General features: G+C 71.3%; 96 protein-coding genes, 3 tRNA genes and 1 other RNA gene (2 of these 100 only partly in view). 23 read left to right on the top strand and 77 right to left on the bottom strand.

What is annotated here, in order from left to right:
* From GQQ93_RS01045 to GQQ93_RS01035, 3 genes are all read right to left on the bottom strand, one after another.
* Positions 1–121, bottom strand: the start of a protein-coding gene (locus tag GQQ93_RS01045; RefSeq protein ID WP_157422363.1) for a carbohydrate ABC transporter permease. The gene continues 725 nt to the left of window position 1, outside the view; 121 of the gene's 846 nt are visible here — the first part of the coding sequence; it begins with the start codon at positions 119–121; its stop codon lies beyond the left edge, outside the window.
* Entirely contained in the window at positions 118–1,131 is a 1,014-nt protein-coding gene (locus GQQ93_RS01040) for a carbohydrate ABC transporter permease (RefSeq protein ID WP_157422362.1), read from the bottom strand. The genes GQQ93_RS01045 and GQQ93_RS01040 overlap by 4 nt, the downstream gene beginning before the upstream one ends.
* A gap of 72 nt (positions 1,132–1,203) precedes the next feature.
* A complete protein-coding gene (locus GQQ93_RS01035; RefSeq protein ID WP_157422361.1) occupies positions 1,204–2,550 on the bottom strand; it encodes an ABC transporter substrate-binding protein in 1,347 nt (448 codons plus the stop codon).
* A 119-nt stretch (positions 2,551–2,669) separates the two neighbouring features.
* Here GQQ93_RS01035 and GQQ93_RS01030 point away from each other — a divergent pair, with 119 nt between their 5' ends.
* Both GQQ93_RS01030 and GQQ93_RS01025 read left to right on the top strand, forming a co-directional pair.
* Positions 2,670–4,880, top strand: a complete 2,211-nt coding sequence (locus GQQ93_RS01030) for an alpha-galactosidase (protein ID WP_157422360.1) — start codon at positions 2,670–2,672, stop codon at positions 4,878–4,880.
* Positions 4,877–6,406, top strand: a complete 1,530-nt coding sequence (locus GQQ93_RS01025; RefSeq protein WP_157422359.1) for a hypothetical protein — start codon at positions 4,877–4,879, stop codon at positions 6,404–6,406. Before GQQ93_RS01030 ends, GQQ93_RS01025 begins: the two co-directional genes overlap by 4 nt.
* Here GQQ93_RS01025 and GQQ93_RS01020 read toward each other — a convergent pair.
* The 14 genes from GQQ93_RS01020 to GQQ93_RS00950 all read right to left on the bottom strand — a co-directional run bounded on the left by GQQ93_RS01020 (position 6,354) and on the right by GQQ93_RS00950 (position 21,117).
* The gene (locus GQQ93_RS01020; protein ID WP_157422358.1) at positions 6,354–7,415 is read right to left on the bottom strand and encodes a LacI family DNA-binding transcriptional regulator; all 1,062 of its coding nucleotides are present in this window, start codon (positions 7,413–7,415) and stop codon (positions 6,354–6,356) included. The genes GQQ93_RS01025 and GQQ93_RS01020 overlap by 53 nt on opposite strands.
* Positions 7,416–7,474: 59 nt before the next feature.
* Entirely contained in the window at positions 7,475–7,945 is a 471-nt protein-coding gene (locus GQQ93_RS01015) for an Lrp/AsnC family transcriptional regulator (RefSeq protein ID WP_157422357.1), read from the bottom strand.
* 204 nt (positions 7,946–8,149) lie between these two features.
* The gene (locus tag GQQ93_RS01005; protein WP_157422355.1) at positions 8,150–8,941 is read right to left on the bottom strand and encodes an ABC transporter ATP-binding protein; all 792 of its coding nucleotides are present in this window, start codon (positions 8,939–8,941) and stop codon (positions 8,150–8,152) included.
* 14 nt (positions 8,942–8,955) lie between these two features.
* Positions 8,956–9,849, bottom strand: coding sequence for an ABC transporter permease (locus GQQ93_RS01000; RefSeq protein WP_157422354.1), 894 nt, complete (start codon positions 9,847–9,849; stop codon positions 8,956–8,958).
* Positions 9,850–9,879: 30 nt separating this feature from the next.
* Positions 9,880–10,875: an ABC transporter substrate-binding protein gene (locus GQQ93_RS00995; protein WP_157422353.1), complete on the bottom strand. Its 996-nt coding sequence runs from the start codon at positions 10,873–10,875 to the stop codon at positions 9,880–9,882.
* Positions 10,876–10,982: 107 nt separating this feature from the next.
* A complete protein-coding gene (gene hisC / locus GQQ93_RS00990) occupies positions 10,983–12,062 on the bottom strand; it encodes a histidinol-phosphate transaminase (protein ID WP_157422352.1) in 1,080 nt (359 codons plus the stop codon).
* 195 nt (positions 12,063–12,257) lie between these two features.
* Entirely contained in the window at positions 12,258–13,037 is a 780-nt protein-coding gene (locus GQQ93_RS00985; protein WP_157422351.1) for an alpha/beta fold hydrolase, read from the bottom strand.
* Positions 13,034–13,645 (bottom strand): isochorismatase family protein, encoded by a 612-nt coding sequence (locus GQQ93_RS00980; protein WP_157422350.1) that lies wholly within the window; start codon positions 13,643–13,645, stop codon positions 13,034–13,036. The genes GQQ93_RS00985 and GQQ93_RS00980 overlap by 4 nt, the downstream gene beginning before the upstream one ends.
* A 65-nt stretch (positions 13,646–13,710) precedes the next feature.
* Entirely contained in the window at positions 13,711–15,171 is a 1,461-nt protein-coding gene (locus tag GQQ93_RS00975) for a D-alanyl-D-alanine carboxypeptidase/D-alanyl-D-alanine-endopeptidase (RefSeq protein WP_170296084.1), read from the bottom strand.
* 91 nt (positions 15,172–15,262) lie between these two features.
* The gene (locus GQQ93_RS00970; RefSeq protein WP_157422348.1) at positions 15,263–16,639 is read right to left on the bottom strand and encodes an ABC transporter permease; all 1,377 of its coding nucleotides are present in this window, start codon (positions 16,637–16,639) and stop codon (positions 15,263–15,265) included.
* A complete protein-coding gene (locus GQQ93_RS00965) occupies positions 16,639–17,316 on the bottom strand; it encodes an ABC transporter ATP-binding protein (protein ID WP_157422347.1) in 678 nt (225 codons plus the stop codon). Before GQQ93_RS00965 ends, GQQ93_RS00970 begins: the two co-directional genes overlap by 1 nt.
* Entirely contained in the window at positions 17,313–18,986 is a 1,674-nt protein-coding gene (locus tag GQQ93_RS00960; protein ID WP_246191981.1) for an efflux RND transporter periplasmic adaptor subunit, read from the bottom strand. The genes GQQ93_RS00965 and GQQ93_RS00960 overlap by 4 nt, the downstream gene beginning before the upstream one ends.
* Positions 18,983–19,960: a hypothetical protein gene (locus tag GQQ93_RS00955; protein ID WP_157422346.1), complete on the bottom strand. Its 978-nt coding sequence runs from the start codon at positions 19,958–19,960 to the stop codon at positions 18,983–18,985. Before GQQ93_RS00955 ends, GQQ93_RS00960 begins: the two co-directional genes overlap by 4 nt.
* A gap of 170 nt (positions 19,961–20,130) precedes the next feature.
* Positions 20,131–21,117, bottom strand: a complete 987-nt coding sequence (locus GQQ93_RS00950) for a Gfo/Idh/MocA family protein (RefSeq protein ID WP_157422345.1) — start codon at positions 21,115–21,117, stop codon at positions 20,131–20,133.
* Positions 21,118–21,208: 91 nt separating this feature from the next.
* On the opposite strand from GQQ93_RS00950, the gene GQQ93_RS00945 reads away from it, so the two are divergent.
* Together GQQ93_RS00945 and GQQ93_RS00940 are read left to right on the top strand one after the other, a co-directional pair.
* Positions 21,209–22,042: an SGNH/GDSL hydrolase family protein gene (locus tag GQQ93_RS00945; protein ID WP_157422344.1), complete on the top strand. Its 834-nt coding sequence runs from the start codon at positions 21,209–21,211 to the stop codon at positions 22,040–22,042.
* Positions 22,039–22,857, top strand: a complete 819-nt coding sequence (locus GQQ93_RS00940; protein ID WP_170296083.1) for an SGNH/GDSL hydrolase family protein — start codon at positions 22,039–22,041, stop codon at positions 22,855–22,857. Before GQQ93_RS00945 ends, GQQ93_RS00940 begins: the two co-directional genes overlap by 4 nt.
* A 55-nt stretch (positions 22,858–22,912) precedes the next feature.
* On the opposite strand, the gene GQQ93_RS00935 is transcribed toward GQQ93_RS00940, so the two are convergent.
* From GQQ93_RS00935 to topA, 5 genes are all read right to left on the bottom strand, one after another.
* Positions 22,913–22,988: transfer RNA gene (locus GQQ93_RS00935), tRNA-Thr, on the bottom strand.
* Between the two features lie 129 nt (positions 22,989–23,117).
* A complete protein-coding gene (locus tag GQQ93_RS00930; RefSeq protein ID WP_246191979.1) occupies positions 23,118–24,698 on the bottom strand; it encodes an alpha/beta hydrolase in 1,581 nt (526 codons plus the stop codon).
* Positions 24,695–25,885 (bottom strand): DNA polymerase III subunit delta', encoded by a 1,191-nt coding sequence (locus GQQ93_RS00925; RefSeq protein ID WP_157422343.1) that lies wholly within the window; start codon positions 25,883–25,885, stop codon positions 24,695–24,697. The genes GQQ93_RS00930 and GQQ93_RS00925 overlap by 4 nt, the downstream gene beginning before the upstream one ends.
* Before the next feature lie 34 nt (positions 25,886–25,919).
* Positions 25,920–26,552, bottom strand: a complete 633-nt coding sequence (tmk, locus tag GQQ93_RS00920) for a dTMP kinase (RefSeq protein WP_157422342.1) — start codon at positions 26,550–26,552, stop codon at positions 25,920–25,922.
* Positions 26,549–29,341 carry a type I DNA topoisomerase gene (gene topA / locus GQQ93_RS00915; protein WP_157422341.1) on the bottom strand — a complete coding sequence of 931 codons (2,793 nt, stop codon included), beginning with the start codon at positions 29,339–29,341 and terminating at the stop codon, positions 26,549–26,551. The genes tmk and topA overlap by 4 nt, the downstream gene beginning before the upstream one ends.
* A gap of 209 nt (positions 29,342–29,550) precedes the next feature.
* On the opposite strand from topA, the gene GQQ93_RS00910 reads away from it, so the two are divergent.
* Positions 29,551–29,787 carry a hypothetical protein gene (locus GQQ93_RS00910; RefSeq protein WP_157422340.1) on the top strand — a complete coding sequence of 79 codons (237 nt, stop codon included), beginning with the start codon at positions 29,551–29,553 and terminating at the stop codon, positions 29,785–29,787.
* Between the two features lie 50 nt (positions 29,788–29,837).
* Here the strand turns inward: GQQ93_RS00910 and GQQ93_RS00905 are convergent, their stop codons facing one another.
* The 5 genes from GQQ93_RS00905 to GQQ93_RS00885 form a co-directional block, all read right to left on the bottom strand.
* Positions 29,838–30,215 carry an Rv3654c family TadE-like protein gene (locus tag GQQ93_RS00905; protein ID WP_157422339.1) on the bottom strand — a complete coding sequence of 126 codons (378 nt, stop codon included), beginning with the start codon at positions 30,213–30,215 and terminating at the stop codon, positions 29,838–29,840.
* Complete coding sequence (locus tag GQQ93_RS00900) at positions 30,212–30,520, bottom strand: TadE family type IV pilus minor pilin (protein WP_246191977.1); 309 nt, start codon at positions 30,518–30,520, stop codon at positions 30,212–30,214. Before GQQ93_RS00900 ends, GQQ93_RS00905 begins: the two co-directional genes overlap by 4 nt.
* A 16-nt stretch (positions 30,521–30,536) precedes the next feature.
* Entirely contained in the window at positions 30,537–30,728 is a 192-nt protein-coding gene (locus GQQ93_RS00895; RefSeq protein ID WP_157422768.1) for a DUF4244 domain-containing protein, read from the bottom strand.
* A 91-nt stretch (positions 30,729–30,819) separates the two neighbouring features.
* Positions 30,820–31,830, bottom strand: coding sequence for a type II secretion system F family protein (locus GQQ93_RS00890; protein ID WP_246191975.1), 1,011 nt, complete (start codon positions 31,828–31,830; stop codon positions 30,820–30,822).
* Positions 31,827–32,951 (bottom strand): TadA family conjugal transfer-associated ATPase, encoded by a 1,125-nt coding sequence (locus GQQ93_RS00885; protein ID WP_212277223.1) that lies wholly within the window; start codon positions 32,949–32,951, stop codon positions 31,827–31,829. Before GQQ93_RS00885 ends, GQQ93_RS00890 begins: the two co-directional genes overlap by 4 nt.
* Positions 32,952–33,405: 454 nt before the next feature.
* Between GQQ93_RS00885 and acs the strand changes: the two genes are divergently transcribed.
* Positions 33,406–35,358, top strand: a complete 1,953-nt coding sequence (gene acs, locus GQQ93_RS00880) for an acetate--CoA ligase (RefSeq protein ID WP_157422337.1) — start codon at positions 33,406–33,408, stop codon at positions 35,356–35,358.
* Positions 35,359–35,437: 79 nt separating this feature from the next.
* Here the strand turns inward: acs and GQQ93_RS00875 are convergent, their stop codons facing one another.
* Together GQQ93_RS00875 and sp36 are read right to left on the bottom strand one after the other, a co-directional pair.
* Positions 35,438–35,908: a RidA family protein gene (locus GQQ93_RS00875; protein ID WP_157422336.1), complete on the bottom strand. Its 471-nt coding sequence runs from the start codon at positions 35,906–35,908 to the stop codon at positions 35,438–35,440.
* Complete coding sequence (gene sp36 / locus GQQ93_RS00870) at positions 35,908–36,141, bottom strand: Sp36 family protein (protein ID WP_157422335.1); 234 nt, start codon at positions 36,139–36,141, stop codon at positions 35,908–35,910. The genes GQQ93_RS00875 and sp36 overlap by 1 nt, the downstream gene beginning before the upstream one ends.
* Positions 36,142–36,290: 149 nt before the next feature.
* On the opposite strand from sp36, the gene GQQ93_RS00865 reads away from it, so the two are divergent.
* From GQQ93_RS00865 to GQQ93_RS00855, 3 genes are all read left to right on the top strand, one after another.
* The gene (locus GQQ93_RS00865) at positions 36,291–38,885 is read left to right on the top strand and encodes a transglycosylase domain-containing protein (protein ID WP_246191973.1); all 2,595 of its coding nucleotides are present in this window, start codon (positions 36,291–36,293) and stop codon (positions 38,883–38,885) included.
* Positions 38,882–39,856, top strand: coding sequence for a metallophosphoesterase (locus GQQ93_RS00860; protein WP_157422333.1), 975 nt, complete (start codon positions 38,882–38,884; stop codon positions 39,854–39,856). The genes GQQ93_RS00865 and GQQ93_RS00860 overlap by 4 nt, the downstream gene beginning before the upstream one ends.
* Positions 39,857–39,970: 114 nt before the next feature.
* A tRNA-Pro gene (locus GQQ93_RS00855) sits at positions 39,971–40,044 on the top strand.
* Between the two features lie 53 nt (positions 40,045–40,097).
* Here the strand turns inward: GQQ93_RS00855 and GQQ93_RS00850 are convergent.
* The 21 genes from GQQ93_RS00850 to GQQ93_RS00750 form a co-directional block, all read right to left on the bottom strand.
* Complete coding sequence (locus GQQ93_RS00850; RefSeq protein WP_157422332.1) at positions 40,098–41,399, bottom strand: UDP-glucose dehydrogenase family protein; 1,302 nt, start codon at positions 41,397–41,399, stop codon at positions 40,098–40,100.
* Positions 41,400–41,505: 106 nt separating this feature from the next.
* Positions 41,506–42,588, bottom strand: coding sequence for a heparan-alpha-glucosaminide N-acetyltransferase domain-containing protein (locus tag GQQ93_RS00845; protein WP_157422331.1), 1,083 nt, complete (start codon positions 42,586–42,588; stop codon positions 41,506–41,508).
* A gap of 26 nt (positions 42,589–42,614) precedes the next feature.
* The gene (locus GQQ93_RS00840) at positions 42,615–43,466 is read right to left on the bottom strand and encodes a universal stress protein (protein WP_157422330.1); all 852 of its coding nucleotides are present in this window, start codon (positions 43,464–43,466) and stop codon (positions 42,615–42,617) included.
* A 74-nt stretch (positions 43,467–43,540) separates the two neighbouring features.
* The gene (locus GQQ93_RS00835) at positions 43,541–44,155 is read right to left on the bottom strand and encodes a thymidine kinase (protein ID WP_157422329.1); all 615 of its coding nucleotides are present in this window, start codon (positions 44,153–44,155) and stop codon (positions 43,541–43,543) included.
* Entirely contained in the window at positions 44,156–44,842 is a 687-nt protein-coding gene (locus GQQ93_RS00830) for a response regulator transcription factor (RefSeq protein ID WP_157422328.1), read from the bottom strand.
* Entirely contained in the window at positions 44,829–45,962 is a 1,134-nt protein-coding gene (locus tag GQQ93_RS00825) for a hypothetical protein (RefSeq protein ID WP_157422327.1), read from the bottom strand. The genes GQQ93_RS00830 and GQQ93_RS00825 overlap by 14 nt, the downstream gene beginning before the upstream one ends.
* On the bottom strand, positions 45,959–47,278 hold the full coding sequence (locus GQQ93_RS00820) for a sensor histidine kinase (RefSeq protein WP_157422326.1): 1,320 nt from the start codon (positions 47,276–47,278) through the stop codon (positions 45,959–45,961). Before GQQ93_RS00820 ends, GQQ93_RS00825 begins: the two co-directional genes overlap by 4 nt.
* A 127-nt stretch (positions 47,279–47,405) precedes the next feature.
* Complete coding sequence (locus GQQ93_RS00815; protein ID WP_157422325.1) at positions 47,406–48,554, bottom strand: Rv2578c family radical SAM protein; 1,149 nt, start codon at positions 48,552–48,554, stop codon at positions 47,406–47,408.
* 98 nt (positions 48,555–48,652) lie between these two features.
* A complete protein-coding gene (locus GQQ93_RS00810; protein ID WP_157422324.1) occupies positions 48,653–50,398 on the bottom strand; it encodes an ATP-binding cassette domain-containing protein in 1,746 nt (581 codons plus the stop codon).
* A gap of 354 nt (positions 50,399–50,752) precedes the next feature.
* The gene (locus GQQ93_RS00805) at positions 50,753–52,231 is read right to left on the bottom strand and encodes a malate:quinone oxidoreductase (RefSeq protein WP_157422323.1); all 1,479 of its coding nucleotides are present in this window, start codon (positions 52,229–52,231) and stop codon (positions 50,753–50,755) included.
* A 78-nt stretch (positions 52,232–52,309) separates the two neighbouring features.
* Positions 52,310–52,750, bottom strand: a complete 441-nt coding sequence (locus GQQ93_RS00800; RefSeq protein ID WP_157422322.1) for a VOC family protein — start codon at positions 52,748–52,750, stop codon at positions 52,310–52,312.
* Positions 52,751–52,811: 61 nt separating this feature from the next.
* Positions 52,812–53,837, bottom strand: a complete 1,026-nt coding sequence (locus GQQ93_RS00795; protein WP_246191971.1) for an N-acetylglucosamine kinase — start codon at positions 53,835–53,837, stop codon at positions 52,812–52,814.
* Complete coding sequence (locus GQQ93_RS00790) at positions 53,834–55,090, bottom strand: family 4 glycosyl hydrolase (RefSeq protein ID WP_157422321.1); 1,257 nt, start codon at positions 55,088–55,090, stop codon at positions 53,834–53,836. Before GQQ93_RS00790 ends, GQQ93_RS00795 begins: the two co-directional genes overlap by 4 nt.
* Before the next feature lie 100 nt (positions 55,091–55,190).
* Entirely contained in the window at positions 55,191–56,363 is a 1,173-nt protein-coding gene (locus GQQ93_RS00785) for an ROK family transcriptional regulator (RefSeq protein ID WP_157422320.1), read from the bottom strand.
* 68 nt (positions 56,364–56,431) lie between these two features.
* Entirely contained in the window at positions 56,432–57,280 is an 849-nt protein-coding gene (locus GQQ93_RS00780; RefSeq protein WP_157422319.1) for an ABC transporter ATP-binding protein, read from the bottom strand.
* A complete protein-coding gene (locus GQQ93_RS00775; RefSeq protein WP_157422318.1) occupies positions 57,277–58,173 on the bottom strand; it encodes an ABC transporter ATP-binding protein in 897 nt (298 codons plus the stop codon). The genes GQQ93_RS00780 and GQQ93_RS00775 overlap by 4 nt, the downstream gene beginning before the upstream one ends.
* The gene (locus tag GQQ93_RS00770) at positions 58,170–59,267 is read right to left on the bottom strand and encodes an ABC transporter permease (RefSeq protein ID WP_157422317.1); all 1,098 of its coding nucleotides are present in this window, start codon (positions 59,265–59,267) and stop codon (positions 58,170–58,172) included. The genes GQQ93_RS00775 and GQQ93_RS00770 overlap by 4 nt, the downstream gene beginning before the upstream one ends.
* Positions 59,260–60,264, bottom strand: coding sequence for an ABC transporter permease (locus GQQ93_RS00765; protein WP_157422316.1), 1,005 nt, complete (start codon positions 60,262–60,264; stop codon positions 59,260–59,262). The genes GQQ93_RS00770 and GQQ93_RS00765 overlap by 8 nt, the downstream gene beginning before the upstream one ends.
* Before the next feature lie 51 nt (positions 60,265–60,315).
* The gene (locus tag GQQ93_RS00760) at positions 60,316–61,977 is read right to left on the bottom strand and encodes an ABC transporter substrate-binding protein (protein ID WP_157422315.1); all 1,662 of its coding nucleotides are present in this window, start codon (positions 61,975–61,977) and stop codon (positions 60,316–60,318) included.
* A gap of 238 nt (positions 61,978–62,215) precedes the next feature.
* A complete protein-coding gene (locus GQQ93_RS00755; RefSeq protein ID WP_157422314.1) occupies positions 62,216–62,827 on the bottom strand; it encodes a bifunctional 4-hydroxy-2-oxoglutarate aldolase/2-dehydro-3-deoxy-phosphogluconate aldolase in 612 nt (203 codons plus the stop codon).
* A gap of 61 nt (positions 62,828–62,888) precedes the next feature.
* On the bottom strand, positions 62,889–63,824 hold the full coding sequence (locus tag GQQ93_RS00750; protein WP_246191969.1) for a sugar kinase: 936 nt from the start codon (positions 63,822–63,824) through the stop codon (positions 62,889–62,891).
* 77 nt (positions 63,825–63,901) lie between these two features.
* Here GQQ93_RS00750 and GQQ93_RS00745 point away from each other — a divergent pair, with 77 nt between their 5' ends.
* The 4 genes from GQQ93_RS00745 to GQQ93_RS00730 all read left to right on the top strand — a co-directional run bounded on the left by GQQ93_RS00745 (position 63,902) and on the right by GQQ93_RS00730 (position 68,107).
* A complete protein-coding gene (locus tag GQQ93_RS00745; protein WP_157422313.1) occupies positions 63,902–65,206 on the top strand; it encodes an alanine racemase in 1,305 nt (434 codons plus the stop codon).
* Between the two features lie 5 nt (positions 65,207–65,211).
* Positions 65,212–66,891, top strand: coding sequence for an N-acyl-D-amino-acid deacylase family protein (locus tag GQQ93_RS00740; protein WP_212277222.1), 1,680 nt, complete (start codon positions 65,212–65,214; stop codon positions 66,889–66,891).
* A gap of 1 nt (position 66,892) precedes the next feature.
* The gene (locus GQQ93_RS00735) at positions 66,893–67,624 is read left to right on the top strand and encodes an IclR family transcriptional regulator (protein WP_170296082.1); all 732 of its coding nucleotides are present in this window, start codon (positions 66,893–66,895) and stop codon (positions 67,622–67,624) included.
* 99 nt (positions 67,625–67,723) lie between these two features.
* Entirely contained in the window at positions 67,724–68,107 is a 384-nt protein-coding gene (locus tag GQQ93_RS00730; RefSeq protein WP_157422311.1) for a RidA family protein, read from the top strand.
* 102 nt (positions 68,108–68,209) lie between these two features.
* Here GQQ93_RS00730 and GQQ93_RS00725 read toward each other — a convergent pair whose 3' ends face one another.
* From GQQ93_RS00725 to GQQ93_RS00705, 5 genes are read right to left on the bottom strand one after another with little or no spacing between them, the layout of a single operon-like run.
* Complete coding sequence (locus GQQ93_RS00725; RefSeq protein ID WP_157422310.1) at positions 68,210–68,968, bottom strand: SDR family NAD(P)-dependent oxidoreductase; 759 nt, start codon at positions 68,966–68,968, stop codon at positions 68,210–68,212.
* The gene (locus GQQ93_RS00720; protein WP_157422309.1) at positions 68,958–70,184 is read right to left on the bottom strand and encodes an ATP-NAD kinase family protein; all 1,227 of its coding nucleotides are present in this window, start codon (positions 70,182–70,184) and stop codon (positions 68,958–68,960) included. Before GQQ93_RS00720 ends, GQQ93_RS00725 begins: the two co-directional genes overlap by 11 nt.
* A gap of 1 nt (position 70,185) precedes the next feature.
* Positions 70,186–71,829 (bottom strand): aminomethyl-transferring glycine dehydrogenase subunit GcvPB, encoded by a 1,644-nt coding sequence (gene gcvPB / locus GQQ93_RS00715; protein ID WP_157422308.1) that lies wholly within the window; start codon positions 71,827–71,829, stop codon positions 70,186–70,188.
* A complete protein-coding gene (gene gcvPA / locus GQQ93_RS00710) occupies positions 71,826–73,226 on the bottom strand; it encodes an aminomethyl-transferring glycine dehydrogenase subunit GcvPA (RefSeq protein ID WP_157422307.1) in 1,401 nt (466 codons plus the stop codon). The genes gcvPB and gcvPA overlap by 4 nt, the downstream gene beginning before the upstream one ends.
* Positions 73,227–73,232: 6 nt before the next feature.
* Entirely contained in the window at positions 73,233–75,359 is a 2,127-nt protein-coding gene (locus GQQ93_RS00705) for a beta-galactosidase (RefSeq protein ID WP_246191967.1), read from the bottom strand.
* A 161-nt stretch (positions 75,360–75,520) separates the two neighbouring features.
* Between GQQ93_RS00705 and GQQ93_RS00700 the strand changes: the two genes are divergently transcribed.
* Positions 75,521–76,177, top strand: a complete 657-nt coding sequence (locus GQQ93_RS00700; RefSeq protein ID WP_157422306.1) for a GntR family transcriptional regulator — start codon at positions 75,521–75,523, stop codon at positions 76,175–76,177.
* A gap of 58 nt (positions 76,178–76,235) precedes the next feature.
* Here the strand turns inward: GQQ93_RS00700 and GQQ93_RS00695 are convergent, their stop codons facing one another.
* The 12 genes from GQQ93_RS00695 to GQQ93_RS00640 form a co-directional block, all read right to left on the bottom strand.
* Positions 76,236–77,153, bottom strand: coding sequence for a carbohydrate ABC transporter permease (locus GQQ93_RS00695; protein WP_246191966.1), 918 nt, complete (start codon positions 77,151–77,153; stop codon positions 76,236–76,238).
* Complete coding sequence (locus tag GQQ93_RS00690; protein WP_157422305.1) at positions 77,150–78,115, bottom strand: carbohydrate ABC transporter permease; 966 nt, start codon at positions 78,113–78,115, stop codon at positions 77,150–77,152. Before GQQ93_RS00690 ends, GQQ93_RS00695 begins: the two co-directional genes overlap by 4 nt.
* A gap of 11 nt (positions 78,116–78,126) precedes the next feature.
* Positions 78,127–79,440, bottom strand: a complete 1,314-nt coding sequence (locus GQQ93_RS00685) for an ABC transporter substrate-binding protein (protein ID WP_157422304.1) — start codon at positions 79,438–79,440, stop codon at positions 78,127–78,129.
* A 112-nt stretch (positions 79,441–79,552) separates the two neighbouring features.
* Positions 79,553–81,391, bottom strand: coding sequence for an amylo-alpha-1,6-glucosidase (locus GQQ93_RS00680; protein ID WP_157422303.1), 1,839 nt, complete (start codon positions 81,389–81,391; stop codon positions 79,553–79,555).
* Positions 81,388–82,335 carry a carbohydrate ABC transporter permease gene (locus GQQ93_RS00675; RefSeq protein ID WP_157422302.1) on the bottom strand — a complete coding sequence of 316 codons (948 nt, stop codon included), beginning with the start codon at positions 82,333–82,335 and terminating at the stop codon, positions 81,388–81,390. Before GQQ93_RS00675 ends, GQQ93_RS00680 begins: the two co-directional genes overlap by 4 nt.
* A complete protein-coding gene (locus tag GQQ93_RS00670) occupies positions 82,332–83,303 on the bottom strand; it encodes a carbohydrate ABC transporter permease (RefSeq protein WP_246191965.1) in 972 nt (323 codons plus the stop codon). Before GQQ93_RS00670 ends, GQQ93_RS00675 begins: the two co-directional genes overlap by 4 nt.
* A gap of 1 nt (position 83,304) precedes the next feature.
* Positions 83,305–84,585 carry an ABC transporter substrate-binding protein gene (locus GQQ93_RS00665; RefSeq protein ID WP_246191963.1) on the bottom strand — a complete coding sequence of 427 codons (1,281 nt, stop codon included), beginning with the start codon at positions 84,583–84,585 and terminating at the stop codon, positions 83,305–83,307.
* 252 nt (positions 84,586–84,837) lie between these two features.
* Positions 84,838–85,893, bottom strand: coding sequence for an aspartate-semialdehyde dehydrogenase (locus tag GQQ93_RS00660; protein WP_157422300.1), 1,056 nt, complete (start codon positions 85,891–85,893; stop codon positions 84,838–84,840).
* 135 nt (positions 85,894–86,028) lie between these two features.
* Positions 86,029–87,303: an aspartate kinase gene (locus GQQ93_RS00655; protein WP_157422299.1), complete on the bottom strand. Its 1,275-nt coding sequence runs from the start codon at positions 87,301–87,303 to the stop codon at positions 86,029–86,031.
* A 148-nt stretch (positions 87,304–87,451) separates the two neighbouring features.
* Positions 87,452–87,823, bottom strand: coding sequence for a YybH family protein (locus GQQ93_RS00650; RefSeq protein WP_157422298.1), 372 nt, complete (start codon positions 87,821–87,823; stop codon positions 87,452–87,454).
* Positions 87,824–87,936: 113 nt separating this feature from the next.
* Entirely contained in the window at positions 87,937–88,533 is a 597-nt protein-coding gene (gene recR, locus GQQ93_RS00645) for a recombination mediator RecR (RefSeq protein WP_022890710.1), read from the bottom strand.
* Between the two features lie 3 nt (positions 88,534–88,536).
* Positions 88,537–91,020: a DNA polymerase III subunit gamma and tau gene (locus tag GQQ93_RS00640; RefSeq protein WP_157422297.1), complete on the bottom strand. Its 2,484-nt coding sequence runs from the start codon at positions 91,018–91,020 to the stop codon at positions 88,537–88,539.
* 76 nt (positions 91,021–91,096) lie between these two features.
* On the opposite strand from GQQ93_RS00640, the gene GQQ93_RS00635 reads away from it, so the two are divergent.
* A complete protein-coding gene (locus GQQ93_RS00635; RefSeq protein ID WP_246191961.1) occupies positions 91,097–91,471 on the top strand; it encodes a TraR/DksA family transcriptional regulator in 375 nt (124 codons plus the stop codon).
* Between the two features lie 42 nt (positions 91,472–91,513).
* On the opposite strand, the gene GQQ93_RS00630 is transcribed toward GQQ93_RS00635, so the two are convergent.
* The 7 genes from GQQ93_RS00630 to GQQ93_RS17990 all read right to left on the bottom strand — a co-directional run bounded on the left by GQQ93_RS00630 (position 91,514) and on the right by GQQ93_RS17990 (position 105,504).
* Positions 91,514–92,650: a fatty acid desaturase family protein gene (locus GQQ93_RS00630; protein ID WP_246191959.1), complete on the bottom strand. Its 1,137-nt coding sequence runs from the start codon at positions 92,648–92,650 to the stop codon at positions 91,514–91,516.
* A gap of 219 nt (positions 92,651–92,869) precedes the next feature.
* A complete protein-coding gene (locus GQQ93_RS00625; RefSeq protein WP_170296081.1) occupies positions 92,870–99,145 on the bottom strand; it encodes an IPT/TIG domain-containing protein in 6,276 nt (2,091 codons plus the stop codon).
* 206 nt (positions 99,146–99,351) lie between these two features.
* Positions 99,352–100,665 (bottom strand): MFS transporter, encoded by a 1,314-nt coding sequence (locus tag GQQ93_RS00620; protein ID WP_157422295.1) that lies wholly within the window; start codon positions 100,663–100,665, stop codon positions 99,352–99,354.
* Positions 100,662–101,240 (bottom strand): helix-turn-helix domain-containing protein, encoded by a 579-nt coding sequence (locus tag GQQ93_RS00615; RefSeq protein WP_157422294.1) that lies wholly within the window; start codon positions 101,238–101,240, stop codon positions 100,662–100,664. The genes GQQ93_RS00620 and GQQ93_RS00615 overlap by 4 nt, the downstream gene beginning before the upstream one ends.
* A 153-nt stretch (positions 101,241–101,393) precedes the next feature.
* On the bottom strand, positions 101,394–102,605 hold the full coding sequence (locus tag GQQ93_RS00610) for an acetate/propionate family kinase (protein WP_157422293.1): 1,212 nt from the start codon (positions 102,603–102,605) through the stop codon (positions 101,394–101,396).
* Complete coding sequence (gene pta / locus GQQ93_RS00605) at positions 102,602–104,713, bottom strand: phosphate acetyltransferase (RefSeq protein WP_246192049.1); 2,112 nt, start codon at positions 104,711–104,713, stop codon at positions 102,602–102,604. Before pta ends, GQQ93_RS00610 begins: the two co-directional genes overlap by 4 nt.
* Entirely contained in the window at positions 104,605–105,504 is a 900-nt protein-coding gene (locus GQQ93_RS17990) for a hypothetical protein (protein WP_246191957.1), read from the bottom strand. Before GQQ93_RS17990 ends, pta begins: the two co-directional genes overlap by 109 nt.
* Before the next feature lie 245 nt (positions 105,505–105,749).
* On the opposite strand from GQQ93_RS17990, the gene GQQ93_RS00600 reads away from it, so the two are divergent.
* The 3 genes from GQQ93_RS00600 to GQQ93_RS00590 are packed head-to-tail and all read left to right on the top strand — an operon-like array spanning position 105,750 to position 109,050.
* Positions 105,750–107,132, top strand: coding sequence for a flavin-containing monooxygenase (locus GQQ93_RS00600; RefSeq protein WP_212277221.1), 1,383 nt, complete (start codon positions 105,750–105,752; stop codon positions 107,130–107,132).
* Positions 107,129–108,103 carry a bile acid:sodium symporter family protein gene (locus GQQ93_RS00595; protein ID WP_157422290.1) on the top strand — a complete coding sequence of 325 codons (975 nt, stop codon included), beginning with the start codon at positions 107,129–107,131 and terminating at the stop codon, positions 108,101–108,103. The genes GQQ93_RS00600 and GQQ93_RS00595 overlap by 4 nt, the downstream gene beginning before the upstream one ends.
* A complete protein-coding gene (locus GQQ93_RS00590; protein WP_157422289.1) occupies positions 108,100–109,050 on the top strand; it encodes an SDR family oxidoreductase in 951 nt (316 codons plus the stop codon). Before GQQ93_RS00595 ends, GQQ93_RS00590 begins: the two co-directional genes overlap by 4 nt.
* Before the next feature lie 234 nt (positions 109,051–109,284).
* On the opposite strand, the gene GQQ93_RS00585 is transcribed toward GQQ93_RS00590, so the two are convergent.
* Positions 109,285–109,866 (bottom strand): uridine kinase family protein, encoded by a 582-nt coding sequence (locus GQQ93_RS00585; RefSeq protein ID WP_157422288.1) that lies wholly within the window; start codon positions 109,864–109,866, stop codon positions 109,285–109,287.
* A 73-nt stretch (positions 109,867–109,939) separates the two neighbouring features.
* Between GQQ93_RS00585 and ffs the strand changes: the two genes are divergently transcribed.
* The 3 genes from ffs (at position 109,940) to GQQ93_RS00570 (ending at position 111,108) form a co-directional block, all read left to right on the top strand.
* An RNA gene (ffs, locus tag GQQ93_RS00580) (signal recognition particle sRNA small type) lies at positions 109,940–110,036 on the top strand.
* Positions 110,034–110,121, top strand: a tRNA-Ser gene (locus GQQ93_RS00575). Before ffs ends, GQQ93_RS00575 begins: the two co-directional genes overlap by 3 nt.
* Positions 110,122–110,586: 465 nt before the next feature.
* Entirely contained in the window at positions 110,587–111,108 is a 522-nt protein-coding gene (locus GQQ93_RS00570) for a hypothetical protein (protein WP_157422287.1), read from the top strand.
* A 5-nt stretch (positions 111,109–111,113) separates the two neighbouring features.
* Here GQQ93_RS00570 and GQQ93_RS00565 read toward each other — a convergent pair whose 3' ends face one another.
* Both GQQ93_RS00565 and GQQ93_RS00560 read right to left on the bottom strand, forming a co-directional pair.
* Positions 111,114–111,734, bottom strand: coding sequence for a GNAT family N-acetyltransferase (locus GQQ93_RS00565; RefSeq protein WP_212277220.1), 621 nt, complete (start codon positions 111,732–111,734; stop codon positions 111,114–111,116).
* Positions 111,735–111,842: 108 nt separating this feature from the next.
* Positions 111,843–113,765: a helicase HerA-like domain-containing protein gene (locus tag GQQ93_RS00560; RefSeq protein ID WP_157422285.1), complete on the bottom strand. Its 1,923-nt coding sequence runs from the start codon at positions 113,763–113,765 to the stop codon at positions 111,843–111,845.
* A gap of 201 nt (positions 113,766–113,966) precedes the next feature.
* On the opposite strand from GQQ93_RS00560, the gene ligD reads away from it, so the two are divergent.
* Both ligD and GQQ93_RS00550 read left to right on the top strand, forming a co-directional pair.
* A complete protein-coding gene (gene ligD, locus GQQ93_RS00555) occupies positions 113,967–115,250 on the top strand; it encodes a non-homologous end-joining DNA ligase (protein WP_157422284.1) in 1,284 nt (427 codons plus the stop codon).
* Positions 115,208–115,343, top strand: partial view of an aminoglycoside phosphotransferase family protein gene (locus GQQ93_RS00550; protein WP_157422283.1) — the 5' end (the start) only. Its footprint extends 821 nt past the window's final position; the window shows 136 of its 957 coding nt (coding positions 1–136); its start codon is at positions 115,208–115,210; its stop codon lies off the right edge, out of view. The genes ligD and GQQ93_RS00550 overlap by 43 nt, the downstream gene beginning before the upstream one ends.

The raw sequence follows: 115,343 nt of genomic DNA, 5'->3' as shown, positions 1-115,343 counted from the left end.
TGGTGGCGATGATGAGCCAGTAGAAGGGCAGCAGCATGACCACGGCCCCAGCGGCGATCACCGTCGTGAGCACGAGGGACTTGGTGCGGCGTCCGCGCACGCCGATGAGCGACTCGGTCATCGGGTCTTCTCCTTCGAGGACATCGGCTTCTTCGGGGAGATCGGCTTCGGCGTCCGTTCGCGGAAGAGGCGGAACTGGATGAGCGAGACCACGGCGATGATGACCGTCAGTGCGTAGCCGATGGCCGAGGCGTAGCCGAAGTCGAAGTACTTGAAGCCGTTCTGGTAGAGGTACATCCCGACGGTGAGCGTGGCGTTGTCGGGCCCGCCGTTCGTGAGCACGTAGGGCTCGTCGAAGAGCTGCAGCGTGCCGATCGTCGAGAGGATGACGGTCAGCAGCAGCGCCGGGCGGAGCCCGGGCAGGGTGATATTGCGGAAGCGCTGCCACCCGTTCGCGCCATCGACCTGCGCCGCCTCGTAGAGCTCGCTGGGGATCGACTGCAGCTGCGCGAGATAGATGATCGCGTTCTGGCCGGTGTAGTGCCAGGTCATCGCCAGCACGATCGAGATCTTCGCCCAGAACGGATCGACGAGCCACGGGATGGGGCCGATGCCGAGGTAGCCCAGCAGCTCGTTCACGATTCCGGCACTGGAGTCGAAGAGCGCGCTGAAGAGGATGCCGTAGGCGACGAGGCCCATCACGATCGGCACGAAGTAGGCCATGCGGAAGAACGCACGACCCTTCAGCAGCAGCGAGTTGAAGGCGACCGAGAGCACGATGCCGAGCGCGAGCATGAGCGGCACCTGCACCACGAGGATGAGCGCGGTGTTGCCGAGCGCCGTGTAGAAGAGCGGGTCCTGCAGCAGTCGCGCGTAGTTGTCGAGCCCGACGAAGGTGATGACCCCGCCGATGTTCGAGGTGAGGCTCGTCCAGAGCGCCGAGAGATAGGGGTAGAGCTTGAAGCCGAGGAAGAGCACGATCGTCGGCAGCAGGAAGAGGTAGGGGGTGAGCCGCGGGTGGCCGATCGAGGATCGACGACGACGACGCGGCGGACGCGGGGCGGCCTCGAGGGGCGGCGCCTCCGCGGTGGGGCCGGTGGTCGAGCCGGCGGTCGAGGACAAGACGTTCATGTGTGTTCGCTCCATGGGAGGGTGCGCCGGCCCGCGGCGCCGCTGGCATCGCGGGCCGACGCACCCCGTCCGTCAGTCGGCCAGCTTGCGACCGGTCTGCTGGGCGACCTGGTCGGCCGCCTCGTCGAGCGCCTCCTGGGGGTCGGCCCCCGAGAGCAGCACCCGCGTCTGCGCATCCGTGTAGGCCTTCAGCGCACGCGCGTAGTCGCTCGTGTAGTTCAGGACTGGGGTGTCCTGTGCGAGCTCCGCGATGAAGATCGCGTTCGGCGACTGCCCGTTGAAGAACTCGCTCGGAGCGGCGAAGCCCTCGGACTCGAGCATCGGCTTGTAGCCGGGGAACATGCCGCCGCCCTCGTAGACGAGCTTCTGGCCCTCGAGCGTACCGAGTGCGAAGTTCACGAACTCCCATGCGGTCTTCTGGTTCTTGCTCGCGGTCGGGATCGACAGGTAGGTGCCGCCGTTGACCGCCGCGGTGATGCCGCCCGGCTCGATCGACGGAGGCAGGCGAACGCCCCACTTGCCCGCCATCTCGGGGGCCTCGTTCTCGATGACGCCGGCCATCCAGCCGCCCGCGGGCATGATGGCCGTGGGCTTCTCGCCGCGCAGCTGGGCGAGCAGGTTGTCCCAGCTGCCCTGCACGTCGCCGACGATGCCGAGGTCGTTCGCCTTCTTGATGAGTTCGAGCGAGTGCACGCCCGCCTCGCCGTTCATCGTGATGTCGCCGTTCTCGTCGAAGTAGAACGAGTCCTGCAGCGCGGTCTGCAGCTGCCAGAGCCCGGCGGAGTCGGCCTCGGTCGCCGCCTTGTCCTGGTTGTAGAGCGGAACGCCCGTCTTCTCCTTGATGGTGACGCCGGCCTCGATGAGCTGGTCCCAGGTCTCGATCGAGTCGATGTCGATGCCGGCCTCTTCGAAGACGTCGCTGCGGTAGAAGAATCCGGTGGCGTTGACCTCGTAGGGAATGCCGTAGACGGCGCCGTCAGCGCCCGAGCCGCTCTTCCAGGCGCCAGAGGGGAACTCGGACTCGAGCGACTCCGCGCCGAAGTCGCGGAGGTCGACGAGCTGACCCGGGAACTGCTCGACGTAGTTGCCCATGTAGTCGATGCCGATGTTCATGACATCGGGCAGGCCCTGGCCGCCGGCGGCCATGCCCGTCGTGATCTTCTCCCAGATCGCCGGGTTGCCGACGTCCTGGACGTCGATCTCGACGTCGGGGTAGAGCTTCTGGAACGCCGGGATCGCGGCCTCGAGGCCGTCGCCGGGCGCATTCCAGGTCCAGATCGTGATCTTCCCGCCGACTTCGCCTTCGGCGGCCGGCTGAGCGTCGTCGGCGCTCGAGCAGCCGGCGAGCGCCGCGGCGGTCGTGACCGCGGCTGCGGCGGCGACGATGCGCAACGCCTGCCTCGTGGGGGTGAACCTCATTGTTCGCAGTCCTTTCTCAGTGATGCTCCGGTGCATCGCGTCATCCGCGACGAAGGCGACAGTAACATATCATCCGTATATATGCAGCATAAGTCTGCAAGTTTGCAAAGGAGCACGCAGTGAACGCAGAACTTCACCACCTCCACGCCGCCGGGGTCAGCCTCGTCGTCGAGACCACGAGCTCGACCCTGCCGGTGGTGCACTACTGGGGTGCATCGCTCGGCGAGCTCGACGACCGGGGGCTCTCCGCCATCGCCGATCTCGCTCGCGGCCTCAGGGTGGGCAACGAACTCGACGCGCCGCCCGGAGTCGGCGTCGTCACCGAGGCGCGCCAGGCCTGGATGGGGCCGCAGGGTCTCTCGGTGCATCGCGAGGACGGCGACGGCGCGTTCCCCGAGTTCAGCCGGGTGAGCACCGAGCGCACGCGGGTCGACTCCCCGGTCGTCGCCGAGCGACTCGTCTCGACTGCCGCCGAGGTCGACGGCGAGCTCGTGCTCACGATCGAGCTCGAGATGCTCGTCTCGGGGCTCGTGCGGGCGGCCGCGACCCTGCGGAACGACGGCACGGCGCGGTATCGCGTCGAGGGACTCGACCTCGCGCTCCCCGTGCCGGGTCGGGCGAGCGAACTGCTCGACTTCACCGGCCGCCACAACGGCGAACGCCGACCGCAGCGTCACGAGCTTTTCGACGGCACCCACCTCCGCGAGGCTCGCCGCGGCCGCACCGGCCAGGATGCCGCGACCCTCCTCGCGGCGGGAACGCCCGGCTTCGACGTCGATCGCGGCGAGGTGTGGACGATCCACGTCGCGTGGTCGGGCAACCAGCGCATGTGGGCCCACCGCTCCAACGGCGGGCGCACCGCCCTCGGCGGCGGCGAGCTGCTCCTCCCGGGCGAGCTCGCCCTCGAGCCCGGCGCCTCGTACCGCGCTCCGTGGCTGTATGCGAGCTACGGCGACGGCCTCGACGCGGCATCCGCCCGCATCCACCGCACGCTGCGCGCGCGGCCCCAGCATCCGCCGATCGGGCGGCCGGTCACCCTCAACACCTGGGAGGCCGTCTACTTCGACCACCGCCTCGAACCGCTCGTCGAGCTCGCCGGGCTCGCCGCCCGCGTCGGGGTCGAGCGCTTCGTGCTCGACGACGGCTGGTTCGGTGCCCGCCGCCACGATCGGGCGGGGCTCGGGGACTGGACGGTCTCGCCAGAGGCCTGGCCCGACGGGCTCGGTCCGCTCGTGGATCGCGTGCGCGGTCTCGGAATGCAGTTCGGCATCTGGTTCGAGCCCGAGATGGTGAACCCCGACTCGGACCTCGCTCGCGAGCACCCGGAGTGGATCCTCGGCCCGCGGCATCGTGACGCCCCGCTCGCCCGCCAGCAGCTGGTGCTCAACGTCGGCCACCCCGATGCGTTCGCCGAGCTGCTCGAACGGATCGTGGACGTCGTCACCGAGCACCGCATCGACTACATCAAGTGGGACCACAACCGCGACCTCGTCGAACCGGTCGACCGCACCGACGGCCGGGCCGGCGTGCACGCGCAGACGCTCGCCGTCTATCGGCTCATGGATGCGGTGCGGGCCGCCTGCCCCTGGCTCGAGATCGAATCCTGCTCGGCCGGCGGCGGCCGGATCGACCTCGGGGTGGTCGAGCACACCGACCGGTTCTGGACGAGCGACTCGAACGACCCGCTCGAGCGGCAGCGCATCCAGCGCTGGACGAGCCTCCTGATGCCGCCCGAGCTGCTCGGCGCGCACGTCGGGCCAGCCACCGCGCACACCTCGGGGCGCACGAGTTCGCTCGCCTACCGCGCGATCACCGCGATGGTCGGCAGCTTCGGCATCGAATGGGACCTGCGCGAGGCCGCCGAGGACGAGCTCGACGAGCTCGCGGCGTGGATCGACGAGTTCGTACGACTCCGTCCGCTCATCGAGCGGGGCGCGCTCTTCCGCCTCGAGACCCAGCCCGCCCTCGTCGCCCAGAGCGTGGTCTCCGACGACCGCCGGCACGCGCTCGTCACGATCGCCTCGATCGACACGCCCACGCACCTGCCCGGGCCGCACCTGCGGCTGCGCGGGCTCGACCCCGCCTCGAGCTACCGGGTGCGTCGCATCCGCCCTGCCGGCGCCGTCGATGCGACCGCCAGGCGGGCCCAGCCCGCGTGGTGGATCGACGGCGCGGTCGTCCCCGGGATCGTGCTCATGGCGTCGGGTCTGCCGACACCCGCGCTGCGCCCGCAGGAGGCCGGCCTCGTCGAACTCGTCGCCGATGGCGCCGAGGAGGTCGCGGACGTCCCGGCCGCCGGCGCCGTCGCAGTCAGGCGCGACGGGCGATGAGCGCCCTGCGCATCGAGACCGACGACGCGGCGCTCGCGGAGATGTTCGCGTGGGCGACGAGCACCGCTCGCCGCTTCGTCGTCGAGGAGGGCAGCACGGGGCCGCTCGACGTCTCCGAGGCGACGCCGCCGCCGTACCTGCAGGCGGTCTACCGTGCCGGATACCACGCGGGATACGCCTTCCGCAGCGGGTACTACCTGCGGGACTTCGCGCACCAGGCCGTCGGGGCGCAGCTGCTCGGCCTCGGCCGTGAGAACCGCGCGATGCTCGACTCCTTCATCCGCACCGCCACCCCCGAGCACGGCGGCTGGCCGGTCTGGGCGCTCAACTTCGACGGCGTCACCCCGCTCGCCATCGACTACCACGGGCCGGGGCGCTTCGTCCGCGAGCTGCCCGCCGCGTTCGAACTCGTCGAGCTCGTCCACGTGCTGTACCGGTGGTCCGGCGACCGGACGCTCGGCGGCCACCGCGAGCACTGGCGGCGCACGCTCGGCGAGTTCGTCGCCGAACGCGACGTCCTGCGCCCGAACGGCGTCGCCGAGGCCGGCGGTCCGGGCATCTTCGACGGCGCAGCGAGCTACAACGAGCGGCCCGGCGAGCACCTCCTCGAGGCCGGCGACGGCATCGGCGCGCAGTACGCCGCCCTGCGGCACGCGGCGGCGCTCGAGCTCGCACTCGGCGAGAAGGCGTCGGCCCGGGAATTCGGCCGCGCCGCCGAATCGCTCGCCGCCGAGTTCACCACGCGTTGGGGGCGCGTCCCGGCGGCACCGGACGAGGCGACGACGGCCCGGGCCGGCGCCGTCGCGTTCGGCGGACTCGTCTCGGCCTGGCTCGCCGATGGCCGCCCGGTCGCCGAATGGCTTCGGGAGGCCACCTGGTTCCTGCCGTTGAAGGGGCTGCTCACCGAGGACGACGCCAGGCGCGAAGCCGTGCTCGACGAGATCGACGCCGCGTGCCGCGACGAACGGGCCCCGAGCAACATCGAGGCGCTGAGCTACCTGCCCGACGTCTTCCTGCGTCACGGACGGGCAGACGCCGCCTACGCGTGGATGCGCGAGATCCACGCGCGCCGCGACGACCCCCACGAGGTGCCCCAGCAGGTCGCGAACGGCGACTACCCCGAGCTCGCGTTCGCGCTCGTGGGCCAGATCGTCGCCGGGCTGCTCGGGCTCGAACCCGACGCTGGGTCGCGACGCATCGCGACACGGCCGGCGCTCCCCTCCGGCATCCGCCGGCTCGTGGCGATCGGCGTGCCGTTCGGGCGGGGCCTCATCGACGTCGGCTGGGCCGAGGGCGAGGGGCACTGGCTCGAGAACCGGACCCCCGACGAGCTCCTCTGGAGCCCGAACCGCACGCGCGACCGGAGATTCCGCGACCCGCACCTCGCCGTCGCCGCCGGCGAGGGCGACCTCGTGCGGGTGCGCCCCGGCGAGCGGCGCACCGTCTCGGACGCCGCGGATCGGGACCGGGAGGCTACCGCGGCGCGGGCCCGGTCGACTGGCGCAGCCGCAGCTCGGGGTCGATGAGCACCTCTCCGGCCTGCACGCCGCGGTTCTGGATCATCGTGACCAGGGTGCGGACCGAGGTCTCGGCGAGGCTCTCGACGGGCTGGCGCACGGTCGTGAGCGGGGGGTCGGTGAAGTCGAGCAGGTAGGAGTCGTCGTAGCCGATGACCGAGAGGTCCTTCGGCACCTCGAGGCCGCGACGGGTCGCCGCCCGGATCGCCCCGAGCGCCATGTCGTCGCTCGAGGCGACGATGGCGGTGACCCCGAGCGGCAGCAGCTCGTCGGCGGCGTGGCGCCCGCCGTCGACGCTGTAGTGGTGGCGCACGACGAAGTCCTCCGCGTCGCTGAGGCCCCTGGCGTCCATCGCCTCGAGGAACCCCTCGACCCGGCGATCGGCCGGCGTGTTGCCCACCGGCCCCGCGCACATCCCGATCCGGCGATGCCCGAGGTCGTAGAGGTGCGAGACCGCGAGCTCGGCCGCGCGCCAGTCGTCGGTCGAGACCACGGGCGTCGCCCCCTCGGGGAACCCGCCGTTCACGCTCACATAGGGGATGCCGCGGCCCTCGAGCAGCTGCCTCGCCATGGGATCGGCGTTGCGCAGCGTGTTGCTCGCCGAGAGGAACACCGCCGCGGCGATGCCGGCGTCGAGCATCGGCTCGATGTAGTCGCGTTCGATCACCGAACCCGGCACGACCGGACAGACGAACGCCCGCAGCCCGTGCGGCGTGAGCTCGCTCTCGATCGCCGTCACCATGGCGGCGAACACCGGCGTCTTCAGTCCGGGCACGAGGATGAGCACGATCTCGCCCTTGACCGGACGCTCGTAGCCGATCTGCTGCAGCGCGCGCTCGACCTGCTCGCGCGTCGACGCCGAGACGCCGTACTTGCGGTTCAGCACCCGGCTCACCGTCGCCTCGCTGACCCCGGCGATCGCGGCGACCTCGGCCAGCCGCACGGTTCCCGCGGGCGAACGGGTGCGGCGCCCGCCCGACGCTCCGGCCACGGCGGGGACTTCGGGCGTTTCGCTCATGCGTCCATTCTGGACGACGACCGTCGCCGTGCGCACCGCCGGGCGCCGGAACACGGCCGTCAGTCGGCGGGCGTCGCCTCGACGAGGGGGATGACGCGGTGCGGGATGGGCGTGTCGAGCACCACCAGCGTCGAGGTCCGCTCGATGCCGGGCACGCGCACGAGCTGATCGACGACGCGCTGCAGATCGCGGTTCGAGGCGGCGACGACGCGCACCAGCAGGTCGCTGCGGCCGGTGATGGTGTGCGCCTCGATCACCTCGGGGATGGCCCGCAGCTCGTCGGTCATCAGGTCGCTGCGCGAGCCCTGGGCGATCTCGATCTCGACGAAGGTCGTGACGGGATAGCCGAGCGCGGCGGTGTCGACGTCGGGTCCGAATCCGGTGATGATGCCGATCCGCTGGAGCCGGTCGAGGCGGGCCTGCACGGTGCCGCGGGCGACCCCGAGCCGGCGCGAGGCCTCGTAGACGCCGATCCGCGGCTCGTCGGCGAAGAGCGCGATGAGTCGCGAATCCAGTCGATCGATGGGCATCGGCACCTCCCCTGCATCCAGCGTACGCGGGCGATCGCGGGCCGGCAGACGCGGGGAGGCGGGGGCCGGCGGGGCCGGGGACGCCGCCGTGCGTGCCATCGGGGCGGGGGGGGGGGGGGGGGGGGCCCCGGGGGGGGGGGCGGGGGGGGGGGGGCCCCCCCCCCCCCCCCCCCCCCCCCGCCCCGGTGCCGGTTCCGATCCCGCTCAGCCGAGCATCGCGCGGTCGTCGAGCGCCGCGCCCTTGATCTTCGCGAACTCAGCGAGGAGACCTGCGACGGTCATCTTCTGCTTCTCCGCCTCGGGCAGGTCGAGGATGATCCGCCCCTCGTGCATCATGATGAGCCGGTTGCCCACGCGGAGCGCCTGCTCCATGTTGTGCGTGACCATGAGGGTCGTGAGCTTGTCGCGCTCGACGACCGACTTGGTGAGGCGGGTGACGAGGTCGGCCCGCTGCGGGTCGAGTGCCGCCGTGTGCTCGTCGAGCAGCAGGATGCGCGGCTGGGTGAAGCTCGCCATGAGCAGCGACAGCGCCTGGCGCTGACCGCCGGAGAGCAGCCCCACGCGGGCCTTCAGCCGTTGTTCGAGGCCGAGCTCGAGCGCGACGAGCTCCTGCTGGAAGCGTTCGCGACGAGCGCGCGTCACTCCGAGGCGGAAGCCGCGCCGCTGGCCTCGCCGGAGCGCGAGTGCGAGGTTCTGCTCGATGGTGAGGTCGGGCGCGGTCCCGGCCATCGGGTCCTGGAAGACCCGGCCGATGTAGGCAGCCCGCTGGTAGTCCTTCATCCGCTTCACCGAGCGCTCGTCGATGAGCAGGTCGCCCGAGTCGACGGCGATCTTGCCCGCGATGATGTTCAGGAGTGTCGACTTGCCGGCGCCGTTCGAACCGATGACGGTGACGAAGTCGCCCTCGTCGAGATGGAGCGACACGTCGTTGAGCGCGACGCGCTCGTTGACGGTGCCCGGGAAGAAGGTCTTCGTGACGTGATCGATGGTGAGCATGGTCGTCGCTCCTCTCAGGCCCTGACCGCGCGGCGGTTGAGCTGCCGGAAACTCGGGACGCGCTTCAGGAAGCCCCAGCGCGGCAGCAGCAGCGCGGCGACGACGAGCACGGCGGAGATGAGTTTCATGTCGTTCGGGTTGAGGCCCGCCGCGAGTGCGAAGAAGATCACGAGGCGGTAGATGATCGCGCCGACGAGGACTGCGAAGGTCGCCACCCAGACGGAGCGCCCCGCGATGATCGCCTGGCCGATGATGACCGAGGCGAGGCCGACGAGGATGAGGCCGATGCCCATCGAGACATCTGCGAAGCCCTGGTACTGCGCGACGAGCGCGCCGCAGAGCGCGACGAGCGCGTTCGAGATCGCAAGCGTCAGGATCGTCGTGAAGTGCGTGTTCACGCCGAATGAGCGGATCATCTGCTCGTTGTTGCCGGTCGCCTGGATCGAGAGGCCGAGGTCGGTCGAGAGGAACCAGTCGATGGCGAACTTCAGCACGAGCGCGAAGATCGCGAAGATGAGGATGCTCCAGGGCCCGCCGAGCAGCCCGTTGTCGCGCAGGGGCGTCATCACGGTGTCCTCCCTGAGCAGTGGGAGGTTCGATTTGCCCATGATCCTGAGGTTGATCGACCACAGCGCGATCATGGTGAGGATGCCGGCGAGGAGGCCGTCGATGCGCCCCTTCGTGTAGAGCACCCCGGTGACGATGCCGGCGACCGCCCCCGACGCCGCACCCGCGAGGGTGGCGACGGGGGCGGGCACGCCCTGCACGATGAGCGACGCCGCGACGGCGGCGCCGGTGGTGAAGCTGCCGTCGACCGTGAGGTCGGGGAAGTTGAGCACGCGGAATGTGAGGTACACACCGAGTGCCATGATCCCGTAGAGCAGGCCGAGTTCGAGTGCGGCGTTCATGCAGGGCCTTCCGGATGTCCCGTTGGCGTCTTATTCGATGGTCTGGTCGGCGTCGGCGACCAGGTCTTCGGGGAGGGTGACGCCCTGGCGCTCGGCGGCGGCGGGGTTCACGATCAGCGAGAGCTCGTCGAGGGTCTCGACCGGCATCTCGGCCGGGTCGGCGCCGTTCTCGAGGATCTCGATCGCCATCTTGCCGGTCTGGTAGCCGAGCTCGGTGTAGTCGATGCCGTAGGTGGCGATGGCGCCGCGCTCGACCTGGCCGCCTTCGGCGCCGAACAGCGGGATCTGCTTCTGCTCGGCGATCTGCACGACGGCCTCGAGGCCCTCGGTCACGCGGTTGTCGGTCGGGATGTAGATCGCGTCGACGTCGCCGAGCGACTCGGTCGCCTGGGCGACCTCGCTCGAGTTCGTGACGGTCGCCTCCTTGATCGTGAGCCCGAGCTCGTCGGCGGCCTCCTTCGCGAGCTCGACCTGCACCTCGGAGTTCACCTCGCCCGAGCTGTACACGATGCCCACCGTCTTGGCATCGGGCACGACCTTGGTGACGAGCTCGAGCTGCTGCTCGACCGGGTTGAGGTCGCTCGTGCCCGTGACGTTGCCGCCCGGCTTCTCCCAGCTGTCGACGAGGCCGGCCTCGGCGGGCTCGGTCACGGCGGTGAAGAGCACGGGGATGTCGGCGATCGACTGGGCCGCAGCCTGCGCGGTCGGCGTCGCGATCGCGAGCACGAGGTCGACGCCGTCGGTCTGGAACTTCGCGGCGATGGTGGTGGCGGTGGCCTGCTCGCCCTGGGCGTTCTGCTCGTCGAACGAGACGTCCTCGCCCTCGACGTAGCCGGCGTCGGCGAAGGCCTGCTTGAAGCCCTCGCGCGTCGCGTCGAGCGCGGGGTGCTGCACGATCTGGCTGATGCCGATCGAGAGGGTGTCATCGGATGCTCCGGCCGCACCGCCGTCCGATGCGCAGCCGGTGAGCGCCAGTGCTCCGGAGGCGAGCAGTGCGAGTCCGGTGAGCTTCGAGTGGGTTCTCATCGTTGGGGTCCTCTCAGGTGGGTCGTGCGGGGGTTCCGCGCGCAGGGCGCAGGTCTCTGGGGCGGGCCCGGCCGGTGTGCGGCCGGCCCGCATCGGGGGCTGTCGGCTCAGCCGACGGGTGCCGCGACCGGCGCGGTCGCGAGGGCGTCGGCCGCGGCGGCGAGGAAGCGGTCGTTCGCCTCGGGCGAGCCGATCGTCACGCGGACGCCCTCCCCGGCGAAGGCGCGTGCGACCACGCCGTGCGCGTGCAGCACGCCGTCGACGCGTTCGGTGTCGTCGCCGGTGCGCAGCCACAGGAAGTTGCCGAAGGAGTCGACGAGCCGCCATCCGCCGTCGCGGAGCGCGGCCGTGACGCGCTGCCGCTCGGCGACGATCTCCCGGATGCGCAGTTCGAGCTCCGACTCGGCGTCGAGCGAGGCGATCGCCGCGCGCTGGGCGAGGTCGCTCACGGCGAACGGCACGCCGACGCGGCGGAGGTTCGCGGCGACCGCGGCCGGGGCGATCGCGTAGCCCACGCGGAGCCCGGCGAGCCCGTACGCCTTCGAGAAGGTGTGCAGCACCGCGACGTTCGGGTGGTTGCGGAAGAACTCGAGCCCGTTCGCCGAGCGGGGGTCGTCGTCGAAGTGCACGTAGGCCTCGTCGACGACGACGAGCACCTCGGCTGGCACCTTCGCGAGGAACGCGGTGAGCTCCTCGGCGGTCACCGTCGCGCCGGTCGGGTTGTTCGGGTTGCAGACGAAGACGAGCCGGGTGCGGGGCGTGATCGCGGCGGCCATCGCGTCGAGGTCGTGACGCTCGTCGGCCGTGAGCGGCACGGGCACGGGCGTCGCGCCGGCGACTTGCACGAGGATCGGGTACGCCTCGAAGGAGCGCCAGGCGAAGATCACCTCGTCGCCGTCGCCCGCGCTCGCGTGGATGAGTTGGCCGGCGACCTCCACCGAGCCGGCGCCGAGTGCGATCTCGCCCGGGTCGACGTCGTAGTGCTCGGCGAGCCGACGGGTGAGCTCTGCTGCGCCGAGGTCGGGATAGCGCTGGATCCCGTCGAGTCCGGCGACGACCGCATCGACGACGGAGGGCAGCGGCGGGAAGGGGTTCTCGTTCGAGGAGAGCTTGACGGCGCCCGGCGCGGCCGGCCGGCCCGGCTTGTAGACGGGGAGCCGGCCGATGACGTCGCGCTGGTGGATCATGTCCCTACTTCCTCGTGGGTCGTCACCACGGCGCCCGTCGCCGCTGACGATCGGCAGCCTAGGGAGGAAGTCGACGGGGCGGCAAAGCGACGACGGAGCACCCGACAAGGTGCTCGATCGTCACCGAGCGATCCGATTCGAGCTGTACAAGATGTACAGCCGTCTGCTGGCACTCGGTGCGGCGCAGCTCGGAGCTCAGTCGCGCAGGAAGCCGATCGCCGCGTCCTTGAACACCCGCGAGGTGAGCGTCGAGACGTGATCGCGGCCCGGCACCGAGACGAGGTCGACGCCCCAGTCGAGGGCGAGCTGCTGCACCCCTGCGGGCACCGGGTCGTTCTCGCCCGCGACGAAGAGCGTCGGGATCGTGCCGGGGATCCCGAGCGGAGCGCCCGACACCCCCTCGACGACGGCGAGCAGCGCCGCTCGGTCGGCCCCCGCCTCGATCGCGGGACGGAGCACCTGCTCGATCACCCGGTTCTCGCTCGGCCGGTCGTCGAGAAGCAGCGCACGCACCTCGTCGATCGCCCACGAGGCGAACAACTCGTTCGGGCCCGCGCCGCCGAGCACGACCCGTCGCAGCCGTTCGGGGGCGATCGCCGCGAGCGCCGAGACGACGCGGCATCCCATCGAGTAGCCGACCGCGTCGGCGACCGGCACGCCCGCGGAATCGAGCACGGCGGCGAGGTCGGCGCCGAGCCGGAGCGGAGCGTAGTCGGCCGCACCCACCGGCTTGTCGCTGTCGCCATGGCCGCGGAGGTCGACGGTCACGACCTCGCGACCGGCGTCGGTGAGGGCTTTCACCCAGCCGGTGCCCTCCCACGTGATGCGCGCGTCGGAGGCGAAGCCGTGCACGAGCAGCACGGGCGGCAGCGCGGCGTCGCGGTTCGCGGCGCGGTGCACTCGGTAGCCGATGAGCACTCCGTCGACACTCTCGGCGTGCAGCAGCGGGGGGCGCGAGGCATCCGTCGCGATCATTCGGCCGACCCGGATGCCTCGGCGACGACGATCGAGGTCGCGATGAGCGCCCCGGCGTGGCCGAGCTCGGCGAGCGCCGCGTCCGAGGACTCCGCCGCGACGCCGGCGACCAGGTCGGTCAGCACTCGAACGTGCTGCCCGTGCTCGAGCGCGTCGAGCGCGCTCGCCCGCACGCAGTAGTCGGTCGCGAGGCCGACGACGTCGACGTCGGTGATGCCGTGACGCGCGAGCAGCTCGCCGATCGTGTCGCCCGCGTCGTCGGTGCCCTCGTAGATCGAGTACGCCGGCACGCCCTGTCCCTTTCGGATGTGCACGTCGACCTCGTCGGTCGTGAACGCCGGGTGGTACTCGGCGCCCATCGTGCCGGCGACGCAGTGCGGCGGCCAGGTGTCGACGAAGTCGGGTTCGGCATCGGTGGCGAAGTGGCCGCCGTTGTCGCCCTCGCCCGAGTGCCAGTCGCGTGAGGCCACGACGAGTTCGTAGGCGCCGCGGTGGCGGGCGAGCAGCTCGCTCACGCCGGCGGCGACGGCGGCGCCGCCGGCGACGCCGAGCGCACCCCCCTCGGTGAAGTCGTTCTGTACGTCGATGATGAACAGCGCGCGGGTCATGCCTCCATTGTCCCCCCGCCGGCGCGAGGGGCAACCCGGGCGGATGCAGGCGCCGCCCCGCGGGCTCACTGGTTCGAGAGGTTGTCCCCGCAGAGGTAGAAGCCCGTCGCGAGCGTGTCGATCGCGGTCTTGGCCTCGTCGGTCACGTCGCCCAGGGCGTAGATCGCGAAGGTGAGATCGGTGCCGTCCTCGGCGCGGACGACGCCCGAGAGCGTGTAGCCCGTGTTGATCCACCCCGTCTTGGCGATGACGCTTCCGTCGGCCACCGCGTTGTCGCCCCAGAACCGGTCGTCGTACGCGAGCGAGCCGCGCTCGCCCGAGACCGGCAGCGAGTCGAGCAGGTACCCGAGATTCGCCTCGCGCGCGTTGATCTTCACGAAGAGCCGGGTGAGGTACGAGGGAGGCACCGCGTTGTCGTCGGAGAGGCCCGAGCCGTCGACCACCACGATGCCCGCCGTGTCGACCCCGTAGGGCGCGAGCCCCTCGAGCACGCCCGCGTCGATGGCGGCGAAGTCGTTGCCCGAACCGGTCTCGATCGCGACGAGGCGCGCGAGCATCTCGGCGACGGTGTTGTCCGAGACGACGAGCGCCTTGTCGACGAGCGCCGAGACCGGCGGCGAGAGCACCTGGCCGAGCTGGGTCGCCCCCGCAGGCGCCGTGCCGCGCTCGATGGTGCCGATGCCGCCGAGCTCGTCGGCGAAGGCCTGACCCGCGCGGCCGATGGGGTCGTCGCTGCGCCAGGAGGTGTTCGAGTACGGGTCGTCGCGGTCGCCGTCGACCATGAGCGCCGTGATATTCGACATGTAGCCGTCCTCGCGCTCGACGAGGTCCCAGCTCGGCTGCCACTCCTCGCCGCCGAAGTAGCTCGCGTCGAGGATCAACTTCGTGATCGGCGGATTCGCCGGATCCGCCGCCCACGCCTCTTCGACCTGTCGGGCCAGCTCGTCGAGGTGCGCCGCACCCGGGTAGGCCGTCTCATCGCCCGACGGGGTGCGCGAGAGCGTCACGTCGCCGCCGCCGACGAGCACGATCGAGCCGGGCTCGGCGCCCTTGACGACGGTCGTGGCGGCGCGGTGATCGGGCCCGAGCACCGAGAGCGCAGCCGCCGAGGTGAGCACCTTCATGACGCTCGCGGTGCGCGAGGGTGTCGTGCCGCCGCGGTCGTAGAGCACCTCGCCGGTCGACGCCTTCATCACCTGCGCCTGCAGGTTCGCAAGGCGCGGGTCGGCGGCGCGATCGGCGACCGAGCAGGTGCGCACGCGGCTCGCCGCCGCCGCGGCCTCGGGCACCGGGCGGGCCTCGGGGGTCGGGGTCGGCGTCTCGCTCGGCGCGGCGACCGCGACGGTCTTCTCGGGTGCGAGCGCGGCCCCGAGCGCGACCGCGCCGCCGCCGAGCAGGGCGAAGGCGAGCACGCCCCCGACGATCGCGAGCGGCAGCCGGTGCCGCCTGATGAAGGCGAGCGCGGATGCCCCGGCGCCGCCGCGCCCGGGCGGCGCGGCGCCCGTGGCATCCGTCTCATCGATCACGCGGGAATTGTACGCGCCCTCCCCCGATGCCCCGTTCAGGAACGGTGCGGGTGACCGTGCCCGACTCGGAGCGGGCCCGCCGAGGGAGCGATCAGACGCCGGCGCGCAGTGCGGCGATCGGCTCGATGCGCGAGGCCTTGCGCGCCGGGTAGGCACCGGCGCCGAGGCCCACGACCGCGCCGAGGATCGCCGCGCCGAACACCATCGGCAGGTCGATGATCGGGGTCCACTGCTGCACGAGCGCCACGACCACCACCGCGAACACCCCGACCGCGGCGCCGATGAGGCCGCCGAGCAGGCCGATCACGACCGACTCCACCATGAACTGGCGGGCGATCTGCCGTCTGGTCGCGCCGAGCGCGCGCCGCAACCCGATCTCGCCGGTGCGCTCCGACACCGAGAGCAGGGTGACGTTCGCGATGCCGAGGCCGCCCGCGAGCAGCGCGATCACCCCCAGGATGAGGAAGACCACGTTGATGTCGGCCTGCACGCTCTCCTGCAGCTCGGAGCCCGCACGCGGCGCCTGCACGTCGAAGTTCTCGGGCGCGTTCGGGTCGAGTGCGATCGGCGCCTGCTTCGCGACGAGCGGGCCGGCGCCCGCGTCGATGCGCAGTTGGAGCTCGCTCGCGCTGCGCAGGCCGAAGTCGGCGCGCGCCGTTCCGAGGGGCAGGATCACCGAGTCGAGCAGGTCGGGCCGGCGCTCCATTCCGTCGACGATGCCGATGACCGTGTACGGGCGCTCGCCGATGAAGATCGAGGGCTGGCTGTCGACGCGGTTGATGCCGAGCTTCTCTGCGGCCCGTGCGCCGACCACGGCGACGCGGTCGGCGCGGGCGTCGTGCCCGTCGTCGAAGTAGCGCCCGGCGCTCACCTCGCCGCGCACGGCCTCGAGCAGCCCCGCCGAGGTGGCGAGCAGCGTCGGGCTCAGCACCTCGGGCGCCGAGGGGTCGTTGATCGGCACCGCGGTGATCTCGAGCTCGCCGATCGGCACCTCGCCGATGAGTCCGGCTCGTTCGACGCCGTTCAGGCGCTCCACCCGGGCGGGAGAATCCCAGGGCAGCGTCGAGGTCGCGACCTCGTCGCCGTTCGCGGAGTTCGCGGTGCCCGGTTTGAGCACCGCCTGCGTCGCCGCGACGGCGTCGAACTGGCGGCTGATCTGACCGGCGGCCGTCTGCGCGAAGCCGATCGTGACGACGAGCGAGGCGATGCCGAGCACGGTGCCGAGCGTGGTCATCACGAGGCGCCCCGTGTGGCCGCCGATGCCGTGGCTCACCTCGACGAGCAGGTCCTGGTTCGTGAAGCGGTCGGCGCGCGCGATGGGCGGGATGGCGGCGCCCTCGCGCGCACCATCGGCAGCTGCGCCGTCGCGGGTCGCACCGTCGGCGGTCGCGCCGTCGGCGGTCGCGCCGTCGGCGGTTGCGCCGTCCGGCGCCGTACCGCGCCGGAACCGTCGGAGGATCGATCGCATCACAGCTCGCTCACCCGCCCGTCGGCGATGCGGATGCTCCGCCGCGCCCGGTCGGCGACGTGCTGGTCGTGGGTGATGACGACGAGGCTGAGCCCATCGGCGTTGAGCTCCTCGAAGAGGTCCATGACCTCGCCCGAGGTCTGCTGGTCGAGGTTGCCGGTCGGCTCGTCGGCGAGGATGAGCTCGGGCGACGCCATCACCGCCCGGGCCACGGCGACGCGCTGGCGCTCGCCGCCCGAGAGCGTCGTCGGCAGGAAGTCCATGCGGTGCGCGAGCCCGACGCGGTCGAGCGCGGCCTTCGCACGGGGCATCCGTTCGCGACGCGGCACCCCGCTGTACAGGGTGGCGAGCAGCACGTTGTCGAGCACGGTGCGACGCGGCAGCAGGTGGAAGGCCTGGAACACGAACCCGATGGTCTGCGCGCGCAGGCCTGCGCGGGCCTCCTCGTCGAGGGCGGCGGTGAGCACGCCGCCGAGCCGGTACTCGCCGACCGTCGGACGGTCGAGGAGGCCCAGCACGTTGAGCAGCGTCGACTTGCCCGAACCGCTCGGGCCGACAATCGAGAGGTAGTCGCCCCGCCCGATCGTGAGGTTGACGCCCTTCAACGCCTGCACCTCGGGCGGCCCGGGGAAGGATCGGGTCACATCGATGAGCTCGACCACGGGGGCCTGGCTCATCGGCCGACCACGACGAGGTCGCCCTCGGCGATCTCGCCGCTGATCTCGATGAAGCCCTCGGCCGCGAGTCCGGTCTCGACCTCGACGAGGCGGGTCTCGTCGCCCTGCTGCACCTCGACCCGCGATTCGCCGCCGGGCCCCGCGGTGAGCGCGGCGAGCGGTACGGCGAGCACGTCGCCCTCGGTCGCCCCGATCGAGATCTTCACGCGCACGTTCTGGCCGCGCAGTGCTTCGACCTGCGCGTCGGTGGGCTTGACGGGTGCGAGCACCACGTCGTAGCGCGGCCCCGATTCGGCGGCTTCGCCGCCTTCGGCCTTGCGCGGCTCGACCGAGGTGATCGCGGCCCCGAGCTCGGAGCCGTCGGGCATCGCGAGCGTGGCGACGTCGCCGACCTTCAGCAGCTTCGCATCGCTCTCGGCCGCGGAGGCGTTGATCGCGAGCGTCGCGCCCGAGACGAGCATCGCCGCGGACTCCACGATGCTGCCGCGCTCGACCATGACCTCGTCGACCCGGCGCGGCAGGTCCTGCAGGTAGAGCACCTCGCTCACCGGCAGGAAGGCGAGTGTGCCGGCCTCGGCCTCCTCGAGGAGCTCGTACGCGTCGCCGAGCTGCGAACGGGCCGACTCGAGCGCCGCCCGCTCGGCACTCGCATCGCGGGGCGCGAGGCCGGCGTCGCGTTCGACGCGCGCGAGCTTCAGGGCGTCTTCGGCGTCGCCGATCGCGACGGGGTCGCCGGCGGCCTTCGCGGCGGCGAGGGCGCGCTCGGCGGCGCGCACCGCGTTGTCGAGCTGCACCCGTTCGACCGAGCTCGGGCCGGATCCGGCTGCGGCGAGCGCGCGCTCCGCTGAGGCGACCGCCTCTTCGGCGCCGGTCACCGCCTCCCGCGCCGAGCGCACCGAGTCGGCGGTGCCCTCGGGCGCCTCGGGCAGCGGGTAACCCACCTTCTCGTAGAGGGCCGCGACACCGGCCGCGGTCGCCGAGTCGAAGGTGTCGGAGGCGACGTCTCCCGCGTCGATGCCGACGGCGCGAAGGGCCTGCTTGAGCTGCGTCACATCGGGCCCCGAGAGGCCGGCGCGGAGGGTGCGGTAGGCCGGCAGCTCGCCCGGCAGCACGATGACGGGGCGGCCGGTGACCTCGAGGGCGATCGCCGCGGGCCCGAGTGTCGCACCGACCTCGGGCACACGACCGGTGACCACCGCGGGGCCGCCGAGGTCGCCCGTCTCGAGCTTCACCTCGACGGAGTCGGCGAACGCCGCGTCGCCGCGGATGGTGACGTCGTTCGAGAGCGAGCGCAGCTCGACCGGCACCGTGATCGGCCCGGCGTCGGGGGCGGCCGCATCGGCGGCGGCCTGCCCCGGCGAGACGATGAGGAAGCTCAGTCCGACACCGGCGACGAGCGACGCGATCGCGACCGCCGCGAGCACCCAGAGCACCCGGTTGCCGCGCAGCACGCGCCGCCAGCCCTGCACCGCAGGGTCGACGGGCTCTGCCGGTGCGGATGCCTCGGCCGCGACGAGTTCGTCGAACCCGCTGCGCGGGGCATCCGACGCATCGTTCTCGGCGGTGCCGGGCTCGCCGGCGGCGCCTGCCTCGCCGGCCGCTCCGGCCTCGCCGGCCTCGCCGGCCTCGCCCGCCCTGCCCGCCTCGCTCGCGCGACGCCTGCGGATCACTCGTCGCCCTTGCTGTAGGCGGCGAGCAGCGCGTCGAGCTCGGACTTGTTGTCCTCGATGAACTGCTCCTCGAGCACGAACTGCGCCTTCAGCTGCGTGTTCTGGTAGTCGAGCTTCTTCGCGCAGCGGAAGTCGGCGACGGCGATGTCGATCTCCTTCTGCTTCAGCTCGGCGAGCTGCTCCTCGCTCGGGCCCTCGGCGTTCTCACCCTCGTAGAAGGCGTTCTGCTCGTCCATGATCGAGGTCTGGGCGTCGCTGCGCGTCTTGAGGTCGGGGTACTCGGCGTCGGCCATGCACGCCGACCACTTCTCGTCGAGTGCGAGCATGTCGGGCTGCTTCGCGAGACCTTCCCAGAGTGCGCCCATCGCCTCGGTGAGGTCGGTGAACTCCTCGTCCTCCCAGTAGTTCTCACCCTGGATCTCATGCTGCGCCGCACCGTCGCAGCCCGCGGTCTCCCAATTCCACTCGTACGAGCCGTCCTCGTTCATCTCCTCCTCGGCCGGCGGCGCGCCGTAGAGGGTGGCGTAGTAAGCCTCCTGCTCGGTGGGCGAGAGCGACTCGATGTAGGGCTGGTTCGGGTCGACGAACTCCTCGGCCTCCTCCTGCTGGGCGTCCATCTCCTCCTGGGTCTGCACGAAGCCCCAGCCGTTCGCGGCGACCCATTCCTCGGTGTCGCGCTCGGCCATCTCGTCCTCGTCCATGAAGCCCATGTTCTGCGACTGGTCGACGGGGGTGTACTCGAAGCCCTCCTCGGCCATGCACTCGGCCTTGAGCTCCTCGGCCTTCTTCTGCTCGGCGATCATCCGCTCCTCGTCCCACGAGCCGTTGATGGGCTCGAGGTACTTCGTCAGCGGGCTGTCTTCGTAGCTGAGCTTCTCGGCACCGCCGGCGGGCCCGCCGGCGCAGCCCGCGAGCGCGAGCACCGCGACTGCGGCGAGGGCGGTGAAGCCGAGAACAGGGCGACGTACGGACACGGGGACTCCTTCGGGTCGGTGCGCATGAACCCGCATCGGACGATCGCTCGAGCGGGTCTCGTACGCGCCGGCAGGGCGGCGCTCCGGTGAGACTACCGGCGCACCGAAGCACCGCGCCATCCGTCCAGAGGATGATTCGGGGTCGGATCAGGGCGATCCCTGATCGTCGTTCACTCCCCCGGGTAGCGCAGGCCGATCTGCTCGCGAATGAGGTCGAGCGTCTCCATGATGGCGACGCTCTGCCGGGTCGGCAGGATGTCCCCGCCGTCGGTGCGTCCCTCGGCGACGAGTCGCTCGAGCGCGGCCGCCTGGTAGTGCATGCCGCGCCCGTGCACCTCGGAGACGTACTCCTCGAGGATCTCGCCGTCGGCACGGATCAGGCGGAAGGTCGTGGGCGAGTACCAGACGGGGTCGATCTCGATGCGCGCCTCGGTGCCGAGCACCATCGCAGTGTTCGGCCCGCGGGTGTTCGACGCGGAGAGGGTCGAGGCGATGCGGCCGTCGCCGTAGGTGAAGATCGTCGCGACCTGCGCGTCGGCACCGGTCGGCTTGAACGTCGCCGACGAGCGGACGTCGGCGGGGGCGCCGAACAGGTCCCAGGCGAACGAGATCGGGTAGATGCCGAGATCGAGCAGCGCGCCGCCGCCGAGCTCGAGCGCATTGAGCCGGTGGGCCGGGTCTTCGGGCAGCAGCTGCGTGTGATCGGCGATGAGCGTGCGCGGCTGGCCGATCGCCCCCGCCGCGACGAGCTCGCGGATCCGCACCATGTGCGGCAGATAGCGGGTCCACATGGCCTCGAGCGCGAGGAGTCCTCGAGCCTCGGCGACCTCGGCGATCCTCCGGGCCTCGCGGGCGTTGAGCGTGAACGCCTTCTCGACGAGCACGTGCTTGCCCGCCTCGAGCGCGAGCGTCGCGTTCGCCGCGTGCATGGGGTGCGGGGTCGCGACGTAGACGACGTCGACCTCGGGATCGGCCACGAGCGACTCGTAGCTGCCGTGCACCCGGGGGATGCCGAACTCCTCGGCGAAGCGCGCGGCGGAGGCCTCGTTGCGCGAGCCGACCGCCCGCACATCGAATCCGTTGAGCTTCAGGTCGTTGACGAAGAGCCGTGCGATGCCGCCGGTCGCGAGGATGCCCCAGCGCAGAGATTCGGTCATCCGGCCAGAATACGGCGAGTTCGGCCGCCCGTGGCCCCACCCCCACATCTGGGTTGCTGTGGATTCCTCAATTCAGGCCTAGCGTTGGTCCATGAGCGCACTTTCAGCCCGAAAGGCTCGCAACGGCATCGTCGCCGCGGCCGCCGCAGTCGCCCTCCTCGCGATCCCGATCGGAATCGCACTGCCCGCCCAGGCAGCACCCCCGCAGACCTCCGTCGCGAAGTACGTCGCCCTCGGCGATTCGATCGCCGCAGGCCAGGGTGCGGGCACCCCGCTCGACGCCTGCCTCCGCACCGGCGCGGGCTACGCGAACGGCCTCGACGCACTCCCCCGCATCAACCTCCTGCGCAACGCGGGCTGCAGCGGGGCGACGATCGAGGAGGTCGCCGCCACCCAACTCGGCCAGGTCAACCGGGGCACCACGCTCGTCACGATCACGGCGGGCGCGGGCGACCTCGACATCGGCACGGTCTACGCGGCCTGCATCCCCGACCCGACGACGACGCCCTGTGCGCTCGCGACTGCGTCCGCGCTGCAGACGCTCGAGTCCGGCGTGATCGCGCAACGCATGACCGCGCTGCTCATCGCCGCCCACGAGCGCGCTCCGCGCGCGCAGATCCTCGTCACCGGATACCCGCTGCCGTTCGGGGGCACCACGCCCGGCTTCCCCTCGGTGATCGACACGGCCGTCGCAGCACTCGACACCCAGATCGACGGCGCGGTCGACGCGGCTGCGGGTCTCGGCGGGGTGCCGGCGGGCTACGTCGACGTGACCGCGGCGTTCGCCGGCCACAGCGCGGCCAGCGCCGACCCCTGGCTCGGCGCGAACCCGAGCGATCCCGTCACGTTCCTGCATCCGAACGCAGCCGGCTACGCCGCCTACACCGACGCCGTGCACGACGCCTACCTGACGGTTGCGCCGTGAGCGCGCGCAAGGGCATCGCCGCGGTCGTGGCGACCGTCGCGATCGCCGCACTCGCGTTCGCCGGCGCCGCGCCGGCGTACGCCGCGAAGGGCGGAGGGAAGCCCGGCGGCGGCGGCGGGGGCAAGGAGCTCGCCTACGTCGCCCTCGGCGACTCCTTCGCCGCCGGCCAGGGCGGAGGCAGCTACCTCGACACGAGCTGCTACCGCAGCAACAACAGCTACCCGAAGCGCCTCGATGCCTCGCGCACACTGAAGCTCACCGCGTTCCCTGCGTGCTCCGGGGCCTCGACCGTCGAGACCCTCGCCCAGGTGCCCGCGATCCCGGTCGGCACCCAACGGGTGACCCTGACGGTCGGGGGCAACGACGTCGGCTTCGCCTCGGTCATGCAGAACTGCTTCGTGTTCGTCTCGACCACGAACTGCGAGGCGGATCTCGCGAACGCCGAGGCCATGGTGAACGACGGCACGATGTACGACCGCATCGAGTCCGTACTGCAGGCGATCAGGGCGAAGGTCGGCGCGCAGGCGAAGATCGTCGTGGTCGGGTATCCGAAGCTCTTCCACCAGCCGTCGAACTACGCATACGCGCCCCGGGTGAACGAGGACACGGGCGCACTCAACGACGTGGCGCAAGCCGCAGCGGCCGCCAACGGCGCGGTCTTCGTCGATGTGGAGGCGGCCTTCGCCGGGCACGGCATCGGCAGCTCCTCGCCCTGGATCAACGCGTTCAGCATCTTCAACACCACCGCGGCGTTCCACCCGAACTCCACCGGGTACGCGAACTACGCGACACTCCTCACCCCGGCGCTCGGCTGACGATCCGCGACCGGAACGACGAAGGCCCCGGATTTCTCCGGGGCCTTCTCCTTACTGGAGCCGCCTGTGGGAATCGAACCCACGACCTTCTCATTACGAGTGAGACGCTCTGCCGACTGAGCTAAGGCGGCGTGACGACCGGCGCGCGAAGCGCGCCGACTGGCACGAGAATCAATAGTAGCGGATGCTCGAGCCTCCGGATGACCACTCCGGTCGGGTGCGGATGCTGCGGGGCCCGCCCCGCAGCATCCGCACCTCGATCAGCACTCGGGATCGCTCGCGGGCACCGTTCCCTCGATGAGGTAGCCCTCGACCGCGCCGTTCACGCAGGAGTTCGACTTGTTGTACGCCGTGTGCCCCTCGCCCTCGTAACTCACGAGCACGCCGCTCTCGAGCTGGTCGGCGAGGGCGACCGCCCACTCGTACGGGGTGGCCGGGTCACCGGTGGTGCCGACGACCATGATCGGCGCAGCGCCCTCGGCGTGGATCTCGGCCCGCTCGCGATCGGACTGGTACGGCCAGTTGACGCAGCTGAGGTCGCCGTAGCCCATGTACGGGCCGATCGTCGGGGCGGCCTCGGCGATCGCCTCGGCCTTCTCGCGCATGACGGCGACGTCGGACTGATAGGTGTAGTCGAGGCAGTTGATCGCCCGGAATGCCTCGGTCGAGTTGTCGAGGTAGGTGCCGTCGGGGTTGCGGCCGTTGTAGCCGTCGGCGAAGGCGAGCGCGGGGTCGGCGTCGCCGAACATCGTCGCCTCGAGCATGTCGCTGAGGTACGGCCACGAATCGGCGCTGTAGAGCGGGTAGATGATCGCGGTCAGGAGCGTGTCGGCGCCGACCATGCGGCCGTCGCTGCCGCGCAGGGGGCTCTGGTCGACCGAGGCCAGCAGGCGGCCGATCTCGTCGCGCGACTCGTCGACGGTGCCGTCGAAGGGGCAGCCCTCCGTCGCGAGGCAGTCCTCGAGGTAGGCGTCGAGCGCGCGTTCGAAACCGACGGACTGCGCCTTCGAGACCTCGAAGTCGCTCGCCGAGGGGTCGATCGCGCCGTCGAGCACGAGCCGGCCGACCTTGTCGGGGTAGAGCTCGGCATAGCTCGCCCCGAGGAAGGTGCCGTACGAGAATCCGAGGTAGTTCAGCTGCTCGTCGCCGAGGATCGCCCGCAGCAGGTCCATGTCGCGGGCAGCGCTCTCGGTGTCGACGTTCGGGAGGAGCTCGCCGGTGTTGTCGGCGCAGGCTGCTCCGAAGTCGGCGGCGGAGCTGCCGACCGCCTCGATCCACTCGTCGCTGCCGCGCTCGGCGGGCACGATGCCGTAGAGGTAGTCGTCCATCTCGGCGGCGTCGTAGCAGGCGACCGCCGACGAGCGCCCGACCCCACGGGGGTCGAAGCCGACGACGTCGAACCGCTCCTGCAGGGGCTCTCCGACTGCATAGTCGAGCGAGTCGAGCACGAAGTCGTACCCCGAGCCGCCGGGGCCGCCCGGGTTCACGAGCAGCGAACCGATCTTGTCGCCGCTCGCCACGTGGCGCACAACGGCGAGGTCGATCTCGCCGGCCGACGGGTCGTTCCAGTCGAGCGGGGCCTTCGCGGTGGTGCAGCCCATGCCGTCACCGCACGGCTCCCACTCGAGCACCTGCGTATAGAACGGCTCGAGCTCGGGCGAGACCTCTTCGCCGGTCGGCGTCGACACCGGCGGCTTCTGCTCGAGGAAGGAGGGCACGCATCCGCTCAGCACGAGCACGGCGGCGAGTGCGGCGCCGACCGCCGCGAGGCGGCGACCCCGCGGCATCCGCCCCATCGGCTCACGACCCTGCGATCGTCGGACGGTGCTCGGTGCGCTCATGCGGCTCCTCGTTCGGGGTCGTTGGTTCTGACGGCGGAGACGAGCATCGCCTCGAGCGCGAGGGCGGGCTGCACATTGCCCTCGATGCGGGTACGCGCGGTCTGGATGGCGTCGAGCGTGGCGAGGGTCCGCGCCGGCGTCGCCGCCGAGGCCGCCTGCTCGATGCCCGGCAGCAGTTCGCGGTTGACGAGCGGCACATCGGCGGCCAGCTGCACGAGCAGGATGTCTCGGTAGAGCGACGCCAGGTCGACGAGGATCCGGTCGATGCCGTCGCGGAGGCTTCGGGTCGCCCGACGCTTCTGGTCGTCTTCGAGGGCCTTGATCTGGGGCCGGAGCGCCGGCGGCACCGCCTGACCCGGTGCGATGCCGAGCGAGTGCAGCGCATGCTCGCGCTCCTCCGCGTCGCGGAGCTCGGTGATCGCCTTCGCGTCGTCGCCCGCGATCTCGAGGTACCGGGCCGCGGTCATCACCGCGGTCGCCGTCGAGCGCACCCGCAGGGCGAGCTGGAGCGTCTCGGCCCGGCGGTCGCGGGCCTCGGCATTGGTGGCGAGCCGGTGCGCCATGCCGATGTGGCTCTGCGCCTCGCGGGCGGCGCGTTCGGCGAGTTCGGCGTCGACGCCGTCGCGGCGCACCAGGAGCTCGGCCACGTCGGCGACGCTCGGCACCTGCAGGCGCACCGAGCGCACCCGCGAACGGATCGTCGGGATGAGGTCGGCCTCGCTCGGCGCGCAGAGGATCCAGACGGTGCGCTCGGGCGGCTCCTCGAGTTCTTTGAGGAGGAAGTTCGAGGTCTGCTCGGTCATGCGATCGGCGTCTTCGACGATGATCACCCGATGCCGGCCGATCGAGGGCGCGTAGTGCGAGCGCTTCACGATGTCGCGCACGTCGTCGCGCTTGATGATCACGCCCTCGGTCGCGAGCACGTGCAGGTCGGGGTGGCTGCGCGCGTCGACCTGGATCCGCGTCGCCTCGTCGCCGTCGGGGTCGCCCGAGATGAGCGCCGTCGCGAATGCGTACGCGAGATTGGAGCGCCCCGACCCGGGCGGGCCGGTCACGAGCCACGAGTGGGTCATCTGCTGCGAGCCCCCCGCGGATGCCTCGGCGCCGCCGCCGCGCGCGGCCTCGGCCGCGGCACGGAACACGGCGATCGCCGCATTCTGCCCGGTCAGCTCGCTCCACACGCTCACGGCTCCACGCTACCTTCCGCCGCCGACGGCGGATTCAGCGGTCGCCCAGGAGCGCGCCGACCCGCTCGCGGATCGCGAGCGCGATCGTCTCGACCGGCTGCGCCGCGTCGACGACGAGGAACCGCCCGGGTTCGGCCTCGGCGAGCCCGAGGTACGCGGTGCGCACCCGGTCGTGGAAGTCGGATGCCTCGGCCTCGAGCCGGTCGAAGCGCGTGCGCGCCTCGTCGAGCCGCCCTCGGGCGGCCGCCGCATCGAGGTCGAGCAGCACGGTGAGATCGGGCACGAGCCCCTCGGTCGCCCACTCGGAGAGCCCGCGGACCGCCTCGGGATCGAGCACGCGACCGGCGCCCTGATACGCCACCGAGGAGTCGATGTAGCGGTCCTGGAGGACGACGTCGCCGCGCTCGAGCGCGGGCCGCACGACGGTCGCGACGTGATGCGCGCGGTCGGCCGCGTAGAGCAGCGCCTCGGCGCGCGGCGCGATGTCGCCGCGATGGTGCAGCACGATCTCGCGCACCTCGACGCCGACCTCAGTGCCGCCCGGTTCGCGGGTGCGCACGACGGTGCGCCCCTGCCCGGCCAGCCACTCGCCGAGCAGTTCGGCCTGCGTGGTCTTGCCCGAGCCGTCGCCCCCCTCGAGGGTGATGAACAGACCCGAACCGCTCACTTCTTCGGCGCCGACTTCTTCGCCGCCGGCTTCTTGGCCGCGGGCTTCTTGGCGGGCGCCTTCTTGCGCGGCGCGGCGGGCCCCTTGTCGCGCTTGAGCTGCAGCAGCTCGACGGCGCGCTCGAAGGTGATGTCCTCGACGGACTCGGCGCGCGGGATCGTCGCGTTGGTGGTGCCGTCGGTGACATACGGCCCGAATCGGCCGTCCTTCACCTTGATCGGCTTGCCGCTCACCGGGTCGTTGTCGAACTCCTTCAATGCGCTCGACGCGCGACGCGCACCGTACTTCGGCTGGGCGAACAGCTCGAGGGCCCCGGCGAGTTCGATGTCGAAGATCGCGTCTTCGCTGGGGAGCGTGCGCGTGTCGGCGTCCTTCTTGAGGTAGGGGCCGTAGCGGCCGTTCTGCGCGGTGATCTCGACCCCGGACTCGGGGTCGGCGCCGACGACGCGGGGCAGGTCGAGCAGCTTGAGCGCCGTCTCGAGGTCGATCTCCTCGAGGTGCATGCTCTTGAACAGCGACGCGGTGCGCGGCTTCGGAGCGGCGGCCTTCTTCGCGCCGCGCTTGGCCTTCGGCGCTTCGACGACCTCACCGGTCGCGGCGTCGACGGTCGTCGCCGCCTCGGGCTCGGGCTCGAGCTCGGTGACGTACGGCCCGAAGCGGCCGTCCTTCGCGACGATCTGCTTGCCGTTCGCGGGGTTCGCGCCGAGCACTCGGTCGCCCTGCACGGGAGCTTCGATGAGCTCTCGGGCCTTCGCCTCGGTGAGTTCGTCGGGGGCGAGCCCCTCGGGCAGGTTGACCCGGCGCGGCGTGGGCTCGCCGGTCGCGGAGGGCGCGGCGTCGGGATCGACCGTCTCGAGGTACGGGCCGTACTTGCCGATGCGCAGCGTGATGTCGGGCGCGATCACGACCGAGTTGATCTCGCGCGCGTCGATCTCGCCGAGGTTGTCGACGACCTGACGGAGCCCGCGGTGCTTGTCCGAGCCGAAGTAGAAGCTCGAGAGCCAGTCGACCCGGTCGGCCTCGCCCGCGGCGATGTGGTCGAGGTCGTCCTCCATCTCGGCCGTGAAGTCGTACTCGACGAGGTCGCCGAAGTGCTCTTCGAGCAGGCGGACGACCGAGAACGCGATCCAGCTCGGTACGAGCGCCTGGCCGCGCTGGGTGACGTAGCCCCGGTCGATGATCGTCGAGATGATCGAGGCGAACGTCGAGGGACGCCCGATGCCGAGTTCTTCGAGTCGCTTGACCAGGCTCGCCTCGGTGTAGCGCGGCGGCGGGCTCGTCTCGTGGCCCTTGGCCTCGAGCAGGTCGAGCGTCAGCTGCTGTCCCTCGGCGAGCTGCGGGAGCTTGGCGTCGCCCGAGGCGTCGTCGCGATTGCGCTCCTCGTCGCGACCCTCTTCATAGGCCGCGAGGAAGCCGCGGAAGGTGATGACCGTTCCGCTCGCGGTGAACTCGGCGATGGTGCCGCCGACCTTCGTCGTCGCCGCGGCGGGGGGCGGGGCATCCGCCTTCGTCGGACCGACCTCGATCGTGACGGTGGCCGTCTGCCCCTTCGCGTCGGCCATCTGCGAGGCGACCGTGCGCTTCCAGATCAGGTCGTAGAGGTCGAACTCGCGCCCGCGAAGTGCGCCCTGGAGGGACGAGGGGGTGCGGAACACCTCGCCAGAGGGACGGATCGCCTCGTGAGCCTCCTGCGCGTTCTTCGACTTGCCCGCGTAGACGCGGGGCTTGTCGGGCACGGAGTCGGCGCCGTAGAGCGAGGTCGCCTGCGTGCGCGCCGCCGAGATCGCCTGCTGCGACAACGAGTTCGAGTCGGTACGCATATAGGTGATGTAGCCGTTCTCGTAGAGCGACTGCGCCACGCGCATCGTGTCCTTCGCCGAGAGACGGAGCTTGCGCGCGGCCTCCTGCTGCAGGGTCGAGGTCGTGAACGGCGCCGCCGGGCGACGCGAGTACGGCTTCGTCTCGAGCTTCGAGACGCGGCGGCCGACCGTGTCGTCGCGGAGCGCCGACGCCAGCGCTTCTGCGGTCGCCTCGTCGATGACGACGGCCTTCGAGGTGAGCTTTCCCGAGTCGTCGAAGTCGCGACCGGTCGCGATGCGCTCGCCGCCGACGCGCACGAGCTTCGCGTCGAACGCGCTGCCCGGGGCATCCGTGGCGAAGGTGCCGATGAGGTCCCAGTAGCCGGCGGCGACGAAGGCGAGCCGCTCGCGCTCGCGGTCGACGACGAGGCGGGTGGCGGCGGACTGCACGCGGCCCGCCGAGAGGCCGGGGCCGACCTTGCGCCAGAGCACGGGCGAGACCTCGTAGCCGTAGAGGCGGTCGAGGATGCGTCGGGTCTCCTGGGCGTCGACGAGCGCGGTGTCGAGTTCGCGAGTGTTGTCCTTCGCCTTCTGGATGGCGTCCTTCGTGATCTCGTGGAAGACCATGCGGCGCACGGGGACCTTGGGCTTCAGCTCCTGCAGGAGGTGCCACGCGATGGCCTCGCCCTCGCGGTCCTCATCGGTGGCGAGCAGGAGTTCGTCGGCGTTCTTGAGGGCGCGCTTGAGTTCGGCGACCGTCTTCTTCTTCGAATCGGAGACCACGTAGTACGGCTCGAAGCCGTTGTCGACGTCGACCGAGAACTTGCCGAGCGGGCCCTTCTTGAGCTCAGCGGGCAGGTTCTTCGGCTCGATGAGATCGCGGATGTGACCGACCGAGGACAGCACCTCGTATCCGTCGCCCAAGTACTGGGCGATGGACTTCATCTTGGTCGGCGACTCAACGATGACCAACTTCTTCGCGCCTGACACCAGACTCCTTCTGACCGTTCGAATGAGACGAGAACGCACAATTCATGCCGCGCCCCCGAGCGGTGTGCCATGGCCGGCGGAACGCTCCGCCGACAGCCACACGATACACACCCTCGCCGGAAGTACGCCCACTCCACCGCGTCCAGTCGGCGAGGCGCGACTCGCCGCGACCCCCTTGCGCTTCCGCACGCCGGGAGGAGAATGGCGGCATGGACACGTCATCTCACGGCTCGTACACGGCCAAGCTGATCGACGGGCCGCTCGAAGGCAAGACCGTCGCGACGGCCTTCCTCGAATCCGGCGACCCCAGGCCCCGTCTCGAGCTCAACACCGATGCCGGCAAGCACTACGTCTATTCGCGCTCGTCCGGACTCGAGTTCGAGACCCCGGGCGACTCCCGCCCCTCGGCGGTCGACTACCGGTTCATCGAGACCGTCTTCGACTGATCGGCCTCGGTGCGACCACGCGCACCGCACCGCGTTCGGAACGCCGTGGTTCACCCCGGCCAGCCCGGCGGTCCGGCGCGCGCCTCCGCCGAGACGTCGAAGCCGAGCACCCCGACCCGCACCGACACCGTGGAGACCGGACCCTCGAGCCCGCACGACACGAGTTCGACGCCGTTGCGCTCGGCGATCGCCGAGGCGAGTGCGCAGGGCACCCCCGGTACCGCCCCGCTCGATGCGTCGGCGGCGGCGAGCGCGGCGGCGTCGGCCGCATTCGCCGCGCGCTGCGACCCCACGAAGGCGCCGAGCACCGGCACCACGAGCGCCGTGAGCCCGATGATCGCCCCGACGAGGCCGAGCGCGACGACCGAGGCCGCGCCGCGGTCGTCCGCTCCGCCTGCGCGAGCGCCCGGGCGGCTGTGCCGGCTCATCGCCCGCCTCCCACCGCGCACGACTCCGCGCTCAGTCGCACCGCCGCCAGGAGCCCGGCTCCCGAGGCGGTGAGCCGAGCGCACACGAACTCCCCCTCCTCCGCCACTTCGAGCGCCGTCGCGCCGGCCACTCGCGCGGCGATCGCCTGCGCGGTGGCGTTCGACTCGCCTCGCCCGAGCGCCCTGGCGGCGTCGGCGGCCGCGTCGGTGAGCCGCACCTGATGGGCGGCGAGCTGCACCGCGGCGAGGCATCCGGCGAGCACGAGCGCGATCGCCGGCAGCGCGACGGCGAACTCCGCCGTCACGCTGCCCCGCTCCCGGTCACCCCACCGTGAGCGCATTCCGCACGAGATCGGTGAGGATGCCGCGCACCTCGTCACCGCGCAGGATGACGACGAGCAGGCCCGCGAAGCCGACCGCGGCCATGGTCGCGACCGCGTACTCGGCGGTGGCGGCGCCACGGTCACCGGCGAAGCGGTGGAGCAGGCGCCGGACGACGGACCGTCTCGACATGCGCTCGTCGACGTGGTCATCGGAATTCTGCATGGGGTTCCCTTCAGTAGCGCCGGAGGTCCGGCGGATCGACGGCACGAGTCCTTGGTCGTCACGGGGCCTCGCCGAGGGTGCCCGTGACGACGGAGATCATGAGCGGCGCGACGCCGAGCAGCACGAACGCCGGCAGCACGCAGAGTCCGAGCGGCAGCATGAGCCGCACGCCGAGCGCGGCCGCCCGTGCGGCACCCGCCGAGCGGGCGGCGCGGCGCACCCTGAGCGACTCAGCGCGGAGGAGCTCGGCGACCGGGGCGCCCGCCCGGCCCGCGAGCGCGACGACCTCGTCGACGGCGCGGCCGTCGCCCGAGTGCGGCACGTGCGCACGCACGGTCTCGCGGGTGAGCGCCCTGGCACGCTCGATCGAGGCGCCGCTCGACATCGCGATCGCGAGCAGTTCGAGCTCGAGTCCGGCGTCGGCCTGCGACGCCGAGGCGGTGCGCGCGAGCCGGCGATTCCACCGCGCCCCGCCCCAGAGCAGCAGCGCGCCGAGCACGAGGCAGGCGAGGCCGATCGGGTTGCCGACGAGCACGCCGACGGTGTCGAAGCCGAGCGTCGCACCGAACACGACGGCGATCAGGGGAAGCGCGGTGACGAGCCGAGCGCTCGCCGCGGGGCCGGCGAGCGCGGCACCGACGTCGCGACGCAGCTGCGCCTCGTCGCGGAGCACCACGGCGAGACTCCGCAGGCTCGCGGCGAGCGGTGCACCCGAGTCGGCGGCGACCGACCAGGCCGCGGCGAGCACCGGCCAGGCGAGGGATGCCTCGGGGTGGTCCGCGCGTGCGACGGCGATCGCCGTGGCGACCGACTCCCCCTGCGATGCCGCGTCGGCGGCCGCGGCGAGCACCCGTGCGTCGCCCGAGTCGACCGCGGCACCGACCGGGCCCGAGGCGCCCGAGGCGCCCGCAACGGGGTCGTCTTGGGCGGACAGGTGGCGCCAGGCGCTCGAGGCGGGCACCCCGGCGGCGAGGAGCACCGCGAGCCGCTCGCTGATCGACGCGATCGCATCGACGCCCGCGCCCGGGTCGGCCGCGCGCCGGCGCAGGAGTCTCGTCAGCGCGATCACAGCGGCTCCACCCCGAGCCGATCGTCGCGCAGCGCGAACCGGCCGATCTGGGCGAGGCGCCGGCAGCCGTCGACGCGTTCGAGGTGCAGCACCAGGTCGAACGCGCTCGCCGTCTGCCTCGCCACCGCGTCGGGCGAGAGCCCCGCGGTCGCACCGAGCGCTTCGAGCCGGGCGGGCACGTCGGCGAGCGAGTTGGCGTGCAGGGTGCCGGCCCCGCCGTCGTGACCGGTGTTGAGCGCGGCGAGCAGCTCGCGCAGCTCGGCGCCCCGGCACTCGCCGACCACGAGCCGGTCTGGGCGCATGCGCAGTGCTTCCCTGAGCAGCGCATCGAGTCCGATCCGCCCGCTGCCTTCGAGGTTCGCCTGGCGCGCTTCGAGCGAGACGACGTGGGGGTGCGCGAGCTGGAGTTCTGCGACGTCCTCGATGACGACGATGCGCTCATGGGCCGGCGCCCCGCTCAGCATCGCGGCGAGCATCGTCGTCTTGCCGGTGCCGCCTGCGCCGGTCACGAGGAGGTTGCGGCGCTCGCGCACCGCGAGCTCGAGGAGTTCGCGCTGCGCGTCATCGAGCATGCCGGTGCCCGCGAGCTCGGCGAGCGACCGACCGGCCGCCCTCGGGATGCGCACGGAGATGAGCGTGCCGCCCGTCGAGACGGGCGGCAGCACCACGTGCACGCGGATGCCGAGCCCGAGCCGTACGTCGACCGTCGGCGTGGCTTCGTCGACGTGGCGCCCCCCGCGGGCGATCAGCTTCACCGCGAGCGCACGCACCTCGGACTCCTCGGCCGACCAGCCGGGCTCGCGACGGGCCCCGTCGCCCCGGTCGACCCAGAGCCCGGCGCCGCCGTTCACGAACAGGTCGGTGACGGGCCCGTCGGACGCGAACGGCTCGAGGGCGTCGAGCGCCGAGAGGTCGATCCTCGGCGGCGCCGCGCCGGTCTCGGCGAGCTCGGGGCCGGGCCCGAAGCCGGGACCGAAACCGGTGAGGATCTCGGCGAAGCGGTCGTTCGTGGCGAGTTGCGAGGCCGCCCGAGACGGCGTCGCCCCTGGGATCGGCGGCGCAGTCGGCTCTGCGAGTTCGGCCGCCTGCCAGGAGGGCGTCGCCACGAAAGGGATGGACATGCGGCGAGCGTACGAAGCCGGGCGCCCGTGAGGCATCCAGTCGACCGTGCAGAAGAAGAAATCCCCCTCCACGCCGTTGTGGAGGAGGATTCGCCCCGCACCTGCGAAGGTGCTGTTAACGAAAGGGGGCGGCACCCATTGGGGGGAACAGGTGCCGCCTCGGCAGCGCAAGGATTGGGGGGAATCGCGAGCGCTGCAGGCCTCGAAACGAGTGTTCGGGCGGTATTCAGTGTAGGGCCTCAGAATGAATGCGCAAGCATTTTTGTCCTCATTTGTGCGGACACACAGATTTCTCTGCGCAAAGGCACAGTAATACTCCGAAGCCGTGCACGGAAGTGCAGACGCGCAATGTGTTTCTCGCTCGTCGAGCGCATGCCCGAGCGAGAGGTAGGGTGCTGCTTGGGGCAGGCGACCCAACCGATGAAACAGATCGCGAAGGAGCGACCGGAGAACCATGACCGTTCAGATCGATCACGCACTCGAGGAGATCAGGCGCTTCCGTCCGAGCCCCGAGTTCGCCGCCCAGGCCGTCGCCGGTGAAGAGCTCTACGAGTCGGCGCGCGCCGACCGCCTCGGCTTCTGGGCCGAGCAGGCCCGAGAGCTCCTCACCTGGCAGAAGCCGTTCACCCGCACGCTCGACTGGTCGAACCCGCCCTTCGCGAAGTGGTTCGACGACGGCGAGCTCAACGTCGCCGAGAACTGCCTCGACCGGCACGTCGAGGCCGGCCTCGGCGATCGCGTCGCCATCCACTTCGAAGGCGAGCCCGGCGACAGCCGCGACATCACCTACGCCGAGCTCACCGACGAGGTCAAGCGCGCCGCGAACATGCTCGAGGGGCTCGGCATCGGCGAGGGCGACCGCGTCGCCATCTACCTGCCGATGATCCCCGAGGCGATCGTCTCGATGCTCGCCGTGGCGCGAATCGGCGCCATCCACTCGGTGGTGTTCGGCGGATTCAGCTCCGACAGTCTCGCCTCGCGCATCGACGATGCCGAGGCGAAGCTCGTGATCACCGCCGACGGCGGCTACCGCAAGGGGCGCGTCTTCCCGCTGAAGCCGACGGTCGACGAGGCGATCGCCAAGTCCGCCGGATCGATCGAGAACGTGCTCGTGGTGCGTCGCACCGGCAACGAGGTCGACGTCGTCGACGGTCGCGACCACTGGTGGCACGACACCGTGGCCGAGGCCTCGGGCGAGCACGCCGCGAAGCCCTTCAACGCCGAGCACCCGCTCTTCATCCTCTACACGAGCGGCACCACCGGCAAGCCGAAGGGCGTCGTGCACTCGAGCGGCGGCTACCTCACCCAGGCCGCGTTCACCCACAAGAACGTCTTCGACCTGCACCCCGAGACCGACGTCTACTGGTGCACCGCCGATGTGGGCTGGATCACGGGCCACTCGTACGTGGTCTACGGTCCGCTCGCCAACGGCGCCACCCAGGTGGTCTACGAGGGCACTCCCGACACCCCGCACCCGGGCCGCTGGTGGGAGATCGTCGAGAAGTACCAGGTCTCGATCCTCTACACCGCGCCCACGGCGATCCGCTCCTTCATGAAGCTCGGCCGGCAGATCCCGCACCAGTTCAACCTGCGTTCGCTGCGCCTGCTCGGTTCGGTCGGCGAACCGATCAACCCCGAGGCGTGGATCTGGTACCGCCACGTCATCGGCGGCGGCTCGATCCCCGTGGTCGACACCTGGTGGCAGACCGAGACCGGCGCGATCATGATCTCGGCGCTGCCGGGCGTCACCGACCTGAAGCCGGGCTCGGCGCAGGTGGCGGTGCCGGGCGTCTCGATCGACATCCTCACCGACGACGGCACTCCCGTCGAGGGCGAGGAGGGCGGACTCCTCGTCGTCACCGAGCCATGGCCGTCGATGCTCCGCGGCATCTGGGGCGACCCCGAGCGTTTCAAGGAGACCTACTGGGAGAAGTTCGGCGACCGGTACTTCGCCGGCGACGGCGCTCGCCGCGATGAAGACGGCGACATCTGGCTGCTCGGCCGGGTCGACGACGTCATGAACGTCTCGGGCCACCGTCTTTCGACGGCCGAGATCGAGTCGTCGCTCGTCGCCCACCCGTGGACGGCCGAGGCCGCCGTCGTCGGCGCCTCCGACGAGACCACGGGTCAGGCGGTCGTGGCGTTCGTGATCCTCAAGGCGAGCCAGGCCGCGCACGGCGACGACGTCGCCGCCGCTTCGGAGGAGCTGCGCAAGCACGTCGCGACGCAGATCGGCGCGATCGCGCGGCCCCGTCAGGTGTTCATCGTCAACGAACTGCCGAAGACCCGCTCGGGCAAGATCATGCGGCGGCTGCTGCGCGACCTCGCCGAGGGTCGGCAGATCGGCGACACGACGACGCTGGCCGACACCTCGATCATGCAGATCATCAGCGAGCAGGTGAAGTAGCCGCTTCACGAAGCTCCGCACGACGACGGATGCCCCGGCGGGAATCGATCCCGCCGGGGCATCCTGCTGTCTGCCTGGGCTATGCGAACTCGACGACGAGCTCGAGCTCGACCGGCGAGTCGAGCGGCAGCACCGCGACGCCGACGGCCGAGCGGGCGTGACGCCCCGCTTCGCCGAAGATCTCGCCGAGCACCTCGGATGCGCCGTTGATGACGCCGGGCTGGCCGGTGAAGGCCGGGTCGCTGGCCACGAAGCCGACGAGCTTCACGATGCGGGTGACGCGATCGAGCGAGCCGATCTCGGCGCGCACCGCCGCGAGCGCGTTGAGCACGCAGGTTCGGGCGTAGGCCTTGGCGTCGTCGGCGGGAACGAGCCCGTGCCCGTCGCCGACCTTGCCCGTGGCCGGCAGCGCGCCGGCCGTGAACGGCAGCTGGCCAGAGGTGTGCACGTACGAGCCGGTGACGACTGCGGGCACGTAGGCGGCGACCGGCGGTGCGACCTCGGGGAGCTCGATGCCGAGCTCGGCGAGACGGGCCTCGTAGCCGGCCATCAGGCGTGCCCCTCGCCCTCGAACTGCTTCGCGGCCTGCGCGGCCGCGGCCGCACCCGCCGACGCCGCCGCCGAGTCCTCGCCGCCCTTGGGCCGCTTCAGGTACGCGACGAGGCCGCCCTCGGGGCCCTGCACGATCTGCACGAGCTCCCAGCCCTCGGAGCCCCAGTTGTTGAGGATCGCAGCGGTGTTGTGGATGAGCAGCGGAGTGGTGATGTACTCCCAGGCGGGCATGTGGGCTCCCTCGATGGATGTCTCGTGCACGATGCGTGCGGGATCGCGGTTCACGGCGTGTCGAACCCGGATGCGACGCCCAGCGCACGTATCGGGATTTGTCAGCCTTCTCCGTTAAGCTCCACTATATGTCTGCCCAAAAACGTACGATGAGCGACGTCGGCACCGGGATCCTCGGGTTCGTCGGCATGAGCGCTCTCGCCGGCGTCCTCGTGACCGCCGCGGTGACCCCGGCCCTCGCCGTGACCGGTATGGCTGCCAACAACAGCATCACGATGTTCGAGAACCTCCCCGGGTACCTCGAGATCGGCGAGCTGGCGCAGAAGTCGACCATCTACGCCGTCAAGGCCGACGGCAAGGTCTCGCCGATGGCCTGGTTCTACGACGACAACCGCGAAGAGGTCGCGTTCGAGTACATCTCCCAGTACCTGAAGGACGCCGCGGTCGCCGGTGAGGACCCCCGGTTCTACGACCACGGCGGCGTCGACATCGCGGGCACCGTGCGCGGCGCCCTGAAGACGGTGGTCGGCGGCGACACGCAGGGCGGTTCGTCGATCACCCAGCAGTACGTCAAGAACGTGCTGGTCGCGAACGACATGTCGAAGGCGACGACCGAGGAAGAGCGCACCGAGGCCTGGGAGAAGCACACCAAGACCTCGGTCGACCGCAAGCTCAAGGAGATGCGGTACGCGATCTCGGTCGAGAAGGAGTACTCGAAGGATGTGATCCTCGGCGGCTACCTGAACATCGCGGGCTTCGGCGGGCAGATCTACGGCGTGCAGACCGCCGCCTCGTACTACTTCGGCACCAACGCGAAGGACCTCTCGCTCGCGCAGGCGGCGAGCCTCATCGCGATTGTGAACAGCCCCGAGGAGTTCCGGCTCGACTACCCCGACGACGAGCTCAACGGCGCGGCGACCGTCGTCGACGGCGAGACCGTGCCGTACGCGCGCAACAAGGAGCGGCGCGACTACATCCTCGGCAAGATGCTCGAGGAGAAGAAGATCACCCAGGAGGAGCACGACGCGGCGGTCGCCGAACCGGTGGCGCCGAAGATCACCGAGCCGTCGAGCGGCTGCCAGGCGTCGAAGACCTTCGCCTACTTCTGCGACTACGTCACGTGGGAGATCAAGAACAAGCTCGACGACCCCGCGACGACAGACGTCAACGAGGGCGCCCGGCGGCTCGAACGCGGCGGGCTCGACATCTACACGACGATCGACATGGACATGCAGTCGGAGGCGTACGCTGCCGTGCACGAGAACGTCCCCGCGTCGGCCGAGGGCATCGACATCGGCAGCTCGGCGGTGTCGGTCCAGGTCGGCACCGGCCGCATCCTCGCGATGGTGCAGAACACCACGTACAACGTCGATCCCGAGGTCACCGGCGACGGTTACGACGCCGTGAACTACAACGCCGACATCGACTACGGCGGCTCGAGCGGCTTCCAGCCCGGGTCGACCTACAAGGTGTTCACCCTCGCGGAGTGGCTGAAGGAGGGACACGCGCTCAACGAAGGCGTCGATTCCCGCCGCCGCGACGCGTGGGGCGACTTCAAGAACAGCTGCCAGGGCACCATGACCGACAGCGGCGAGTGGGGCAACCCGAAGAACGACGGCGGCGAGCAGGGCGGCTACTGGACGGCCGTGCAGAACACCGTGAACTCGTACAACACCGGGTTCATCGCGATGGCGAAGCAGCTGGATCTCTGCGGCATCGCGAAGACAGCGGAGTCGCTCGGCGTGCACCGCGCCGACCACACCCCGCTGCTGCAGTTCCCCTCGACGATCCTCGGCACCAACGAGATCGCCCCGATCTCGATGGCGACCGCGTTCGCCGGCATCGCGAACCAGGGCAAGGCGTGCACCCCGGTCGCGATCGACAAGATCATCGACGGCAACGGCGATGAGATCCCCGTGCCGAAGTCGGAGTGCACCCAGGGCCTCACCCCCGAGGTCGCCGCCGCGACGGCGTACGCGATGCAGAAGGTGATGAGCGACGGAACCGGCACCTCGTCGTCGCCGTACGTCGACCCCTGGTACCCGATGATCGGCAAGACCGGAACGAGCGACAACAACGAGGCGACCTGGATGAGCGGTGCGACCACGAAGGTCGCGACCGTGGTCGGCGTCTACAACGTCACCGGCCATGTCAATCTCCGTGAGACGTACTTCGACGCCGGTCAGGCGGCAACGCTGCGTCACAACATCTGGCCGCGGATCATGTCGGTCGCAACCGCGAAGTACGGCGGCGGCGACTTCCCCGACCCGCAGTCGTCGTACCTGAACGCGCCGCAGGTCGCCGTGCCGAACGTGCTCGGGCTCGCCCCCGAGGCGGCCCAGAAGGCCCTTCAGCAGGCCGGCTTCGGCTGGACCATGGACGGCGAGGTCGACGCGGCGCAGCCGAAGGGCACCATCGGGGCGCAGAGCCCGTCCGGCACCGCCGGTCGCGGCGCGATCATCTCGCTGAAGACCAGCCGCGGCAACCTCAGCGGCGTGCCTGATGTCAGCGGGATGCAGGCCGACCAAGCTGAGGCGACCCTCGGAGCCGCCGGCTTCCGCGTCGATCGCAAAGAAGAAGACACGGACGACGAGAGCAAGAACGGCCTCGTCATCTCGCAGTCGCCGGGCCCGGGTGAGAATGCGAAGCCCGGCCAGAAGGTGACGATCGTCATCGGCCGCTTCACCGGCGGCGGTGGCGGCGACGGCGACGGCGGCCCCGAGACCCCTCCGGGTAACGGTTGACCGCCCGCCTGACGCCCGTCGCGCGGATCGCCCTGGCGATCGGCGCGGCGGGCGTCGCCGCGTTCGCCTGGGGTTCGCTCGTCGAGCGGACCCGCTGGACCCTCCGCCGCGCCGAGGTGCCGGTGCTGCCGGCGGGCGCCGAGCCGATCCGCGTCCTGCACCTCTCCGACCTGCACATGGCGCCGTGGCAGCGCGACAAGCAGGAGTGGGTGCGCGAGCTCGCCCTGCTCGAGCCCGACCTCATCGTCGACACAGGCGACAACCTCGGCCATGAGCGCGGCCTCGAGGGTATCCGCCGCGCATTCGAGCCGTTCGCGGGCATCCCCGGTGTCTTCGTCAACGGCTCGAACGACTACTTCGGACCCACCCCGAAGAACCCCTTCGCGTACTTCGCCGGCCCATCGCGTCTCCGCCGAACGGCGAAGCGGCTCGACATCGAGGCGCTGCACAGGTACTTCGCCCAGCTCGGCTGGCAGGACCTCGACAACACCGCCGCCGCCCTCGACCTCCGCGGCACGCACTTCGAGTTCTTCGGCGTCGACGACCCGCACAAGGGCTACGACCGGCTCGACCTCATCGCCGGGGCGGTCGACGAACTCCGCGCCGACGACCCGCTGGGCGACGAGAGCTGGCTCGACGAGACCCCGCAGCGCACGACGCGTCCGACCGTGACGATCGGTGTCGCGCACGCGCCGTACCAGCGGGTGCTCAACTCCTTCGTGAACCACGGCGCCCAGCTGATCCTCGCCGGTCACACCCACGGCGGTCAGGTCTGCGTGCCCGGCTACGGGGCACTCGTGACGAACTGCGACATCCCCCGCAAGCAGGTGAAGGGACTCAGCGTCTGGCGCCACGGCTTGCGCTCGGCGTTCCTCAACGTCTCGGCCGGGCTCGGAACCTCGATCTTCGCGCCGGTGCGCTTCGCGTGCCCGCCCGAGGCGACGCTCATCACGCTCGTCCCGGCAGACTAGGGTCCGGAACTCCGCGGCCACGGCTGCCTGATGGATCAGGAGAGCGGCCGAGCACGGTTGGTCGGAGGAGCCCGATTTATCGGCTATTCTTGTTGAGGCCCGCAAGGGTCACCCCGGGGTGTGGCGCAGCTTGGTAGCGCGCGTCGTTCGGGACGACGAGGTCGCAGGTTCAAATCCTGTCACCCCGACCGGGTAGAAACCCCCTCCGATCCGGAGGGGGTTTCGTCGTTCTCCGGCAGCCTCAGGGGCGCCCAATCCCCCGGTACTCCCAGCCGGCCGCGCGCCAGGCGTCGGCGTCGAGCACGTTTCGCCCGTCGATGATGCGCCGGCCTGCGACGAGACGCGCGGTCTCCACCGGGTCGAGCGCCCGGTACTCCCGCCACTCCGTGACGAGCACGACGAGGTCGGCCCCGCGCAGCGCCTCACGGGTCGAGGTCACGTAGTCGAGCTGCGGATGACGCGCCCGCGCGTTGTCGATGCCCTCGGGATCCGTCGCGATGACGTCGGCTCCGAGTCCCTTGAGCTGCACGGCCACGTCGAGCGCCGGCGAGTCGCGCACGTCGTCGGATTCGGGCTTGAAGGTGACCCCGAGCACGGCGATGCGCTTGCGGTGCACGCTCCCGTCGAGGGCGGCGACGGCGAGATCGACGGCGCGCTGGCGCTGGCGCAGGTTGATGGCGTCAACCTCGCGGAGGAAGGCGAGCGCCTCGCCGCGGCCGAGTTCTTCGGCGCGAGCGGTGAAGGCCCGGATGTCCTTCGGCAGGCATCCCCCGCCGAACCCGACGCCGGCATTGAGGAAACGCCGCCCGATGCGCGCATCGTGTCCGATGGCATCGGCGAGGGCCGTCACGTCGGCGCCCGTGGCATCCGCGATCTCGCTCATCGCGTTGATGAAGCTGATCTTCGTCGCGAGGAAGGCGTTCGCCGCGACCTTGACGAGCTCGGCGGTCGCGTAGTCGGTGACGATCCGCGGAGTGCCCGCCTCGATCGCCGCGCGATAGACCTGATCGAGCACGGATGCCGCGTGGTCGTCGCCGACGCCGTAGACGAGACGATCGGGCTCGAGCGTGTCGCGCACGGCGTAGCCCTCGCGGAGGAACTCGGGGTTCCAGACGAGCGAGGCGTGCGGGGCGAGCTCGGCGAGGCGCCCGGCGAGGCGCCCGGCGGTTCCGACGGGAACGGTGCTCTTGCCGACGATGAGGGCTCCCTCGGCGAGGTGCGGCACGACGGCCTCGAAGGCCGCGTCCACGAAGCGGAGATCTGCGGCGTTGCTGTCCGCCGCCTGCGGCGTGCCCACGGCGAGGAAGTGCACCTCGGCGTCGGCCGCGTCGGCGATGTCGGCCGAGAAGCGGAGGCGCCCTGTCGCGGTCGCGGAGGCGAGGATCTCGGCGAGCCCGGGTTCGAAGAACGGCGGACGCCCGGCGGCGAGCGCGGCGATCTTCGCGGGGTCGACGTCGATGCCGACGACGTCGTGCCCGAGTTCGGCCATCGCCGAGGCGTGCACGGCCCCGAGATACCCGCAGCCGATCACCGAGATGCGCATCTGTGGTCCCTTTCGAACTCGAGGGTTCCATTCTTCCCCACGCGCATGCGCACCAGCCGGGTTCGACGCACCGAGCCGAGCGCGGCCGCAGTACGGGTGCGTGCGTTCATCTCGAATACCCATCAGCCGGGACCTCAGGAGTTCTCCGGCCACGACGGCTCGCCGCACGGAGCATCCGCTCGAGCGGACCTCGGCCGAGGTACCGCCGCCAGAGCCACGCGAACACCATCCCGCCGACGATGAGCCCGATCGTCAGCCCCCAGGAGTCGTCGGTCACGAAACCGTCCTCGACGCGCTTCGCCCCCGAGATCACGACGAGGTGCAGCGTGTAGACCGTGAGCGGCATCGCCCCCATCGCCGTCACGGGCGACAGCACGGCCCCCGCGATCCGCGTCACCGCCGGGCGGGCGAGCGTCGTCAGCGTCACCATCACCGCGACGACGACGAGCCCGATTCCCACGTTGCCGAGCGCGAGCGCCGAGGCCGCGACCGCATGCTCGGCGGGCGGGGCCGTGGCATCGGCCTCGGCGGGCAGCAGCCGCGTGAGCGGCAGCATGACGACCGCGGTGAGCACGCCCGCGAGTGCGTAGCACGGCACCACCCGGGGGTTCGCCGCCCCAAGCCGCGCGAGCCCGAGGCCGATGAGCATCACCGGCACCCACACGATCACCGGGTACGCTCCGGTCAGCAGCCAGTCGTAGAGCAGGCGCGGGCCCTCCTGCTTCGCCGTCATGAGCTCGGGACTGTACTGCGCGGCCGTCGCGACGCCGGGTGTCACTGCGAGGAGCCCTGCGCCGACGGCCAGGGCGGCTCGGGCCGGCAGGAAGAGCAACGGCAGCATGACGACGAACGCCACCCCGTAGACGTCGAGGATGATGAACACGAGCGGATGGAGCGTCGCCGCGATGACGAGTCCGAGTGCGATCAGGATGACGGCTCGCACGGTGAGCTGACGGCGCAGCACACCGCGACCCTCGGTCACCGGGTGGATGCCCCCGGTGAGGAAGCCGAGCCCGAACCCGGCCGTGAGGGCGAACAGCAGGCGCGGGCGCTCGTCGGCGATCGCGATGAGCTCGGCGGCCTCGGGGGTCGCAGCGACCGGTGCGACGTGCGCGATGAACATGCCGATGAGGGCGAGTCCACGAGCCGCGTCGATGCCGTCCACTCTCGGCGCAGGAAGGTCGCGCACTCGCGCACCCAACCCGGCCGGTGCCGTCACCGCACGACGACCGTGGGGGCCTCGAGGCGCGCGAGCACGCCGTGGCTGACCGACCCGAGCAGGAACCGTGCGAGGGCGCTTCGCCCGTGGCTCCCGACGACGAGGAGTTCGGCCTCGGCCGCGGCCTCGGCGAGGGCGATGACCGGGTCGCCGGCGATCACGCGGCGATCGATCTCGAGTCCGGGATGGGATCGATCGAGCGGGGCCAGCGCGTCGACGAGCACCTCGTGCGCCGCCCGCGTGAGGTCGTCCATCGCGAATGAGGAGACTCCGTAGCCGTACTCCCCTCCGGCCATCAGCGCCAGGTCCCAGGCGTGCACCGCGATGAGCGGGCAGCCGCGACGCGACGCCTCGTCCGCGGCGAACTCCAACGCCCGGGCCCCGACCTCCGAACCGTCGATGCCGACGGCGACGCCGGATCGACCGGACACGTCGATGTCGGGCACGACCGCGACGGGCGCGTGGCTCGCTGCCGCGATGCGGAGGCTGTGCACGCCGCGCCGGCTCGGACGCTTGCCGCCGTGCGAATCGCTGGCCACGACGAGCAGATCGGCCTCTCGCGAGCATCGCTCGAACTGGGTGATCGGCGCGCCCTGCTCGAGGTCGGAGACGATCTCGAGCGACGCATCGACGGCGCGGGCGGCGTCTTCGGCGACCGCCAACGACTCGCGGGCCGCGTCGAGCACGGCGAGGAGCATGTCCGCGTCGCCGCTCGCTTCGATCGCCTCATCGACGACGTGCAGGAGCCGCAGCCTCGATCCACGGACGGAGGCACGTTCCGCGGCCCACCGAACGGCCAGGAGGCCTGCGCGTTCAGCGACGCTCACTCCGACGACGATCTCGCCCATGCGACGACCTCCTCGACTCCATCTTCACGCGAATGGGCCGACGGCACCAGCACCGCGTCGGTCGACGGCGTCGCTCAGTGCCGCCCGTTGAGCACGCCGCCCGACTCCTGCAGATAGCAGACGCCGCAGAGTGACTCGTACTCGACCTCGACGCCGTCGATCGCGACCTGCTCGCCGTCGAAGATGTACCGGCCGTCGACGCTGCGGCCGTTGAAGATCGCCTTGCGTCCGCAGCGGCAGATCGTCTTCAGCTCTTCGAGCGAGTGCGACACCTCGAGGAGACGGCGGCTGCCGGGGAAGGCCACCGTCTGGAAGTCGGTGCGGATGCCGTAGGCGAGCACCGGGATGCCGTCGATGAGCGCGATGCGGAGGAGATCGTCGACCTGCTCGGAGGTGAGGAACTGCGCCTCGTCGACGAGCAGGCAGCTCACGTCGCGGCCCGACTCCTCGATGATCCGGGTCCGGTGCCCCTGGAAGCGGTCGAGCACCGGGGCATCCTGTTCGATGACGAAATCGACCGCGCGCACGACGCCGAGGCGCGAGACGATGTCGCGATCGCCCTTCGTGTCGACGGCGGGCTTCGCGAGCAGCACCCGGTGCCCGCGCTCTTCGTAGTTGAAGGCCGCCTGGAGCAACGCCGTCGACTTGCCGGAGTTCATCGCACCGTAGCGGAAGTACAGTTTCGCCATCTACTCGAGGAATCCGTCCTCGGCCGCGCGACGGATGAGCTCCGCCTTGCGGCTCGCCGGCCGGCCGACCTTGGCGTACTTCTCGCGCACACGGCGGAGGTAGGTCTTCGCGGTCTCGTAGCCGACGTCCATGCGCTGACCCACCTCGAGAGTGCTGAGCCCCTGCGCGTAATAGCGCAGCGCCTTCTCTTCGGCGGGGCTGAGATGCACGCCCGACATCGTCGCGACTGGGGCGCCCCTGCCGGGTTCTCCGACACCTCGGGCACCGAGGCGGGATGCCTGCCGCGGCAGTCGCTCGCCGCGCATGACCCGGCGCGCATAGTCGACGAGCACCTCGGCGGGGAGCGTCTTCGAGACGAATCCGGCAGCCCCCGCAGCCATGCTTCGCTCGCGCGAATCGTCGTCGTCGAGCGCGGTCACCACGATCACCCGGGCGCCCGCTGCGCGGCACGCCCTGATGCGGGACTCGATCGACACGCCGTCGGGGAGCTGGAGGTCCATCAGCACGATGTCGACCGGGAACTCGGGGCTGCGCACGAGATCCATCCACGAGGTCGCGGTGACGACCACGTCGAAATCGGCCGCGCGATCGACGAACCACCGCGCGAGACTGTCGACGATCAGACTGTGGTCGTCGAGAATCGCGAGCCGGTGCCGATGCGCCGGGCCTTCGTCAATCGATGACATAACTCAGCTCCACACGTACATTCTCTCGCGTCGAAGCCGATTCGGCACCCAAGGAAACCGCGCGCGCCACGGCGATGAACCGATCGATCTCGCGTTTGGCCGGCGGGCGCCCCGCCGGAACGGCCGAAATCACGATCCGGCCGCCGTCGAGATCGGTCACGAGCGAGACCGTGACCAGTTCGGAGCGCGTCGGTTCTGCGAGCCAGGTGATGAGCGCAGTGAGCGCCGACCGCTGGTCGTCGCCGAGCAGATCGGCCGCACCGGAGGGGTCGTCGACGATGGTCTCGATGCCGCGCGCCAGCCTGAGACTGGTCGCCAGGTCGTCGAGCCAGGTCGACTCGAGCCCGGCCCGCAGGGCGCGGCGCAGCTCTTCTGCGAGCTCGCGGGCTCGGTCGGCCTCGGCGACCGTGATCCGTTCGGCGGTCATGATGCCCGCCAGGAACGGCAGCACCTCGCGGCCCAGCACGGAGACCCGGCTCTGCTGCACGGACCGGGCGATCCCGGCGCGCAGCTCGCTGTCGCGCTGGAGGGCTGCGCGATTCGCCTCCCGCTGCCAGCCGAGGGTCTCGGCGATGATCGCATACGCGTACCCGGCCGCAGCCGCGGAGAGCGCGATGACCGGCGCCGCGTTCACCGCCACCAGTGCGCCGACCGGCGCATCCACCGCGACGGAGTTCGACGCGCCGACGACGAGGATCGACAGCACGGTCGAGGCGAGCACTCCCGCGAGCGCGAGCGACACCCACGTGCAGTAGGGCGCCACCGAGAGGATGAGCATCCCGATCACGACCGGACCGAAGTCGTCGTAGAGGTAGCGGTTGGAGCCGACGGTGCTGGTGTACTCGGCGATCGCAGCGCCGACGGCGAGCGTGACGACGACCCAGAGGCGTTCGGCCGTGAACGGCGCCCGCGACGGCGCTGCCGAGATCGCGGCGACCGCTCCGGCCGCCGCGACGAGGAGGATCGCGACGATCGCCGCGAGGGGCGAGACGACCTCGCTTCGATGAACCCAGGTGAGCGCGACCGCGCTGCCGACCGCGAGCGCGGCCCCGATCACCACGATCGGCGCGGCCGTGATGCCGCCGATCGGGTCTGCCTCCTGCTGGGTCAGGCGCATCATGCTCCGCCCTCCGGCACCGTGAGCACGATGGTGGTGCCGATGCCCTTCGTCGACCACAGGCGAACGGTGCCGTCCTGCTGCTCGATGCGGGCGCGGATCGAGGTGCGCAGCCCGATCCGGTCGTCGGGCACCTCGCGCTCGTCGAATCCGACTCCGCTGTCCATCACCGCGATCGTGACCTCTCCGCCGCCGAGCCCGAGCGCCAGCTCGGCCTCGTCGACGCCCGCGTGGCGCGCGACGTTGATGAGGCACTGCGCGACGGCCGCATCGAGCGCCTCCGCGCGTCCTGGGCCGAGGACGTGCAGGATCTCGGGGTCGCCGGTGACGCGCACATCGAGGCCGGCGTTCCCGGCCGCGGCGAAGGACTGCACGAGCATCGTCGTGCCGCCCGGGCGCGGCTCCGCCGGCAGGGGGGCGGTTCTCGCGCGTGTGACCGCGCCGGCCGTAGTGCGCCCGGCGAACCGGCCTCGTGCCGCCCTGCCGTTCGGCGAGGGCTCGGCGACGGGAGCAGCGCGGCGGGGTCCCCCGCGATCGTTCGCCGTCGCCTGCCCCGAGTGGTCGATCGCCCAGTCCCGGCCCACGATGAGCCCGAGATCCTGACGGATTCCGGCGCGCAGCCGTTCGTCGACGGTTCCCGATCCGGCCGCGGCGATCGCGATGAGGTGGCTCAGCGCCGTGTCATGCAGGCGTGCGGTCGCGCGCAGCTCGTAGTCGTGCCGGATGGCGAGTTCGCGAGTCTGCTGGCTCGCGCGGTGCAGCCCCGTCTCCTGCCGCGGATCGGAACGACGCGAGGCGCCGTCGAAGATCCTGACCACGAGCAGGATGCCGAACGCTGCGGCGGCCGCCGTGCTCGGAGCGTAGCTGCCGCCGACGAGCGCGACCCCGAGGAACGCCGCCGCCTCGCCGAGCGCGTAGCCGAGCGAGGCCCAGACGATCGCGATGAGCGAGCCGCTACCGGCGCCCCCGACGAGCAGGAGCGCGATCCTCGGGAGGGCGAGCACCGCGTTGTTGGTCGATTCGAAGCCTCCGGGCTCCATCACGAGCATCGTGAAGGCGATCGTCGCCCCGGTGCCGACGACGAGCGCGAGGACCGTCAGCGTGACGGACGGGTACCGGGCGACGGCGGCGAGCGCGAGCATCATCACCGCGGCGAGCGCTGCGCCCGTCCAGCCGTTGGGCCGCTCGCCGACGGTCGCGACGATGACACTCACGACGATCGTGACCGTCAGGCAGGCGAACGCCGCGCAGTGCCCGGCGAACGCGAGTGATCGACTCAGGCTGTCGCGCGCGAGGTGCCCCGGCAATCCCAGGCTCATCGTGAACCTCCACCTCGCGAGCAACGCCCGATCTTCGCGAGCCGATCGGACTCAGCGAATTATCTCAGTTCGGCGGGAATTCGCGCATCTCCACGCACGATGAGCGCACCGTTGCGCTCACGACGGGTCAGAACAGAGCCGCCGGGTCGGCGAGCGCCCCGAGTCCAGGAGGGAGTTCGAGGGCCGACGTCGTCGACTCGGGACCCGCCCGGGCGCCGGCACCCGGGCCGGCAGCGTTCGTGCGCGCGGCCGCGCCCGGCCGGGTCCATCGGTCGCGCGGTTCGGCCTTCGACTTGACTCCGCCGGTCACCGGATCTTCGATGCCGCGTTCGAGCCCATGCGCCCGGATGAGCGGGTGGATGCGCTGGGCGAGCCAGCGGCGGTAGTCTTTCGGGGCGTAGGCGTTGTTGCCGTAGTACATCGAACGGTACTTCGGCACCAGTTCGGGATGCTCGCGCTCGAGCCACTGCATGAACCAGGGCTTGACCGCGCCTCGGAGATGGAGCGCGGCGTACAGCACGCTCGTCGCCCCGGCCGCCTTCACCTGCCGCAGCGCCTCGTCGAGATGCGTCCGCGTGTCGGTGAGCAACGGGAGCACGGGCATGAGGAACACCGCGCAGTCGAGCCCGGCCTCACGGACCGCCGACACGGTCGCCAGCCGCGCCCTCGTCGAGGGGGTGCCCGGTTCGAGCGACTGCTGCAGCTCGTCGTCGTGGATCGCGATCGACATCGCGAGATCGACCGGCACGTGCTCGGCGGCGGCCGCGATGAGCGGCAGGTCGCGACGCAGCAGCGTGCCCTTCGTGAGGATGCTGAAGGGGGTGCCGCTCGTCGTGAGCGCCTCGACGATGCCGGGCATGAGCGCGTAGCGCCCCTCGGCACGCTGATAGGGATCGGTGTTCGTGCCGAGCGCGACCGGCTCGTGGCGCCACGACGGCCGGGCGAGTTCGCGCCGCAGCACCTCGGCGACGTTCACCTTCACGATGATCTGCCGGTCGAAGTCGTCGCCAGCATCGAGATCGAGGTAGCTGTGGGTCGGCCGGGCGAAGCAATAGACGCAAGCATGGCTGCAGCCGCGGTACGGGTTGATGGTCCACCCGAAGGGCATCATCGACTGGCCCGGCACGCGGTTCAGGGCCGACTTCGCGAGCACCTCGTGGAAGGTGACGCCGGCGAACTCGGGCGTCTGCACCGACCGGACGAGGTTGTTGAGCCGGGCGAGGCCGGGCAGGGCGTCGACCTGGTCGACCCCCAACTCCTGCCCGCTCCACCGCACCCGTTCATTCGAACATATATTCGAATCTCGCGCAAGCGCGCGACGGTCGAATGGACATGAGGGATGCCTCGGGGCGCACCCCGAGGCATCCCGCCTGCTCAGCCGGCGACCGCGACGGGGGCCGCGCTGCCCTGGTGCAGCTCGAGCCGCTCCCCCGACCAGCGCCGGCGCAGCCAGCGGTCGTGGCTCGCGATGACGACCGCGCCGGGGTAGCCGCCGAGCGCCTCCTCGAGCTCGGTCGCGAGCGCGAGCGAGAGGTGGTTCGTCGGCTCATCGAGGAGGAACACGTGCGGCGGGCGCGCGAGGACGAGCGCGAGCGCGAGCCGGCGCTGCTGCCCGACCGAGAGCGCGCCGACCGGCCGCTCGAGGTCGCGCGGGGCGAGGAGGCCGAGGCCCGAGAGCGGCACCTGCTCGGCACGGCGTTCGCCGAGCACCCGCTCGTACGTCGCCCGCGGCGTCGCCGCGGGATCGGCGAAGCGGACATCCTGCTCGAGCAGCTGCACCCGCAGTCCCCTGCGGCGCTGCACAGCTCCCCGGTCGGCGGCGATCGACCCGGCGAGCACGCCGAGGAGCGTCGACTTGCCCGCCCCGTTCGCCCCCGTCACGAGCAGTCGCGAGAGCGGCTCCAGCTGGAGCCGCTCGAGCCGCAGCCGGCCCGGGACCTCCACGTCGTCGAGCTGCACGAGCAACCCGGCGGACTCCTCGAGCGCATGCGATCCCGACGGGATCCCGGCGAACGCGAGCGGCGCAGGGGGCTTCCGCAGCTGCTCGCGTTCGAGGGTCGCGAGCCGCTGCTCGGCGTTGCGCACCCGGCGTGCGATCGAGCGCTCGACGTTCTCGCCCTTGAAGTACTTGAGGAACTTGTCGTTGTCGGTCGCCGCCCGCCCGTGCGAGACGTTGCGCGCCGTCCCGCCGATCGAGGACCGCAGACGTCGGAGCTCCTCCTGCTCGTCGTCGTACTGCCGCTGCCAGCGCGCCCGCTCCTCGGCCTTCACGTCGAGGAACTCGCTGAATCCGCCGCCGAAGACCGTGCCGCCGAGGGTGCCCGATCCGCCGTCGCCGGCGGACGCCGCGAGGGCGCCCTGGCGCCCCGGGTCGAGGTCGAGCAGGCCCGTCGCCGCACGATCGAGGAACGCACGATCGTGGCTCGCGAACACGACCGGCCCCGCGAAGGCGCGCAGGCGCCCCTCGAGGAAGTCGGCCGCGGTGTCGTCGAGGTGGTTCGTCGGCTCGTCCAGGAGCAGGGCGTCGGGCGCCGACAGCAGCAGCGCCGCGAGGGCGAAGCGCGAGCGCTGCCCGCCCGAGAGCTCGTCGATGCGCCGCCCGCGGCCGAGCCCGGCGACGCCGAGCCCGTCGAGCAGCTCGTCGCGACGGGCCTCGGCGGTCCACACCTCGGCCCGCTCGGCGGCGTCGAGTGCGGCCGCGTAGCGGTGCTCGGCCGCCGCGGCGTCGGCGTCCGCACCTGCGCCGAGCGCCTCGGCCGCGGCGTCGAGCTCCCGTTCGATGGCGCGCACCGGGGCGAGGGCCGCCTCGAGCACGAGGTCGACGCGTTCATCGGGCGCGAACGGCAGCTCCTGCGTGAGCAGGCCGGTGCGTCGGGGGCGTGTGATCCGCCCCGAGACGTCGGCGCGTGCGAGCGGGCCGGCGGCCGAGGCATCCGGGCCGTTGTCGGCGGCGAGGAGCCGCAGCAGCGTCGACTTGCCGACGCCGTTCTCGCCGATGAGGCCGAGCCGGTCGCCCGGGGCGACGGCGAAGCCGAGGTCGGCGAAGACGCGCCGGTCGGGGTAGGCGACCGAGAGTCCGTCGGCCCGGAGGTGGTTGGAGAATGAGAGGTGTACAGCCAAGGGGTCCGCCCTTCGCGAGAGCCCCCGAACGGCCGCCGGATGCCACGGCGACGACGCGGTCCGTCCGGTGCACCGGCGGTGCCGGGGCGTCGCTTGCGACACCTCGGCCCGCGCATTCGCTGCAGTCGCGGCGACCGTTCGGGAGCGGAGTGGATCCCGCCGGGCATTGCCGGGCGTGGGTGCACGAGACCGCAGTCGCGATCAGCACGGGTCGATCAGGACCGTGTGCACACCCGACGTCAACGGCGCCTCAGGCGCGGGACGAGGGGGTGTGCTCACTTCATAGCGTGTACGACCGTAGCAGCGTGCCGGCGCGGGCGCAAACAGGCGCCCACGCCGGCACGAGCCGAATCGTCAGGCCGAGAGCTTGAGCACCTCGGCGGTCGCCTTCAGCGACGCCTCGGCGGCGGCCGGGTCGGACGAGAGCTCGGTGCCGTAGCTCGGGATCATCTCGCGGAGCTTCGGCTCCCACTCCGCCATGCGGTCGGGGAAGCAGCGCGAGAGCACGTCGAGCATGATCGGCGCCGCGGTCGACGCGCCGGGCGAGGCGCCGAGGAGGCCGGCGATCGTGCCGTCGGCGCCCGTGATGACCTCGGTGCCGAACTGCAGGATGCCGCCCTTCTCGGGGTCTTTCTTCATGACCTGCACGCGCTGGCCGGCCGTGATGAGCTCCCAGTCCTCGGTCTTCGCGGTCGGCATGAACTCGCGCAGCGCCCGCATCTTCTTCTCGCGGTTGGCCATGAGTTCGCCGACGAGGTACTTCACCAGGTCGAAGTTCTTGAGGCCGACCTGGATCATCGGTCCGAGGTTGTGCAGGCGGATCGAGAAGGGCAGGTCGAACCAGGTGCTCGTCTTCAGGAACTTCGGGGTGAAGCCGGCGTACGGGCCGAAGAGCAGCGCCGTCTCACCGTCGACGACGCGGGTGTCGAGGTGCGGCACCGACATCGGCGGCGCGCCGACGGCCGCCTTGCCGTAGACCTTCGCGTGGTGCTGGGCGACGAGCTTGGGGTTGGTCGTGCGCAGGAACTGCCCGGAGATCGGGAACCCGCCGAAGCCCTTGATCTCGGGGATGCCCGAGTGCTGCAGCAGCGCGAGCGCGCCGCCGCCCGCACCGACGAACACGAAGCGGGCGATCACGGTCTTCGGGGTGTTGCCGACGGTGTGGCGGAGCCGGAGCTTCCACCGGCCGTCCTTCAGCCGCTTGAGCCAGGTGACCTGGTGGTTCGTCTGCACCGAGGCGCCCCGCTGCTCCATGTCGCGCATGAGGTACTTCGTGAGCGCGCCGTAGTCGACGTCGGTGCCGGCCTCCATCCGCGTGGCCGCGACGCGGGCGCGCGGATTGCGCTTCTTCGCGAGGAGCGGGGTCCACTCGGCGATGCGCTCGAGGTCCTCCGTGAACTCCATGTCGGGGAAGAGCGGCTCGTCCTTCAGCGCCTCGACCCGCTTCTTGAGGTACTCGATGTTCGCCGCACCGCGGACGAAGGTCATGTGCGGGGCCGAGTTGATGAAGTTGTGCGGCTCGGGCAGTGCGCCCTTCGCGACGAGGTACGCCCAGTACTGGCGGCTCACCTGGAACTGCTCGTTGATCGACACCGCCTTGGTCGCGCTCACGCTGCCGTCGGCGTTCTCGGGCATGTAGTTGAGCTCGCAGAGCGCCGCGTGGCCGGTGCCCGCGTTGTTCCAGGCGTTGGAGGACTCCTGCGCGACCTCGCCCAGGCGCTCGTAGACGCGGATCGTCCAGTCGGGCTGCAACTGGGAGATGAGGGAGCCGAGCGTCGCGCTCATGATGCCCCCGCCGATCAGAACGACGTCGACGGTTTCCTCTGAATTCACGGGTTCCAGTGTAGATGGGCTTCGAGGGTGCCCTTGACCGGCCCATTTCCCGGGATGCCACGACGCGCCCCTGTGCGGTCAGCCGAGCTGCGGAAGGCCTCGCTCGTCGAGCGGCCAACCGGGGTTGTGCGCGAGCTCCCAGAGGTTGCCGTCGGGGTCGGCCACGTAGCCGCTGTACCCGCCCCACTCGGTCTCCGAGGCCGCCTTGGCGATCGAACCGCCGGCGAGCACCCAGTCGCCGACGGCGTCGTCGACCTCCTCGCGCGAAGCGAGGTTGATGGCGAGCGCCACCGCCCTGAACCCGGGCGCGTTCGCGTGGAAGGTCGGCAGCGCCGCGTCCTTCGCGAGCTCGGCCGTCTCCCAGAGGGCGAGGGCGCCGCCCGGCGTGGCGAAGAAGGTGATCTCCCCGGCGACCGAGGAGCGCGCCTCATGCCAGCCGAGCCGGTGGTAGAACGCGGTGGCCGCCTCGACGTCTGCGACGCCGAGGGTCACGAGTGAGAATCGCTGCGGGATGCCCATGGGCAGAGCGTACGCCCTGTCGCCGACGCCGTCACCCGTCGCGCCTGCCTGCGGCGAGCCGTCACGGCACGAGCACCGCCGCCTCGGCCGCCGCGGCGGCGACCGCGGCGCGGGCTCGCTCGAGCGCGGCCGTGCCGGCCCCGGCAGCGGCGAGGGAGAGCAGCGCAGCGCCGACGATCGGGGCCGACAGCACCACGGAGAGTCGCGCGCGCGGCGCAGCCTCGGCGAGTCGCACACGGATGCCGTCGAGCAGGCGTTCGTCGCCCGACTGGGCGATCCCGCCGCCGAGCACGACGGGCACGGCTCGATCGAGGAGGCCGAGTCGGGTGAGGCTCGCCCTGGCGAACGCGGCGATCTCCTCGGCCTGACGGTCGACGAGCGCGATCGCGACGCCGTCGCCGGCTCGCGCCGCACCGAACACCGCCGGGGCGAGGGCGGTCAGCTCGGAGGAGTCACGGCGTCCGAAATGGAGCTCTTCGATGAGCTGCGGCACCGAGGCGACGCCGAGGCGGCGCTCGATCTCCTCGACGAGCACCGTGTCGGGCCCGCGGCCGTCGACGGCGCGCGCAGCATGCCAGAGCACCGCTTCGCCGAGACCCGAGCCCCCGCCCCAGTCCCCCGACAGCGGGCCGAGCGCGGGGAAGCGCACGACGGCGCCGTCGGCGCGGACGCCGATGGCGTTCACTCCGGTGCCGCAGACCACCGCGACCGCGTCGGGCGCGTCGGTGCCGGCGCGGAGCAGCGCGTAGAGATCGTTCTCGACGACCGCCCTCGCCGCCCACCCGAGGCCGGCGATCGCGCCGGCGTACTGCTCGATCTCGAGCGGCAGGTCGAGCCCCGAGAGGTAGAGGCCGGCGTGCGCGACGGGGTGCTCCCCCGCGACATGCTGCACGAGCCCGTCGACGAGCGCGACGGAGGCTCCGAGCCCCTCGAAGTGCGGGCTCGATCCCGGGCCGCGTCGGTGCGCGACGAGCTCGCCGTCGAGGGTGAGTGCGACGGCGTCGGTCTTCGACCCGCCGCCGTCGACGGCCACGACGACGCCGGACGCCGGGGCATCCTCGCCGGCGCCCACCGTGCCCCCGGTCACGCCCACTCCAAGAAGCGCGCGTTCTCGGCCAGCAGCAGGTCGGTCAGCTGCTCGGCCCGGTCGTGCTGCAGCACGAGCGGATGCGCCCGCATGGCGCGGAGCACACGTTCCCGGCCCCCATGCAGCGCCGCGTCGAGCGCGAGCCGTTCGTATCCGGCGACCCCCGAGACGAGGCCCCGGATGTCGTCGGGCAGGGGCGCGACCGGCTCCGCGACGAATCCCCCGTCGCGGAACACGGCCGGCACCTCGATGACGTGGTCGTCGGGCAGGAACGGAAGCACGCCGTCGTTGCGCAGGTTGACCACGCGGGAGCGGCTCCCGCCGTCGCGCATCGCCGCGAGGAGCTCGATCGCCGCCTCCGAGTAGAACGCGCCGCCGCGCCCCTCGAGGGCCGAGGGCTTCTCGTGCTGGGCGTCGTCGGCGTAGAGTTCGAGCAGCTCGCGCTCGATCGCGCGGACGGCCTCGGCCCGTGTGGGTTCGCGCAGCTGTTCGCGGAGCACCTCGTCGTGCGCGTAGAAGTAGCGCAGGTAGTACGAGGGCACGACGCCGAGCTGGCTGATCAGGGCCGGGGCGAGGTGCACCTCCTCGGCGAGGTCGCCGAGCCGGTGCTGCAGCAGGCCGGGCAGGCGGTCCTCGCCGTCGACGACGACGCTGCGCTCCCAGGTCAGGTGATTGAGCCCGACGTGGCCGAGACGCACCCGGACGTGGTCGACGTCGAACATCGCGGCGAAGCGGCGCTGGAACCCGATCGCGACGTTGCAGAGGCCGACGGCGCGGTGCCCCGCCTCGAGCAGCGCACGCGTCACGATGCCGACCGGGTTCGTGAAGTCGACGATCCACGCGTCGGGCTTCGCGTGGGCGCGCACCACCTCGGCGATGCGGAGCACGACCGGCACGGTGCGGAGCGCCTTGGCGAGCCCGCCCGGCCCGGTCGTCTCCTGGCCGATGCAACCGGCCTCATGGGGCCAGGTCTCGTCGGCATGACGGGCATCCTGCCCGCCGACGCGCAATTGGATCAGCACGGCGTCGGCGTCGGCGACGCCGGCGACGAGGTCGGTCGTTCCGATCACGGCGGCCGGGTGCCCCGCATGCCGAAGCATGCGCCGCGACATGCCCGCGACGAGCGAGAGCCGGTGCTCGTCGGTGTCGACGAGTCGGATCTCCTCGAGCGGCAGCGTGTCGCGGAGACGGGCGAACCCGTCGATGAGTTCGGGCGTGTAGGTGGATCCACCGCCGACGATGGCGAGCTTCATTGGTCCTCATTCCGTGCGTGGTACGCACCGCGCGCACCGGCGCGGAGCGGAGATCGTGGCCTGACGGCGGATGCCCCGGCATCCGCCGCAGTCGGCCGGGTCAGGTGGCGAGCGAGATGTCCGCCTCGAGCTGGTCGCGGATCTGGTCGACGAGCTGCTGGCGCGCGCCGAGGAGCACCGGTTGCGCGCCGGCGCCGCTCGTGCGCACCGCGAGCTTCGGATGGGCTGCGGGGTCGACGCGTCCGGCGACGAGCTCGGCCAGTCGCGCTCCGCCGGCGGTGCCGGTGGGGCCGCCGAGGACGATCATCGAGGGGTCGAGGATCGCGAGCAGCGGGTCGACCGCCAGGATGACCCGGTCGGCGAGCGCCGAGAGCGCGGCCTCGTCGCCCGCGAGACGGGGCAGGACCTCGGCGAGCGTCTGGTCGCCGTCGCCGTCGCCGTCGCCGTCGCCCAGCATCCGCGCGACCGCCGGGCCGCCGAGCAGATCGGTGAAGTCGTTCGCGGTCGGTGCGAGCGCCGCGGCCGCGCGCGGCACCGCGAGGTAGCCGATCTCGCCGGCCCCGCCGGACGCGCCCCGATGGACGGTGCCGCCCAGGTCGACGCCGACGCCGAGGCCGTCGCCGATCCAGAACAGCGCGAAGCTCGACGCCTGCTGCGCCGCTCCGGCCGAGCGCTCGGCCATCGTCGCGAGGTTCACGTCGTTGTCGATGGTCACCTGGATGCCGAGCGCCTGCTCGATGCGCGCGCGGGCGCCGATCGCCGGCCAGCCGGGCAGCGTGTCGGTGAACGAGAGCTCGTCGCCCTCGACGAAGAACGCCGCCTGCACGCCGATCACGACCCGGCTCACCGTGCTCTCGTCGATGCCCGCGCTGGCGCAGGCCGCGCGGACGGCGTCGCGGACGTCCCCTTCGGGAGTGCGGTCTCCGTCGGCCGTCGCGATCTCGACCATCGGGTGGTCGTGGTCGACCGCGTCGACGACGACCGCCTGGATGGAGCGGTCGAGGATCGAGATGGCGACCCCGGTGATGCGGTCGGTGCGCACGCCGTAGGTCACCGCGTTCGGCCCGCGTCCTCCCGAGCGCTCGCCGACCGGGTGGATGAGGCCCACCCGCTCGAGCCGCGCGAGCATCTGCGACGCCGTCGGCTTCGACAGCCCCGTGAGCTCGCCGAGGCGCGAACGCGTCAGCGGCCCGTGCTCGAGCAGGAGGCGGAACGCGGTTCGGTCGTTGCGCGCCGCGAGCCACGTCGGGGTACCCGGATCGATCTGGCTCATGCTGTCCGCCTCTCGCGAATCGTGTTCGTGGTCACTCTATCTGATAACAATGTTTACTGATTCATGCCTCACCCGCCGCTCCGCACCTCGTCGCGCAGCCGCCCGAGCCGATCGGGATCGGCGGCCGCCTCCAGCAGGGTCTTCGTGTAGTCGTGCTGCGGATCGAGGATCACCTGCTCGCTCGGCCCGCGCTCGACGATCTCCCCGCGATACATCACGAGGATCTCATCGGAGAAGTGCCGCGCGGTCGCGAGGTCGTGGGTGATGTAGAGCACGCCGAGGTGCTCCTGCCGCTGCAACTCGGCGAGCAGGTTCAGCACGCCGAGGCGGATCGACACGTCGAGCATCGACACCGGCTCGTCGGCGATGATGAACCGGGCGCCGGGCGCGAGCGCCCGCGCGATCGCGACGCGCTGCCGCTGGCCGCCCGAGAGCTCGTGCGGCCGGCGGTCGGCGAACGTCGACGCCGGGGAGAGCCGCACGCGCTCGAGCAGCTCCTCCGCGCGTTCGCGGACCTGCTTCGACGAGAGGCTCGGGTGGTGGATGCGCAGCGGCCGCTCGAGGTGGTGCCGGATCGGATGGAACGGGTTCAGCGAGCTGAACGGATCCTGGAAGACCATCTGCACATCGCGTCGGTAGCGGGCGAGGCCGCTCCCCCGGGTCGCACTCGCGCGCCCGTCGAGCAGCACCTCGCCCGAGGTCGGCGTCTCGAGCTTCGCCATCATCCGGGCGATCGTCGACTTGCCCGAACCGGACTCGCCGACCAGGGCGATGGTGCGCCCGGGCTCGAGGGTGAACGAGACGTCCCGCACCGCATTGAGGGTTCGTACCTTCACCCCGCTGCGCAGGCGGAAGTCCTTGACGAGGTGGCGCGCCTCGAGGCTCGTGGCCTCGAGCGGCGTGGTGCGCCCGCTCATGCCGCACCGCCCATCGCGGCACCCGTACGGATGAAGTCGCCCCGCTCGCCGCGGAGGCTCGGGAAGCTCGACAGCAGTCGCCGGGTGTATGGGTGCCCGGGAGCGCGGTAGATCTGCTCGGAGGCGCCCTGCTCGACGATCTCGCCGTCGAGCATGATCGCGATGCGGTCGCTGATCTCGATGAGGAGCGGCAGATCGTGCGTGATGAAGATCACCGCGAAGCCGAGCCGCTCGCGCAGCCGCATGATCTCGCGGATGATGCCGCGCTGCACGACGACGTCGAGCGCCGTCGTCGGCTCGTCCATGATCATGACCTGCGGGTCGAGGGCGAGGGCCATCGCGATCATCACGCGCTGGCGCATGCCGCCCGACAGCTCGTGCGGGAAGCTCGAGAGCCGTGCGGGGTCGACGCCCACGAGGCTCAGGAGTTCGGCGCAGCGCGCCTCCCGCTCGGCCCGCTTCATCGCGGGCCGGTGCGTGAGGAACACGTCGGCCAGCTGCTTGCGCACGCTCATGACGGGGTTCAGTGAGTTCATCGACCCCTGGAAGACCATCGACACCTTGTCCCAGCGGTACTTCCGCAGGGATTCGCCGTCGAGGGCGACGACGTCGATGTCGGCACCGGATGCGTCGTGGAACACGACCTCGCCCCCGGTCATGAGCGCGGGGGCCTTGAGCAGGCGGTTGAGGCCGTACGCCAGGGTCGTCTTGCCGCATCCCGACTCCCCCGCGAGTCCCAGGATCTCGCCGCGGTGCAGGGTGATCGACGCGCCCCGCACGGCCTTCACCGGCGGGTCGACCTCGTACTCGATCGAGACGTCGCGCGCGGTGAGCACCGGCTCGCCGAGGGCGACCGCGCCGTTCACGCCGTTCGGGTTGTTCGTGGGGTTCATGCGAAAGCTCCGGTGTCGGCGACGCCCCGGCCGGCCTTGGCGGCCCGGCGCTGGCGCTTCGCGTTCTCAGGCGCGAGCCTGAGCTTCGGGTTCACGACCTCGTCGATCGCGAAGTTGATGAGGGCGAGCCCGGCGCCGAGGGCGGCGATGACGAGGCCGGGCGGCACGAACCACCACCATGCGCCGGTGCCGACGGCCTGGCCGGTCTGGGCGTCGTTCAGCATCGTGCCGAGGGTGATCGAACCGGTCGGCCCGAGCCCGAGGTAGGAGAGCCCGGCCTCGCCGAGCACGGCGAAGATGACGCCGAAGATGAACTGGGCGGCCAGCAGCGGCACGAGGTTCGGCAGGATCTCGACGAAGATGATGCGCCCGGGCTTCTCGCCCGCGACGCGGGCCGCGGCGACGTACTCGCGGGTGCGGAGCGAGCGCGCCTGGGCCCGCAGGACCACCGCCGACCCGGCCCAGCCCGTGATGCCGAGCACGAGCGCGACGAGGAGCGAGCTGCGGGCGAGCGGCCCGAGCCCCTCGGCGTTCTGCACGTAGGCGGCGATCACCATGACGACGGGCAGGCCCGGAATCACGAGCACGATGTTCGTGAAGAGGGTGAGCACCTCGTCGAGCACGCCGCCGAAGTAGCCGGCGAAGACGCCGAAGATCACCGCGAGGAGCAGGGCGACGATGCCCGCGACGAGCCCGATGAAGAGCGAGCCCTGCGTGCCCCAGGCCAGCTGGGAGAAGACGTCGTAGCCGAGCTTCGTCGTGCCGAGCCAGTGCTCGGCCGAGGGCGGTTGCAGCGCCTCGTTGCTCGAGTCGCGGGGCGGCTGGGCGATCATGGGCCCGAAGATGCCGAAGAGCGTGATGAGCCCGACGATCACGACCCCCGCGACGAGCTTGCCCGAGCGGCTCGGCAGGACGTGGCGGAATCGCCCGCCGCGCGTCGCGCGGGCCGCCGCGATCGCCGCGGTGGCGGTCGCCTCCCGGTTCGTCTCGCGCACGGCCTCGGCGGAGACCGGCGACTGGAACGGCGCGTCGTCGCCCGTCGCGTATCCGGAGTCGTCGGTCGCGCGATCGAGGGTGGGCTGGGAGTCATCCATTGTGTCGCACCCTCGGGTCGATGAAGCCGTAGATGAGGTCCATGAAGAAGTTGGCGGCGAGCACCGTGAGCGTGATCACGAGGAACACGCCCTGCATGAGCGCGTAGTCGAGGCCCTGCACCGCCTGGATCATGAGCTTGCCGATGCCCGGGTAGCTGAACACCTGCTCCATCACGATCGAGCCCGCGACGACGAAGCCGAGCGCGATGCCGAATCCGGCGAGGCTCGGGATCGCCGCGTTGCGCGAGGCGTACTTGGTGCGCACCCGGCGCGGCGTCAGCCCCTTCGCCTCGGCGGTGACGACGTAGTCCTCCGACATCGTCGACACCATCATGTTGCGCATGCCGAGCAGCCAGCCGCCGACGGAGGAGAGCACGATCGTGGTCGCCGGGAGGATGGCGTGGTAGACCGCGCTGCCGATGAACGCCCAGCTGAGCTCGGGGCCGGCCGGGAACTCGAAGACGTCGTACCCGCCGACGATCGGGAAGAGTCCCAGCTGCACCGAGAACACCGCGACGAGCACGAGGGCGAGCCAGAAGTACGGGATCGACTGGAAGACGGTCGTCACCGGCACGAGATGGTCGAGCCAGGTGCCGCGCCGCCACCCCACCCAGGCGCCGATGACGATGCCGAGCAGGAACGAGATGACGGTCGCGACCCCGACCAGGATGATCGTCCACGGCAGCGCCGCGGCGATGAGGTCGGCGACCGAGGCCGGGTACCGCGTCGAGGAGACCCCGAGGTCTCCCTGCAGCAACCGGCCCCAGTACGCCACGTACTGGTCCCAGAGGGACATGTCCTTCCCGGCGCCGAGGATCGAGGTGATCGCCTCGATCGTCTCCTCGGAGAGGGGACGCCCGCCGCTGGCCCGCCGGAGCTTGCCGAGCATGATCGCCGCGGGGTCGCCCGGGAGGAGCCGCGGGAGCAGGAAGTTGAGCGAGATCGCCGCCCAGAGGGTCACCAGGTAGAAGGCGACCCGCCGAAGGTAGAAGCTCATGCCGCTGCCGTCCTCGAGGTGGGGGAGGTTCGTTCCATGGGACCGCTCGGCCTACTCGACCGGCGTGAGGTGCGTGAGCACGACCGCGTTGGCCACTGCGAGATACGGCAGCGGCGCGGCGTACAGCTCGTCCTCGGTCGGCCACCCGCTGAACTTCTCGGTGTTGAAGAACGACTGCGAGGCGTTCAGCACCACCGGGATGTACGGGAGGTCGCGCGCGATCTCGGCCTGGATCGTCGCGTAGGCCTCCTGCTTCGCCGCGACGTCCTGCGTCGCACCGGCTGCGAGCACCGCCGCGTCGACCGTCGGGTTCGTGTAGCGGGAGTAGTTCTGCCCGACGAGCGGGGGCTCGCCGACCTTCGCGGTCGAGGTGCCGGCGAAGTACTCGTGGTAGTTCGAGTACGGGTCGGCGACGAGGCTCTGCGTGAGACCGAAGAGCGCCATCTGGAAGTCGCCGTTCTGAATCGGCGTCCAGTACTCGGCGTCCGAGACGGTGCGGGCGTTGATGCGGATGCCGGCCTCCGCCGCCTGCTCGGAGATGAGCTTCGCCGCGTCGTTGTAGTCGGTCCAGCCGTCGGGCGAGAACAGGTCGATCTCGATCGCGGTCCCGTCCTTGCCGTAGAACCCGTCGGATCCCTTGGTGTAGCCGGCGGCCTCGAGGACCGCGCCCGCCTCGGCGGCATCCGCCTGCTGCGGGCTCGTGGCGAGCTCGGGATCGCTCAGCCACTGCTCGTCGCGCGGCTGCAGGGTGAACGACGGCGAGGACTCGCCCGCGAGGCCGGCGAACGCCTTCTCGGCGATCGTGGCGCGGTCGATCGCGAGGTTGATCGCCTGGCGCACGGCGGGGTCGGTCTGCGGACCGACGCACCCGAGCTCGGCGTTGGCGCACGTCGTGATCGTGGTCGGGTCCTGCTGCTGGTTGAGCGTCGTGATCTCGCCCGACCCGGTGACGGCGTCGGGGTTCGCGATGAACTGGCCGACCCAGTCGATCTTGCCGGTGGTGAGCAGGTCCTGGGAGGACTGGTTCGAGTCGAGCCCGACGTACTGCACCTGCTCGACGGCGGGGGCGCCGTCTCGGAAGAGCTCGTTCGCCTCGACGGTGTACGCCGCGTCGGAGAAGCTCTTCAGCACGTACGGGCCTGAGCCGACCGGTTCGGGGTTCGTCTCGGCCATGAAGTCGTCGATCGAGGCCCAGATGTGCTCGGGGATGATGTACGTCGATCCGAGCGTGAGCGAGGCGCTCGTGAACTGGGGTTCGGTGTAGGTGAGCACGACCGTGGTGTCGTCGGTGGCCTCGGCGGACACGAACTGCTCCGACTTGTTCGAGCCGTACCCGAAGGTGAAGGCGACGTCGGCGGCCGTGAGGTCCTCGCCGTCGCTCCACTTCAGGTCTGGCTTGATGGTCACCGTGAGCGTGCGGCCGTCCTCGCTGTACTCGTAGCCGTCGCCGATGAGCCCGACGGGCGCGTCGGCCGAGAGCTGGTTGAAGAAGAACAGCGGCTCGTAGATCGCACCGAAGGTGGCGTGCACGGCGGTGTCGACCGCGAACGGGTTGAAGTTGTTGTTGATGGGGGTGGCGCTGCCGGCCCAGACCCGGAGGACCGCGGCGTCGCCGCCCGACCCGGTCGAGGGCGTGCACCCGGTCAGGCCGACTGCGAGCGCGGCGGCCCCGGCTGCGAGCGCCACCGCGATGCAGCGCTTGGATCGAATCATCGTTCCGTCATTCCTCTCGTGCTTCATTGCGTGGGAAGAGCAGTACGCCGCGTGCAGGATCGTGGTGCGGTCGTTACTGGAAGCGACCCTAACAGAAAATGAAGTAACCGGAAACAATTCATTCAATTAGTCCGGATGCCACGGCGAGCGGCGCGGCGGCCGACGCGGCGTGCACGCGAAACGACGACGCCCGGTGCGGGGAATCCCCCGCACCGGGCGTCGTCGTGACGGCCTGGCCTCAGCGCGCGAGCAGCGCGGCGAGCGCCGGCAGCTGGGCCGGATCCTCGAGCGCAGCACCGACGGCGACCGTGCGCACCCCGCGGGCGAGGAACTCGCCCGCGTTCGAGGCATCCATGCCGCCCGTGGCGACGAAGCGCGCCTCGGGGAAGGGCCCGGCCATCGCGCCGAACCACCCGGGTCCGAGGAGCGAGGCCGGGAACGCCTTCAGCCAGGTGAGGCCGAGCGCCCTCGCCCGCTGCACCTCGGTCGCGGTCGCGACACCAGGGAGCGGCGGCATGCCCGCCTCGAACGAGGCGCGCGAGACGGCCTCGTCGAACCCGGGGCTGACCGTGAACCCCGCCCCCGCGGCGGCGGCCTGCTCGACGTGCCGCAGCGACACCACGGTGCCCGCGCCGACGATCCGGCCCTCGGCGCGCCCGGCCTCGGCGACGGCGGCGAGCGCCTCGACGTCGACGTCGGACTGGATCGGCAGCTCGACCACGTCGATGCCGAGCTCCCACGCCTGACGCGCCAGCGCGAGGCTGCGGTCGACGCCGAAGCCGCGGAAGATCGCCATCAGCGGGCGGTCCGCGAGGAGGGTGTCGAATGCGGCGTTGTCGATCGTGGTCATCACGAGGCCTTTCACTGGGAGCGGGTCGGGGCGGTGCGCGGTCGTGCGGTGCGCGGTCGGATCACGGGGTACTGAGTTCGCGCGGGAAGTCGCTCGTCTCGCCGAGCACGAGCACCGCCCGGTCGTGGCCGGCCTGCAGCCGCTCGACGGAGTCGCGACCGTCGAGGAGCGCGCCCAGGTAGCCCGCGGCGAACGCGTCGCCGGCGCCGACGGCCTCGACGACCTCGACCCGGTGCGCGGCGACGTGCTCGACGGCATCGCCGCCGTCGGCGTCGCGCGCGAACTCGGTGGCCCCGACATCGCCGTCCTTCACGACGAGCCGCTCGGGCTCGGGCAGCAGCGCCCGCACCTCGGCGGGCGTCGCCGTACCCCAGAGCCGTTCGGCCTCGTCGAGCCCGACGAAGGCGACGTCGGTGCCGGCGGCGAGTGCGCGGAGGCGGCTCGCGGCCGCGGCGAGGGCGTCGGACGGATCGCCCGGCCAGAGCACCGCCCGGTGGTTCACGTCGAAGCTGAGCAGCGCGCCGCTCGAACGGACGCGCTCGACGGCGGCGTCGAGCATCGCGTCGCAGGAGGCGGAGAGCGCCGCGGTGATGCCGCTGAGGTGCACGAGGCGCACGCCGTCGAGCGGGAGCGCGCCGAAGAACTCGGGCGACATCCTCGAGGCGGCGGAGCCGGCCCGGAAGTACTGCACGCCGTTGCCGGGGTCCTTCACGTAGAGCCCGGTCGGCGCCTCGGCATCGCGTTCGACGTAGCGCGTGTCGACGCCGCGGGCCGCGAGCTGCGCGACGAGGCGACGGCCGAGCGCGTCGTCGCCGACCCGGCCCGCCCAGGCGGCGGCATGGCCGAGGGCCGCCAGGTGCGACGCGACGTTCGATTCGGCACCGCCCGCGTCGAGGTGGAAGTCGAGCGCCTCGGCGAGCGGCTCGGCGAGCGCGGGCGCCACGAGCACCATCGTCTCGCCGATGGCGATGATCTCGGGCAGCGGAGCGGTGGTCACACGCCCTATGCTGGCGGTTGTGCAACTGCTGCGCAAACGCGTTGCAGAATACGCAACAAGCAGAAAGTGAGCATCGGATGCCCCGCCTCGCCCCGCTCGCCGAGACCGCCGACACCCGCCTCACCGAGGGCGACAAGGGGCTGCCCCCGCGCGCGGCCGGGCTCACCGTTCGGGAGTTCCTCGACACCGCGCCCCGGCTCGGCGAGTTCTGGACCCCGCTCCTGGCCCTCGATCGCGCGGCGCTCGAACACAACGCCGGGACTATCCAGCAGTGGTGCGACGAGCGCGGCCTCGAACTCATGCCGCACGGCAAGACGACCATGGCCCCCGCGCTCTGGCGCCTCCAGCTCGACGGCGGGGCCACCGGCCTCACCCTCGCGACCCCGGGCCAGGTGCGCACCGCACGCGGCTTCGGCGTGGGCACCATCATGCTCGCGAACGCCCTCGTCGCTCCCGACGCGCTGGCGTGGGTCGCCGCCGAGCTGGCCGACCCCGCTTTCGAGTTCTGGTCGTGGGCCGACTCGCTCGAGACCGTCGAGGCGATGGAGCGCGGCCTCGCGGCGGCCTCGGACGCGAACGGCGCCCCGGCGCTCGGCCGTCCGCTCGCCGTGCTCGTCGAGCTCGGCGCCGGCGGCGGCCGCACCGGCGCCCGCGGGCTCGACGAGGCCCTCGTCATCGCCCGCCGCATCGCCGACTCGCCGGTGCTGCGACTCGCGGGCGTCGCCGGGTACGAGGGCAGCCTCGGGCATGACCGCTCCTCGGTCGCGATCGCGGCCGTTCGCGACTACCTCGCCGACCTCGTCGAGCTGCACGGCGCCGTGCGCACGCTCGCCGACCCCGCCGCCGGCCCGCTCATCGTGACAGCGGGCGGCAGCGCCTACCTCGACCTCGTCGCCGACGTCTTCGCGCCCGAGATCGAGGCCGGCGCCGGGCGCGGCGACACCCGGTGGGTGCTGCGCTCGGGCGCCTCGCTCGTGCACGACGACGGCTTCTACCGCGGCATCTCCCCCATCCATCGCGAGCTGACCCCGGCGATGCGCGGCTACGCCCGTGTCGTCTCGCACCCCGAGCCCGGGCTCGCCCTCCTCGACGGCGGCAAGCGCGACCTCCCGTACGACGAGGGGCTGCCGGTGCCGCTCGCGGTCGCGAGCGCACTCGGCGCCGAGGGGCGGCCGCTCGACGAGGCATCCGTCACCGCCGTGAACGACCAGCACGCCTACCTCCGCGGCGAAGCCGGCGCCGCCCTCCCCGTCGCGATCGGCGACGTCGTCGCGCTCGGCCTCTCGCACCCCTGCACCGCGTTCGACAAGTGGCGCTGGATCCCCGTCGTCGAGCATGCCGGGAGCGACCTCGTCGTCGACCTCGTGCACACGAGGTTCTGACGGCGATGACCGAGAACACCACCCGCGGCCCGGTGCTCGTCACGAACGCGCGCATCGTCGACGAGACGGGCGAGCGCCCCGGGCTGCACGACGTGCTGCTCGACGGCGGGCGTATCGCAGCGATCGACGCCGCGGGCGGTCGCGATGCGCGTGCGACGCTCGCGCACCCGGCGACCGTCGTCGACGCCGCGGGGCGGATGCTCATGCCCGGCTTCGTCGACGCGCACTCCCATGCCGACGGCGCCGTGTTCGACCCCGAGGTGCAGCTCGCACTCCTGCGCCAGGGCGTCACGACCGTCATCGGCGGACAGGACGGCGTCGGCTACGCCCCCGGCGACGGCGCCTACGGCACCGAATACTTCGCCGCGATCAACGGGCGGCACCCGAACTACGCGGGCGGCGGCATCGGCGCGCTCCTCGCCGGCTACGACGGCACCACGCCGCTCAACGTCGCGACCCTCGTGCCCGCCGGCACCGTGCGGTTCGCCGTCATGGGGCGCTCCACCGCCGCCCCGAGCCCAGCCGAGCTCGACGAGATGCGCGAGCTCGTGGCATCCGGGCTCGCCGACGGCGCCGTCGGCCTCTCGACCGGACTCGACTACGTGCCCGGCGTCTTCGCCGACGCCGCCGAGCTCGCCGCCCTCGCGCGGCCGGTCGCCGCGGCCGGCGGCGTCTACGTGACGCACATGCGCGGCGGGTACGAGGCCAACTCGGCGGCCGGCATCGACGAGATCGGCGCGATCGCGACCGCGAGCGGGGTGCGCGTGCACGTGTCGCACTTCCACGCGACGCCCGCGATCGTGCGCGGGGAGCTCGCGCGGCTCGCCGAGGCCGGTGTCGACGCGAGCTTCGACGCCTACCCGTACACGCGGGGCTGCTCGATCCTCGCGATGCCGATCCTGCCGGCCGAGCTCACCGTGCGACCCGCCGCCGAGGTGCTCGCGGTGCTCGCCGACCCCGCCGAGCGGGCGAGGCTGCGCGCCGACTGGTTCCCGACGATCACGGGCTACGCGAGCCTCGGACCCGACTGGCCCGCGATGCTGACGCTCGCGCACATCGCCGCCCCCGAGTACGACTGGGCGCACGGGCTCACCCTCGCCGAGGCGGCCGCGACGAGCGCTCGGAGGGGCGCCTCGACCGCCTCTGCCGAGCCGATCGACGCGATCGACTTCGCCCTCGACGTGCTCGTCGCCTCGCGGCTCGAGGTCAACGTCGTGATGGCCGTGCAGCACGAGCGCAGCGACGCCGAGCTCGCGGAGATCCTCTCGCACCCCGCGGCGATCGGCGGCTCCGACGGCATCTTCCTCGGCCGGCATCCGCACCCCCGCGCGCGCGGATCGTTCGCGAGATACCTCTCGCTCCTCGTCGGCGAGCAGCGCGCGCTCGGGTGGCCGGATGCCTCGGCGCTCGTCTCGGGCCGCGCGGCACGACGATTCGGGCTGGGCGAACGGGGGCTCGTGCGCGAGGGCGCCGTCGCCGATCTCGTGCTGGTCGACCCCGTGCGCGTCCGCGCCGGGGCCTCCTACGCCGCACCCCTCGAGCTCGCCGCGGGCATCGACGACGTGTTCGTCGCCGGGGTGCCCGTGCTCGCGGACGGCGCGCTCACCGGCGCCACACCGGGCCGGGGCCTGCGTCGCGCCCGACGAGCGGTCGATGCCGCACCGACGAGCGAAGGGCGGGCCTGACATGTCGCAGAGCGTGACGCGCGCCGCGCACATCATCGACGCGATCGCGGCCGATCCGCGCACCGTCGCCGAACTCGCCGAGGAGTTCGGCCTGCACCGGTCGACGATGTTCCGCGAGCTGCAGGCCCTCGAGCAGGTCGGCTGGGTGCGCAAGCGCGGCTCGGGCCGGTACACCCTCGGCACCCGGCTCGCCGCGCTCTCCAAGCAGGCACTCGACTCGCTCGACCTGCGTGAGGCGGGCGCCGAGCACGTGCGCCGGCTGCAACGCCGGACGGGCAACACCGTGCACCTCGCCGCCCTCATGGACCGCTCGATCGTCTACGTCGACAAGGCCGAGGACGAGGCCGGCGTGCGCATGTACTCCCGGATCGGCCGGGCCGTGATCCCCTACTGCTCCGCCGTCGGCAAGGCGATCCTCGCGGGGATCGACCCCGCCCGGCGCGACGCCGTGCTCGACGGCGTCGTCTGGCAGCGCTACACCGAGCTCACGATCGACTCGCGCGAGCGACTCGACCGCGAGCTCGCGCTCACCGCGGCCCGCGGCTACGCCGTCGACGACCGCGAGTTCGAGGCCTTCGTGAACTGCATCGCCGTGCCGATCCGCAGTTCGCTGGGCGTCGTCGGCGCGCTCTCCGTCACCGCGATCCGCATGGTCGCCGACCTCGACCGGCTGAAGGCCGAGCTGCCCGCCATGCGCGAGACCGCCGAACTCATCTCCCGCGAGCTCGGGTGAACGGATGCCTCGGGGTCGCGCCCGAGGCATCCGGAGACCGCGAACGGCACCGCATCCCTGACCATCCCGACCACCGAACCGAACACCCTGGAGGAACCCATGTCCAAGACCGCCGTCACGCTCTCGAACGCGCCGAAGCCCGCCGGGCCCTACAGCCACGGCGTCGTCGCCAACGGATTCCTGTACACCGCGGGCTTCGGCCCGCAGGACCCGGCGACGGGCCTCGTCGTCGAGGGCGGCGTGAAGGAGCAGACCCGCCAGGTGCTGCGCAACATCGGCGCCGTGCTCGCCGAGTACGGACTCACCCACGACGACGTCGTGAAGGTGACCGCGCACCTCGAGGACCTCGCCGACTTCGCCGAGTACAACGAGGCCTACGCCGAGTTCTTCACCGAGCCCTACCCGGTGCGCACCACGGTCGGCTCGCGCCTCGCGAACATCCTCGTCGAGATCGACGTCGTCGCAGCGATCCCGCAGGCCTGACCCGCCGCGCTGCTGCTTCTGCAGGAGATTGGGCCCTATGGTCGCCTGACCGGGCGCCTCAGTGCAGTTTTCCTGCAGAAGCAGCGCGCTCGGGCGCTCGGGCTACGCGATGCCGCCGCCGTCGACGACGAGCGCCGAGCCCGTCACATAACTCGACTCGTCGCTCGCGAGCCACACGACCGCCGCGGCGATCTCGCGGGGCTCGCCCATGCGGCGCAGCGGCCGGTCGGCCGCTTCGGCGAGGAACCCGTCCTCGGCCTGGCCGAGCTGGCGGGCCTCCTCGCGGAGCATCCCCGTGTTGACGTCGCCCGGGTTCACCGAGTTCACCCGGATGCCCTGCGGCCCGTGGTCGATCGCGAGCGCGCGGGTCATGTTGACGACCGCGCCCTTCGAGGCGCAGTACGAGATCGCCTGGCCGCCGCCCTTGAGCCCCCAGCCAGAGCCGGTGTTGACGATCGAGCCGCCGCCCGCGGCTTCCATGATCGGCACGACGTGCTTGCACATGAGGAAGATCGACCGCACGTTCACGCCGAACACGCGGTCCCACTCCTCGACGGTCGTCTCGACCGCGGTCGTGCGGCGGATGATGCCCGCGTTGTTGAAGACGACGTTCACGCCCCCGAACTCGGCGACCGTCGCGGCGACGACGCGCTCGATGTCGGCCTCGGCCGAGACATCCGCGCCGATCGCGATGGCGGTGCCGCCGGTCGCACGGATCTCGGCGGCGACCTGCTCGGCCGCGTCGAGGTTCAGGTCGACGACCGCGACCGCGGCGCCCTCGGCCGCGAGTGCGAGCGAGGTGGCGCGGCCGATGCCGCCCGCCCCGCCGGTGACGATGGCCTGCTTGTTCTCAAGGCGCATGGCCTTCTCCTTCGATTTCGGGTGCGTGGACAGGATAGAAACTGGAGGCACCTGGGCCGGTGATCACGCGCGCGAATCCCGCGAGGCGGGCATCGACGCGCGGGTCGCCCGTGTCGACGAGCAGGGGGCGCCCGCCGAGGTCGATGAGCTTCTGCTCGGGGGCGACGACCACCAGCGGGTCGTCGTCGAGCAGGCGCAGCACCCTCGCGGAGAACTGCTGGTTGCCGCGGCCGAGCAGGAACCCCTGCCCGCCGATCACGCTCACCACGGCCTTCGCCGGGCCGCGCGAGATCTCGTCGACGAGGTCGTGCTCGCTCGCGCCGGCCCGCACGACACGGCCGTCGAGCACGACGTCGACACCGAGCGGGGTCTTCGCCACGCCGAGCTCGCGGGCGAGTTCGGCCATCGTGCCTCCCGGCCCGAGCAGGTAGCGGACGCCCGGGCGCATGGCGCGAGCGGCGCCGCGCGCGGCGGCGGCCACAGCGGCGTGCTCGCTCGCGGGCGTCGCCGCCTTGCGAGACTGCGTACGCCCGACGATGTACGGCACCGGCATCGTGCCGAAGAGCCGCGGCTCGACGCGCGCGCGACGCATCGCGGTCTCGTCGAGGTCGAGCACCTCGCGCTCCTGCACGGGCAGCGCTCCTCCTGATTCGGATGCCGCGGCCCACGCCGCGGCGAGGGCCCCCGCCGCGCGCGGGCTCACCGCGAAGACGGGCGAGTACATCTTGACGCCCGCCGGAATGCCGAGCGCGGCCGTGCCGCCGTGCCGTTCGTCGGCACCCGCGACCGGCACGCGCCGCATCGCGGTGCCGACGGACGGCACGGGCTCCGTCGCCAAGCCGGCGGCGACGTCGCGCGCGGTGCCGTCGCCGCCGGCGAAGAGCACGAGCGTCGCACCGGCGGAGACGAGGGCGCGCACGGCCGCCGTCGTGTCGGCCGGGCTCGTCGTCTCGCCCGACGGACGGGAGACCACGCGAGGCTCGAGGCCCGCGGCGCGCACCGCGTCCTCCCCCATCGGACCCGCCGCCGTGAGCACGGACTGCCGCGAGGCACCCGCCGTCGCCGCGACGACCTCGAGCGCGAGCCGGGCGCGCTCGGCCGCGCGCGGGTGCGAGCCGCGCTCGGCGGCCTCGAGCTGCACGTCGGCGCCGTCGGAGCCGGCGAGCCCTGCCGGCCCGCCGACCCCGGCGACGGGGTTCACGACGAGGGCGAGCATCTCAGGCGGCCGACTCCGCGAGACCGACGGCCGCCGAGGCACCCTCGCCGAAGCGCCGCCCTGAGCCCGTCGAAGGGTACTTCCGGCGGTACGCGCGCCACGTGATCGCCCAGCGCTCGGGGTCATCGAGGTCGTCGTGGTGGGTGTGGTGCACGGTCTGGTTGTGCGGGGCCGTGCGCACGACCTCGGGGGTCTCGCGCGCCTCGCGGGCGACCTCGGCGAGCGCGCCGACGTACTCGTCGATCTCGGCCATCGAGTACGACTCGGTCGGCTCGAGCGTGAAGGGCTGCGGAACGACGTAGGGGTGGTGGCTCGTCCAGTAGTGCATGCCGAAGTCGGAGAGGCGGATGCCGATCTCCTCGGAGGAGATGCCGGTGTCCTCGAAGAGCTCCTGCCACGAGTAGCGCACCTGCTCGATGCGCCGCCGGCCTTCGGCGTACGGCGCGGAGGCGCCGGGGATCTCGAGCACCCTCTTCAGCAGGTAGTTGTTGTTGAGCACCGCGATCTCGGCGGCGGCGAGCAGGCCCTCCGCGCCGAGTGCCATGATCCACGAGTACGCGCGCACGATGTTCGGCACGACGCCGTGGAAGGGCGCGACCGCGCCGATCGAGAGCGGACCGGCCTCCTGCACGTCGAAGCACACCGAGCCGTCGGCGGCGACGTCGCGCACGACCCGCGGCCCCGGCAGGAAGGGCGCGAGCGCCTCGCTCACCGCGTTCGCCCCCGCCCCCGGCCCGCCGCAGGCGTGCGGCGTCGAGAAGGTCTTGTGCAGGTTGAAGTGACAGACGTCGAAGCCGGCGTCGCGGGCACGGGTGATGCCGAGGATGCCGTTCGCGTTCGCCTGGTCGTACGAGGCGAGAGCGCCGACCTCGTGCGCGGCATCCACCCACTGCTTGATCGCGGGGTTGTAGATGCCCGTGTCTTCGGGGTTCGTGACCATGATCGCCGCCGTGCGCGGCGAGAGCGCCGCCTTCAGGGCGGCGAGGTCGGGGTAGCCCTCGGCGTCGGGGTGGATCGTGATGATCTCGTACCCGGCCGCCTTCGCCGCCGCCGCGTTCGAGGGGTGGCTGAAGATCGTCGTGATGACCTCGCGACGCTCGGCGCCCTCGCCGTTGGCCTCGTGGTACGCACGGATCATGGCGATGTTCGCCCAGATCGCGGCGGACCCTCCCTGCGTGTGCAGCGACACCTCGGCCATGCCCGAGATCTCGGCGAGCATGCGCTCGAGGTTCCAGGTGATCTCGAGCACGCCCTGCGCGTCGGCGGGGTCCTGCAGGGGGTGCATCGCCGTGAGCTGCGGCACGCCGATGAGCTGGTCGTTGATCTTCGGCGAGTACTTCATCGTGCAGGTGCCCTGGCCGATGTCGACGTTGAAGTCGGCGCCGAGGTTCTCCTGCGAGAGCCGCAGGTAGTGCTTCAGCACGCGCTGCTGACCCATCTCGGGCAGGGCCGGCGGTGCGGCGCGGCGGAGGCCGGCCGGCAGCTGGGCGACGACGTCGCCGACGGCGTCGCGCACGCCCGGCTCGATCGGGGTCACGAGCACGCCGCGCTCACCCGGGGTCGAGAGCTCGAAGATGACCGGTTCGTCCCAGCTGGCCTGGTGGAAGCGGCGGACGGCGGGCTTGGGTGCGAGGGGCAGGCTCATGCGCGGGTCTCCTGGGTGGTCGTGGCGGTGGATGCTTCGGCGAGCGCGCCGATCGCGGCGGCGAGCCGGTCGATGTCGGCCTGGCTCGTGAGCTCGGTGACGCACACCGCGAGGGTGTGCGCGTCGAGCGGCACGCCCGGCTCGATGCCGTCGCGACGCAGCGCCTCGACGACGCCGGCCGCGGTGAGGCCCGCACCCGACACGTCGATCGTGAACTCGCGCAGGTGCAGCGCGTCGTCGCCGAGCACGACGCCCGGGATCGCGGCGAGCCGCTGCTGCGCGTAGCGGGTGCGGGCGAGCAGCAGCTCGCCGAGCTCGCGCATGCCCTGCGGGCCCATGAGCGCGAGGTAGACGCCCGCGGCGATGCCCCAGAGCGCGGCGGCCGTGCCGACCCATTCCTTGCCCTCTTCGCGCAGGGCGAAGGAGGTGCGTTCGTAGGCGACGTCGCCGAAACCGACCTCGCCGGGCACGTCGGTCGTGGCCAGGCCGAAGAGGCGCGAGGGCATCTCCATGATGAACGTCGGGTCGTCGGCGACGGCGATGAAGCCGCCGTGGGCGCCGCCGTACCACTGGTGGAGCCCCAGCGACTGGATGTCGCCGCACACGATGTCGGCGCCCTGCTCGGCGGGCGGCGTCAGTACGCCGTAGCCGATCGGATCGGTGCCGACGACGAGGATCGCGCCGACCGCGTGCGCCGCGTCGGCGATCGCCGCGAGGGATGCCTCGACCGCGCCCGTGACGCTCGGGGTCTCGACCCATACGGCGGCGACGTCGTCGCCGAGCCGCGAGGCGAGCCCCGCGACATCCGCAGTGCCGTTCACCGTCGGGACGATCTCGAGGTCGAGGTGCACGCGAACGAAGTCGAGCACCTTCGAGTGCTTCGCGGGCAGCACGTCGCTCACGACGAGCACGCGGCGGCGGCCGGTAATGCGGCCGGCCATGGCGAGGCCCGTCGCGGTCGCCTGGTAGCCGTCGTAGGTGGGCACGTTCACGACGTCCATCGCGAGCAGCTCGGCCATGAGCGACTGGTACTGGAACAGGGCCTGGAAACGGCCGTGGTCCTCGTAGGGCTCGCCCGCGTAGGCGGTGAGGAACTCGCTGCGGTTGATCACCTCGTCGACGACCGCGGGCACGTAGTGGTGGTACGTGCCGTGGCCGAGGAAGCTCAGTCGTTCGTCGGTCGAGCGGTTCTTCGCGAGGAGGCCGCGCACGTGGCGGGCCAGATCCTGCTCGGCGACGAGCGGGGCCGGCAGCTCGAGCGCGCGCCCGAGCCGCAGCTCGGCGGGCACGTCGGCGTAGAACTCCTCGATCGAGGCCGCGCCGACGGCGTCGAGCATGGCCTGCTTCGTCGCGGGCGCGGTGTTCGGGATGTACGGATGGACGAAGGAGTCGGTCATGGTGCCTCAGTCGTTCGTGTCGGTGGAGTCGGACAGGGTGATGAAGGGCGGCGCGTCGGCCCGCGGGGTGGCGAGCACGGCGGCGCCGAAGCGCGGGAGCGTGAGGGTGGCTCGGTCGGTCGAGTAGGCGCGCAGCGCCGTATCGAGACCACCGCCGGCGCCCGCCAGCAGATCGCGCGCCCCTGCGGGCACGTCGACGACGAGCTCGCGGCGGCCGTGGTTGAGCACGAAGGTGTAGTCGGTCGTGTCGTCGCTGCGGGTGACGGCCTCGAGATCGAGGTCGATCCGTTCGCGGGCCGGCAGGCCGGCCGCGGCGAGCACCTCGCGGAAGAGCGCGACGAGCCCGGCGCGCTCCAGCACGCAGCTCGTGTACCAGGCGGCGCCGGATGCCTCGGCGCCGGCGTGCGGGCGCCGCGTGATCGCGGCCCGCCCGTCGAGCTCTCCCGAGGCGTAGTGCGCGAGCACTTCGGCGCCGCCCGCCACCTCGAGCCATTCGCCCCAGGTCGGGGCGTCGAACTCCGCCCCGCCCGCGGCGAACGCGACGCGTTCGGCGAGCCCGTCGGCGACGGGCCAGTGCTCGTCGACCTCGACCCCGAGGAGCCCGCGCAGCGGACCGGGCGCGCCGCCGTCGTGCACCTTCTCGGTCGCGTCGACGACGCCCGAGAAGGGGCCGACCACGAGCTGGCCGCCGCGGGCGACGAAGTCGGAGAGCGCTTCGGCCTGCGAGGCATCCGACACGTAGAGATTCGGCGCGACCACGACGTCGTAGCCCTCGAACGGGCCGGTCGCGCGCACCGTGTCGACCGGGTGGCCGAGCGCGTGCAGCGCCGCGTGCCAGGCGCGGGCCTGCGCGAGCCAGTTCAGGCGCTGCGAGGGCAGCGACTCGGTCGCCGACGAGCCCCACCACGAGTCGTGGTCGACGACGAGCGCGACCCGCGAACGCACGCGGGTGCCGCGCACGGGCGCGAGGTGCTTCAGCTCGGCGCCGAACGCCTTCGCCTCCTGGAAGGTGCGCGAAGCCTCGCCGCGGTGCCCGACCATCGCCGAATGGAACTTCTCCTGGCCGTACTTCGCCTGGCGCCACTGGAACACCATCGCGCCGTCGGAGCCGTGGGCGATGGCCTGCAGGCTGCCGATGCGGTATTGCCCGGGCGCCTTCGGCACGTTGACGTCGCGCCAGCTGACGCCGCTCGGCGCTTGCTCGAGCAGCAGCCACGGCCGCCCGCCCTTGAGCGAGCGCATGTAGCCGTAGTTGAGGGCCGCGGGCACGTGGGCGAGCGGGTCGGCCGGGTCGGGGTAGGCGTCGTCGGTGACGAGGTCCTCGACGGCGGCGAAGTCCCAGTAGTCCAGGTCGCGGAGGATCGACATGAAGTTCGTGGTGACGCCGATCTCGGGCGTGACCTCGCGCAGGATGTCGACCTCGAGCTGGAAGAGCTCGAGCAGCGCGTCGGACGAGAAGCGCTCGAAGTCGAGGAGCTGCGTCGGGTTGACCGGGCCGGTCGAGCGCCGGGGCGCCTCGATGTGCGCCCAGTCGGTGTAGCGCTGCCCCCAGACGTTGACGCCCCACGCTTCGTTGAGGCCGTCGAGGTCGCCGTAGCGCGCCTCGAGCCACCGGCGGAAGTGCGCGGACGACTCGGGGCACCAGCAGCGCGAGACGTGGTCGCCGTACTCGTTCGAGACGTGCCAGAGGGCGAGCGCGGGGTGCTCGCCGTAGCGGTCGGCCATGGCACGGGCCATCCGCGCGACGTTCTCTCGCCAGACGGGCGAGCTCGGGCAGTAGGCCTGCCGCGAGCCGAACTCGAGGCGCTGGCCGTCCTCGTTCCACGGCAGCATCTCGGGGTGGCTGCGGATGAGCCACGACGGCGGAGTCGCGGTCGCGGTCGCGAGGTCGATGCGGATTCCAGCGTCCCAGAGGATCGCGATGACCTGGTCGAGCCAGCCCCACTCGTAGACGCCGGGGGCGGTCTCGAGCTGCGGCCACGAGAAGACCGGAAGGCTCACGATGTTGACGCCGGCCTCGCGCATGAGCCGGGCGTCCTCGCGCCAGACTTCCTCGCTCCACTGGTCGGGGTTGTAGTCGCCGCCATAGGCGAGCGCGTCGAGGCGGATCGCCCGAGGGGACTCGTCGGCCACATCTGCTCCTCTGTGAGTGCGTGGGGATGTACAGTCTGCGATGCAGAATGTATTCTGTATACAGACACCGTAAACCGGATGCCGGAACCGGTCAAGCCCGGGCGGAGCCCTAGGCTGGCGGCGATGGACGAACGGCCGCACGCGGCCCGAAAGGCGATCTCATGGCGATCGAACGCAAGAACCTGCGCTCGCAGGTCCGTGAGGAGTTGCTCGCCCGCATGCGCGCGGGTGAGGTGCAGCCGGGCGAGGGCATCAACGAGGTGCAGCTCGCCGGCGAGCTCGGCGTCAGCCGCACTCCCCTGCGCGAGGCGCTGATCGCCCTCGAGAGCGAGGGGCAGATCACGAGCGAGAACGGCAAGGGCTTCCGGTTCGTGCCGCTCAGCGCGAGCGAGTTCGAAGACCTCGCCCCCGTCATGGCGGCGCTCGAGAGCCTGGCGCTCGAGCTCAGCCCGGTCGACGAGCTTCGTGCCATCGGCGCCCGTCTCGCGAAGCTCGCCGCCGAGTTCGACCAGGAGGTCGTCGAGCACGCCCTCGTGGTCACGAAGGACGACGAATGGCACGGCATCATGCTCTCGGCCTGCCCGAACCGGCGCCTGCTCGACGTCATCGAGAGCGTGCGCGGGGCGTTCCACCGCTACGAGTCGCTGCTCGTGCCGAACGACGTCATGGTCGAACGCGTCGCCGCCGAGCACGCCGCGATCGCCTCGCGCCTCGCCGACGGCGACGTGCCCGGCGCGATCGCCGCACTCAAGGTCAACTGGCTGCACGGCATGCGCCGCATCCTCGACAACGCGTCGAGCCCCTACTTCACCGCGTAGCCCGGCCGGTCGGATGCCTCGTGGCCGACGTCCGCCACGAGGCATCCGATCACCGGCATCAGCCCTTGACCGCGCCGCCGAGCAGGCCCGACACGAACTGCTTCTGGAACACCAGGAACAGCAGCATGAGCGGCAGTGTCGCGAGCAGCGAGCCGAGCATGAGGCCCGAGTAGTCGACGCGCGACATGCCGATCATCGTGTTGAGCGCCACCGGCACGGTGTACTTGTCCTCGGTGTTCAGCATGAGCAGCGGCCAGATGAACGAGTTCCACTGGCTGATGAAGGTGTAGATGACGAGCGCCGCGATCTGCGGGCGGGCGACCGGCAGCACGATCCGGTAGAAGGTGCGCAGCTCCCCCGCGCCGTCGATGCGCGCGGCCTCGATGAGCGTCAACGGGAAGTCGAGGAACGCCTGGCGCATCAGGAAGATGCCGAATGCGTTCGCGAGGAACGGCAGGATCACGGCCTGGTAGCTGTCGATCCACCCTGCGCTCGCCATCATCTGGAAGAGCGGCACGAGCAGCACCTGCATCGGGATCATCATCGTCACGAGCACGACCCCGAGCAGCACCCCGCGCCCACGGAAACGGTACGTCGCAAGGCCGTACCCGGCCATCACGCTCACGATCGACGAGAACACCGTGTAGATCACGGCGATCGCCAAGCTGTTGAGCATCACCTGGCTGAAGTTCACCGACTCCTGCAGCCGGGCGAGGTTCACCCAGAGCTCGCCGCCCGGCAGCACCGGTAGCGGCGTGCCGAACAGCTCGGAGGTCTGGTGCGTCGACGCGATGACCATCCAGAGGAACGGCAGCACCGAGAGCACGCTCGCGACGGCGAGCAGCAGGTACACGGGGGCGCGCAGGATGCCACGGGCGAACGCCGTTCGACGGGCGAGCGCCTCACGGGGTTCCCGCCCGTCGGGGCCGCCCCGACGGGCGGGATCGACGGAGCTCAGGGCGCTGGTCGCGGTCACGGCTTCTCCCGCATGAGTCGGAACTGGATGAAGGCGATCACGGCCGTCAGCACGACGAGCAGCCAGGCGATCGCCGAGGCGTAACCGAAGTCGAACTGCCGGAAGCCCACCTTGTAGAGGTAGAGCACCGGGGTCAGCGTCGCGTCGTTCGGGCCGCCCTCGGTGAGGATGTAGTTCTCGTCGAAGAGCTGCAGCGCCCCGATCGTCGAGGTCACGGTCGTGAAGATCAGCACCGGACGCAGCTGCGGGATGACGATCCTGGTGAAGATCTGCCAGCGTCCCGCCCCGTCGATGCGGGCGGCCTCGTAGAGCTCCCCGGGGATCGACTGCAGCCCAGCCAGGATGATCACCATGTTGTAGCCGGTCCACCGCCACGTGATCGCGGCGATCACGGCGACGCGCGCCCACCACTCGTTGTTGAGCCAGTCGATCGGCTGCGCGCCGAACAGGCCGAGCACCTGGTTGACGGCGCCGCCGTCGGTCGAGAGCATCACGCGGAACACGACCGCGTAGGCGACGAGCGTCGTCACGGCGGGGAGGAACGTCAGCAGCCGGAACCCCGAACGGAACCGGAGCCACGACTGGTTCAGCAGGTAGGCGAGGCCGAGCGCGAGCCCGATCATGAGCGGCACCTGCACCACGAGGATGATCCCCGCGTTGACGAGGCTCTTGCCGATCAGCGGGTCCTCGAAGAGCCGGGCGTACTGCTCGAGCCCGACCCAGGTGGAGACCCCGCCCGAGGTGGCGAAGAAGCTCTGCCAGAGCGAGGTGACGAGCGGGTAGGCGAAGAACAGGGCGAGAAGCGCGGCGGCGGGCAGCGCGAACCACGCGCCCGGGCGCTGGAGCCGACGCCCCAGCGCCCGGGGGCGGCGGGGCGGGGCATCCGGTCGCCCCGCCCGGCCGCGCCGCGCGGTCGCGCCTTCTGCGCCGCGCTCGCCGGTGGCGAACGTCGGTGCGGTCATGTCGGCTCCGCCTACTCGGCGATCTCGCGGTCGGTGGCGGTGGCGATCTGCTGCGCCGCGTCGTCGAGCGTCTGCTGCGGGTCGGCGCCGTTCAGCACGGCGGCGACGACGGCGTTCGCCACGATGTCGCTCGCCTCGGCATTGTCGGTCGTGAAGGTGATCGCGGGGATGTTCGCGGTCTGCTCCGCGAAGAGCTCGTACACCGGCTGGCCGCCGAAGTACTCCTGGGGCTCGGCGAAGTAGTCGGCCTGCAGCGCGGGCAGGTACGACGGGAAGAGCCCCTCGTTCTGCATCATCGACACCTGGTTGTCGGCGTCGGCGAGCGCGAAGGCGACGAAGGCCGCCGCGAGCTGCGGGTTCTTCGCCTGCGCCGGCACCGAGAGGCCCGACCCTCCGCTGTTCGAGGTGCGCACGCCGCCCTCCTCGAAGGCGGGCAGCTCGGTGACGCCGTACGTGCCCGAGAGCTCGGGGGCATCGCCGAGCAGGGTGCCGATCCACCACACGGCCTCGGGGGTGACGGCCGAGTCGCCGTCCTTGGCGCTCGTGACGCGGCCGTCCCATCCCTTGACGTTCTTCAGCAGGCCCTTCTCGTTGAGGGTCTGCAGCAGGGTCAGGGCTTCGACGGCCTCGGGCGAGTTCACGGTGATGTCGCCGTTCTCGTCGAAGAGCCCCTGCCCCTGCTGCTGCAGCAGCATCTGGAATCCGCCGCCGGTCGCGACGTCGAGCGAGAGCAGCGTGTGCCCGGTCTTCGCCTTGATGACCTCGCCCGCGGCGACGAGGTCATCCCAGGTCGCGATCGAGGCCGGGTCGATGCCCGCCTCCTCGAAGTAGTCGGTGCGGTAGAACAGCCCCACGGTGCCCGAGTCCCACGGGGCGACCTTCAGCGCGCCGTCGGCGTCGGACTGCGCCTGCCACTTGAACGGATCGAAGTCGGCCTCGTCGTCACCGAGCACGGGGTCGAGGTCGACGAGCCCGGCGGGGAACTCGTTGATGTAGCCGGGGGCGCGGTCGGTCTCGATCGTGACGACGTCGGGCAGGCCGCTGCCGGCCTGGAGGCCGACGGAGAGCTTGTCGTACGCGTTGTCGTAGCCGACGTCGACGACGTTCACGGTCGTGCCGGGGTGCGCCGCCTCGAACTCGTCGCCGAGGCGATCGAGTGCGGTCGCGGCGACGTCCCACGACCACACGGTGATCTCGCCCTCGAGCTTGGCGTCGGGGTCGAGCACGACCTCGCCCGCGGGTTGGCCGCCGCCCATGGCGCAGCCGGCGAGCAGCGCGGCGCCGGCGAGGGCGACGACGGGGGCGAGCAGGGTGCGTGATCTCATCTGGACTTCCTTGTCTGGTTGGGAACTGCATTCGGTGAGGCGGTCGGGCAGGCGCGCAGCACTGCATCGAGACCACGGATGCCTCCGGGAGGGTCTCGATCCGCGCTTCGCGCTACGCGTCCGGCGAGGCGGAGAGCTCGACGGCGAGGTCGATGAACAGGGCGGCCGACCAGCCGAACGCGGTCGTCGCCGTGCGCGCCTTCCTGCCGGTGAGCGGGTTGAAGTACTCGTGCGGCCCGCCGCCGTGCACGACGAGCGCGACGGTGCGTTCGGCGAGTTCGCGGGCGAGTTCGGGATGCCCCGACGCCCGCAGCCCCTCGACGATCAGGGTGTTGGTGTTCACCCACACCGGCCCGCGCCACATCCGCTCGGCCGAGAAGTCGGGGTCGGCGGCCGAGACCGTCGGCACCGCCCACGGCAGCGCGTACCGCTCGGGATCTCCGAGCGCGGCGAGGAGCGCGTCGGCCACGTTCTGCGGCAGACGCCCGGTGAGCAGCGGCATGAATCCGACGACCGCGTCGCTCGCGACCTCGTCTCCCGCCGCGCGGGCGAGGAAGCGCCCGGATGCCTCGTCCCACATCCCGAGCAGCAGCTCGAGCGTGCGCTCCGCGCGTTCGCGGTGCCCGCGGGGGTCGCCCGCGGCATCCGCGCCGTACCGTTCGGCGAGCGCGGCGAGCTCGAGGTCCTGCAGCACGAGGTAGGCACCGAGGTCGGGCGCGGTCGTCGGCAGCGGGCCGTCGAAGATCGGGCTGTCGTCGAGGCCGGACGAGTAGGGGTGGCCGTACTCGGGCATCCCGTCGCCGTCGAGGTCGCTGCCGGCGAACCACCAGTCCTGCGAGCGGCGGACGACGGCGAGCTGTGCGCGCGCCCACTCGGGGGCGTCCTCGACCTCGAGCACCTTGCGCAGCGCCCAGGCCGCGAGCGGCGGCTTGGTGAGGGGCACCGGCGCGTCGGGGTCGGCGATCTGCGAGCCCGCGCGACGCAGCCGGTCGCGGTCGGCCTGCGGCAGGTCGTCGCTCGTGGCGAGCACGCCCTCCTCGTGCACGACGTCGGGCAGCTGCCCGTCGGCACTGGGAAACCGGAACGCGATCTCGAGCTGCTCGCGGGCGAGCGCCGGATCGCCGTGGCGGAGGCCCACGGCGATGAAGTACGCGTCCCACTGCCACACGCCGACGTAGCCGATCTTCGAGGGCACGACGCCGCGCGCCGACCCGAGCGAGGGCAGCTCGACGATGTTCGCGCCGAGCACCCACCAGCAGAATGCGGTCATCTGCTGCAGTTCGTCGCGCACGATCGGGCACTTCGCGAACCAGTCGCCCCAGAGCTGCTCGGTCGCGGCCAGGTCGTCGGCGTGCGAGTCGGATGCCTCGTGGGCGACGCCGCGGTCGGCGCCGACGTGCAGGCGCATGGCGGGCGCGTCGGCCGTGAGCCCGACCCTCGTGGTCGCGCCGTCGGGGGTCGTCCACTCGACCGTGACGCCGGTCGAGTAGCGAGCGCCAGCGAGCGTGTCGAAACCTGCATCCGTGGTCTCGATACGGCGCTGCGCGCCTACTCGACCGACGGAGAGGCCGATCGTGAGCGCGCCCGGGCCGGCGAAGCTCAGCGTCGTCGCTCCCCCGCCGAACTCGATCGCATGCGGCAGCACCGAGGTGACGGGCAGCGCCCGCCCCGAGGCATCCACGACCCTGAGTTCGTCGATGACCCGGCACTCGTCGAGCCAGCGCTCGTACTCGGAGGTGTGCACCCGCAGCGCGGTGGCCGGGGGTGCGCCCTCGGCGCCGCCCCGCTCGGCCCGCTCGGCGCGGTCCTCCCGGAACACGAGCACGCGCGAGCGCGGCAGCGTGAACGGGGCCTGCACGAGGTCGAGGTGCCGGCCCGCGAGCGCGGCGAGCGCCGCGGCATCCGGGGTCTCGATACGTCGCTCCGCGCCTACTCGACCGGCCGAGATCATCGTCCCCCCAGTCCCGAGGCGGCCATGCTGTTGAGGATCCGGCGCTGGCCGATGACGAACACGACGAGCATCGGAACGGTCGAGATCGCCGAGGCCGCCATCACGAGGCCGTAGTTCACCGAGCCGAACTGCCCCTGGAAGCTCGAGAGCAGCAGCGGCACCGTGAACAGGTCGGGGGTGTTCAGCAGCACGAGCGGAAACAGGAACGCGTTCCAGACGCCGAGCGACACGATGATGCTGAGCGCCGCGAGGCCCGGCTTCAGGTTCGGCAGGATGACGCTCCAGAAGATGCGCCAGCGGCCGGCGCCGTCGACGAGGGCCGCCTCTTCGAGTTCCTTCGGCAGGCTCAGCACGAACTGCCGCATGAGGAACACCGCGAAGGGGTTCGCGAGGAGCCCCGGCACGATGAGCGAGAGGTGGGAGTCGACCCAGCCGAGCTGCGTCATCAGCAGGTAGAAGGGGATGAGCGTCACCTGCGCGGGGATCATCTGCGTCGCGAGGAACACGATGAACAGCACCTTGCTGCCCTTGAACGGGATTCGCGCGAACGCGTACCCGGCCATCGACGCGGTGATGAGCGTGCCGATGACGACGAGCACCGCGATGTAGATGCTGTTGAGGTAGGCCTGCCCGAAGGGCACCGCGTTCCACGCCTCGGCGTAGTTGTCGAAGGTCCACGGGTCGGGGATGAACGCGAGCGGGTCCTGGAGGAGCTGGGGCAGCGTCTTGAACGAGGTCAGCAGCATCCAGATGAAGGGGAAGACCATCGCGAGGCCGCCCACGATGAGCAGGGCGTGCAGGAGGGTCGCACTGAGGCGCCGCTTGCCCCGACCGGTGCGCTGGGCGCTCGGCCGGTAGTCGTAGCCGGGCGCGGAGATCGCGATCGTCGAGTCGGTGGGCGGCGTCTGCACGCCGTCGTTCAGTCGGGGGTTCGTGAGACTCATGCCGCGTCGTCCTCGTAGTGCACGAACTTCTTCTGGGCGCCGAACTGGATCGCCGTGATCACGAGCGTCAGGATCAGCAGGATCACGCTCGCCGCACTCGACGGGCCGAACTCGAAGCGGCCGAAGCCGAGATCGTAGATGTGGTAGACGATCGTGCGGGTCGCGTTGTCGGGCCCGCCGTTCGAGACGAGCACGTAGACGATGTCGAAGGTCTGCAGCGAGGAGATGAACGCCACGACCGACGAGAAGAACACGATCGGCGAGAGCAGCGGCAGGCGGATCTGCGTGAACAGCCGCCAGGCGCCCGCGCCGTCGATGCGAGCGGCCTCGATCACCGAGGGCGAGATGTTCTGGAGGCCGGCGAGGAAGATCACGACGTTGAGGCCGAGCGAGGCCCAGATCGCGACGATGCAGACCGCGAGCAGTGCGAGCTTCGGGTCCTGCAGCCAGTCGGGCGGGGCGACGCCGAAGATCTTCGAGATCGCGGTCGACATGACGCCGTCGGCGCGGAACATCTGCTGCCAGATCATCGCGACCGCGACCGTCGAGGTCATCACGGGGGCGAAGAAGAGCAGCAGGTAGAGGGTGCGGGTCTTCAGCCGCTCGAGCGCCACCGCGATGACGACGGCGAGGCCGAGACCGACCGGCACCGTGATGAGGGCGATCACGAGGGTGTTCAGGATGGCGCGGCCGAGCAGCTCGTCCTGGAGCTGGGCGCTGAAGTTCTCGAGACCCACCCAGGTGAGGTCGCCGAGGCCGTCCCAGCTGGCGAAGGCGAGCACGAGGCTCGCGGCGAAGGGCAGCACGACGAAGAGCAGCATGCCGAAGAGCTGCGGTCCGACGAAGACGTATCCCCAGAGGCGGTCGCGCCGCCGCCACGCGGACTCCTTGCGGATCGGACGGGGGGACGGGGCGGATGCCGCAGGCTGGGCCTGCGGCATCCGCTCACCGGTGGCGAGGTCGGTCACGCTACTCGCCCGACTTCTCCGCGACGAGATCGGCGACGGCGTCGAGCGTGCCCTGTGCGTCGGTCTTGTCCTCGTAGAGCTGCAGGAAGAGTTCGCTGATATCGGTCGAGAGCCCGGGGACCCGCGCCTCGGCGGCGTAGTTCGTGAATCCCACGTCGCGCATGTCGAGGAAGGTCTGGGCGTGCGCCGGGTAGTCGCCGTCGAGCACGACGTCGTCGGCACCCTTGATCGACGGCACCGCGTTGCCGCCGCCCTCGAGTCGGAAGGTCTGTCCCTCGGCCGAGAGGAACTCGGTCCAGAAGGTGAACGCCGCGTCGGTCGCGGCGGTCTTGCCGTTGATCGCGAGGAACGAGACGGCGACGCCGGTCGGTGCGGCCTGCCCGTCGGGCGTCGGCCAGCGCACGATGTCGTAGCCGTCCTGCTCGCCGGTCGCCTCGACCGTGCCGATCGTGTAGCGGCCCTGCACGAAGAACCCGGCCTTGTGCGTCACGAAGATGCTGTCGGCGCCGGCACCGTCGGGCAGCGTGTCGGCGACGACGAAGGTACCGTCCTGGAACTGCTCGCCGAGCTCCTCGATCGCGGCGACGCTCGCCGGGTCGGTGTTCGCGACGAAGGCGCCCGACTCGTCGTACGGCGCGGGCAGGCCCTGCGACGACAGCCAGCTCCAGTGCGTGGCCCAGTAGTTCCAGAACATCGAGCCGGTGAGGCCCGCTGCCGTGAGCTTCTCGTTCATCTCGAGGTACTTCTCGGTCGTCCACTCGCCGTTCTCGGCGAGCGTGGCCGGGTCCTCCGTGATGCCCGCGGCCTCGAGGGCCTGCTTGTCGTACCAGAGCACGTCGGGGTTGGAGTCGTTCGGGGCGCCGTAGTACTCGCCGTCCTTCTCGGCCGCGCCGAAGAGACCGGGGAAGAAGTCGTCGGGCTTCGTCTGGCTGTCCTTCGACTCCATGAGGTCCTTCAGCGGCATGAGCCGGCCCGAGTCGACGAACTGGCCCATCATGTCGTCGCCGACGTAGAAGACGTCGGGCGCGGTGTTGCTCGTCAGCTGGGCGAGCAGCTTCGAGTGGTAGTCGCCGTAGCCGGCGACGGGCTGCAGCTTGACGGTGATGTCGGGGTGGCGCTCCATGAACGCCTCGTTGAACTCCTTGTAGCGGGTGAGCTCTTCGGCGGTGCCCCACGTCGACCACACGACGGTGTTCTCGTCCTTCGCACCTCCCCCGCCGCTGCAGGCCGCCAGGCCGATCGCGAGGGCGCTTGCCGCGCCGATCGCCAGGAGACGCCTCATCTTCGAGTTCGCGCGGGCCATTCCGCTACCTCTTTCGTCATTGCAGGAGGTGCCGACGGGGGTGTCGGCGTTGAGGGGATGCTCGCCATTATTCTGTATACAAAACTCAATTCCGTCAAGGTGCGACAGGTCACGAACGCGCAACGGGCACCGCCGGGTTGGCGGTCACCCGCCGCCGGTGCAGCTGAGACGACGGATGCCCCGTGGCCGACCGGCCACGGGGCATCCGTGTGATTCTGAGCGACGGGCGCGCTACGCGCGCGCGGGCACCTTCGCGGCGACGAGCTCGGCGATCTGCACGGCGTTCAGCGCCGCGCCCTTGCGCAGGTTGTCGTTCGAGACGAAGAGCACGAGGCCCTTGCCCTCGGGCGCCGACTGGTCCTGGCGGATCCGGCCGACGTAGCTCGGGTCGTTGCCCGCCGCCTGCAGCGGAGTCGGCACGTCGCTGAGCTCCACGCCCGGAGCCGCCGCGAGCAGCTCGGTGGCGCGCTCGGGCGTGATCGGGTTCGCGAACTCGGCGTGGATCGAGAGCGAGTGCCCGGTGAACACCGGCACGCGCACGCAGGTGCCCGCGACGAGCAGGCCCGGCAGCTCGAGGATCTTGCGGCTCTCGTTGCGGAGCTTCTTCTCCTCGTCGGTCTCGTGGTCGCCGTCGTCGACGATCGAGCCCGCGAGCGGGATCACGTCGAACGCGATCGGCCGCGGGAACTTCACCGGCGTGGGGAACTCGACCGAGGCGCCGTCGTGCACGAGCTCGATCGTGTTCTGAGCGACGGCCGCCTTGGCCTGCTCGAGCAGCTCCTCGCCGCCCGCGAGGCCGGCGCCCGATACCGCTTGGTAGGTGCTCACGATGAGCCGCTCGAGACCGGCCTCGTCGTGCAGCACCTTCAGCACCGGCATGGCCGCCATGGTCGTGCAGTTCGGATTCGCGATGATGCCCTTCACGGCCTCGTCGATCGCGTGCGGGTTGACTTCGCTCACCACGAGCGGAACCTCGGGGTCCATGCGCCATCCGCTGGAGTTGTCGATGACGGTCACGCCCGCGGCGGCGAAGCGGGGGGCCTGCGCCTTCGAGAGCGTCGCGCCGGCCGAGAAGATCGCGAGATCGAGCCCCGTGGGGTCGGCCGTCGAGGCGTCCTCGACGACGATGTCCTCGCCCTTGAACGGCAGCGTCGTGCCGGCCGAACGCGCCGAGGCGAAGAAGCGGATCTGCGCGACCGGGAAGTCGCGCTCCTCGAGGAGCTTCCGTACGACCGCGCCGACCTGACCGGTCGCGCCGACGACGCCGATGTTCACACCGTTACTCATTTCACCCTCTTGATCGTCGAGTTCGTTTCAGTTTGCAGGACTTCGGAGGTTGCTCAGGACGAAGTCGGTGAATCCGTCCTGAATTGGCAGCTTTCTCCTGAATTCAGGCGGGATGCCTCGTGGCTGGCGCGGCGCCTACCGACCGGTGCCCGCGTGGACGATCGCGTCCTCGTCGCCGTCGAGCTCGAACGCCGTGTGCACCGCCTGCGCAGCGGCCTGCACGCTGTCGGCGCGCGTGACCACCGAGATGCGGATCTCGCTCGTCGAGATCATCTCGATGTTGATGCCGGCCTCGTAGAGCGCTTCGAAGAGTCGCGCCGAGACGCCCGTCGCCGAACGCATCGCGTTGCCGACGAGCGAGAGCTTGCCGATCTGGTCGTCGTACTGCAGCGACTCGAAGCCGATGGCCTCCTGCGCGGTCGCGAGCGCGGTCAGCGCCCGCTCGCCGTCGGCCTTCGGCAGCGTGAACGAGATGTCGGTGCGACCGGTCGCCGCCGCCGAGACGTTCTGCACGATGACGTCGACGTTCGCGTTCGTGCCCGCGACGATCTTGAAGATCTTCGCGGCGACCCCCGGCTTGTCGGGCACCCCGACGACGGTGATCTTCGCCTCGGACAGGTCGATCGCGACACCGGCGATGACGGACTCTTCCACAGCTGCTCCTTCGGGAAGACGCGAGGGGTCGTAGACGATCGTCCCCTCGCTGTTGTTGAACGACGAACGGACGTGCAGGGTCACGCCGTGACGGCGCGCGTATTCGACCGCGCGGATGTGCAGGACCTTCGCACCCGATGCGGCGAGCTCGAGCATCTCCTCGCTCGTCACCCGGTCGAGCTTGCGCGCCTTCTTCACGACGCGGGGGTCGGAGGTGAAGACGCCGTCGACGTCGGTGTAGATCTCGCAGACGTCGGCGTCGAGGGCCGCCGCCAGCGCGACCGCGGTCGTGTCGCTGCCGCCGCGCCCGAGGGTCGTGATGTCGCGAGTGTCGCGGTTGAAGCCCTGGAAGCCGGCGACGATCACGATCGCGCCGTCGTCGAGTGCCTCGCGCAGACGCACCGGCGTGACGTCGACGATGCGGGCGGCGCCGTGCTGGGCGTCGGTGATCATGCCGGCCTGGCTGCCGGTGAAGCTGCGAGCCTCGTGCCCCATGCTCTTGATCGCCATCGCGAGCAGCGCCATCGAGATGCGCTCGCCCGCCGACAGCAGCATGTCGAGCTCGCGGGGCGCCGGGATCGGCGACACCTCGCTCGCGAGGTCGAGCAGCTCGTCGGTCGTGTCGCCCATCGCCGAGACGGCCACGACGACGTCGTTGCCCGCCTTGCGGGTCTCGACGATGCGCTTCGCGACCCGTTTGATGCTCTCGGCGTCGGCGACTGACGAGCCGCCGAACTTCTGCACGATCAAGCTCACGTGGCCTCCCGGGGGTTCTGGGCGCGCGCGGGCCGACGGGCCCGTCGTCGGAGTCTTCATCATACGGCGGCCCGCATGCGGGCCCAGCCATGTGACGTCGTCGTGACGGGCTCGAGCGGCCGGGGTCGGCGACGTGCTGCGGCGACCCTCAGGCGCGGTGGTCGCGCGGCATGTACCACTCGGTGAACTCGCCCGCCCGCCCGTCGGGGGCGAAACGGATCACCCACAGGTTGAGGTAGTCGCGTTCGGCCGGGTACTCGGTGCGGCCCTGCACCACGGCGAGATCGGATGCCTCGTGCACGACGTGCCAGTCGAAGCTCCACTCCCCCGGGGTGTCCGCGTCCTCCACCCAGCCGGCGACGATCGCGGCACGTCCGCGACGCGGTTCGGCGTCGGGGGCGGTGAGATAGACGGCGTCATCGGTGAAGAGTGCACCGATGTCGTCGGGGGCGTTGCTCGTCCAGGCTCGGAGGTAGCCGGCGATCCAGTTCGCGGTGCGTTCGCTCGCGGTTTCGCTCATCACCCCGGTTTACGCGCGCCCCGCCCGCACGTCAACCCGGTCGGACGGACTCGAGGTCGCGGCCGGGGTGGGGTGGGCGACGGAGCGGGCCCGGGGTCCGGGGCCCGGGGTCGTCAGCCGACGACGCGACGCCCTTCGAACGCACGACCGAGCGTGACCTCGTCGGCGTATTCGAGGTCGCCGCCGACGGGCAGGCCCGAGGCGAGGCGGGTGACCTTGATCTCGAGGGTCGTGAGCAGCCGGCTGAGGTAGGTCGCCGTCGCCTCGCCCTCGAGGTTGGGGTCGGTCGCGATGATGACCTCGACCACGGTGCCGTCGGCGAGCCGCTGCATGAGCTGGCGGATGCGCAGCTCGTCGGGGCCGATGCCGTCGATCGGGCTGATGGCGCCGCCGAGCACGTGGTACAGCCCGCGGAACTCACGGGTGCGCTCGATCGCGACGACGTCTTTCGCCTCTTCGACGACGCAGATGAGCGAGGGGTCGCGCCGCGGGTCGCGGCAGATCGAGCAGGTCGACTGCTCGGAGACGTTGCCGCAGATCTCGCAGAAGCGCACCTTGTCGCGCACGGTCGTCAGGATCTCGGCGAGCCGGGAGACGTCGAAGTGCTCGGTCTGCACGATGTGGAACGCGATGCGCTGCGCAGACTTCGGCCCGATGCCGGGCAGCCGGCCGAGCTCGTCGATCAGTTCTTGGACGATGCCTTCGTACACGGGCTACCCACGCTCCCCGAAGCCGCGCGCCGGGGCCTCGACCTCTTCGAGGAAGGTCGCGCCGAGCACTTCGCGCACGACGGCCTCGCCGTAGCGCTGGATGCCGCCGTCGGTCGTCGAGGCGACGGGGCGCGACGGGGCGCGTCGCGCCGGGGCCGGGCGGTTCGAGGCCGGGCGGTTCGGGGCGGACGACCGCCCGGGGTCGACCGGCGGCGGAGGTGCGTCGAACGGCTCGGGTTCCGGGCCCGGATCGAACGGCGGCTCGTCGTCGGCCGGCGGCGCCTCGGCGTCGTCGGGCGGGAGATCGGGAAGGCCGTGGTCGGGCCCGGCGTCGCGCCTCGCCGTGGAGGCGGCGGGCTCGGCCGCCGCGGCGGGTTCGGCGCGCGGCCCCGCATCGGGAACCGGCCGTTCGGCGAGCGCCGTCGCGGTGCGCGCGGATGCCTCGACCGCGGCCGTGTCGGGTTCGGGGTCGCGCGGGATCGCGACGGTCGCCCACGAGTCGACCGGACCGGCCGGCGGCCCGGCGGGCGACTCGGCCGCCCGCCCCTGCGCGGGTACCGTCGTCGAGGTGGTCGGCGCCGGAGGTTCGCCCCCCGGTCGGCCCGCTGCGGCGGCCGTGTCGCTCATTGCGGCATCGGTGCGCGCGGGGGCGGCTGCCCCGCCGCTCGGGCGAGCGGTGCCGGAATCGGTCGAGGCAGGTGCCGAGGCGGCCGCGCCACCGCCCGAACCGGGTGCCGGCGCGGGCGCGGGCGAGGTCTGGCCTCCGCCGCCGCCGCCGATCACGCGGGGCACGAACTTGACGGTCACGCCGAGCACCTCGGCGATCGCCGTGCGCAGCAGGTCGGCTGCGGTCTGCGAGCCGCTGCCCGCACGCAGCCCGTCGAGGTCGCCGGGGCTCGCGAAGCCGAGCACGAGCACGGCCTCTTCAGTGCGGTACTCGAGCACCTGCGCGGCGAGCGCCGCCATCCATGCGGTGCGCTTGGTGCGCTGCAGAACGTTGAGCACCTCGGGCCAGGCGTCGCGCACCTGCTGCACGGTGATGGGCCCACTCGGCCGAGGCCGTTCCGTGGGAGCCGGCGACGCGTCGGCGACCGGTGCGGCTGCGGCTGCGGCTGCGGCTGCGGGCGATGCCGTCGGTTCGACGGGGCGGGAATCGGAGACGTGATCGGCGTCACGCTTCGGCGCCACGGCCGGAGCAGCCTGACTCGTCGGCGCCGGGGCCTCGGGGGCCGCGACCGGGGTGCGCGGCGCCGTCTCGACCGCCCGCGCCGCCGTCGGCACCGCGCCGCCCGACGAGGCGCCGGATGCGATCGCGACGGCCCCGCCCTCGACGGCCCGCTCGAGCCGCTCGACGCGTGCGAGCGCGCCGCGCTCGGAGTCGTCGCTCGCGGGCACGAGCACGCGCGCCAGCATGAGTTCGAGGTGCAGGCGCGGCGAGGTCGCGCCGGTCATCTCGGTGAGGGTCTGGCTGACGAGGTCGGCCACACGCGACAGCTCGGCCGAGCCGAACGCCCGGGCCTGGGTCGCCATGCGGGCCAGCTCGTCTTCGGGCACGCCCCGCAGCACGGCCGCGGCGGCCTCGGGCGTCGAGGCGGCGACGACGATGAGGTCGCGAAGCCGCTCGAGCAGGTCTTCGACGAAGCGACGCGGGTCCTGCCCGGTCTGCACGACCCGGTCGGCCGCGGCGAACGCCCCGGCGGCGTCGTGGGTGCCGATCGCGTCGATGACCTCGTCGAGCAGGGCGCCGTGCGTGTAACCGAGCAGCGCCACGGCCCGCTCGTAGTCGATCGTCGACCCCTCGGAGCCGGCGATCAGCTGGTCGAGGAGCGACAGCGTGTCACGGGGCGAACCGCCGCCGGCGCGCACCACGAGCGCGAGCACGCCGGGCTCGACCGAGATGCCCTCTTCGGTGCAGAGCTGCTGCACGTACTCGAGCATGGGCGCGGGCGGCACCAGCCGGAACGGGTAGTGGTGCGTGCGCGAGCGGATCGTGCCGAGCACCTTGTCGGGCTCGGTCGTGGCGAAGATGAACTTGATGTGCTCGGGCGGTTCTTCGACGATCTTGAGCAGGGCGTTGAACCCGCCCGAGGTCACCATGTGCGCCTCGTCGATGATGAAGATCTTGTAGCGATCGCGCGCGGGGGCGAAGATCGCCCGCTCGCGCAGGTCGCGCGCGTCATCGACGCCGCCGTGGCTCGCGGCATCGATCTCGACGACGTCGAGCGAGCCTCCGCCGCCGCGTGACAGCTCGACGCAGCTGGGGCACACGCCGCACGGAGCGTCGGTCGGGCCTTCTGCGCAGTTGAGGCAGCGCGCGAGGATGCGCGCCGACGTCGTCTTGCCGCAGCCGCGGGGGCCGCTGAACAGGTAGGCGTGATTGACCCGATCGGTGCGGAGCGCCGTCATCAACGGCTCCGTCACCTGGGACTGGCCGATCATCTCGGCGAACGTCTCTGGCCGGTAGCGGCGATATAGGGCGGTGACCACGATTCAATCGTAGTTGCCGCGTCCGACACGGCATCCGGATGCCTCGGGCGTACGATGCACGGACGGAAGGAGCGTGATGACGGTGACGACGATGACTCCGGCTCAGCTCGAGCGATTCGAGGCCCGCCTGCTCGCCGAACGTGCGGAGGCCGCCGAACGCGCGGCCGAGTTCGACGACGTGATGGGCGAGGTCCGGGCCGCAAGATCCGGCGCCAGCGCCGACGACGAGCACGACCCCGAGGGCCCGACGATGACCCAGGAGTGGTCGCAGCGCACCGCCGTGCTCGCCGACGTGCAGCACGAGCTCGCGGAGATCGACCGCGCCCTCGCCCGCATCGCCGACGGCACCTACGGCTTCTGCGCCCGCTGCGGCAAGCGCATCACGGTCGCCCGGCTCGATGCGCGCCCGACGGCCACGCTCTGCATCGACTGCGCCCGCCTCGAACGCTGAACGGTCCGGTCGAGGCCACCGGCGGCGCCGCCCCGCTCACGCTCAGTCGCGCCGGCGGTACCCCTGGATCATCGGGCAGTCGAAGGGATCGCGCGCGGCGAGCCCGACCCGGTTGAGGTAGGCGATGACGATGCCGTACGACTCGATCAGTCCGGTCTCGGTGTAGCGGATGTCGTTCTCGCGGCAGTACTCGCGCACGATCTGCTGCGTGCGTTTGAGCGCCGGTCGCGCCATGCTCGGGAAGAGGTGGTGCTCGATCTGATAGTTGAGGCCTCCCATGAGCGCATCCATGAATCGCCCGCCGCGGATGTTGCGGCTCGTGAGCACCTGGCGCTCGAGGAAGTCGACGCGGACCCCGCGCGGGATGAGCGGCATGCCCTTGTGGTTCGGCGCGAACGACGCGCCCATGTAGACCCCGAAGACGGCGAGCTGCACGAAGAGGAACGCGGCAGCGAGCAGCGGCGGGAACGCCCAGAACACGAGCGCGGTGACGCCGACGAGCCGCACGCCGATGAAGGCGAGCTCGAGGCCGCGACGCTTCACGTTGTTGCGGCGGTCGAGCACGTGCCGGATGCCGTGCACGTGCAGGTTGAGGCCCTCGAGCAGCAGCAGCGGGAAGAAGAGGTAGCCCTGCTTGCGCGTGATCAGCCTGACGAGACCACGGCTCTGCGCGGCATCCTCTTCGAGGAACGAGATCGTGTCCTTCGCGATGTCGGGGTCGCGGCCGATGACGTTCGGGTTGCCGTGGTGGCGGGTGTGCTTGTTCATCCACCAGCTGTAGCTGATGCCCACGACCAGATCGGCGAGAACGAGCCCGGCCCAGTCGTTGACCGGCCCCGATCGGAAGATCTGCCGGTGCGAGGCCTCGTGCGCCATGAAGGCGAACTGGGTGAAGACGACGCCGAGCACTGCCGCGATGACGAGCTGCCACCACGAGTCGCCGAGCATGACCGACGCCGCGACTGCGGCGCCGAGCACGACGGCCCAGAACACGGCCTTGCGGACGTAGAAGCCGACGAAGCGATCGAGCAGCCCCTCGGCCTTGATCTGGCGCGAGAGTCGCGCGAATCCGCTCTGCGCCGGATCGACGGCGTCGTCACGGCGGCGCCCCGCGGTCAGGATGACGGGCGACATGGTGCCCAGCACACTGTCGGGGCGTTCTACGACCTGGAGGCTCATGTTCGCTCTTCTCGTCATCCGAAAGTGCGAATGAGACTCAGACGAACGCTTCGGGGTTGCGATCGGTGGGGGTTCCGACCGTGCAGTGAGCGTACGAAGCCGATTCGGCCGGGCGCATCACACGGCTGAGCCATTCGCACCCCCTACCGCGGTAGGGGGTGTGCAGAACGGTGCCCGGCACGATCTCGTGCCGGGCACCGTCACCTCACGGGGTCATGGTCATGCGCGACCGGAACGACGCCTCGTGAACAGCACGCACCCGATGCCGAGGAGGAGGGCTGCACCGCTCAGCAGGAGCGGCGCGAGCGGCTCCGCTCCGGTCGTGGCGATGGCGCCACCGGGCTTCGTCGACGGCCCCGGCTCGTAGCCGAACGCGTCGGCGAGGGTCGCCTCGCCGCACGCCTCGCTGCCGATGACCGTCACGTCGACGACCCCGCTGCCGGCCGGCGACACGGCCACGATCGTGCCGTCATCGACGACCTCGAACGAGGTGGCCGGGTTCTCGCCGAACAGCACCTCGGTCGCACCGGTGAAGCATCGGCCCGAGATGGTCACCTCGGTTCCGCCCGCCGCAGGCCCGCTCGGCGGATCGATCTCGTCGATCGCCGCCGCCAGGTAGGTGAAGGGCAGTGCGTTGCTCTCGCCCCCCGCCGTCGTGACGACGACATCGACGGGTCCGGCCGCATGCGGCGGCGTCACGAAGGTGATCTCGGTGTCGCTCACCTGCGTGAACGGCACCGACACCCCGTCAACGGTGACCTCCGTGGCATCCCCCAGGTCGGTGCCGGTGACGGTGACGCTCGTGCCGCCCGCCGTCGGCCCCTCGCTCGGCGCGAGCGCGCTCAACTCGGGTGCGGGCAGGTAGGTGAAGGGCAGCGGCCCGCTCTCGCCGCCCGCGGTCACGACGACGACGTCGACCGTCCCCGCCGCGTGCGGTTCGGTCGTGAACGTGATCTCGGTGTCGCTGACCTGCGTGAACACCACCGACACCCCATCCACCGTCACCGCGGTCGCACCGGCCAGGTCGGTGCCGGTGATCGTCACCGGCGTGCCACCCGCGACCGGACCCGCATCCGGCGACAACGCCGTGAGCACCGGCGCGGGCACGTACGTGAACGGCAACGCACCACTGTCACCGCCCGGCGTCGACACGATCACGTCGACGGCTCCGGCCGCATGCGCCGGCGTCTCGAAGGTGATCTCCGTGTCGCTCACCTGCGTGAACGGCACCGACACCCCGTCGATGGTGACCTCGGTCGCACCGCCGAGCGCCGTGCCCGTGATGGTCACCAGCGTGCCACCGGCCGTCGGCCCCTCACCGGGATCGAGCGCGGTCAGCACCGGCATAGGCACATAGCTGAACGGCAGCGTGTTGCTCGGTCCGCCCGACGTCACGACACCGACGAGCACCTGCCCCGCGGCATGCGCCGGGGTTTCGAAGCTGATCTCGGTGTCGCTGACCTGCGTGAACGGCACCGACACCCCGTCCACGATCACCTCGGTCGCACCGGCCAGGTCGGTGCCCGTGATCGTCACCGGCGTGCCACCCGCGACCGGACCGGCATCAGGATCCAGCCCGGTCAGCACCGGCGCCGGCACGTACGTGAACGGCAACGCACCACTCGCACCACCCGGCGTCGACACCGTCACATCGACCGTGCCCGCCGCGTGCGACGGCGTCGTGAACGCGACCTCGGTGTCACTCACCTGCGTGAACGGCACCGACACCCCGTCGACCGTGACCTCCGTCGCACCGGCAAGGTCGGTGCCCGTGATCGTCACGATCGTGCCACCGGCCGTCGGCCCCTCATCCGGGTCGAGCAACGTGATCGTCGGCGCATCGCGATAGGTGAACGGCAACGCGTTGCTCACCCCACCCCCGGTCGTGACCACGACATCGACCGCACCGGCAGCATGCGCGGGCGACTCGAACGTGATCTCCGTGTCACTCACCTGCGTGAACGGCACCGACACCCCATCAACCGTGACCTCCGTCGCACCGGCAAGGTCGGTGCCCGTGATCGTCACCGGCGTGCCACCCGCCACCGGACCCGCATCGGGATCGAGGGACTCGAGCACCGGCCCAGGCAGATAGGTGAACACCAGCGGTCCACTCGCACCACCCGGCGTCGTCACCACCACATCGACCGGACCCGCCGCATGCGGCTCGGTCGTGAAGCTGATCTCCGTGTCGCTCACCTGCGTGAACGGCACCGACACCCCATCGACCGTCAACGACGTCGCACCACCCAACGCCGTACCCGTCACCGTGACGGCGGTGCCACCCGCAGCCGGCCCCTCATCAGGCGCCAGACTCGTGAGCACCGGCACATCGAAGAACGTGAACGGCAACGCATTGCTCGCACCGCCCGGCGTCGTCACCACCACATCCACCGCACCCGCGACATGCGCCGGCGACTCGAACGTGATCTCCGTCTCACTCACCTGGGTGAACGGCACCGACACCCCATCCACCGTCACCACCGTCGCACCGGCCAGATCAGAACCCAGGATCGTGACCAGCGTGCCACCCGCGACCGGACCCTCATCCGGCGACAACGACGCCAACACCGGCGCCGGCACATACGTGAACGGCAACGCACCACTCGCACCACCCGGCGTCGACACCACCACATCGACCGGCCCCGCCGCATGCGCCGGCGTCACGAACGTGATCTCCGTGTCACTCACCTGCGTGAACGGCACCGACACCCCATCCACCGTCAACGACGTCGCACCACCCAAATCGGTACCCGTCACCGACACCAACGTGCCACCCGCAACCGGCCCCTCATCAGGATCAAGCTCCGTCAGGACCGGCACATCGAAGTACGTGAACGGCAACGTGTTGCTCGCACCGCCCGGCGTCGTCACGACCACGTCCACCTCGCCCGCCGCGTGCGGTTCGGTCGTGAACGTGATCTCGGTGTCGCTGACCTGCGTGAACACCACCGACACCCCATCCACCGTCACCGCGGTCGCACCGGCCAGGTCGGTGCCGGTGATCGTCACCGGCGTGCCACCCGCGACCGGACCCGCATCCGGCGACAACGCCGTGAGCACCGGCGCGGGCACGTACGTGAACGGCAACGCACCACTGTCACCGCCCGGCGTCGACACGATCACGTCGACGGCTCCGGCCGCATGCGCCGGCGTCTCGAAGGTGATCTCCGTGTCGCTCACCTGCGTGAACGGCACCGACACCCCGTCGATGGTGACCTCGGTCGCACCGCCGAGCGCCGTGCCCGTGATGGTCACCAGCGTGCCACCGGCCGTCGGCCCCTCACCGGGATCGAGCGCGGTCAGCACCGGCATAGGCACATAGCTGAACGGCAGCGTGTTGCTCGGTCCGCCCGACGTCACGACACCGACGAGCACCTGCCCCGCGGCATGCGCCGGGGTTTCGAAGCTGATCTCGGTGTCGCTGACCTGCGTGAACGGCACCGACACCCCGTCCACGATCACCTCGGTCGCACCGGCCAGGTCGGTGCCCGTGATCGTCACCGGCGTGCCACCCGCGACCGGACCGGCATCAGGATCCAGCCCGGTCAGCACCGGCGCCGGCACGTACGTGAACGGCAACGCACCACTCGCACCACCCGGCGTCGACACCGTCACATCGACCGTGCCCGCCGCGTGCGACGGCGTCGTGAACGCGACCTCGGTGTCACTCACCTGCGTGAACGGCACCGACACCCCGTCGACCGTGACCTCCGTCGCACCGGCAAGGTCGGTGCCCGTGATCGTCACGATCGTGCCACCGGCCGTCGGCCCCTCATCCGGGTCGAGCAACGTGATCGTCGGCGCATCGCGATAGGTGAACGGCAACGCGTTGCTCACCCCACCCCCGGTCGTGACCACGACATCGACCACACCGGCAGCATGCGCGGGCGACTCGAACGTGATCTCCGTGTCACTCACCTGCGTGAACGGCACCGACACCCCATCAACCGTGACCTCCGTCGCACCGGCCAGGTCGGTGCCCGTGATCGTCACCGGCGTACCGCCCGCGACCGGACCCGCATCGGGATCGAGGGACTCGAGCACCGGCCCCGGCAGATAGGTGAACACCAGCGGTCCACTCGCACCACCCGGCGTCGTCACCACCACATCGACCGGACCCGCCGCATGCGGCTCGGTCGTGAAGCTGATCTCCGTGTCACTCACCTGCGTGAACGGCACCGACACCCCATCGACCGTCAACGACGTCGCACCACCCAACGCCGTACCCGTCACCGTGACGGCGGTGCCACCCGCAGCCGGCCCCTCATCCGGCGCCAGACTCGTGAGCACCGGCACATCGAAGAACGTGAACGGCAACGCGTTGCTCGCACCACCCGGCGTCGTCACGACCACATCCACGACACCCGCGACATGCGCCGGCGACTCGAACGTGATCTCCGTGTCACTCACCTGGGTGAACGGCACCGACACCCCATCGACCGTCACCACCGTCGCACCGGCCAGATCAGAACCCAGGATCGTGACCAGCGTGCCCCCCGCGACCGGACCCTCATCCGGCGACAACGACGCCAACACCGGCGCCGGCACATACGTGAACGGCAACGCACCACTCGCACCACCCGGCGTCGTCACCACCACATCGACCGGCCCCGCCGCATGCGCCGGCGTCACGAACGTGATCTCGGTGTCACTCACCTGCGTGAACGACACCGACACCCCATCCACGGTGACATCCGTGGCATCCCCCAGATCGGTGCCGGTGACGGTGACGCTCGTGCCGCCCGCCGTCGGTCCCTCATCGGGATCGAGCTCCGTCAGGACCGGAGCCGGAACATAGGTGAACGGCAACGCACCCGAGGAGCCGACCGCGGTCGTCACGACCACATCGACCGTCCCCGCCGCGTGAGCCGGCGTCTCGAACGTGATCTCCGTGTCGCTCACCTGCGTGAACGGCACCGACACCCCATCCACCGTCACCGCGGTCGCACCGCCGAGGGCCGTGCCGTCGATGGTGACGAGCGTGCCGCCGGCGGTCGGACCCGCATCCGGCGTCAGCGTCGTCAGCACCGGCGCGACGAGGTTGGGGCCGACGAGCGCGCGGGCGAGGTTCAGTTCGAGCAGCCCGGGCACGATGGCGGTGGGCAGCACGCTGAGCCGCAGCGCCGTCTCCTCGAAGACCGCGCCCTGCACGGCCGGCTCGGGCTCCTGCACGTTCGCGAGCAGCGACACGATCGTGTTGAGCAGCAACAGGGCGGGGTTGAGGCTGTCGATCACCGGGTTCAGCACGTCGTTCGTCAGCGTCGTGAGCAGGGTGCCGAGCGCCCCGGTGGTCGGGTTGATGACCGCATCGACGATCGGGCCGAGCACGCCGAGCACTACGGCGCTCGTGAGCCCGGTGATCGGGAGGAGGCCGAGCGCCGTGATGCCGACGGTGGCGGTGCCCGCAACGATCTGCTGAAGAGTTCCCGTGACGGTGACGTTCACGAGGGGAACCAGTCCGACGGCGTTGACGTCCACGTCGACCGAGACCACCGCACTGTTGAGGGCGTCGGTGATCGCCACCCCGAGATCCTCGGTGAGTCCGTCGACGAGGTCGGCGACCTGCGTCGTGACCTCGGTCAGCACGGCGGACGAGAGCAGCTCGGTGCTCGGGTCGAGCGAGTTCAGGCCGCCGACGAGCTGCTCGAGATCGAGCGTCACGGTGCCCTGGGCGAGGTCGATCACGACGCCGCCGCCCGAGTCGAGCGGTTGCGCGAGCACCGCGTCGGCCGCCGCCTGCAGGTCGACGGTGACCGTCGCCGAGGCGTCGCCCAGACCGCCGACGGCGAGCACGCTGCTGACGGCGGACAGCACGCCGTCCACGAGTGCGCCATCAGGGCCCGCGAGCCCGTCGACCGCCGTGTCGAGTTCGGCGACCGCGCCGTTGACGGTTCCGGTGATCCCTTCGACGATCGGGCTGTCGACCACGACGGTCGCGCTCGCGATCTCGTAGTCGCCCGCAGGCGTGCCGCCCGACGTCGCCGTGGCGTTCGCGCTGATCGCCCCGAGCGTGAGGTCGAGGTCGGAGACGGTGCCGGCGAACTCGGCGCCGAGCAGGTCTGCGAGGTCGACGCTCATCGGCCCGGGCGCGACTCCGGGAGCGGGGGTGACGCCCGTTCCGATCGCGCCGGAATCCGAGATGAGACCCGAGGCGCCGATCGAGGAGCCGTCGATCTGGGCGCTCGCGTACTGGCCGACGACCCCGGCGTCGGCGAAGTCCAGCGGGATCTGGAGACCACCGCCGATGTCGATGTTGAGCAGGCCGAGCGCCGTGAGATCGAGATTCGTCGAGTTCGTCTCGGGCGTCACCCCGTCGCTCGAGGCGGTCTCGCCGTCGATGCCGATGATGCTGCTGAGGTCGATGAGATCGAGGAGCGAACCCGAGAGGAACTGGCCCTCGGCATATGACTCGTCGCCGGGCGCAGCCTGAGCCGAGACCGCCCCGCCGCCGGCGGTGAGCGCGATCACTCCCACGGCGGCGAGCCAGCGCATCGCGCGCCCTCTCGGATCCGTTGCCCTGTGCGCCCCTCGGCGCCTCCGGTCAGTGTTCGAGCGCGCGCGTTCGAGCTGCATGTCACGTCCCCCCAGAGTGCACATTGCGACGCCCCCGCGTCGCCTGGCCACAACCTATTTGGGGCGGTACTCCCTCGAACAGGGGATGGTACAAAATCACCCCCGAATGGGGGGTACGGATGCTCCTAGCGAGCAGTCGCCGACGCGGCGCGGAGCCCCGAGAAGGCCCGCAGGTAGAGCGGGCTCGACGCGAGCACGAGATAGAGTCCGGCGCACACCACGAGGGTCGGCACGAGCCCCGCCTGCTCGGCCGCGAGACCGCCGAGGAGGGCGCCGAGCGGCATGGTTGCGGCGACGCCCGCGGTGGTCACGCCGAAGACCCGGGCGCGCATGCCGTCGGGGATGAGCCCGTACATGGCGGTCGAGATCATCGGGTTGATGGCGCCCGCGGCCAGCCCCGACAGCGCGAGCACGGGCAGCAGCACCGGCGCGGGCGCGCCGAGCGCCATCGTCACGTACGGCACGGTGCCGGCGATGAGGAAGCACACCGCGAACATCAGCCGCCCCGAGAAGCGGTGACCGATCGCCCCGAAGAGCACCGAGCCGGTCAGCGCACCGGCTGCGAAGCATCCGACCATGAAGCCCAGCTGCGCGGGGTCGCCGAGCACCTCGGTCGCATACAGCGGCTTCAGCACGGTCATGCCGGCCGCGTCGATCGCGTTCGTGAGCGTCACGAGCAGCACGATCGCGCGAAGCAACGGCGAGGATGCCACGAAGCGAAGCCCCTCGACGAAGCCGCCGCCCTTCGCGGGCGCCTCCGCGGCGTCGGCGACGTCGCCCTCAGGCTCGGCGCCGAGCCTGCGCGGCACGAAGCACAGCACGAGCAGTGCCGAGACGAGGAACCCGCCCGCGTCGACCACGAGCGCGGGCATCGGCCCGAGGAACGCGACGAGCGCGCCCGCCGTGCCCGCGCCGAGCATCATCGCAGTGCGCTGCACGGCCGCCTGGGCGCCCGCGGCCCGCTCGATCGGCCAGTGCGCGAGCTTCGCGAGGTCAGGGGTCATCGAGGTCTTCGCCGTGTCGCCCGGCGGGTCGAGGAGCCCTCCGAGGAAGACGAGTGCGAGCATCGCTCCGAACGGCAGTCCCACCGTCGCGTGGAGCAGCGGGATGGCGAGCACCGTGACCGCGCTCGCGAGGTCGGCGACGATCGACGACGACCGGTAGCCGAATCGGTCGACGAGCACGCCGCCGAGCGCGCCGCCGATGATGAGCGGCACGGTCGCGAAGACGCCGACGACGCCCGCTGCGAGCGGCGAACCCGTCTGCGTGAGGGCGATGATCGGCAGGGCGACGAGCGCGATCGCGTTGCCGCCGAGCGAGAACAGTGCGGCCGCGAGGCTGGCGACGAGCGGCAACCGGCGTCGGGCGCCACCCCCAGCCGGTCGAGTCGGCGCGCCAGCGCCGTATCGAGACCCGTCGGTCTCCGTCAGCTCGCTCATTGCTCGCTCCTCGGGAAGGTGTGCGTGATCCAGCGGACGGCGCGGGTGCCCGGCCGCGGCTCGCGGCCGACCGCCCACCACTTCTCGCGCACGGCGGCGAGTTCGGCGGTGAGTTCGCGGAACTCGTCGAGGGTGAGCTGCGCTCCCCCGTCGCTCGAGTCGGAGGCGGCGATCCACTCGGGTTCGAGCCCGAGCTCGGCGTCGAGCGCGTCGAGGAGCTCGCGATGGTACGCGTCGATGACCGTGCGGCGCATCGCCTCGGCCGCCTCACGGCGCTCGGGATCGTCGAGGTAGTCTTCGGCGCTCAGGCTCGTCATGTCGTGCGCCGAACGCCACCAGCGCTCGCGACCGTCGCGCTCGTGCTCGGGCGCGGGCTCGACGAAGCCGTGCTTCGCGAGGGTCGACAAGTGGTAGCTGATCGACCCCGACGCCGCGCCCGTCGCCTCGGCGAGCATGCCCACCGAGTGCGGGCCGTGCATGCGCAGGAGACCGAGGATGCGCAGCCGGAGCGGGTGCGCCATGGCGCGCATGGCGCCCGCGTCGCGCAGGTCGATGGAGTTCTGGTGCTCGCTCACGCCATCATGCTAACTCTGCAAGAAGTGTTGCGCAATAGTTCTTGCAGACTCGCTCGGTCGGTCGAGTAGCGACGAAGGAGCGTATCGAGACCACTGACGGGGAGCCGCGGCGGTGGTCTCGATACGCTTCGCTACTCGACCGACGAGTAGCGGTCAGGCCGAGACGGCCTCGAGCGTCTGGCGGGCGATCTCGAGCTCTTCGTCGGTCGGCACGACGAGCACCGTGACCGGCGACGCATCGGTCGAGATCACGCGGATGCCGCCCGAGCGGGTGGCGTTGCGCTCCGCATCGAGCTCGATGCCGAGCCGCTCGAGCCCGGTGAGCGCGGCGGCCCGCACCGGCGCCGAGTTCTCGCCGACACCCGCGGTGAACGAGATCACGTCGACGCCGCCGAGCTGGGCCAGGTACGCCCCGATGTACGCCTTCAGGCGGTGCGCGTACACCTCGAGGGCGAGGGCGGCGCGCTCCTCCCCCGCCTCGGCCGCGTCGACGAGGTCGCGCATGTCGGCGTGCCCGCCGAGGCCGAGGATGCCGCTGCGCCGGTTGAGGAGTTCGTCGACGCCGTCGACGTCGAGGCCCGCCCGCCGCTGCAGGTGCAGCAGGATCGCCGGGTCGAGGTCGCCCGAGCGGGTGCCCATGACGAGGCCCTCGAGCGGGGTCATGCCCATGCTCGTGTCGACCGAGCGCCCGCCCGCGACCGCGCACGCCGAGGCGCCGTTGCCGAGATGCAGCACGATCTGGTCGAGCTCCTCGACGGGGCGCCCCACGAACTCGGCCGCGGCCCGCGAGACGTAGCGGTGCGAGGTGCCGTGGAAGCCGTAGCGCCGGATGCGGTGCTTCGTCGCGACGTCGCGGTCGATCGCGTACGTGAAGGCCGCCGGCGGCATCGTCTGGTGGAACGCCGTGTCGAACACCGCCACGTGCGGCACCTCGGGGAACGCCCGCTGCGCCGCCTCGATGCCCTCGAGGTTCGCGGGGTTGTGCAGCGGCGCGAGACTCGACAGCTCGTCGATGTTGATCTTCACGAGCGGGGTGATCACCGTCGGCTCGAAGAAGCGGGCACCGCCCTGCACCACGCGGTGCCCGACCGCGACCGGCGGGTGCTGCTCGAGCGACGGCCCGTGCGCGGCGAATCCCTCGAGCATGACGTCGAACGCCGCGAAATGGTCGGGCACGTCGACCGCGGCGTCCCAGTTCGAGCCGAGGCTGTCGTTCTCGGGCCCCTCGTGGCGGTGCCTGGCGTGCCCGCCCTCACGCCCGATCCGTTCGACCAGCCCGCTCGCGAGCGCCTCGCCGCTCGCCGCGTCGACGAGCTGGTACTTCAGCGACGACGAACCCGAGTTGACGACGAGGACGAGGCTCACGAGGCATCCGCCGCCTGGATCGCCGTGATCGCCACGGTGTTCACGATGTCCTGCACGAGCGCCCCTCTCGAGAGATCGTTGACGGGCTTGCGCATGCCCTGCAGCACCGGCCCGATCGCGACGGCCCCGGCCGAACGCTGCACCGCCTTGTAGGTGTTGTTGCCGGTGTTCAGGTCGGGGAACACGAACACCGTCGCCCGCCCCGCGACATCCGAGTCGGGAAGCTTCGTGCGCGCGACCGCCGCGTCGGCGGCGGCGTCGTACTGGATCGGACCCTCGACCGCGAGCTGCGGGGCTCGCTCCCGCACGAGCTCGGTGGCACTCCGCACCTTGTCGACGTCGGCCCCCGAACCGGATTCGCCCGTCGAGTAGGAGAGCATCGCGATGCGCGGTTCGATGCCGAACTGCGCGGCGGTCTGCGCCGAGGAGATCGCGATGTCGGCGAGCTGCTCGGCCGTCGGGTCGGGCACGATCGCGCAGTCGCCGTAGACGAGCACGCGGTCGGCGAGCGCCATCAGGAACACGCTCGAGACGACCTCGACGCCGGGCCGCGTCTTGATGATCTCGAAGGAGGGGCGGATGGTGTGCGCCGTCGTGTGCGCGGCGCCCGACACCATGCCGTCGGCCATGCCGAGCTCGACCATCATGGTGCCGAAGTACGACACATCTTGCACGCGTTCGCGCGCCTGCTCGAGCGTGACGCCCTTGTGCGCCCGGCGCTTCTGGTACTCCTCGGCGAAGCGCGTGACGTAGACGAAGTCGTGGTTCGAGAGCACCATCGCGCGCGAGATGTCGAGGCCGAGCCCGATCGCCCGCGAGCGCACCTCGATCTCCTCGCCGAGGATCGTGAGATCGGCGACGTCGCGGGCGAGCAGGGTGGCGGCGGCCCGGAGGATGCGGTCGTCGTAGCCCTCGGGCAGCACGATGTGCTTGCGCTCGCGGCGCGCCCGCTCGAGCAGCCCGTACTCGAACATGAGCGGGGTGACGACCTCGGGGCGCGCGATCTCGAGCCGGTCGAGCAGCGCCTGGCCGTCGACGTGCTGCTCGAAGAGCGACAGGGCGGTGTCGCGCTTGCGCTGCGACTCGGCCGCGAGGCGGCCCCGGGTGTGGGTGATCGCGAGCGCAGTCTCGTAGCTCGTCAACTCGGTGCGGATGATCGGCAGCCCGGCCTTCAAGCCCTCGACCAGGCGCTCGATATGCGGCGAGAGCGGGAATCCGCCGTTCAGCACGATGCCCGAGATCGACGGGAAGGTGGCCGAGGCGTGCGCCGTGAGCACCCCGAGCAGCACCTCGCTGCGATCGCCCGGCACGATCACGACGGAGCCCTCGATGAGGTGCGAGAGCACGTTCTCCATCGACATCGCCGCGATCACGACGCCGAGCGCCTCGCGGTCGAGCAGGTCGGCGTCGCCCGCGTAGAGCTCGCCGTCGACGGCGTGCATGATCGAGCGCATCGACGGCGCGACGAGGAACTGGTCCTCGGGGATCGCCCACACTGCGGCGGATGCCTCGCCCGACGTCGCGGCGACGGGCCGGCCGTGCCCCGATCGCGACGCGTGCCGCACGGCGCCGACGATCTCGGGGAGCCGCTCGGGATCGGCGCGGTTGACGACGATGCCGAGGAGCGAGGCGTGCTCGCGCTCGAGCTCCTCGACGGCGAGCTCGGTGAGCTGCGCGAGCTCGTCGGCCGTGCGCGCCTCGGTGTCGCCGAGGTGTTCGCTTCGCCCGCGGCCCTGGCCCTCGCCGACCCGCCCGCCGAGCACGAGGAGCACCGGGGCGCCCAGGTTCGCGGCGATGCGCGCGTTGTACGCGAGCTCGGTCGGGCTGCCCACATCGGTGTAGTCGGATCCGATGATCACGACCACGTCGCAACGGCCCTCGATCGCCTTGAACCGGCGCACGATCGTCGCGAGTGCCGCATCGGGGTCGACATGCACTTCTTCGTACGCGACGCCGATCGCCTCGTCGTAGTCGATCGGCACGACGCCCTCGTGCGCGATCAGGAGTTCGAGGACGTAGTCCCGCTCGGCCGTCGATCGTGCGATCGGGCGGAAGACGCCGACGCGGGTCGCCCGGTGGGTGAGGGTGTCGAGGGTGCCGAGCGCCACGGTGGACTTGCCGGTGTTGCCCTCGGCCGAGCAGATGTAGATGCTGTGCGCCACCCGTCCAGCCTATTCGGCGTGTGCGCCGTCGGTTCCGGGAGTCTCCGGTCAGCCGACGGGTCCGTCACGATGCGGTGCTGCGTCAGCCAGGACAGGGCGGCGAGCCAGAGCAGCGCCGCCGTCGTCGCGACGAGTTCGAGCCAGCCGCCCAGCGAGGTCGCGACCCCGGCGAGCGAGAGGATGCCGCCGGCGGCCGAGGTCGCGATGACGAGCAGGATGCTCGGCGCGGCGAGGATCGCGTACGCCCGCCCGAGCCTGAGCGTCTGGATGATCGCCACGCCCGCAAGGGCGAATCCGGTGACCGCGGCGATGGTGTGCACGGCGTCCTGCGGGGCAGCCGCGGCGGTGAACGGGATCGGGCATCCCGTCGTGCACGGCACCGCCGCGCCGACGGCGAACATCGCGCTCGCGCCGAGCAGGCTCGTGCTCACCGCCCACGCGCCGAACAGTCCGCGCCCGCTGCGAATCCCCCAGAGCCCGATCGCCGAGACCGCACCGCCGAGCGCCACCAGGCCGAGCGAGAGGTTGAACGCGGTCGAGGTGATCTCGCCGGCGGCGCCGAGCCCGCTCACGTAGGTGTTGCCGGCGAAGACGATCCTCGCCGCCCACATCATGCCGAGCGCGAGCAGCACGACGCCGGGGCCGACGAAGCGCAGCGCCATCGCGGTCGGGCCGGAGAGCCATCGGGCGGTGGACGGGGAGGCGACGGGCACGGCGGAGACGTTCGATCGGGGCACCATTCCACGCTAGGAACGCGGCGCCGCCGTGACATCGACGCCCGGTGCCGTCCGGGTGGCACTCGGGGCCCATCCTCGCCGCGGCGCCGTCCGCCGGGAGGATGACGTGCGCGAACGCGAGGAGGCCGCGCGCCTCGGACAGCCGGTGGCGGTCAGAACCCGAGCGGGATTCGCCTATGCTGATCGGGCACATCGACGTGCCGTGCCGTCCCCCTGCGGCACGACCCGAAACAGAGACACCACCCGTGAACCCCATCGCCCTCATCGGAGCGGGCCCCTCGGGCCTTGCCGGCGCACGCGCACTCAGCCGCGCCGGGCTCCCCTTCCACGGTTTCGAGGCCGGCGCCGACGTCGGCGGCCTCTGGAACATCGACAACCCCCGCTCGACCATGTACGAGTCGGCGCACCTCATCTCGAGCCGCACGACGACCGAGTTCGCCGAGTTCCCGATGCGTTCGACGGCCGACTACCCGAGTCACCGCGAACTGCTCGACTACTTCGGCGACTACGCCGACGAGTTCGGGCTGCGCGAGCACTTCCGCTTCGACACCCGCGTCACCGCGGTCGAGCCGCTGCCCACGGCCGACGGCGAGGCGCCCGGCGCGAACGGCTGGCGACTCACGGCCGTCACCGCAGACGGTGACACGGTCACCGGCGACTACTCCGCGGTGATCCTCGCGAACGGCACCCTCGCAGAGCCGAACGTGCCGGCGTTCCGCGGCGAGTTCACGGGCGAGCTGATGCACACGAGTGCGTACAAGTCGGCGAAGGTGTTCGACGGCGAGCGCGTGCTCATCATCGGCGCCGGCAACTCCGGCTGCGACATCGCCGTCGACGCGGTGCACCACGCGGCATCCATCGACCTGTCGGTACGCCGCGGGTACTACTTCGTGCCCCGCTACCTGTTCGGCAAGCCCTCGGACACCCTCAACCAGGGCCGCCCGCTGCCGGCGCCGATCAAGCAGTTCATCGACGCCAGGGTGTTGAAGGCGTTCACGGGCGATCCGGTGCGGTTCGGCTTCCCGAAGCCCGACTACAAGATCTACGAGTCGCACCCCATCGTGAACACGATGGTGCTGAACCATCTCGGCCAGGGCGACCTGCGCATCGTGCCCGACATCGACCGCTTCGACGGGCGCACCGTGCACTTCGCCGACGGCAGCTCGGCCGAGTACGACCGCGTCGTGCTGGCGACCGGCTACACGCTCGACTACCCGTTCGTCGCACGCGAGCACCTCAACTGGGCGACGGCGTCGCCCACGCTCTTCCTCAACATCTTCCCGCCGAGCTTCAACGGCCTGTACGTGCTCGGCATGATCGAGGCGTCGGGCATCGGCTGGCAGGGCCGCGCCGAGCAGGCTGAGCTCATCGCCGCCTACCTCGCCGCCGCTGCGAGCGCGCCCGAGCAGGCGGCGCGGTTCAGGGCGCGGGCGGATGCCCCGTGGCCCGACCTCACCGGCGGATACGACTACCTCGGGCTCGACCGCATGTCGTACTACGTGAACAAGGACGCCTACCGGCGCACGGTGAAGCGGCTGCGCCGCACGCTGCCCGAGGCATCCGCCGCACCGACACGCACCGCCCCCGATGCGAGCCGTTCGACCGACCTGGACGGAGTACGCGCATGAACATCGACGACGTCGTCTTGAACTTCACTCCCGGCTCGATGCTCGCCCTGAACGTGGTGCTCGGGTTCATCATGTTCGGCATCGCGCTCGACACCGCGCCGAGCGACTTCAAGGCCGTGCTCACCGCACCGAAGGCGATGATCGTCGCGATGCTCGCGCAGATCATCCTGCTGCCGGCCGTCACCTTCGGGCTGACGCTGTTGCTGAACGTGCAGGCCTCGATCGCGCTCGGCATGATCCTCGTGGCGTGCTGCCCGCCGGGCAACATCTCGCAGGTACTGACCTACCGCGCCCGCGGCAACGTCGCGCTCTCGGTCTCGATGACGGCGGTCGCGAATGCGCTCTACATCTTCGTGCTGCCGATCAGCGTCGTCTTCTGGGGCAGCCTGCACCCGACGGCGTCGGAGCTCGTGCGCGCGGTGAGCCTCAACGGCTGGCAGATGCTGCTCGAGATCTTCCTCATCATCGGGCTGCCGTTCTTCGCGGGGCTCCTGATCCGCGCGAAGTGGCCGCGCTTCGCGGCACACGTGCAGCCGTACGCGCGCTGGATCAGCCTCGCCGCCCTCGTCGGCTTCATCGTCATCGCACTCGTCGGCAACTGGACGATCTTCATGGCGTACATCGGCGTCGTGCTGGTCGCGGTGTTCCTGCACGATGCGGTCGCGCTCGGCCTCGGCTACGCGAGCGCCCGCATCGGCGGACTCGGCGTGCGCGACCGCAAGGCGATCACCTTCGAGGTCGGCATCCGCAACGCGGGCCTCGGCCTCGGCCTCGTGTTCGCGTTCTTCGACGGCCTCGGCGGCATGGCGATCGTCGCCGGCTGGTGGGGCATCTGGGACATCATCGCTGGCCTCGCGGTCGCGACGCTGTGGGCACGGCACACGGCGAAGCGGGCCGACCGTCGGTCGAGTAGCGAGCGCAGCGGGCGTATCGAGACCACCGAGACGTCCGGAAGCGAGCCCGTCGCATGAGGCGCGTGCTCGTCACCGGCGGCTCCGGATTCCTCGGCTCCGCGGCGGTGCGCGCCCTCGCGGGCGATCCACGCGTCGAGCTCGTCGTCTCGGGCGACGTGCGCGAACCCGCCTCGACGCCCGCCGGAGTCGTCGTCGCCCCGTGCGACGTGACCGACGCCCAGGCGGTCGCCGCCGTCGTGCGTGAGCACCGCATCGACACGATCGTGCACCTCGCCGCGATCGTGAACCCCGGCGCCCTCGACGAGGAGATCGAGTACCGGGTCGACGTCGAGGGCACCCGCAACGTGCTCGACGCGGCCGTCGCCTACGGGGTCTCGCGCATCGTCGTCTCGTCGTCGGGCGCCGCATACGGGTACCACGCCGACAACCCCGAATGGCTCCGCGAAGACGACCCGATCCGCGGCAACGAGGAGTTCAGCTACTCGCGGCACAAGCGCCTCGTCGAAGAGATGCTCGCCGACTACCGGGAGGCCCACCCCGCGCTCGAGCAGGTGGTGCTGCGCATCGGCACCATCCTCGGTCCGACCGTCGCGAATCAGATCACCGCCCTCTGGGACGGCCCGCGGATCCTCGCGATCCGCGGCTCCGACAGCCCCTTCGTGTTCGTCTGGGTCGATGACGTCGTCGGCGCGATCGCGGCGGGTGCGACCGGCGAGGCGACCGGGGCGTTCAACGTCGCCGGCGACGGCAAGGTGAGCGTGCACGAGATCGCCGCAACGCTCGGCAAGCGCACGCTGACCCTGTCGCCCGGCATCCTCGCCTTCGCGCTGCGCGCCGGGCGCGCCCTGCGGCTCACCGTGCACGGGCCCGAGCGAGTCGGGTTCCTGCAGTACCGGCCGGTGCTCGCGAACGAGCGGCTGAAGTCGGTGCTCGGCTACACCCCGGCGAAGACGAGCCGTGAGGCCTTCGACGCGTATCTCGCGGCGCGGGTGGCGCGGGGGTAGGGGCCTCGCGGGCCTCTTCCACGTGCAGAATTCAGGATGCCTCGTGCGGCACGCCGCACGAGGCATCCGCCCGCCCGGCTCGGTGGTCCGAGCCTCCTGAATCCCGCACGAGCGGGTGCCGGGCGACCGAGTCGCGGCTCGTGAACATGACCAGCCGGCCGGCACCTCCCGGTGACGGGGCGCTGGACCGCTCATCCTGCCGCCGGTGCGCGCTCGTCGGCGCCGGTGCGCGATTCAACGCGCGTCGACACTGAGGTGCGCCCGCTCGCGCGGGCGGAACCGCTCGGCGAAGTCGCGCTCGTTGGGCACCCAGACCTCGTCCCAGAGCCGGTCGTGCCGCCGGCCGAGCGCCTCGTCGCGTGCCTTGCCGCGCCGTGCGGCGGTCTCGAGGTCGAGGTCGACCCAGATGCGAAGGTCGAGCAACTCGACCGTGTCGGGGTGGAAGAGCCCGATCAGGTCGACGACGAGCACTTCGGCGCTCGGCAACGGGCGCGGCTCGCCGAGACGACGGGCACTCCAGTCGTACGGGCGGAACTCACTCGAACGTCCCGCGCGGAACGGACGCAGCACCTCATCGGCGAGCCGCTCGCGCTCGACACCGCTCCAATCGATCGACCGCCGGTGCGACAGCACCGGGTCGAGGAAGTCGTCGCCGCGGATCCGCACGATCCCGCCGTCGCGCGCGACGAGGGCCCGGGCGAGTGTCGACTTGCCCGCCCCGCAGTAGCCCGAGATGCCCACGACGATCGGCCGCTCGGCGGCCGCCCGCGCCGCCATCACGCGTTCGAACACGGCATCGACGTCGGTCTGGGGCATCCCCTCACGGTAGTGCCCGGCCACTCGATCGGGGGCTGGTTCATCGACCCGGCTCGGCTCGGGTAGACTTGCCTGCGGCTCCCCACGTGGCGCCATCCAGGCCAACTCCCCCAGGGCGGAAACGCAGCAAGGGTAACCGGGCTCTGGCGGGTGCGTGGGGGGTCACTGGAGGATTCGCCTAGTGGCCTATGGCGCACGCTTGGAAAGCGTGTTGGGTGAAAGCCCTCAGGGGTTCGAATCCCCTATCCTCCGCCAGAAGTGATCCGCCGCCGGGTGCGCGCACAGCACCCCGCACACGGGGTTCGAATCCACCACTGCGCACCCGATCCGTCGGCGTCGGAGCCGACGATCCGAAGCGGCTTCAGCGTCTCCTTCCCAGGGCGTATTGCGCGGCCTTCGGAAGCGCCTATGCTGTCCTGAGCCGGGTCGTGAGGGCCCGAGGTGTCGACGAAGACGACGGCGGCCTCGTTGACCCCACGACGCCGGCGCCGGCCTCCCCCCCACCCTCTCGCAGCGGTGCCTCCCCGCGCCCGGTGGATTCCCGCGTTCAGGCCCGGTCCCGCACCGTTCGCACCCCGTGTCCTCATTAATGCGGAATAGCGGCGAACCCCGAACGAGCGCATCATGTGAGAGATGTCAGCAGCACCGGTGGAAGCGAGGAGCGGGGACGCAGGGGGCTCCTCCACCAGCGCAGCGGCAGCAGGGGGCGACGGCCTCAGGGTGATCACCCTGAGGCCTCGTCGCACTCTCGGGTGGAACTACGGACTCGCGCTCACCGCGCTCGTGGTGCCGTTGCTCGCGGCCGAACTGTGGTTGCTCGATCAGCCGACCGCATGGCCGATCGTCGCGGCGACGGCAGCGGTGCTCGGAGTGCTCATCGGGCTCGCCTGGGTCGCGTACCGACGCGCCCGGGTGTCGGTGAGCAAGTACGGGATCGTCGAGCGCGGGTTCTTCGGCGTCACGACCGTCGTCGCGGCGCGCGATGTCGCACGGGTGCTGCGCCTGGAGCTCTACCGACCGAACAGCCTCGACACGACCGACGAGCTGTTCGTCATCTGCCGCGGCGGGCGCGGCAGGTTCCGCATGCGCGGCCGTTTCTGGGACGAACGCACGATGGGCCTCGTCGCAGAGGTGCTCGAGGTCGACGAGACGACGCGGGTCGAGCCGGTGACGCTCGCCGAGCTGCGCATGAGTGATCCGACGTTGCTCTACTGGTTCGAGCGGCGCTCGCTGCTCGGCTGAGCGCGTCAGCTCGTCGCGATGCCGAGTCGCGGCGACTGCAGGGTGCTCGACGGCAACTCGTGGAAGCCGAGGCGGTCGTAGAACGCCCGCGCCCCCGTGTTCGCTGCGGCGAGGCCGAGGTGCAGTGCGGGCACACCGCGGGCGGCGAGTTCGGCGCGCACGGTGTCGATGAGACGGCGACCGAAACCCAGCCCCTGCAGCTCGGGCAGCAGGTCGATGTGCAGGTGCGCCGGGTACTCGGCGAGTTCGGGAACGAGCATGCGCTCGGGGTGGACGCCGGCGTCGATCAGCTCGGCCTCGGTGAAGTCGGGCGCGTGCTCGGTGGGCGCACCCGCGGCAGGATGCCTCGCCGCGAAGCCGGGCGCCCACTCGCGCCGCCACCACTCGACGAAGGCGGCCGTGTCGGCGACCGCCATCACGTAGCCGAAGGCCCGGCCCGTTTCGGTGTCGGCCACGACGAAGGCCAGCTCGGGCGCGAACTCGACGTACGGCAGTGCGAACACCTCGGGCATGAGCGCATCGTCGGAATAGACCCCCGTCGCGTCGCCGCCGGCCGCCGCGGTGCGCAGGCAGATCAGCGCGACATCCTCGCGGTCGTCGGGGCGGTACGGGCGGATCTCGAACACGTGTCCATCCTTCCTGATCCGGCGCGTGGTCTCGAGACGCTTCGCTCCTCGACCGACGAGGGCGCGTGGTCTCGAGACGCTTCGCCACTCGACCGACGTGGGCGGGCGTCAGCGGCGCTTGGCCATGCCGAAGAGGCCGGTGAGCACCTGGGTGATGACCTTCTGCGTGGTCTTCGAGCCGAGCACCTGGTCGAGGGTCGAGCGCTGCGACGAACGCGAGCGCGATGAGCCCGAGGTCTTCTTCAGCAACCGGTCGTACTCGGCCTGCGCCTTCTTGTCGGCCTTCGCCGCGTCGGCCTGGATCTTCGCCTGCATCTTCGCGTACTCGGCGTCGGCTTTCGCCTTCGCCTCGGCCGCCTCGGCGGCGTCGGCCGCCGCCGCCGCGTCCGCCATGCGCTTTGTGAGCAGTTCGTGGGCCGATTCGCGGTCGATGGCCGTGCCGTACTTCGCCATGAGCGGGGACGCCGCGACGGCGGCGTCGATCGCGGCGTCGGCGCTCGGCGACATCGAGGCCTGAGGCGCCCGCAGTCTCGTCCACGCGACGGGCGACGGGGCGCCCTTCTCGTTCATGACGGTGACGACGGCCTCGCCGGTGCCGAGCACGGTGAGCGTCTCCTCGAGGTCGTACCCCGACGTCGGGTAGGTCGAGACGGTCGCCCTGAGGGCCTTCGCGTCGTCGGGCGTGAAGGCCCGCAGCTGGTGCTGCACGCGCGAACCGAGCTGGGCGAGCACGTCGCCCGGAACGTCCTTCGGGGTCTGCGTGACGAAGAAGACGCCGACCCCCTTCGAACGGATGAGCCGCACAGTCTGCACGACCTGCGCGAGGAAGTCCTTCGAGGCGCCGTTGAACAGCAGGTGCGCCTCGTCGAAGAAGAAGACGAGCTTGGGCTTGTCGAGGTCGCCGACCTCGGGCAGACCGCCGTAGAGGTCGGCGAGCAGCCACATCAGGAACGTCGAGTAGAGCGCCGGCTTGTCGGCGACCCCGGGCACCTCGAGCAGGCTGATCACGCCGCGACCGTCGGCGGCGGTGCGCAGGAACTCGGCGGTGTCGATCTCGGGTTCGCCGAAGAACACGTCGGCGCCCTGGTCGGCGAAGGTGATGAGTTCGCGCAGGATCACGCCGACGGTCGCCTTCGACAGGCCTCCGAGGCCCTCGAGTTCGGCCTTGCCGTCGTCGCTCACGAGGTAGGCGAGCACGGCGCGCAGGTCGTCGAGATCGAGGAGGGCGAGCCCGTTCTTGTTGGCGTAGTGGAACACGAGCCCGAGACTGGACTCCTGCGTGTCGTTGAGGCCGAGCACCTTCGAGAGCAGCAGCGGCCCGAAGCCCGAGATCGTCGCGCGGATCGGCACCCCGCGCCCGACGCCTCCGAGCGAGAAGAACTCCGTCGGGAAGCTCGCCGCACTCCACGCCTGACCGATGCCCTCGGTGCGCTTCAGCAACTTCTCGCTGCCTTCGCCCGGGGTCGCGACCCCCGAGAGGTCGCCTTTGATGTCGGCGGCGAACACCGCGACCCCGTTCGCGGCGAGCTGCTCGGCGAGCACCTGCAGGGTGCGGGTCTTGCCGGTGCCCGTCGCACCGGCGACGAGGCCGTGCCGGTTGGTCATCGCGAGCGGGATGCGCACCGGGACATCCGGCATCGCCTCGCCGTTGACGAGCGCCCCCATCTCGAGCGCCGGTCCTTCGAACGCGTACCCGGCGCGCACGGCGTCGATCGCGGCCTGGTCGAGCGGCCCGGATGCCGCGGCGCCACCGGTCGCGGCGGGCGACGACTGGGCCGCGGCCGCGGCGTCGGCCGTGGCGTCGGCCGCGGCGTCGGCCGTGGCGGGCTCGGCCACCGTATCGTCAGCCGGCTCGACTGCGGGCTCCGCCGGGGTCGCCTGCGCCGATGCCGCAGCGGCGGCGGCCTGCGCGAGCGCAGCCGCCTCCTCGGCCGCCTTGATCGCGGCCTCCGCCTGCGCCTGGAGCGCCTTCGCCGCCGCAGCGGCCGCAGCCGCCGCCTCCTGTGCCTGCTTCACCACGTCGTCCGACATGTGCCGATCCTACTGATGCGCCCCTCGGATGATCTGCGCCGAGTGTTTCCGATCCGACCGGCTGTTTCCACCGAGTCGGTCACCATGGGTCGGAACGGAAACCTCCGCGGCGCGGAAGATGGGAGGGGGCAGGAGGGGGCGGGAGGGGGCGGTCCGGCCCGCAGGGTTCCGCGGGCGCGGAGGCGCCCCTAGGGTGAAGGGATGAGCCCGGCAGCGCGTGCGGCAGAGGTCATCGACGTGGGGGGCCGCGAAGTGCGGATCTCGCACCCCGACAAGCTCGTCTTCCCCGAGCCGGGCCTCACGAAGCTCGATCTCGTGCAGTACTACCTCGCGGTCGCCGACGGGGCGTTGCGCGGAGTCGCCGGGCGGCCGATGGTGCTGAAGCGCTTCGTGAAGGGCATCGACCAGGAGGCCTTCTTCCAGAAGCGCGCGCCCGAGAAGCGACCCGACTGGATCGAGACCGCGACCCTGCACTACGCCTCGGGCAACTCCGCGGAAGAGGTGGTCGTGACGGATGCCGCGGCGCTAGCCTGGGTCGTGAACCTCGGCTGCATCGATCTCAACCCGCACCCGGTCAGGGCCGACGACCTCGACCACCCCGACGAGCTGCGGGTCGACCTCGATCCGATGCCGGGCGTCGACTGGTCGCAGATCGTCGACGTCGCGTTCGTCGCACGCGAGGTGCTCGACGACCACGGACTCGTCGGCTGGCCGAAGACGTCGGGCTCGCGGGGCATCCACATCTCGGTTCGCATCGAGCGCGAATGGAGCTTCGCCGAGGTCCGTCTCGCCGCCGAGACGCTCGCCCGCGAGGTGGAGCTCCGGGCACCGGGGCTCGCCTCCGCGCGCTGGTGGAAGGAGGAGCGCGGCGAGAGCGTGTTCGTCGACTTCAACCAGAACGCGAAGGACCGCACGGTCGCCTCGGCGTACTCGGTCAGGGCGCTGCCCGACGCGCGCGTGTCGACGCCGCTCGACTGGTCCGAGGTCTCGGGCAGCCGCCCCGAGCGCTTCACCGTCGCGACCGTGCTCGAGCGCTTCGCCGAGCGCGGCGACCCGGCCGCGGGAATCGACGATGCCGTCGGTCGGCTCGACGGCCTCCTCCGGCGCGCCGAGGAGCTCGGGCCGGCCGAGAAGGCGCCGCGCGGCTCCGACGGATCGGGACGCCGTCGGTCGACGATGCCGCTCATCGAGATCGCGAGGGCGAAGACGAAGGACGAGGCGCTCGAGGGCCTCGAGCGATGGAAGGCGCGGCATCCCGAGGTCGTCGCGCTCCTCGAGCCGGCCGACGTGCTCGTCGACGGCATGCGCGGCAGCTCCTCGCTCTGGTACCGCATCCGAGTGAACCTGCAGCACGTGCCCGAGGCCGAGCGACCGCCGCAGGAGCCGCTCGAGGTCGACTACGACCCGTGGGCGAGGTACCGAGACGCCGACGGTGCGCTCTCATGGCCGCCCTCCGCCGACGCTCCGAGCGGCCCGACCCCGTGAGCGACCTCGGGCCCGTCGACCCCGGCCACGGGGCCGACCTCGAATGGCTGCACCATTGGCGGCTGCGCGCCGAAGGCGACGTGCAGACGACCG

Source organism: Agromyces lapidis (assembly GCF_009749405.1).
Classification (GTDB): Bacteria; Actinomycetota; Actinomycetes; order Actinomycetales; family Microbacteriaceae; genus Agromyces; species Agromyces lapidis.
The sequence above is the reverse complement of the archived record's forward strand: the minus strand, read 5'-3'. Positions and strand labels throughout refer to the sequence as shown.

Bases quoted from the DNA above. Each gene is read 5' to 3' on its own strand.
- acs (WP_157422337.1), top strand. From the start codon at position 33,406: ATGACCGTTCAGATCGATCACGCACTCGAGGAGATCAGGCGCTTCCGT.
- GQQ93_RS00850 (WP_157422332.1), bottom strand. From the start codon at position 41,399: ATGCGCATCTCGGTGATCGGCTGCGGGTATCTCGGGGCCGTGCACGCC.
- GQQ93_RS00660 (WP_157422300.1), bottom strand. From the start codon at position 85,893: ATGAGTAACGGTGTGAACATCGGCGTCGTCGGCGCGACCGGTCAGGTC.
- GQQ93_RS00885 (WP_212277223.1), bottom strand. From the start codon at position 32,951: ATGTCCATCCCTTTCGTGGCGACGCCCTCCTGGCAGGCGGCCGAACTC.
- GQQ93_RS00730 (WP_157422311.1), top strand. From the start codon at position 67,724: ATGTCCAAGACCGCCGTCACGCTCTCGAACGCGCCGAAGCCCGCCGGG.
- GQQ93_RS00765 (WP_157422316.1), bottom strand. From the start codon at position 60,264: ATGAGCTTCTACCTTCGGCGGGTCGCCTTCTACCTGGTGACCCTCTGG.
- GQQ93_RS00780 (WP_157422319.1), bottom strand. From the start codon at position 57,280: ATGAGCGGGCGCACCACGCCGCTCGAGGCCACGAGCCTCGAGGCGCGC.
- GQQ93_RS00595 (WP_157422290.1), top strand. From the start codon at position 107,129: ATGAACATCGACGACGTCGTCTTGAACTTCACTCCCGGCTCGATGCTC.
- GQQ93_RS00650 (WP_157422298.1), bottom strand. From the start codon at position 87,823: ATGAGCGAAACCGCGAGCGAACGCACCGCGAACTGGATCGCCGGCTAC.
- GQQ93_RS00865 (WP_246191973.1), top strand. From the start codon at position 36,291: ATGAGCGACGTCGGCACCGGGATCCTCGGGTTCGTCGGCATGAGCGCT.
- GQQ93_RS00675 (WP_157422302.1), bottom strand. From the start codon at position 82,335: ATGAGTCTCACGAACCCCCGACTGAACGACGGCGTGCAGACGCCGCCC.
- GQQ93_RS00725 (WP_157422310.1), bottom strand. From the start codon at position 68,968: ATGCGCCTTGAGAACAAGCAGGCCATCGTCACCGGCGGGGCGGGCGGC.
- GQQ93_RS00560 (WP_157422285.1), bottom strand. From the start codon at position 113,765: ATGTCGGACGACGTGGTGAAGCAGGCACAGGAGGCGGCGGCTGCGGCC.
- gcvPA (WP_157422307.1), bottom strand. From the start codon at position 73,226: ATGACCGACTCCTTCGTCCATCCGTACATCCCGAACACCGCGCCCGCG.
- GQQ93_RS00590 (WP_157422289.1), top strand. From the start codon at position 108,100: ATGAGGCGCGTGCTCGTCACCGGCGGCTCCGGATTCCTCGGCTCCGCG.
- GQQ93_RS00905 (WP_157422339.1), bottom strand. From the start codon at position 30,215: ATGAGCCGGCACAGCCGCCCGGGCGCTCGCGCAGGCGGAGCGGACGAC.
- GQQ93_RS01040 (WP_157422362.1), bottom strand. From the start codon at position 1,131: ATGAACGTCTTGTCCTCGACCGCCGGCTCGACCACCGGCCCCACCGCG.
- GQQ93_RS00755 (WP_157422314.1), bottom strand. From the start codon at position 62,827: ATGACCACGATCGACAACGCCGCATTCGACACCCTCCTCGCGGACCGC.
- GQQ93_RS00720 (WP_157422309.1), bottom strand. From the start codon at position 70,184: ATGCTCGCCCTCGTCGTGAACCCCGTCGCCGGGGTCGGCGGGCCGGCA.
- GQQ93_RS00700 (WP_157422306.1), top strand. From the start codon at position 75,521: ATGGCGATCGAACGCAAGAACCTGCGCTCGCAGGTCCGTGAGGAGTTG.
- GQQ93_RS00585 (WP_157422288.1), bottom strand. From the start codon at position 109,866: ATGCCCCAGACCGACGTCGATGCCGTGTTCGAACGCGTGATGGCGGCG.
- GQQ93_RS00625 (WP_170296081.1), bottom strand. From the start codon at position 99,145: ATGCGCTGGCTCGCCGCCGTGGGAGTGATCGCGCTCACCGCCGGCGGC.
- GQQ93_RS00680 (WP_157422303.1), bottom strand. From the start codon at position 81,391: ATGATCTCGGCCGGTCGAGTAGGCGCGGAGCGACGTATCGAGACCCCG.
- GQQ93_RS01000 (WP_157422354.1), bottom strand. From the start codon at position 9,849: ATGAACGCCGCACTCGAACTCGGCCTGCTCTACGGGATCATGGCACTC.
- GQQ93_RS00950 (WP_157422345.1), bottom strand. From the start codon at position 21,117: ATGACCGAATCTCTGCGCTGGGGCATCCTCGCGACCGGCGGCATCGCA.
- GQQ93_RS00995 (WP_157422353.1), bottom strand. From the start codon at position 10,875: ATGAGAACCCACTCGAAGCTCACCGGACTCGCACTGCTCGCCTCCGGA.
- ligD (WP_157422284.1), top strand. From the start codon at position 113,967: ATGAGCCCGGCAGCGCGTGCGGCAGAGGTCATCGACGTGGGGGGCCGC.
- GQQ93_RS00745 (WP_157422313.1), top strand. From the start codon at position 63,902: ATGCCCCGCCTCGCCCCGCTCGCCGAGACCGCCGACACCCGCCTCACC.
- GQQ93_RS00835 (WP_157422329.1), bottom strand. From the start codon at position 44,155: ATGGCGAAACTGTACTTCCGCTACGGTGCGATGAACTCCGGCAAGTCG.
- GQQ93_RS00785 (WP_157422320.1), bottom strand. From the start codon at position 56,363: ATGAGCCAGATCGATCCGGGTACCCCGACGTGGCTCGCGGCGCGCAAC.
- GQQ93_RS01035 (WP_157422361.1), bottom strand. From the start codon at position 2,550: ATGAGGTTCACCCCCACGAGGCAGGCGTTGCGCATCGTCGCCGCCGCA.
- GQQ93_RS00790 (WP_157422321.1), bottom strand. From the start codon at position 55,090: ATGAAGCTCGCCATCGTCGGCGGTGGATCCACCTACACGCCCGAACTC.
- GQQ93_RS00820 (WP_157422326.1), bottom strand. From the start codon at position 47,278: ATGAGCCTGGGATTGCCGGGGCACCTCGCGCGCGACAGCCTGAGTCGA.
- GQQ93_RS00735 (WP_170296082.1), top strand. From the start codon at position 66,893: ATGTCGCAGAGCGTGACGCGCGCCGCGCACATCATCGACGCGATCGCG.
- GQQ93_RS00775 (WP_157422318.1), bottom strand. From the start codon at position 58,173: ATGAACCCCACGAACAACCCGAACGGCGTGAACGGCGCGGTCGCCCTC.
- GQQ93_RS01025 (WP_157422359.1), top strand. From the start codon at position 4,877: ATGAGCGCCCTGCGCATCGAGACCGACGACGCGGCGCTCGCGGAGATG.
- GQQ93_RS00760 (WP_157422315.1), bottom strand. From the start codon at position 61,977: ATGATTCGATCCAAGCGCTGCATCGCGGTGGCGCTCGCAGCCGGGGCC.
- GQQ93_RS00825 (WP_157422327.1), bottom strand. From the start codon at position 45,962: ATGATGCGCCTGACCCAGCAGGAGGCAGACCCGATCGGCGGCATCACG.
- GQQ93_RS00630 (WP_246191959.1), bottom strand. From the start codon at position 92,650: ATGAGCCTCCAGGTCGTAGAACGCCCCGACAGTGTGCTGGGCACCATG.
- sp36 (WP_157422335.1), bottom strand. From the start codon at position 36,141: ATGCCCGCCTGGGAGTACATCACCACTCCGCTGCTCATCCACAACACC.
- hisC (WP_157422352.1), bottom strand. From the start codon at position 12,062: ATGATCCACCAGCGCGACGTCATCGGCCGGCTCCCCGTCTACAAGCCG.
- GQQ93_RS01020 (WP_157422358.1), bottom strand. From the start codon at position 7,415: ATGAGCGAAACGCCCGAAGTCCCCGCCGTGGCCGGAGCGTCGGGCGGG.
- GQQ93_RS01015 (WP_157422357.1), bottom strand. From the start codon at position 7,945: ATGCCCATCGATCGACTGGATTCGCGACTCATCGCGCTCTTCGCCGAC.
- GQQ93_RS00945 (WP_157422344.1), top strand. From the start codon at position 21,209: ATGAGCGCACTTTCAGCCCGAAAGGCTCGCAACGGCATCGTCGCCGCG.
- GQQ93_RS01005 (WP_157422355.1), bottom strand. From the start codon at position 8,941: ATGCTCACCATCGATCACGTCACGAAGACCTTCTTCCCGGGCACCGTC.
- GQQ93_RS00930 (WP_246191979.1), bottom strand. From the start codon at position 24,698: ATGAGCGCACCGAGCACCGTCCGACGATCGCAGGGTCGTGAGCCGATG.
- GQQ93_RS00895 (WP_157422768.1), bottom strand. From the start codon at position 30,728: ATGTCGAGACGGTCCGTCGTCCGGCGCCTGCTCCACCGCTTCGCCGGT.
- GQQ93_RS00980 (WP_157422350.1), bottom strand. From the start codon at position 13,645: ATGACCCGCGCGCTGTTCATCATCGACGTACAGAACGACTTCACCGAG.
- gcvPB (WP_157422308.1), bottom strand. From the start codon at position 71,829: ATGAGCCTGCCCCTCGCACCCAAGCCCGCCGTCCGCCGCTTCCACCAG.
- GQQ93_RS00635 (WP_246191961.1), top strand. From the start codon at position 91,097: ATGACGGTGACGACGATGACTCCGGCTCAGCTCGAGCGATTCGAGGCC.
- GQQ93_RS00665 (WP_246191963.1), bottom strand. From the start codon at position 84,585: ATGAGGCGTCTCCTGGCGATCGGCGCGGCAAGCGCCCTCGCGATCGGC.
- GQQ93_RS00970 (WP_157422348.1), bottom strand. From the start codon at position 16,639: ATGCGATCGATCCTCCGACGGTTCCGGCGCGGTACGGCGCCGGACGGC.
- GQQ93_RS00620 (WP_157422295.1), bottom strand. From the start codon at position 100,665: ATGAGCGAGCTGACGGAGACCGACGGGTCTCGATACGGCGCTGGCGCG.
- GQQ93_RS00690 (WP_157422305.1), bottom strand. From the start codon at position 78,115: ATGACCGCACCGACGTTCGCCACCGGCGAGCGCGGCGCAGAAGGCGCG.
- GQQ93_RS00875 (WP_157422336.1), bottom strand. From the start codon at position 35,908: ATGGCCGGCTACGAGGCCCGTCTCGCCGAGCTCGGCATCGAGCTCCCC.
- GQQ93_RS00840 (WP_157422330.1), bottom strand. From the start codon at position 43,466: ATGGGCGAGATCGTCGTCGGAGTGAGCGTCGCTGAACGCGCAGGCCTC.
- GQQ93_RS00740 (WP_212277222.1), top strand. From the start codon at position 65,212: ATGACCGAGAACACCACCCGCGGCCCGGTGCTCGTCACGAACGCGCGC.
- GQQ93_RS00985 (WP_157422351.1), bottom strand. From the start codon at position 13,037: ATGATCGCGACGGATGCCTCGCGCCCCCCGCTGCTGCACGCCGAGAGT.
- GQQ93_RS00770 (WP_157422317.1), bottom strand. From the start codon at position 59,267: ATGGATGACTCCCAGCCCACCCTCGATCGCGCGACCGACGACTCCGGA.
- GQQ93_RS00685 (WP_157422304.1), bottom strand. From the start codon at position 79,440: ATGAGATCACGCACCCTGCTCGCCCCCGTCGTCGCCCTCGCCGGCGCC.
- GQQ93_RS00965 (WP_157422347.1), bottom strand. From the start codon at position 17,316: ATGAGCCAGGCCCCCGTGGTCGAGCTCATCGATGTGACCCGATCCTTC.
- GQQ93_RS00910 (WP_157422340.1), top strand. From the start codon at position 29,551: ATGGACACGTCATCTCACGGCTCGTACACGGCCAAGCTGATCGACGGG.
- GQQ93_RS00800 (WP_157422322.1), bottom strand. From the start codon at position 52,750: ATGGGCATCCCGCAGCGATTCTCACTCGTGACCCTCGGCGTCGCAGAC.
- GQQ93_RS00830 (WP_157422328.1), bottom strand. From the start codon at position 44,842: ATGTCATCGATTGACGAAGGCCCGGCGCATCGGCACCGGCTCGCGATT.